At 69.3% G+C, this 102,221-nt stretch carries 101 protein-coding genes, 2 tRNA genes, 3 pseudogenes and 2 riboswitches; of the genes and pseudogenes, 61 read left to right on the top strand and 45 right to left on the bottom strand.

Annotation, left to right across the window (positions count from 1 at the left end; all coding sequences use genetic code 11):
• Positions 1–132 precede the first annotated feature (132 nt).
• The 7 genes from ACWEMY_RS11830 to ACWEMY_RS11800 all read right to left on the bottom strand — a co-directional run bounded on the left by ACWEMY_RS11830 (position 133) and on the right by ACWEMY_RS11800 (position 7,583).
• Positions 133–2,388 (bottom strand): MMPL family transporter, encoded by a 2,256-nt coding sequence (locus ACWEMY_RS11830; RefSeq protein WP_452389975.1) that lies wholly within the window; start codon positions 2,386–2,388, stop codon positions 133–135.
• Between the two features lie 126 nt (positions 2,389–2,514).
• Positions 2,515–2,697, bottom strand: coding sequence for a hypothetical protein (locus ACWEMY_RS11825; protein WP_452389974.1), 183 nt, complete (start codon positions 2,695–2,697; stop codon positions 2,515–2,517).
• Between the two features lie 26 nt (positions 2,698–2,723).
• Positions 2,724–3,878, bottom strand: a complete 1,155-nt coding sequence (fahA, locus tag ACWEMY_RS11820) for a fumarylacetoacetase (protein ID WP_452389977.1) — start codon at positions 3,876–3,878, stop codon at positions 2,724–2,726.
• Between the two features lie 56 nt (positions 3,879–3,934).
• Positions 3,935–5,137 (bottom strand): homogentisate 1,2-dioxygenase, encoded by a 1,203-nt coding sequence (locus tag ACWEMY_RS11815; RefSeq protein ID WP_452389973.1) that lies wholly within the window; start codon positions 5,135–5,137, stop codon positions 3,935–3,937.
• A gap of 66 nt (positions 5,138–5,203) precedes the next feature.
• Complete coding sequence (locus tag ACWEMY_RS11810) at positions 5,204–6,019, bottom strand: exodeoxyribonuclease III (protein WP_375930926.1); 816 nt, start codon at positions 6,017–6,019, stop codon at positions 5,204–5,206.
• 21 nt (positions 6,020–6,040) lie between these two features.
• Entirely contained in the window at positions 6,041–7,003 is a 963-nt protein-coding gene (locus tag ACWEMY_RS11805) for an N-acetylglutamate synthase, CG3035 family (RefSeq protein ID WP_452389972.1), read from the bottom strand.
• Complete coding sequence (locus ACWEMY_RS11800) at positions 6,993–7,583, bottom strand: peptide deformylase (RefSeq protein WP_375930920.1); 591 nt, start codon at positions 7,581–7,583, stop codon at positions 6,993–6,995. Before ACWEMY_RS11800 ends, ACWEMY_RS11805 begins: the two co-directional genes overlap by 11 nt.
• Before the next feature lie 180 nt (positions 7,584–7,763).
• Here ACWEMY_RS11800 and ACWEMY_RS11795 point away from each other — a divergent pair, with 180 nt between their 5' ends.
• From ACWEMY_RS11795 to ACWEMY_RS11775, 5 genes are all read left to right on the top strand, one after another.
• On the top strand, positions 7,764–8,066 hold the full coding sequence (locus ACWEMY_RS11795) for a DUF3263 domain-containing protein (protein ID WP_336087822.1): 303 nt from the start codon (positions 7,764–7,766) through the stop codon (positions 8,064–8,066).
• A 42-nt stretch (positions 8,067–8,108) separates the two neighbouring features.
• Complete coding sequence (locus tag ACWEMY_RS11790; protein WP_452389971.1) at positions 8,109–8,684, top strand: LytR C-terminal domain-containing protein; 576 nt, start codon at positions 8,109–8,111, stop codon at positions 8,682–8,684.
• 90 nt (positions 8,685–8,774) lie between these two features.
• Entirely contained in the window at positions 8,775–9,470 is a 696-nt protein-coding gene (gene sodC / locus ACWEMY_RS11785) for a superoxide dismutase[Cu-Zn] (RefSeq protein WP_375930913.1), read from the top strand.
• A 10-nt stretch (positions 9,471–9,480) separates the two neighbouring features.
• Positions 9,481–10,623, top strand: coding sequence for a glutamate--cysteine ligase (locus ACWEMY_RS11780; RefSeq protein ID WP_452389970.1), 1,143 nt, complete (start codon positions 9,481–9,483; stop codon positions 10,621–10,623).
• A 50-nt stretch (positions 10,624–10,673) separates the two neighbouring features.
• A complete protein-coding gene (locus ACWEMY_RS11775) occupies positions 10,674–12,041 on the top strand; it encodes a DUF5933 domain-containing protein (protein ID WP_452389969.1) in 1,368 nt (455 codons plus the stop codon).
• Positions 12,042–12,147: 106 nt separating this feature from the next.
• Here the strand turns inward: ACWEMY_RS11775 and mnhG are convergent, their stop codons facing one another.
• The 8 genes from mnhG to ACWEMY_RS11735 form a co-directional block, all read right to left on the bottom strand.
• Positions 12,148–12,471 (bottom strand): monovalent cation/H(+) antiporter subunit G, encoded by a 324-nt coding sequence (mnhG, locus tag ACWEMY_RS11770; protein WP_452389968.1) that lies wholly within the window; start codon positions 12,469–12,471, stop codon positions 12,148–12,150.
• Positions 12,468–12,728, bottom strand: coding sequence for a monovalent cation/H+ antiporter complex subunit F (locus ACWEMY_RS11765; protein WP_375930901.1), 261 nt, complete (start codon positions 12,726–12,728; stop codon positions 12,468–12,470). The genes mnhG and ACWEMY_RS11765 overlap by 4 nt, the downstream gene beginning before the upstream one ends.
• Positions 12,725–13,279 carry a Na+/H+ antiporter subunit E gene (locus ACWEMY_RS11760; protein ID WP_452389967.1) on the bottom strand — a complete coding sequence of 185 codons (555 nt, stop codon included), beginning with the start codon at positions 13,277–13,279 and terminating at the stop codon, positions 12,725–12,727. Before ACWEMY_RS11760 ends, ACWEMY_RS11765 begins: the two co-directional genes overlap by 4 nt.
• On the bottom strand, positions 13,276–14,871 hold the full coding sequence (locus tag ACWEMY_RS11755) for a Na+/H+ antiporter subunit D (protein WP_452389966.1): 1,596 nt from the start codon (positions 14,869–14,871) through the stop codon (positions 13,276–13,278). Before ACWEMY_RS11755 ends, ACWEMY_RS11760 begins: the two co-directional genes overlap by 4 nt.
• On the bottom strand, positions 14,868–15,251 hold the full coding sequence (locus ACWEMY_RS11750) for a Na(+)/H(+) antiporter subunit C (protein ID WP_452389965.1): 384 nt from the start codon (positions 15,249–15,251) through the stop codon (positions 14,868–14,870). Before ACWEMY_RS11750 ends, ACWEMY_RS11755 begins: the two co-directional genes overlap by 4 nt.
• Entirely contained in the window at positions 15,248–18,037 is a 2,790-nt protein-coding gene (locus tag ACWEMY_RS11745; protein ID WP_452389964.1) for a Na+/H+ antiporter subunit A, read from the bottom strand. The genes ACWEMY_RS11750 and ACWEMY_RS11745 overlap by 4 nt, the downstream gene beginning before the upstream one ends.
• Positions 18,038–18,163: 126 nt before the next feature.
• On the bottom strand, positions 18,164–19,438 hold the full coding sequence (locus ACWEMY_RS11740) for a hypothetical protein (protein WP_452389963.1): 1,275 nt from the start codon (positions 19,436–19,438) through the stop codon (positions 18,164–18,166).
• A gap of 41 nt (positions 19,439–19,479) precedes the next feature.
• Complete coding sequence (locus ACWEMY_RS11735; protein ID WP_452389962.1) at positions 19,480–21,720, bottom strand: AAA family ATPase; 2,241 nt, start codon at positions 21,718–21,720, stop codon at positions 19,480–19,482.
• Positions 21,721–21,817: 97 nt separating this feature from the next.
• On the opposite strand from ACWEMY_RS11735, the gene ACWEMY_RS11730 reads away from it, so the two are divergent.
• Positions 21,818–22,186 carry a hypothetical protein gene (locus ACWEMY_RS11730; RefSeq protein WP_452389961.1) on the top strand — a complete coding sequence of 123 codons (369 nt, stop codon included), beginning with the start codon at positions 21,818–21,820 and terminating at the stop codon, positions 22,184–22,186.
• Here the strand turns inward: ACWEMY_RS11730 and ACWEMY_RS11725 are convergent.
• The 5 genes from ACWEMY_RS11725 to ACWEMY_RS11705 all read right to left on the bottom strand — a co-directional run bounded on the left by ACWEMY_RS11725 (position 22,183) and on the right by ACWEMY_RS11705 (position 27,210).
• Entirely contained in the window at positions 22,183–22,530 is a 348-nt protein-coding gene (locus ACWEMY_RS11725; RefSeq protein ID WP_375930877.1) for a UBP-type zinc finger domain-containing protein, read from the bottom strand. The two genes, ACWEMY_RS11730 and ACWEMY_RS11725, sit on opposite strands and share 4 nt — an antisense overlap.
• A 131-nt stretch (positions 22,531–22,661) precedes the next feature.
• The gene (locus tag ACWEMY_RS11720; protein WP_452389960.1) at positions 22,662–24,101 is read right to left on the bottom strand and encodes an ATP-binding protein; all 1,440 of its coding nucleotides are present in this window, start codon (positions 24,099–24,101) and stop codon (positions 22,662–22,664) included.
• Positions 24,102–24,108: 7 nt separating this feature from the next.
• Positions 24,109–25,776, bottom strand: coding sequence for an FAD-dependent oxidoreductase (locus ACWEMY_RS11715; protein ID WP_452389959.1), 1,668 nt, complete (start codon positions 25,774–25,776; stop codon positions 24,109–24,111).
• Positions 25,777–25,802: 26 nt separating this feature from the next.
• Positions 25,803–25,994: a hypothetical protein gene (locus ACWEMY_RS11710; protein ID WP_452389958.1), complete on the bottom strand. Its 192-nt coding sequence runs from the start codon at positions 25,992–25,994 to the stop codon at positions 25,803–25,805.
• Between the two features lie 187 nt (positions 25,995–26,181).
• Positions 26,182–27,210: a beta-ketoacyl-ACP synthase III gene (locus ACWEMY_RS11705; RefSeq protein WP_452389957.1), complete on the bottom strand. Its 1,029-nt coding sequence runs from the start codon at positions 27,208–27,210 to the stop codon at positions 26,182–26,184.
• A gap of 239 nt (positions 27,211–27,449) precedes the next feature.
• Here ACWEMY_RS11705 and ACWEMY_RS11700 point away from each other — a divergent pair, with 239 nt between their 5' ends.
• From ACWEMY_RS11700 to groL, 6 genes are all read left to right on the top strand, one after another.
• Complete coding sequence (locus tag ACWEMY_RS11700; RefSeq protein ID WP_278261907.1) at positions 27,450–27,722, top strand: GlsB/YeaQ/YmgE family stress response membrane protein; 273 nt, start codon at positions 27,450–27,452, stop codon at positions 27,720–27,722.
• A gap of 69 nt (positions 27,723–27,791) precedes the next feature.
• Complete coding sequence (locus ACWEMY_RS11695) at positions 27,792–28,505, top strand: phosphatidylserine decarboxylase (RefSeq protein WP_278261715.1); 714 nt, start codon at positions 27,792–27,794, stop codon at positions 28,503–28,505.
• Positions 28,502–29,374: a CDP-alcohol phosphatidyltransferase family protein gene (locus tag ACWEMY_RS11690; RefSeq protein ID WP_452389956.1), complete on the top strand. Its 873-nt coding sequence runs from the start codon at positions 28,502–28,504 to the stop codon at positions 29,372–29,374. The genes ACWEMY_RS11695 and ACWEMY_RS11690 overlap by 4 nt, the downstream gene beginning before the upstream one ends.
• Positions 29,375–29,691: 317 nt before the next feature.
• On the top strand, positions 29,692–30,777 hold the full coding sequence (locus ACWEMY_RS11685; protein WP_452389955.1) for an NAD(P)/FAD-dependent oxidoreductase: 1,086 nt from the start codon (positions 29,692–29,694) through the stop codon (positions 30,775–30,777).
• A gap of 53 nt (positions 30,778–30,830) precedes the next feature.
• Entirely contained in the window at positions 30,831–31,559 is a 729-nt protein-coding gene (locus tag ACWEMY_RS11680) for a Clp protease N-terminal domain-containing protein (protein ID WP_452389954.1), read from the top strand.
• A 213-nt stretch (positions 31,560–31,772) separates the two neighbouring features.
• Positions 31,773–33,398, top strand: coding sequence for a chaperonin GroEL (gene groL, locus ACWEMY_RS11675; RefSeq protein ID WP_452389953.1), 1,626 nt, complete (start codon positions 31,773–31,775; stop codon positions 33,396–33,398).
• 166 nt (positions 33,399–33,564) lie between these two features.
• Here the strand turns inward: groL and ACWEMY_RS11670 are convergent, their stop codons facing one another.
• Positions 33,565–34,287: a DUF6585 family protein gene (locus tag ACWEMY_RS11670; RefSeq protein WP_452389952.1), complete on the bottom strand. Its 723-nt coding sequence runs from the start codon at positions 34,285–34,287 to the stop codon at positions 33,565–33,567.
• A gap of 240 nt (positions 34,288–34,527) precedes the next feature.
• On the opposite strand from ACWEMY_RS11670, the gene ACWEMY_RS11665 reads away from it, so the two are divergent.
• A complete protein-coding gene (locus ACWEMY_RS11665; RefSeq protein ID WP_452389951.1) occupies positions 34,528–35,304 on the top strand; it encodes an alpha/beta fold hydrolase in 777 nt (258 codons plus the stop codon).
• On the opposite strand, the gene ACWEMY_RS11660 is transcribed toward ACWEMY_RS11665, so the two are convergent.
• Entirely contained in the window at positions 35,301–36,242 is a 942-nt protein-coding gene (locus tag ACWEMY_RS11660) for an SMP-30/gluconolactonase/LRE family protein (protein ID WP_452389950.1), read from the bottom strand. The two genes, ACWEMY_RS11665 and ACWEMY_RS11660, sit on opposite strands and share 4 nt — an antisense overlap.
• Positions 36,243–36,356: 114 nt before the next feature.
• On the opposite strand from ACWEMY_RS11660, the gene ACWEMY_RS11655 reads away from it, so the two are divergent.
• Positions 36,357–36,806, top strand: a complete 450-nt coding sequence (locus ACWEMY_RS11655; RefSeq protein WP_375930831.1) for a MarR family winged helix-turn-helix transcriptional regulator — start codon at positions 36,357–36,359, stop codon at positions 36,804–36,806.
• 50 nt (positions 36,807–36,856) lie between these two features.
• On the opposite strand, the gene ACWEMY_RS11650 is transcribed toward ACWEMY_RS11655, so the two are convergent.
• Entirely contained in the window at positions 36,857–37,309 is a 453-nt protein-coding gene (locus ACWEMY_RS11650) for an SRPBCC family protein (RefSeq protein ID WP_452389949.1), read from the bottom strand.
• Positions 37,310–37,453: 144 nt separating this feature from the next.
• Positions 37,454–37,569, top strand: a riboswitch (SAM riboswitch).
• 13 nt (positions 37,570–37,582) lie between these two features.
• Between ACWEMY_RS11650 and ACWEMY_RS11645 the strand changes: the two genes are divergently transcribed.
• The 6 genes from ACWEMY_RS11645 (at position 37,583) to ACWEMY_RS11620 (ending at position 41,540) form a co-directional block, all read left to right on the top strand.
• Positions 37,583–38,350, top strand: coding sequence for an AfsA-related hotdog domain-containing protein (locus ACWEMY_RS11645; protein ID WP_452389948.1), 768 nt, complete (start codon positions 37,583–37,585; stop codon positions 38,348–38,350).
• Positions 38,347–39,066, top strand: coding sequence for an HAD family hydrolase (locus ACWEMY_RS11640; protein WP_452389947.1), 720 nt, complete (start codon positions 38,347–38,349; stop codon positions 39,064–39,066). Before ACWEMY_RS11645 ends, ACWEMY_RS11640 begins: the two co-directional genes overlap by 4 nt.
• Positions 39,060–39,902, top strand: coding sequence for a hypothetical protein (locus tag ACWEMY_RS11635; protein WP_452389946.1), 843 nt, complete (start codon positions 39,060–39,062; stop codon positions 39,900–39,902). The genes ACWEMY_RS11640 and ACWEMY_RS11635 overlap by 7 nt, the downstream gene beginning before the upstream one ends.
• Before the next feature lie 63 nt (positions 39,903–39,965).
• Entirely contained in the window at positions 39,966–41,372 is a 1,407-nt protein-coding gene (locus ACWEMY_RS11630; protein ID WP_452389945.1) for a hypothetical protein, read from the top strand.
• A gap of 14 nt (positions 41,373–41,386) precedes the next feature.
• Positions 41,387–41,459: transfer RNA gene (locus tag ACWEMY_RS11625), tRNA-Lys, on the top strand.
• Positions 41,460–41,469: 10 nt separating this feature from the next.
• Positions 41,470–41,540: transfer RNA gene (locus ACWEMY_RS11620), tRNA-OTHER, on the top strand.
• Between the two features lie 37 nt (positions 41,541–41,577).
• Here the strand turns inward: ACWEMY_RS11620 and ACWEMY_RS11615 are convergent.
• The 4 genes from ACWEMY_RS11615 to ACWEMY_RS11600 form a co-directional block, all read right to left on the bottom strand.
• Positions 41,578–41,727, bottom strand: coding sequence for a hypothetical protein (locus ACWEMY_RS11615; RefSeq protein WP_452389944.1), 150 nt, complete (start codon positions 41,725–41,727; stop codon positions 41,578–41,580).
• Positions 41,728–41,764: 37 nt separating this feature from the next.
• A complete protein-coding gene (locus tag ACWEMY_RS11610; protein ID WP_452389943.1) occupies positions 41,765–42,265 on the bottom strand; it encodes a DUF5063 domain-containing protein in 501 nt (166 codons plus the stop codon).
• Positions 42,266–42,349: 84 nt separating this feature from the next.
• Entirely contained in the window at positions 42,350–43,537 is a 1,188-nt protein-coding gene (locus ACWEMY_RS11605; protein WP_452389942.1) for an MFS transporter, read from the bottom strand.
• Positions 43,515–44,141 carry an FMN-dependent NADH-azoreductase gene (locus ACWEMY_RS11600; protein ID WP_452389941.1) on the bottom strand — a complete coding sequence of 209 codons (627 nt, stop codon included), beginning with the start codon at positions 44,139–44,141 and terminating at the stop codon, positions 43,515–43,517. The genes ACWEMY_RS11605 and ACWEMY_RS11600 overlap by 23 nt, the downstream gene beginning before the upstream one ends.
• A gap of 230 nt (positions 44,142–44,371) precedes the next feature.
• Positions 44,372–44,487, top strand: a riboswitch (SAM riboswitch).
• Positions 44,488–44,532: 45 nt separating this feature from the next.
• On the opposite strand from ACWEMY_RS11600, the gene ACWEMY_RS11595 reads away from it, so the two are divergent.
• The 10 genes from ACWEMY_RS11595 (at position 44,533) to ACWEMY_RS11550 (ending at position 53,058) form a co-directional block, all read left to right on the top strand.
• Positions 44,533–45,696 (top strand): ABC transporter substrate-binding protein, encoded by a 1,164-nt coding sequence (locus tag ACWEMY_RS11595; RefSeq protein WP_452389940.1) that lies wholly within the window; start codon positions 44,533–44,535, stop codon positions 45,694–45,696.
• Positions 45,696–47,531: an ABC transporter permease gene (locus tag ACWEMY_RS11590; protein ID WP_452389939.1), complete on the top strand. Its 1,836-nt coding sequence runs from the start codon at positions 45,696–45,698 to the stop codon at positions 47,529–47,531. The genes ACWEMY_RS11595 and ACWEMY_RS11590 overlap by 1 nt, the downstream gene beginning before the upstream one ends.
• Positions 47,512–48,417: an ABC transporter ATP-binding protein gene (locus tag ACWEMY_RS11585; RefSeq protein ID WP_452389938.1), complete on the top strand. Its 906-nt coding sequence runs from the start codon at positions 47,512–47,514 to the stop codon at positions 48,415–48,417. Before ACWEMY_RS11590 ends, ACWEMY_RS11585 begins: the two co-directional genes overlap by 20 nt.
• Complete coding sequence (locus tag ACWEMY_RS11580) at positions 48,407–49,153, top strand: ABC transporter ATP-binding protein (protein WP_452389937.1); 747 nt, start codon at positions 48,407–48,409, stop codon at positions 49,151–49,153. Before ACWEMY_RS11585 ends, ACWEMY_RS11580 begins: the two co-directional genes overlap by 11 nt.
• Positions 49,150–50,163: an LLM class flavin-dependent oxidoreductase gene (locus ACWEMY_RS11575; RefSeq protein ID WP_452389936.1), complete on the top strand. Its 1,014-nt coding sequence runs from the start codon at positions 49,150–49,152 to the stop codon at positions 50,161–50,163. The genes ACWEMY_RS11580 and ACWEMY_RS11575 overlap by 4 nt, the downstream gene beginning before the upstream one ends.
• Positions 50,160–50,612 (top strand): CMD domain-containing protein, encoded by a 453-nt coding sequence (locus tag ACWEMY_RS11570; protein ID WP_452389935.1) that lies wholly within the window; start codon positions 50,160–50,162, stop codon positions 50,610–50,612. Before ACWEMY_RS11575 ends, ACWEMY_RS11570 begins: the two co-directional genes overlap by 4 nt.
• Positions 50,609–51,214 carry an alkylhydroperoxidase domain protein gene (locus tag ACWEMY_RS11565; RefSeq protein WP_452389934.1) on the top strand — a complete coding sequence of 202 codons (606 nt, stop codon included), beginning with the start codon at positions 50,609–50,611 and terminating at the stop codon, positions 51,212–51,214. Before ACWEMY_RS11570 ends, ACWEMY_RS11565 begins: the two co-directional genes overlap by 4 nt.
• A 118-nt stretch (positions 51,215–51,332) precedes the next feature.
• Positions 51,333–51,455: a hypothetical protein gene (locus tag ACWEMY_RS11560; RefSeq protein WP_278261689.1), complete on the top strand. Its 123-nt coding sequence runs from the start codon at positions 51,333–51,335 to the stop codon at positions 51,453–51,455.
• 104 nt (positions 51,456–51,559) lie between these two features.
• Positions 51,560–52,192, top strand: coding sequence for a TetR/AcrR family transcriptional regulator (locus ACWEMY_RS11555; RefSeq protein ID WP_375930784.1), 633 nt, complete (start codon positions 51,560–51,562; stop codon positions 52,190–52,192).
• The gene (locus tag ACWEMY_RS11550) at positions 52,192–53,058 is read left to right on the top strand and encodes an alpha/beta hydrolase family protein (protein ID WP_452389933.1); all 867 of its coding nucleotides are present in this window, start codon (positions 52,192–52,194) and stop codon (positions 53,056–53,058) included. The genes ACWEMY_RS11555 and ACWEMY_RS11550 overlap by 1 nt, the downstream gene beginning before the upstream one ends.
• Positions 53,059–53,061: 3 nt before the next feature.
• Here ACWEMY_RS11550 and ACWEMY_RS11545 read toward each other — a convergent pair whose 3' ends face one another.
• On the bottom strand, positions 53,062–55,122 hold the full coding sequence (locus tag ACWEMY_RS11545) for a prolyl oligopeptidase family serine peptidase (protein ID WP_452389932.1): 2,061 nt from the start codon (positions 55,120–55,122) through the stop codon (positions 53,062–53,064).
• A gap of 194 nt (positions 55,123–55,316) precedes the next feature.
• On the opposite strand from ACWEMY_RS11545, the gene ACWEMY_RS11540 reads away from it, so the two are divergent.
• Genes ACWEMY_RS11540 through narI form a run of 5 tightly spaced genes read left to right on the top strand, consistent with a single transcriptional unit; the run spans position 55,317 to position 63,256 of the window.
• Positions 55,317–56,513, top strand: a complete 1,197-nt coding sequence (locus ACWEMY_RS11540) for a nitrate/nitrite transporter (protein WP_452389931.1) — start codon at positions 55,317–55,319, stop codon at positions 56,511–56,513.
• Positions 56,514–56,524: 11 nt separating this feature from the next.
• Positions 56,525–60,211 (top strand): nitrate reductase subunit alpha, encoded by a 3,687-nt coding sequence (locus ACWEMY_RS11535; RefSeq protein WP_452389930.1) that lies wholly within the window; start codon positions 56,525–56,527, stop codon positions 60,209–60,211.
• Positions 60,211–61,860, top strand: coding sequence for a nitrate reductase subunit beta (gene narH / locus ACWEMY_RS11530; protein ID WP_452389929.1), 1,650 nt, complete (start codon positions 60,211–60,213; stop codon positions 61,858–61,860). Before ACWEMY_RS11535 ends, narH begins: the two co-directional genes overlap by 1 nt.
• Entirely contained in the window at positions 61,857–62,534 is a 678-nt protein-coding gene (gene narJ / locus ACWEMY_RS11525) for a nitrate reductase molybdenum cofactor assembly chaperone (protein ID WP_452389928.1), read from the top strand. The genes narH and narJ overlap by 4 nt, the downstream gene beginning before the upstream one ends.
• Positions 62,525–63,256 carry a respiratory nitrate reductase subunit gamma gene (narI, locus tag ACWEMY_RS11520; RefSeq protein ID WP_375935514.1) on the top strand — a complete coding sequence of 244 codons (732 nt, stop codon included), beginning with the start codon at positions 62,525–62,527 and terminating at the stop codon, positions 63,254–63,256. The genes narJ and narI overlap by 10 nt, the downstream gene beginning before the upstream one ends.
• Position 63,257: 1 nt before the next feature.
• Here narI and ACWEMY_RS11515 read toward each other — a convergent pair whose 3' ends face one another.
• Complete coding sequence (locus tag ACWEMY_RS11515) at positions 63,258–63,788, bottom strand: AMIN-like domain-containing (lipo)protein (RefSeq protein ID WP_452389927.1); 531 nt, start codon at positions 63,786–63,788, stop codon at positions 63,258–63,260.
• 137 nt (positions 63,789–63,925) lie between these two features.
• On the opposite strand from ACWEMY_RS11515, the gene ACWEMY_RS11510 reads away from it, so the two are divergent.
• From ACWEMY_RS11510 to ACWEMY_RS11495, 4 genes are all read left to right on the top strand, one after another.
• Positions 63,926–64,894: a dipeptidase gene (locus ACWEMY_RS11510; protein ID WP_452389926.1), complete on the top strand. Its 969-nt coding sequence runs from the start codon at positions 63,926–63,928 to the stop codon at positions 64,892–64,894.
• A gap of 84 nt (positions 64,895–64,978) precedes the next feature.
• Positions 64,979–66,382 (top strand): dihydrolipoyl dehydrogenase, encoded by a 1,404-nt coding sequence (lpdA, locus tag ACWEMY_RS11505; RefSeq protein ID WP_452389925.1) that lies wholly within the window; start codon positions 64,979–64,981, stop codon positions 66,380–66,382.
• Between the two features lie 334 nt (positions 66,383–66,716).
• Positions 66,717–67,187 (top strand): L,D-transpeptidase, encoded by a 471-nt coding sequence (locus tag ACWEMY_RS11500; RefSeq protein WP_375930754.1) that lies wholly within the window; start codon positions 66,717–66,719, stop codon positions 67,185–67,187.
• 23 nt (positions 67,188–67,210) lie between these two features.
• Positions 67,211–67,909 (top strand): polysaccharide deacetylase family protein, encoded by a 699-nt coding sequence (locus tag ACWEMY_RS11495; RefSeq protein WP_452389924.1) that lies wholly within the window; start codon positions 67,211–67,213, stop codon positions 67,907–67,909.
• A 4-nt stretch (positions 67,910–67,913) separates the two neighbouring features.
• Here ACWEMY_RS11495 and ACWEMY_RS11490 read toward each other — a convergent pair whose 3' ends face one another.
• Positions 67,914–68,312, bottom strand: coding sequence for a winged helix-turn-helix transcriptional regulator (locus ACWEMY_RS11490; RefSeq protein WP_452389923.1), 399 nt, complete (start codon positions 68,310–68,312; stop codon positions 67,914–67,916).
• A 94-nt stretch (positions 68,313–68,406) separates the two neighbouring features.
• Between ACWEMY_RS11490 and ACWEMY_RS11485 the strand changes: the two genes are divergently transcribed.
• Positions 68,407–69,234 carry an NmrA family NAD(P)-binding protein gene (locus ACWEMY_RS11485; protein WP_452389922.1) on the top strand — a complete coding sequence of 276 codons (828 nt, stop codon included), beginning with the start codon at positions 68,407–68,409 and terminating at the stop codon, positions 69,232–69,234.
• 44 nt (positions 69,235–69,278) lie between these two features.
• The gene (locus ACWEMY_RS11480; protein WP_375935511.1) at positions 69,279–69,671 is read left to right on the top strand and encodes a DoxX family protein; all 393 of its coding nucleotides are present in this window, start codon (positions 69,279–69,281) and stop codon (positions 69,669–69,671) included.
• A 3-nt stretch (positions 69,672–69,674) separates the two neighbouring features.
• Here the strand turns inward: ACWEMY_RS11480 and ACWEMY_RS11475 are convergent, their stop codons facing one another.
• Both ACWEMY_RS11475 and ACWEMY_RS11470 read right to left on the bottom strand, forming a co-directional pair.
• A complete protein-coding gene (locus tag ACWEMY_RS11475) occupies positions 69,675–70,052 on the bottom strand; it encodes a VOC family protein (protein ID WP_452389921.1) in 378 nt (125 codons plus the stop codon).
• 90 nt (positions 70,053–70,142) lie between these two features.
• A complete protein-coding gene (locus ACWEMY_RS11470) occupies positions 70,143–70,688 on the bottom strand; it encodes a carboxymuconolactone decarboxylase family protein (protein WP_375930740.1) in 546 nt (181 codons plus the stop codon).
• A gap of 200 nt (positions 70,689–70,888) precedes the next feature.
• On the opposite strand from ACWEMY_RS11470, the gene ACWEMY_RS11465 reads away from it, so the two are divergent.
• Complete coding sequence (locus tag ACWEMY_RS11465) at positions 70,889–71,773, top strand: nuclease-related domain-containing protein (RefSeq protein ID WP_452389920.1); 885 nt, start codon at positions 70,889–70,891, stop codon at positions 71,771–71,773.
• A 17-nt stretch (positions 71,774–71,790) separates the two neighbouring features.
• Here ACWEMY_RS11465 and urtE read toward each other — a convergent pair whose 3' ends face one another.
• The 5 genes from urtE to urtA all read right to left on the bottom strand — a co-directional run bounded on the left by urtE (position 71,791) and on the right by urtA (position 76,686).
• The gene (gene urtE / locus ACWEMY_RS11460; protein ID WP_452389919.1) at positions 71,791–72,483 is read right to left on the bottom strand and encodes an urea ABC transporter ATP-binding subunit UrtE; all 693 of its coding nucleotides are present in this window, start codon (positions 72,481–72,483) and stop codon (positions 71,791–71,793) included.
• Positions 72,476–73,285 (bottom strand): urea ABC transporter ATP-binding protein UrtD, encoded by an 810-nt coding sequence (urtD, locus tag ACWEMY_RS11455; protein WP_452389918.1) that lies wholly within the window; start codon positions 73,283–73,285, stop codon positions 72,476–72,478. Before urtD ends, urtE begins: the two co-directional genes overlap by 8 nt.
• A complete protein-coding gene (urtC, locus tag ACWEMY_RS11450; protein WP_452389917.1) occupies positions 73,282–74,394 on the bottom strand; it encodes an urea ABC transporter permease subunit UrtC in 1,113 nt (370 codons plus the stop codon). Before urtC ends, urtD begins: the two co-directional genes overlap by 4 nt.
• Positions 74,391–75,275 (bottom strand): urea ABC transporter permease subunit UrtB, encoded by an 885-nt coding sequence (gene urtB, locus ACWEMY_RS11445; protein ID WP_375930725.1) that lies wholly within the window; start codon positions 75,273–75,275, stop codon positions 74,391–74,393. Before urtB ends, urtC begins: the two co-directional genes overlap by 4 nt.
• Before the next feature lie 160 nt (positions 75,276–75,435).
• Entirely contained in the window at positions 75,436–76,686 is a 1,251-nt protein-coding gene (gene urtA / locus ACWEMY_RS11440) for an urea ABC transporter substrate-binding protein (RefSeq protein ID WP_452389916.1), read from the bottom strand.
• A 358-nt stretch (positions 76,687–77,044) separates the two neighbouring features.
• Here urtA and ACWEMY_RS11435 point away from each other — a divergent pair, with 358 nt between their 5' ends.
• Positions 77,045–78,874, top strand: coding sequence for an acyl-CoA dehydrogenase (locus ACWEMY_RS11435; RefSeq protein WP_452389915.1), 1,830 nt, complete (start codon positions 77,045–77,047; stop codon positions 78,872–78,874).
• Positions 78,875–78,943: 69 nt separating this feature from the next.
• Positions 78,944–79,225: a CopG family ribbon-helix-helix protein gene (locus ACWEMY_RS11430; RefSeq protein ID WP_452389914.1), complete on the top strand. Its 282-nt coding sequence runs from the start codon at positions 78,944–78,946 to the stop codon at positions 79,223–79,225.
• 108 nt (positions 79,226–79,333) lie between these two features.
• Here the strand turns inward: ACWEMY_RS11430 and ACWEMY_RS11425 are convergent, their stop codons facing one another.
• Complete coding sequence (locus ACWEMY_RS11425) at positions 79,334–79,729, bottom strand: hypothetical protein (protein ID WP_452389913.1); 396 nt, start codon at positions 79,727–79,729, stop codon at positions 79,334–79,336.
• A 42-nt stretch (positions 79,730–79,771) separates the two neighbouring features.
• Entirely contained in the window at positions 79,772–81,178 is a 1,407-nt protein-coding gene (gene ramB, locus ACWEMY_RS11420) for an acetate metabolism transcriptional regulator RamB (protein WP_375930643.1), read from the bottom strand.
• Between the two features lie 94 nt (positions 81,179–81,272).
• Here ramB and ACWEMY_RS11415 point away from each other — a divergent pair, with 94 nt between their 5' ends.
• The 5 genes from ACWEMY_RS11415 to ACWEMY_RS11395 all read left to right on the top strand — a co-directional run bounded on the left by ACWEMY_RS11415 (position 81,273) and on the right by ACWEMY_RS11395 (position 85,452).
• Complete coding sequence (locus tag ACWEMY_RS11415) at positions 81,273–82,790, top strand: ATP-dependent DNA ligase (protein ID WP_452389912.1); 1,518 nt, start codon at positions 81,273–81,275, stop codon at positions 82,788–82,790.
• A gap of 54 nt (positions 82,791–82,844) precedes the next feature.
• Positions 82,845–84,029 (top strand): inorganic phosphate transporter, encoded by a 1,185-nt coding sequence (locus ACWEMY_RS11410; RefSeq protein ID WP_375930638.1) that lies wholly within the window; start codon positions 82,845–82,847, stop codon positions 84,027–84,029.
• 12 nt (positions 84,030–84,041) lie between these two features.
• The gene (locus ACWEMY_RS11405) at positions 84,042–84,323 is read left to right on the top strand and encodes a hypothetical protein (RefSeq protein ID WP_375930635.1); all 282 of its coding nucleotides are present in this window, start codon (positions 84,042–84,044) and stop codon (positions 84,321–84,323) included.
• A gap of 11 nt (positions 84,324–84,334) precedes the next feature.
• Positions 84,335–84,691, top strand: a complete 357-nt coding sequence (locus ACWEMY_RS11400; protein ID WP_452389911.1) for a DUF3349 domain-containing protein — start codon at positions 84,335–84,337, stop codon at positions 84,689–84,691.
• A 158-nt stretch (positions 84,692–84,849) separates the two neighbouring features.
• Entirely contained in the window at positions 84,850–85,452 is a 603-nt protein-coding gene (locus tag ACWEMY_RS11395; RefSeq protein ID WP_375930629.1) for a TetR/AcrR family transcriptional regulator, read from the top strand.
• A 61-nt stretch (positions 85,453–85,513) separates the two neighbouring features.
• On the opposite strand, the gene ACWEMY_RS11390 is transcribed toward ACWEMY_RS11395, so the two are convergent.
• The 3 genes from ACWEMY_RS11390 to ACWEMY_RS11380 all read right to left on the bottom strand — a co-directional run bounded on the left by ACWEMY_RS11390 (position 85,514) and on the right by ACWEMY_RS11380 (position 88,333).
• Positions 85,514–86,533: an alpha/beta hydrolase gene (locus ACWEMY_RS11390; RefSeq protein ID WP_452389910.1), complete on the bottom strand. Its 1,020-nt coding sequence runs from the start codon at positions 86,531–86,533 to the stop codon at positions 85,514–85,516.
• Positions 86,534–86,714: 181 nt separating this feature from the next.
• Positions 86,715–87,731 carry an XdhC family protein gene (locus tag ACWEMY_RS11385; RefSeq protein WP_452389909.1) on the bottom strand — a complete coding sequence of 339 codons (1,017 nt, stop codon included), beginning with the start codon at positions 87,729–87,731 and terminating at the stop codon, positions 86,715–86,717.
• A 14-nt stretch (positions 87,732–87,745) separates the two neighbouring features.
• Complete coding sequence (locus ACWEMY_RS11380) at positions 87,746–88,333, bottom strand: nucleotidyltransferase family protein (protein WP_452389908.1); 588 nt, start codon at positions 88,331–88,333, stop codon at positions 87,746–87,748.
• A gap of 126 nt (positions 88,334–88,459) precedes the next feature.
• Here ACWEMY_RS11380 and uraD point away from each other — a divergent pair, with 126 nt between their 5' ends.
• The 5 genes from uraD (at position 88,460) to ACWEMY_RS11355 (ending at position 92,510) form a co-directional block, all read left to right on the top strand.
• Entirely contained in the window at positions 88,460–88,951 is a 492-nt protein-coding gene (gene uraD, locus ACWEMY_RS11375; RefSeq protein ID WP_452389907.1) for a 2-oxo-4-hydroxy-4-carboxy-5-ureidoimidazoline decarboxylase, read from the top strand.
• Entirely contained in the window at positions 88,948–89,265 is a 318-nt protein-coding gene (uraH, locus tag ACWEMY_RS11370) for a hydroxyisourate hydrolase (RefSeq protein ID WP_452389906.1), read from the top strand. The genes uraD and uraH overlap by 4 nt, the downstream gene beginning before the upstream one ends.
• Before the next feature lie 3 nt (positions 89,266–89,268).
• Positions 89,269–90,162: a factor-independent urate hydroxylase gene (gene pucL / locus ACWEMY_RS11365; RefSeq protein ID WP_452389905.1), complete on the top strand. Its 894-nt coding sequence runs from the start codon at positions 89,269–89,271 to the stop codon at positions 90,160–90,162.
• Positions 90,150–91,517, top strand: a complete 1,368-nt coding sequence (locus ACWEMY_RS11360; RefSeq protein ID WP_452389904.1) for an 8-oxoguanine deaminase — start codon at positions 90,150–90,152, stop codon at positions 91,515–91,517. The genes pucL and ACWEMY_RS11360 overlap by 13 nt, the downstream gene beginning before the upstream one ends.
• 147 nt (positions 91,518–91,664) lie before the next feature.
• Positions 91,665–92,510, top strand: coding sequence for an FAD binding domain-containing protein (locus ACWEMY_RS11355; RefSeq protein ID WP_452389903.1), 846 nt, complete (start codon positions 91,665–91,667; stop codon positions 92,508–92,510).
• Between the two features lie 2 nt (positions 92,511–92,512).
• Here the strand turns inward: ACWEMY_RS11355 and ACWEMY_RS11350 are convergent.
• Positions 92,513–92,632: pseudogene (locus ACWEMY_RS11350) on the bottom strand (winged helix-turn-helix transcriptional regulator); the annotation flags it as partial.
• A 68-nt stretch (positions 92,633–92,700) separates the two neighbouring features.
• Between ACWEMY_RS11350 and ACWEMY_RS11345 the strand changes: the two are divergent.
• The 6 genes and pseudogenes from ACWEMY_RS11345 (at position 92,701) to puuE (ending at position 100,007) form a co-directional block, all read left to right on the top strand.
• Positions 92,701–93,648 (top strand): NADP-dependent oxidoreductase, encoded by a 948-nt coding sequence (locus ACWEMY_RS11345; RefSeq protein WP_452389902.1) that lies wholly within the window; start codon positions 92,701–92,703, stop codon positions 93,646–93,648.
• 16 nt (positions 93,649–93,664) lie between these two features.
• A pseudogene (locus tag ACWEMY_RS11340) lies at positions 93,665–94,144 on the top strand ((2Fe-2S)-binding protein); the annotation flags it as partial.
• Between the two features lie 210 nt (positions 94,145–94,354).
• Positions 94,355–96,847, top strand: a complete 2,493-nt coding sequence (locus ACWEMY_RS11335) for a xanthine dehydrogenase family protein molybdopterin-binding subunit (RefSeq protein WP_452389976.1) — start codon at positions 94,355–94,357, stop codon at positions 96,845–96,847.
• Positions 96,844–98,076 carry a DUF6986 family protein gene (locus ACWEMY_RS11330; RefSeq protein WP_452389901.1) on the top strand — a complete coding sequence of 411 codons (1,233 nt, stop codon included), beginning with the start codon at positions 96,844–96,846 and terminating at the stop codon, positions 98,074–98,076. Before ACWEMY_RS11335 ends, ACWEMY_RS11330 begins: the two co-directional genes overlap by 4 nt.
• A 48-nt stretch (positions 98,077–98,124) precedes the next feature.
• Complete coding sequence (alc, locus tag ACWEMY_RS11325; protein WP_452389900.1) at positions 98,125–99,102, top strand: allantoicase; 978 nt, start codon at positions 98,125–98,127, stop codon at positions 99,100–99,102.
• The gene (gene puuE, locus ACWEMY_RS11320) at positions 99,099–100,007 is read left to right on the top strand and encodes an allantoinase PuuE (protein WP_452389899.1); all 909 of its coding nucleotides are present in this window, start codon (positions 99,099–99,101) and stop codon (positions 100,005–100,007) included. Before alc ends, puuE begins: the two co-directional genes overlap by 4 nt.
• Here puuE and ACWEMY_RS11315 read toward each other — a convergent pair whose 3' ends face one another.
• Together ACWEMY_RS11315 and ACWEMY_RS11310 are read right to left on the bottom strand one after the other, a co-directional pair.
• Complete coding sequence (locus ACWEMY_RS11315) at positions 100,008–100,298, bottom strand: hypothetical protein (protein ID WP_375930585.1); 291 nt, start codon at positions 100,296–100,298, stop codon at positions 100,008–100,010. It lies immediately after the preceding gene.
• A 22-nt stretch (positions 100,299–100,320) separates the two neighbouring features.
• Entirely contained in the window at positions 100,321–101,460 is a 1,140-nt protein-coding gene (locus tag ACWEMY_RS11310; RefSeq protein WP_452389898.1) for an alpha/beta hydrolase, read from the bottom strand.
• Between the two features lie 472 nt (positions 101,461–101,932).
• Between ACWEMY_RS11310 and ACWEMY_RS11305 the strand changes: the two are divergent.
• Positions 101,933–102,221 (top strand): annotated as a pseudogene (locus ACWEMY_RS11305) (isocitrate lyase); the annotation flags it as partial.

The following is a 102,221-nucleotide window of genomic DNA, read 5'->3' as shown; positions in this document are numbered from 1 at the left end:
TCCCCCCTCCCCCCCCCACACCTCCCGCGCGGCGCGCCCCCCCCCCCCCCCCGCCGCTGGCGCGGCGAGCCCCTCCTCGAGGTCGGGGCGTGCGTGGCGCTTAGCAGTGTAGGCGTGCGGTCCCGCTCGGCGCTAACGAGCGCCCACCTTTTCCAGCTGTGGTGCCGGAGCCGCGGGTTCCTCCGATTCGTCGAGCCCGAACCTGTTGTGCAGCCTGACCAGTGGCTTGGGTGCCCACCAGTTCCAGCGGCCCATCATCCGCATGAGCGCCGGGGCCAGCAGCCCCCGGATGACGGTCGCGTCGCTGATCACCGCCAGCGCGCAGCCCAGGCCGAACAGCTTCATCATCGACACCCCGGAGCTGGCCACGCCGAGGAACACGATGCTCATCAGCAGGGCGGCGGCGGTGAAGATGCGGCCGGTGCGGGCCACGCCCATGGCGACGGCCTCGGTATTGCCCGCGGTGGTCTTGGGGCCGGCCAGCCACTCCTCGCGGATGCGGGAGAGCAGGAACACCTCGTAGTCCATGGAGGCGCCGAAGGCGAGGCTGAACATCAGGATGGGCATGGCCAGGTTGAGGGTGCCGGTGGCGGTGAAGCCGAGCAGCCCGGCCAGGTTGCCCTCCTGGAAGATCCACACCATCGCGCCGAAGGTGGCCGCCAGCGAGAGCATGTTCAGCGCCAGCGCCTTCACCGGGAGCACCACGCTGCCGGTGAACAGGAACAGCAGGATGAGCGTGGTGACGGCGATCAGCGCGCCCGCCAGCGGCAGTTTGCCGGTGATGGCGGTGACGGAGTCCTGGTTGAGCGCGGCCGGGCCGGTGAGCAGGGCCTGCGACGGGGCCTCGACGGCGCGCAGGGCGTCGAGCTGGGCGGTGCCCGCGTCGGAGTACGGGTCGAGCCGGGTGCCCACCGAGAGGTAGGCGCCCGCCCGCGGGTCCGACATCTCCGGCACACCCGCGGCCACGCGCAGGCCGTTGCGGTACACGGCGGCGCTGCTGAGCACGGCCGGCACATCGGGCACCTTCGACAGCTCGCGGGCGTAGGCGTCCAGCTGCTCCGGGGTGCCGTGGAACTCCGGCAGCACGACGGTCGCGCTCGCGGCCATATCGGCGTCGAACTCGGTGCGCAGGATGTCACCGACCTGGCGGCTGGCCACGTCGGCGGGCAGCGCGCGGTCGTCCGGATAGCCGAACTGCACACCCAGGAACGGCGAGCCGAGCAGCAGCAGGAACGCGGTGGTGGCCAGCGCGATCGGCAGCGGCCGCTTCATCACCGCCACCACCAGGCGGTACCAGAAGGTCTGCCGCGGCTCCTTCTCCACGCGCGGCGGCCGCCGCAGCAGCTTGCGCAGCGGGCCGCGCAGGTCACCGGCATTGATCCGGTCGCCGACCAGGATGAGCAGGGCGGGCAACACGATCACGGCCGCCGCCGTGGCCGCCGCGACCACCGCGATACCCGCGTAGGCGAAGGACTTGAAGAAGTACTGCGGGAACACCAGCAGCGCCGACAGCGACAGCGCCACCACCAGCGCCGAGTACACCACCGTGCGGCCTGCGGTCTGGATGGAGCGGATCACCGCCGCCGTCGGGGTGGCACCGGCGGTGAGTTCCTCGCGGTACCGGCTGACGATGAACAGGCTGTAGTCGATGGCCAGCGCCAGGCCGAGCGCGGTGGTCATGTTCAGCGCGAAGATCGACACATCGGTGAGCGAGGTGAGCACCCGCAGGATGCCCAGCGCCGCCGCGATGGCGAACAGGCCGATCGCCACCGGCAGCGCGGCCGCGACCACACTGCCGAAGACCAGCGCCAGCAGCAGGCCGGTCACCGGGATGGCGATGGCCTCGGCGATCACCAGGTCCTTGCTGATCTGGGTGTTGATATCGGCGAAGGTGGCGCCGAGGCCACCGGCGCGGATGGTCACCGGGCCGTCGATCTCGAGTTCCTCGCTGAGCTTGCCCGCGCGTTCGGGCAGCTCGGCGTCGTCGCCTTCGATGCTGGCCAGGATCAGCGCGCGCTTGCCGTCGGTGCTGCGCAGCGCCTGGCGCAGGTCGGGGCGGGCGTCCCAGTAGGACTGGACGCCGCTCACCTCGGTGGGATGGGCGCGCAGCTTCGCGACGGCGGCGTCGGCGGCCGCTTCGGCGGCAGGGGAGTCTGGGCCGTCCTCGGCGGTGACGGTGAGGACGAAGTTGGGCTCGCTGCCCGGGAAGTGCTCGCTCAGGTACTGGCTGGCGCGCACCGATTCGAGATCATCGGTGACGAATCCGCCCGATTTCATATGCGAGTGCACCGTGGCGCCGATCGCACCACACAACACCATCAGCAGCAACGCCACCGCGACCACCAACCGTGGTCGGCCAACGGCGGCGCGGGCGATTCTCGTCAACATCGTCGGGCTCTCTCTCGGTGAACGTCGACCGTCACCGTAGCCCGCACAGAAATACTTCCGATACCACCTCGGGGCGGAGGTGCGCGGAGTACTATCTCCGCCCCTGGGTGGATGCCGGAGCCGTCGTTACCGTCCGCCCGATCCGGTGAAGAGTCCCTCGAGGGCGTCCAGGAAGGTGCCCGCCGCGGCGGCGGAGCTGGGCTCGCACGGCACCGGATGCGGGCCGCATTCCGCCGAGGCGGGCGCGGCCAGGGGGAGCTGAACGAGGGCGACGGCGATACCGCCGAAGAGGGCCAAGCGAAGTTTCATGCGGTCAATATTGGAGGCGGCGCCGGTTACCCGGCAGACCTGAATTCCTGGGGGTCGGGTTCGTGGGCAGCGAGAACGGTGCCACCGACCGCGCCGAGGCCGATCGGCCTGCCCGCCGTGCCGGGGGCGGTGGCGGTGATGGTCACCTCGTCACCGTCGGCGAGGAAGGTGCGCGGTGCGCCGCCGACCGTTACGGGTTCGCTGCCGCCCCAGGACAATTCGATGAACGATCCGCGCTGGTCCCGTTCCGGGCCGGAGATGGTGCCCGAGGCGTAGAGGTCGCCGGGGCGGATCGAGGCGCCGTTGGCGGTGAGGTGGGCCAGCATCTGCGCGGGGGACCAGTACATGCGCGAATACGGTGGGCGCGAGACCGTCTCGCCGTTCCAGGTGACGGCCAGGTCGATGTCGAGGCCGTGGTCGTCGGTGCCGCGCAGGTAGGGGAGCGGCTCGGGTTCCTGCGGCGGCAAGGGCACACGCGCCTGTGCCAGTGCGGCCAGCGGAGTGATCCACGCCGACAGGGAAGTCGCGAAAGACTTTCCGAGAAAGGGCCCGAGCGGCTGGTATTCCCACGCCTGGATATCGCGGGCCGACCAGTCGTTCACCAGGGCGACACCGAAGACATGGTCGCCGAATTCGTCGACGGAGATTGGTTCACCCTGCCGCGAAGCCGTTCCGACGACGAAACCCAGTTCGGCTTCGATATCGAGCCGCCGTGACGGCCCGAATTCCGGTGCACCGGAATCGGTTCGGCGCTGCCCATGCGGCCGGACCACCGGCGTCCCGGAGACTACGACCGTGCCCGCCCTGCCGTGGTAACCCACCGGCAGATGACGCCAATTCGGCAGCAGCGGTTCGGCATCGGGCCGGAACAACCTACCGAGATTGGTGGCGTGGTCGATACTGGCGTAGAAGTCGACATAGTCGCCGATCCGCACCGGCAGGGCCGTGCGAATCGAGTCGAAGGTGTGGACGGCCTCCGCGGGCAGTGGTGAATCCGCCGATTCGCGCAATCTCTCGCGCACCACACGCCAAGAGGTCGGACCCTGGGCGAGAAAGGAATTCAGGTCGGCCTGGGCGAAGACCGGATCATCCAGAAGGACGGCCAGATCCAGGACGAATTCGCCCAGCCGGACGCCCACCCGGAATTCACCGCCGGGTGGCGCGAAGACGCCGTAGGGCATGTTCTCCGGACCGAACAGCGAGTCGCCGGGAACCTCGACGCGCACCGTCGCGCGGCTCACCGGCGGGCCTCGGGACCGCGCCCCGACCAGGTCCAGGCATAGTCGGGGTCCTCGCAGGCCAGCGCGCCTTCACCCAGCTGGAGCGGCCGGAAGGTGTCCACCATGACCGCCAGTTCGTCGAAGAACTCCGCGCCGATACTGCGCTCGTAGGCGCCCGGCTGCGGGCCGTGCGCGTATCCGCCAGGATGCACCGAGACGGAGCCCTGGGTGATGCCGGAACCCTTGCGGGCCGCGTAATCACCGCCGCAATAGAACATGATCTCGTCGGAATCCACATTCGAGTGGTAGTACGGCACCGGAATCGACAGCGGGTGATAGTCCACCTTGCGCGGCACGAAATTGCAGACGACGAAATTGTTGCCCTCGAACGCCTGATGCGCGGGCGGCGGCTGATGAATCCGGCCGGTGATCGGCTCGAAATCGGCGATGTCGAAACGGAAGGGATACAGGCAGCCGTCCCACCCGACCACATCGAACGGGTGCGTCGCGTAGACCAGCCGGGTACCCGCGATCTCGGTGCCCGGCCGGTGCTTCACCAGGACCTCGATCTCGGTGCCTTCGGCGAGCAACGGCTCGGTGGGCCCGTGCAGGTCGCGTTCGCAGTACGGCGAATTCTCCAGCAGCTGGCCGAATTTCGAGAGATAGCGTTTCGGCGGGGTGATGTGACTCGATGCCTCGATGACATAGGTGCGCAGTGGTTCCTCACCCACGGGCAGCCAGCGATGCGTCGTCGCCCTCGGCATGATCACCTGATCGCCCTGGGCGACCGACAGCGCGCCGAAAACGCTCTCCACCACGGCCGCACCGGATTCCACGTACACCAGCTCGTCACCGATGGCATTGCGGTACAGCGGGGAGGCGCCCTTGGCGACCACGTAGGAGATCCGCACATCGGCATTGCCGAGCAGCAGCCTGCGGCCGGTCACCGGGTCGCTGGTGGCGGGAGTGTCACCGGGGAAGAGTTCGGGCAGGCGCAGATGCCGGTGGTGCAGGGGGTGATTGGGGGTGAGGGTCTGGTCGGGGAGCTGCCAGACCGTCGCGTCGACGATGGCGGGCGGCAGACCACGGTGATAGAGCAGGGAGGAGTCGCCGGAGAAGCCCTCCTCGCCCATCAGCTCCTCGTAATAGAGGTCGCCGCGCGCGTCGCGATGCTGCGTGTGCCGTTTCGGTGGCACCGCTCCCACGCGCCGGTAGAACATGAGCACACCTCCCGCTTCGCCGCAGGCCGGATGGTCCTGCCACCACGGTACCGCCGCGCGGGTGGCTCAGTCGGTGAACTCGGCGATGACCGGGGCGTGGTCGCTGGCGCCCTTGCCTTTGCGTTCCTCGCGGTCGACGTGGGCGTCGGTGACGGTGTCGGCCAGGGCGGGGGAGGCCAGCACGAAGTCGATGCGCATGCCCTCCTTGCGGGGGAAACGCAGCTGGGTGTAGTCCCAGTAGGTGTAGACGCCGGGGCCGGGGGCGAAGGGACGCATCACATCGCGGTAGCCGGTGTCGAGCATGGCCTGGAAGGCGGCACGCTCGGGCGCGGAGGTGTGGGTCTTGCCCTCGAACAGGGCGGGCGACCAGACGTCGTCGTCGGTGGGGGCGATGTTCCAGTCGCCGACCAGGGCGATCTTGGCGGCCGGGTCGGTGGTCAGCCAGTCGTTGGCCTGCTCGCGCAGGGTGGAGAGCCAGTCCAGCTTGTAGGCGTAGTGCGGGTCGTCGAGGGCGCGGCCGTTGGGCACGTACAGGCTCCACACCCGCACCCCGCCGCAGGTCGCGCCGATGGCCCGCGACTCGACCACCGGCGACTCGATCAGCGAGTCACCGGCGTTCTTGTCGAAACCGGGCTGGTGCGGAAAAGCGGTCTCGACATCGGTGAGCCCGACCCGCGAGACGATGGCCACGCCGTTCCACTGGTTGATGCCCACATGCGCGACCTCGTAGCCCGCGGCGTCGAACTGCTCGAACGGGAACTGGTCGTCACGGCATTTGGTCTCCTGGATCGCCAGCACGTCGATGTCGTGACGGTCGAGGAAGGCCGTCACCCGGTCGACGCGGGAGCGGATCGAGTTGACGTTCCAGGTGGCCAATCGCACGGATGATTCCCCTTCGATGGGCTAGGCCGTGCCCGGTGGGGCGGCGTAGCGGTAGGTGTGGTGGTCGAGGAAGCCGAGCTCGCGGTAGAGCGCGAGACCGGCGGCATTGCCGACCTCCACCTGCACGTAGGCGTGGGTGGCGCCGTGCTCGGCGCCCCACCGGATGAGCTCGGCGCACAGCAGCGCGCCCAGGCCGTTGCGCCGGTGCGCGGCGGCCACCGCGACGCAGGTGAGGCCGACCCAGCGGCGGCCGTCGGGGGCGGTGGTCACCGCGCCACGGCCGATGGCCAGGGGTTCGGGCAGGCCGAGGGCGGCGAAGCCGAGCACACCGTCCTGCACGGCGGTGAGGACCGAGACGTCGGGCACGCGCACCGACGGGTCGACAGGGATCTCGCCGCGGTAGCGGTGGGTCGTGAGCCAGCCGTCGTCGGGCGCGGGCGCCACGCGGACCATCGAAGGACCTTGCGGCAGCACAAAATTCGCGATGTCGAGGCCGAGGACGACTGTCTCGCTCCAGGTGTTCCAGCCCGGCGGGACGGGCGCGAGCCGGTCGGGCAGTTGCAGCAGCAGCGGCAGGCCCTGCTCGGTGTACCAGTCGGCGATCCGGTGCATGGTGTCGATCGAGAGCGTCGCGGGGATGCCCGACTCGCCCAGCGGCACCGCGGAATTCGCGCGACCGGTGTACCCGTTGCCCGCGCGCACCAGCCAGCCGTCGATCCACCGGTGCACCGCCCCGGGCCACGCCAGGGCCGCCGCGGTCTCCAGGTGGCGGATCTCCTTGGTCCGAATCGGCCTCGGCCCCAGCGCCTTCAGTGCCACCACCCGATCCGGCGCCACCGACACCAGCTCGCCCTCGGCAGTCCGCACCGAGGGTGGCTCCAGCGAGACCAGCTCACCGATCACATCGGTGAGCGGCTGGGGATAGCCCTCGGGGAGCTGATACCGCATCACGACGCGGCGACCGAGAGGTATTTCAGTCGTCATGGCCGAAAGGGTCGGGGACGGTGCCGGGGATCCAGCTCAGACCCGGTGTGCCCCAGCCGTTGCGCTTGATCGCCTTCTTGGCCGCGCGGGCGTTGCGGCCGATCAGCACGTCGACGTAGAGGAAGCCGTCGAGGTGGCCCACCTCGTGCTGGAGCATGCGGGCGAAGAAGCCGGTGCCCTCCAGTTCGACCGGGTCGCCGTTCTCGTCGGTGCCGGTGACCTTGGCCCAGTCGGCGCGACCGGTCGGGAACTGCTCGCCGGGGACCGACAGGCAGCCTTCCTCGTCGTCGTCGGGGTCGGGCATGGTCTCGGGGATCGCCGAGGTCTCCAGGACGGGATTGACCACCACGCCCTTGCGGCGCACCTGGTTGCCCGCGGCGTCGACATCGGGGCAGTCGTAGACGAACAGCCGCTTGCCGACGCCGACCTGGTTGGCCGCGAGGCCGACACCCTTGGATTCGGCGAGCGTGTCGTACATGTCCGCGATCAGCGGGGCCAGCTCCGCGGGCGTCTCCGTCACCTTCGCCGTGGGGTTGTGGAGGACGGGGTCACCGACGATCACGATCGGGAGAATTGCCATGCCGGCCATTATCGCCGCATCCGCGCTCGTGCGAGCGGCGACCCCTGTGGCAGCCGACACCCTGCTGGCCGCTGGTCAACACGCCGGGGTATCGGTCGGACGATCCGGTGGCGGCGTGGTTGAATGATCCGCGACGTGCAAGCGTCATTTTCATCTCGTGATACTCGGCGAGGGAGCAAGATGGACGGCGCAGCGGCTCGCGACATCGAGGAATCGGCGGTCGACGATGAGACCGGCCTGAGTCGCCGTGAGCTCGACATCCTCGACTTCGAGCGCAAATGGTGGAAGTACGCGGGAGCCAAGGAAGACGCGATCCGCGAACTGTTCGCCATGTCGGCCACCCGGTACTACCAGGTGCTCAACGCGGTCGTCGACAAGGACGAAGCGCTGGCGGCCGACCCGATGCTGGTCAAGCGGCTGCGCAGGCTGCGGGCGAGCAGGCAGAAAGCGCGCGCCGCGCGCCGACTCGGCTTCCAGGTCTGACATGACAGCCACACACACCACGATGCGACTAGGGTTGCGCGGGTGAGCAACCCGAATCCCACCCCCGGCGGCCCACCGCTGCGCGCGCTGGCGATGGTGTTGATCGCGCTGGCCATCGTTTTCGCCGGCCTGGGTGCGATGTCGCTGTCGAACTCCGATGCCGACGCCACCGACGCGGCCGAGCAGACCGAAACCTCCACCACGACCAGCGCGGTCGCGCAGGCGCCCGCCACCACCGCGCCGGTGACGACCACCAGCGCGGCCGCCACCCCGACGACGACCACCGCCGCGCCGAGCACCACCACGACCACGCCGACGACCACCACGGCCGCCGACGCGAGCGGGGTGGATCAGAGCGTTCCGGTGCGGGTGCTGAACAACAGCCTGGTCGCCGGACTCGCCGCGCGCACCGCGAGCGACCTGACCTCCTCGGGCTGGAGCAATGTCAGTACGGGCAACTACAGCGGCGCGAATCTGACCACCACCACCGTGTTCTACGGCGGCGGCGCCAACGACAAGGCCGCCGCCACCGAGATCGCGCAGGAGATCGGTGGCACGGTGGCGCCCAAGGAAGGCGACACCTCCCCGGGCGTCGTGGTCGTGCTGACCGGTCGCTGAACGAGGCCCGGCACGCGGTGCCGGGTGCCGCCCCGGCGCTGTGGCATCATCTTGAGCGGTACAGCCCTGTCCACGAAGGAGAGTTCCCCGATGGCCACGTCGACCACTCGTCGCCCGTCCTGGCGCACTGTGACCCCGGTTCTCGCGGTCGCCGTGTTCGGGCTCGCCGCCTGCACCAACAGCCAGGAGTCGACGGACGTCAAGGGGACCACCCCGCCGGTGTGGACCAGCTCGCCCCCGCCCGCGGGCAGCGAAGGCGGACACGGTGGCGGCCACGCCGCGCCGACCACCGAGGGCGGCGATCACGGTGACAGCCACGGCGCTCCCGCCGCGGGCGGCCTGAAGGCCGAGCTCAAGGACGGTTCCGGCGCCGATGTGGGCACCGCGACCATCGTCTCCGAGGGCGGCCACCTGGTCGTCACCGTCGAGGCGCGCAACCTGCAGCCCGGCTTCCACGGCCTGCACTTCCACCAGACCGGCAAGTGCGAGGGCGACTTCGCTTCCGCCGGTGGTCATCTGCAGGTCGGCGCCGCCAACGCGCACCCGGCCAGCGGCGATCTCGCCTCGCTGCAGGTGCTCGGCGACGGCACCGCCAAGCTGGTCACCCAGACCGACGCGATCACCCTGGACCAGGTCAAGGGCAAGGCGCTGATCGTGCACTCGGGTGCCGACAACTTCGGCAACATCCCGCCGCGCTACACCCGCGAGGGTGGCACCGGCCCGGACGAGACCACGCTGTCCACCGGTGACGCGGGCACCCGCGTCGCCTGCGGCGTCGTCGGTTAGCGAGACGCGGATGGCCGGTGCGATCCCCTCGGTGGCGTTTCACGGTTCGCCCCGGCCCACGATCGGGATCGAATGGGAGATCGCGCTCGTCGACAAGGTGACGCGCGATCTGTCCAATACCGCCTCGACGGTGTTCGACGCCGTCGGTGACCTGCGGGCCCACGACGGGACCCAGCAGGTCACCAAGGAACTGCTGCGCAACACCGTCGAACTGGTGACCGGTGTGCACGACACGGTCGGTGGGGCGGTCGAGGATCTGCGCGGCACCATGGACGCGGTGCGCCGGGCCGCCGATCCGCTCGGCGTGGATCTGTTCTGCGCGGGCACCCATCCCTTCGCGCCGTGGTCGACCCAGCAGCTCACCCGCTCGCCGCACTACGACGAGCTGATCGAGCGCACCCAGTGGTGGGGCCGCCAGATGCTGATCTGGGGCGTGCACGTGCACGTGGGAGTCTCGCACCGCGACAAGGTCTTCCCGATCCTGAACTCGCTGCTGCTGTCGTACCCGCATCTGCTCGCGCTCTCGGCGTCCTCGCCGATGTGGTCCGGCGACGACACCGGGTACGCCAGCAACCGTGCGCTGATGTTCCAGCAGCTGCCCACCGCCGGTCTGCCGTTCCAGTTCGAGAACTGGCGCCAGTTCGAGGGTTTCGTGCACGACCAGCTCAAGACCGGGGTGTTCGAGCAGCTCGGCGGCATGCACTGGGACATCCGGCCCGCGCCCAAGTGGGGCACCATCGAGGTGCGGGTGTGCGACGGCCTGTCCAGCCGGGCCGAACTGGCCTCGGTGGCCGCGCTGATCCACTGTCTGGTCGTCGATCTGGAGCGCAGGCTCGACGACGGCGAGGACCTGCCGACGCTGCCGCCGTGGCACGTGCAGGAGAACAAGTGGCGCGCGGCGCGCTACGGACTCGACGCCATCGTGATCGTCGACGACGCCAGCAATGAGCGTTTGGTCACAGACGATCTGATGGACCTGCTGACCAGGCTCGAGCCCACGGCCAAGCGGCTCGGCTGCGCCGACGAATTGGCCGCGGTGGCCGAGATCCCCCGGCACGGGGCCTCCTACCAGCGGCAACGTCAGGTGGCGGCGCGTTCGCAGGGCGATCTCGTCGCCGTGGTCGACGCGCTGGTTCGGGAGCTGGATCACTAGCGTTCAGCTACGCATCCGGGCGGCGTTCACCGGCCGTTTACGATGTTCGGATGCTTGTCGATCATCCACGCATCGTGGCGGGGGGTGGGGCCTTCGGCACTCGCCTGCGCGAACCACGCACACTCGCGATCCTCGCGGTGGGCGCGGTGCTCGTGCTGCTGATCGGACTCCAGGTCGCCGCGTGGCTCAACGGCTTCGACGGTCCGCTGGCGAGTCTGGCCAGGGACTATGTCGGCACGCCGAAATCGATGTCGGTGCCGTGGGCCGGGCTGATCCTCGCGCTGGTCGGGGTGAACGCGCGACGGCGGGTCATCGCGGTGACGGCCGCGATCGGGATCGACGCGGTGTGGGTGGCGCTGCGCCTGCTCGACGGCAAGCCGTTCACCGTCGGCAACGGGCCGACCATCGTGCTCACCGCCCTCGCGGTGATCGCGGCGGTGCGCTGGCAGGGGCGTGAGCGCACCGACGCGCTGAAGGCCGCGGCGCTGGGCGCGCTGCTGGTGCTGGCCACCAAGGTGGGCGATGTGTGGTTGCACGTCACCTCGGCGGTGCATCCGACCGTGCTCGACGAATACCTGGTGCTGGCCGATCACGCGCTCGGTGACCCGTCCTGGGTGGTCGGGCGGGTGCTCGAGGTGCTCGGGCCCGAGGTGTACGCGGTGCTGCACTGGGTCTACATCGAGCTGCCGGTGGCGGCGATCGTGGTCGCGGTGTGGCAGCTGCGCCGGGTGGTGCCGACCGGGCAGTGGCCAAGTCACTATCTGGTACGCACGTTCCTGGTGCTCGGGCTGGTCGGCCCGCTGTTCTATGTGCTGTTCCCGGTGGTCGGGCCGATGTTCGCCTACGGGGCCGACGGCGCCGGATTCCAGGTGGGCAATTTCTGGCCGTCGATGGTGCCGCCGATCGACCGCGACCCGGCCGCGCTGCCCTTCGACGCGTTCACCCCGCGCAACTGCATGCCCTCGATGCACACCGCGTGGGCGCTGGCGCTGTTCCTGCACACCCGCCGCGATGTCGACGGGTCACGCGCACCCGCCTGGCTGCGCTGGGGCGGGGCGTTCTGGCTGGCCGCGACGCTCGCCGCGACCCTGGGCTTCGGCTATCACTACGGCGTCGACCTGGTGGCGGGCGCGGTGCTGTGCCTGACAGTGGACTCGGCGCTGCGGGCGCCCGAGCGCGGCTGGGGCATGTTCCGGGTGCGCCTGGTGGCCTTCGGCACGATCGTGTTCGCGGGGCTGCTGGTGGCCTACCGGTATCTGGCGGTGCCGATGGCGGAGTATCCCGTGGTGTCGGGCGCGATCGTCATCGGGTCGCTCACCGCCGTGGCACTGGCGTTCCATGCCACGTGGTTCGCCGCCGCACCCCAAAGCACGACGAAGCAACCCCGCGTGACGACTGGACCCGCGTCGGCGGCCTGACCACGCCACCCGTCCGACGGCACCACCACGGATTCTCGGCCGCCTCGCATCCGAGGGGTGAGACGTCCCGGCGAAGCCGAAGTATCGCCCCTCGGATGCGAGGCCCTCAGGGCCGAGAATCCCGCGGCCCCGGCCGCAAATCAACACTGCGTTGTTCGCGGTAGGCGGTGCGGCCGATCAGGTGCGCGATCACCGGGGCGGTGATGATGGTGAACAGGGCGGTCAGGACCAGCATCCAGACGTTGATGTCGTCGCGGATGTCGATGCCGGTGCCGATCAGCACCAGGATCAGGCCGACGACCTGCGGTTTGGTCGCCGCGTGCATGCGGGTGAGGGTGTCGGGGAAACGCACGATGCCCAGGGCCGCGGTGAAGGCGAACACGCAGCCGGTGAGGATCAGGATCGCCGAGATCCACTCCCAGAACGTCATCGGTCGTCCCGGACGCGGAAGCGGGAGACGGCGGCCGAGCCGAGGAATCCGACCAGGGCCAGCGCGACGATCGCCGGGATGACGGTGGTATCGCCGCTGTAGGCGGCCCAGACCGCCAGCCCGCAGGCGGCGATGGCCATCAGCGAGTCGATGCCGACCACCCGGTCCAGCGTGCTCGGCCCGGCCAGCACCCGGTAGCTGGTGATCACCGCGGCGGCGACCAGCAGGGCGCCGGCGATCACGGCGACGACGGTCACGATCGCACCTCCGATGCGGGGTCGATGCGGCGGCGTTCGCCGGGACGCTCGAAGGTGTCGATCATCAGGCCCTCCAGCCGCCGGGTGATGCGATAGAACTTCTCGACCGCCGCGTCGCTGCCCACATCGAGGACGTGCACGTAGACCACGCAGCGCGGCCGGTCCAGCTCCAGCACCATGGTGCCGGGGATGAGATTGAGCAGGTCGGTGCACATCACCAGCACCAGATCGGACTGGAAGGCCAGATGCACCCGCAGCACCCCGGACACCGGCGGGCCCGAGGGCCGGATGCTGAACCAGGCCACCTGCAGACTCGACTCGAGCGCGTAATAGGTACTGACGACGATCAGCTTCAGGAACGACAGCGGATGGAACCACCCGGCGACCGGGATCAGCGGCAGCGGCAGCGCGAAGACCACGACCACCGCGACCACCAGCCCGGCGACCATATTGGCGATGCTGAGATCGCCCCACAGCGCCACCCAGACCGTCGTCAGCCAGATCAGCACGCCGATGCGGATGGCATTGTCGCGGTTGATCAGTCGACTCATCGCGGCTCCGGTCCCAGGACGGAATCGATGTAGACCGACGGATCGTGCAGATCGTCGGCCGCGCGTTCGGCGATGCCGAGCACCGGCCCGGCCAGTACGGTCAGCGCGAGCCCGGCCACGATCAAGCTGATGGTGGCGACGGTCATCAGCACCGGCATGCGGCCGGGATCGGTGCGGTCCTCGTAGTGCACATCGGTCGAATCCTCGACCAGGGTGGGCAGATTCGCCGCCGTGAGATGGCCTTCCGGCGCCTCGGCGCGAGGACGCCAGAACGCCTTGCTCCACACCCGGGCCACCGCGTACAGCGTCAGCAGGCTGGTCACCACCGAGCCGCCGACCAGGACCCAGGCCAGCACTCCGCCGTTGGCGGCGCCTGCCTCCAGCAGGGCCACCTTGCCGATGAAGCCCGAGAACGGTGGGATACCACCGAGATTGAGCGCCGGGATCAGGAACAGCACCGCCAGCAGCGGACTCGCGGTGGCCAGCCCGCCGATCCGGCGCAGCGACACCGACCCGGCCTGCCGCTCGATCAGGCCGACGGCCAGGAACAGCGCGGTCTGCACCAGGATGTGGTGGGCCACGTAGAACACCGCGCCGGTGAGCCCGGCCGTGGTGGCCAGGCCGATGCCGAACATCATGTAGCCGATGTGGCTGACCAGGGTGAACGAGAGCAGGCGGCGGATGTCGTTCTGGGCGATGGCGCCGAGGATGCCGATCAGCATGGTCGCCAGGCCGCAGACCAGCAGGATGTTGTCGAAGGCGCCGTCGGGGAACCACAGGCTGTGCGTGCGGATGATCGCGTACACACCGACCTTGGTGAGCAGGCCCGCGAACACGGCGGTCACCGGGGCGGGGGCGGTGGGGTAGGAGTCGGGCAGCCAGCTCGACAGCGGGAACACCGCCGCCTTGATCCCGAAGGCCACCAGCAGCACCGCGTAACAGGCCGCGCGCACGCCGTCGGGGATGGCCTCCAGCCGCAGCGCCAGCTGCGCGAGATTCAGGGTGCCGGTGGCGCCGTAGGTGAGCGCGATGCCGATCAGGAAGATCAGCGACGACACCATCGACACCATCACATACGCGATGCCGGTGCGGATGCGCGCCTCGGTGGCACCCACCGTGAGCAGCACGAACGAGGCCACCAGCAGCACCTCGAAGCCGACGAACAGGTTGAACAGGTCACCGGCCAGGAAGGCCTGCGAGACACCGGCGGTCAGCACCAGGTAGGTGGGCCGGTAGATGGAGGTGGGCTGGTTGTCGTCGCCGTCGGAGATGTTCTGCCCGGCACCGTAGATCGACACCACCAGCAGCACGAACGCCGACACCAGCAGCATGGCGGCGCTGAGCCGGTCGACCACCAGCGTGATGCCGATCGGTGTCGGCCAGCCGCCCACCTGCACCGCGGTGGTGCCGTCGCGGTCGGCCAGGTACAGCAGCAGCGCGCTGATCACCAGCACGCTCGACAGGGCGGTCAGCGAGATCAGCGATTGCAGGCGCGGACGGCGGCCGAAGATCAGGGTGGCCGCGGCGCCGAGCAGCGGCACCAGCACCGGCAGGGCGGCGAGGGTGGGCAGCAGCTCGGGGGACAGGGTCACTGTTCGGGGTCCTCCAGTTCGCGGCGGCTGGCGACCTGGGTGTCCTCGGGGTCGTTGACGACGTCCTCGGTGGTGGTCAGCATGTAGGAGCGGTAGGCCAGCGCGAGTACGAAAGCGGCCAGGCCCATGGTGATGACGATGGCGGTGAGCACCATGGCCTGGGCCAGTGGGTCGGCCATGTCGCCGGGGGAGGTGTCCGAGCCGCTGAGGATCGGTGGTTTGCCGTCGGGGCCGCCCATCGTGAGGAGCAGCAGGTTCACCGCGTTGCCGAGCAGGATCATCCCGAGCAGCATCTTCGAGACCACCCGCTCGAGCAGCAGGTAGACCCCGCACGCGGTGAGCGCGCCGATGGTGATGAGCACAACGAGGTCGGCGGTCATGCCAGTTCCTTGTCCAGGCGGGCGCCGAGGCTGCGCAGTACGTCGAGGACCAGCCCGACGACGACCAGGTAGACGCCGAGGTCGAAGAATGTCGCGGTGACCAACTTGATGTGCCCCAGCAGCGGCAGCGTCACCTCGATGATCGCCGAGGACAGCGGCGGCGCGCCCAGCAGCAGCGAGGCGGTCGCGGTGCCCGCGGCCAGGGTGAGACCGGCGCCGAGCAGGTGTCCGGCGTCCACCGGCAGCGCCTCGCCGAGTTCGTAGCGGCCGCCCGCCAGATAGCGCAGGGTCAGCGCGAGCCCGGCGACCAGGCCGCCGGCGAAGCCGCCACCGGGGGCGTTGTGACCGGAGAAGAAGAAATACACCGACAGCACCATGATGGTGGGGAAGATCAGCCGGGTGGTGATCTGCAGGACCATCGAGCGGTCGCGCCGGTCGACCAGGCGCGCGGCGGGCAGCCAGGACACCGCGTCGGGGTCGTAGTTCGGGGAGTCGGCCGCGCGCGGCGCGCTGCCGAAGCGGCGGCTGCGGAACACCAGCGAGGCCACGCCGGTGGCGGCCACCACCAGCACCGAGATCTCGCCGAGGGTGTCCCAGGCGCGGATGTCGACCAGCAGCACATTGACCGCGTTCTTGCCGCCGCCGATCGTGTAGGCCGCCTCGGGGATGGCGTGCCAGATGGGTTCGGCGCGGCGCGCGGCGGTGGCGAAGGCGGCCAGCACCGACACGGTGACGCCGACGCCGATGGCCAGCAGCGCCCGGCGGATCTTGAACGCGGTGGCGTCGTCGTCGGCGATCTCGGCGGGGAAGGCGCGCAGCACCAGCACGAACACCACGAGAGTCAGTGTCTCGACCAGGAATTGGGTCAGGGCCAGGTCGGGCGCGCCGTGCAGCGCGAAGATCACACCGCAGCCGTAACCGGTCACCCCGACGACGAGCACGCTGGCCAGGCGGTTGCGCAGCACCGTCGCGGCCAGCGCCATCGCGATCATGATCGCGCCGACCCCGGCCTGCAACGGCGAATCCCACAGCCGCAGTTCCACACCCGTGCGGGTGCCCGCCGCGAGCAGCACCGTCGGCAGCACGATCAGGGTGCCGAGGATGGCGGCCTGGCTGGCGGGCAGCGAGCCGGACTGCACGGTGCCGGTGATGCGCATCGAGAGCCGGTCCATCGCGCGCAGCGCGCCGTCGTAGGCGCGGTCGGCATTGCCCAGGCGCGGGTGCGCCGGTTCGCCGATCCGCTTGCGGATGAGGAACAGCGCGACACCGGCGGCGATGATGCCCCCGGTGAGCATGAGCGGCCAGGTGAGGTCGTGCCAGAGCGCCAGGTGCAGGTCCAGTCCGCCGGGCAGGGTGGCCGCGTAGGGGCTCAGCCACCGGTCGACGGCCTGCGTGTCGAGCCCGCCCGCCAGCCCGCCCAGCGCGAGCAGCGCGGGCGGCCCGAGCAGCAGCGCGCCGGGCGCGTGCCAGGTGGTGACCACATCGGGCCCCTCGCTGACACCGAAAGCGCCCCAGACGAATCGGATGCTGTAGGCGACCGTGAACGCCGAACCCACCGCGATGCCCGCCAGCAACGCCAGGCGCGCGGGCAGACTCAGGTTGTCGGCCGACCACACCGCGGTCAGCGCCGTCTCCTTGCCGACGAACCCGAGCAGCGGCGGCAGCGCGGCCATGCTCAGCGCGGCCGCGATCGCGATCGCGCACAGCACCGGCGCGCGCTTGCCGAGCCCGGACAACCGGCGCAGATCCCGTGTCCCCGCACCGTGATCGATGATGCCGACCACCATGAACAGGCACGCCTTGAACAGCGCGTGCGCCACCAGCAGGGTGATTCCGGCCAGCGCGGCATCGGGGGTGCCGGTGGCCATCATCGTGATCAGCAGACCCAGCTGGCTGACCGTCCCGAACGCCAGCACCAGTTTCAGGTCGTGCACCTGGATCGCGCGCCAGCCCGCCAGCAGGATCGAGGCCACACCCAGCGGCAGGATCAGCACATGCCACGGCGGGGTCTGCGCGAGCGCGGGCGCCAGCCGGGCGATCAGGTAGATACCGGCCTTCACCATGGCGGCCGCGTGCAGGTAGGCGCTCACCGGAGTGGGCGCGGCCATCGCGCCGGGCAGCCAGAAGTGCAGCGGCACGATCGCGGATTTGCTCAGTGCGCCGATGACGACCAGCACCACGCCCACCGACACCGCGCTCCCGGTCGGTGGCGAGCTCGCGGCCAGCAGGTCCGAGAACAGGAAACTGCCGTAGCGCATCCCCAGGATGACGATCCCGACCAGCATCGCCAGCCCGCCCGCTCCGGTCACCAGCAGTGCCTGGATGGCCGCGCGCCTGCTCACCGCCCGTTCGGCGTAATGGCCGACGAGCAGGAACGACAGCACCGTCGTGATCTCCCAGAACACGTACATCAGCAGCATGTTGTCGCTGGTGACCAGCCCGAACATGGCTCCGGCGAAGCCCATCAGCTCGGCGGCGAAGACACCGAGCCGGGCTTCGTCGCGGCCGAAATACCTGCCGCAGTAGGCCATGATCAGCGCGCCGATGCCGAGCACCAGCGTGCACATCACCGCGGCGAGGGAGTCGAAGCGCAGGTCGATGTCCATCGAGATCTGCGGCGCCCACTCGATCCGGGTGCTGACAGTGGTGCCCCAGTGCGCGACGACCCAGCCGAGACTGCCCAGCGGAACCAGCGCGAGCAGGTAGAAGGCGTTGCGGCCCAGGGCTCGTACGCACAGCGGGGCCAGCAGCGCGGCCAGCGCGTGGACGAGCAGTACGGCGAGCAATCCCCCTCCGGCGGGTCGGTTTGCGGTCGAGTAGCGCGTGCTCGATCCTACGGGCGATCACGGCCGGTCGCGGGGTAGGCCGGTTGTCGCGTCGGCCATGTCGCGGGGCGCCGGGCTATGACCCGGCTATGTTTCGGCGGTACTCGGCGCCGGCGCGGGACGGATTCGCAGCAGCAGCCACAGCGCCGCCGCCGAGCCCGCGGTGATGGCCAGCGCGGCGCGGCTGGGGATCGTCTCGTCGACCGGGGTGCCGCCGATCGGCCAGTTGCGGGCCTTGGTGGGGATCACCCACATGACCGTCGGCAGGTACAGCGCGCCGAGACCGAGGACCGCGCAGGGCAGGTAGCCGACCCGGATCGCGCCGAAGGCGTACCCGGAGACGAAGGCCAGCGCCGAGACCCCGAGGCCCCAGGCGAGCGACCACGGCAGATGCTGTTCCACTGCGGCGTAACCGCACAGCACGGCCGCGCCGGCGAGCACCACCCACGCCGAGGACCACCGCAGCCCCAGCAGCACACCGGTCGTGGCCAGTACCAGCACGGCCACGAGGTACCAGCCCATGTGCTGGGAATCGGCCATCGTGTCGGCCGCCGCGGACAGGCTCACCGCCACCAGCACCCAGGTGCCGTCGCGGGCGGGCAGCAGCAGCGCTGCCACGAACGCGGCGAGCACCGTGGCCGTCACGGCGATGCCGATCTGCCAGGAATTGCCCACCCGCCCGTCGAATTCGTGGGCCAGCCATTCCGAGGCCAGCAGCACCGACAGCGCCAGCACGGTCGCGGCGATGATCGGGGTGATCGGCAGGTCGGCCGCGATCCTCGGCAGCGCGGGCAGCATCACGCCGTGCCGGTGCCGCACGGTGTTCACCGCCAGCAGCACCACGGCACCAAGCACCAGCCAGGCCGGTGTGGAGATCGATTTCTCGGCATTGAGCGTATTGGTGCTGAACGCCGAGACCAGCTCGCCGTAGACGAACACCACCACGGTGCCGACCCCGAACCCGACCGCGGGCCAGCGCCGCCGCAGCGAGCACACACCCAGCGCGCCGAACAGCGCGCCACCGCTGAGCGCGTCGATGTAGTTCTGGGTGGTGAGTACGTCGGCGTCGGAGATGGTGAGGCCGACGAAATAGTTGGCGGCCAGGATCGCGGAAGCGCAGGCGGCCGTCAGCCAGACCAGGCCGGGCCGGTTGAGCGGGCGCACCAGCACCGCTACCACCACGGCCACGATCAGCCCGAGCGCGGCCGCCCTCGGCACGCTGTTGACCAGGCTGGTGACCCGGTACGGCGAGCCGATCGCGGTGGCGGTGGCGAAGGTGAAGGGCAGGAACAGCGCCATACCCGCGGCCGCGGCACCAGCGAACGCCGTGACCGCGTCCAGTCCATCCCCAACTCTGGGCACCTCTCCGACGATACCGGCGAATCCCCGGTTATCCGCCGAAGCTAGGCCCTGCTCTCCGCGTAGCGCCGCAGCGACTCCACCTGGGCCGGGTCCAGCGACGGGCGGACGGTGGCGCGGGCGGCGGCCACGTCCTCGGCGGTGACGTCGGCGGCGGTCATGTCGCGGCGCAGCGCCGAGAGGGCGGCCTCGCGCAGCAGGGCCGAACAGTCGGCGGCGGAGTAGCCGTCGAGGTCGGCGGCCAGCGCGGGCAGGTCGACATCGGCGGCCAGCGGCACCGAGCGGCCCGCCGTGCGCAGGATCTCGAGGCGCGCCTCGGCGTCCGGCGGCGGCACGAAGACCAGCCGTTCGAGCCTGCCCGGCCGCAGCAGCGCGGGATCGATCAGCTCGGGGCGGTTGGTCGCCCCGAGCACGACCACATCGCGCAGCGGTTCCACCCCGTCGAGTTCGGTGAGCAGCGCGGCCACCACCCGGTCCGACACCCCGGAGTCACTGCTCTGCCCGCGGCGCGGGGCCAGCGCGTCCACCTCGTCGAGGAAGATCAGCGACGGCGCCGAATCGCGCGCCCGCTGGAACAGTTCGCGCACCGCCCGCTCCGAGGACCCGACCCATTTGTCCATCAGCTCAGCGCCTTTCACCGCGTGCACGCTGAGCTGTCCGGTGCCGGCGAGCGCGCGCACCAGGAAGGTCTTGCCGCACCCGGGTGGCCCGTAGAGCAGCACGCCGCGCGGCGGGTCGATGCCGAGGCGGGCGAAGGAATCGGGGTGCCGCAGCGGCCACAGCACCGCCTCGGTGAGCGCCTGTTTGGTCTCGACCATGTCGCCGACATCGTCGAGATCCAGCGAGCCGATCGCCAATTCCTCTGTCCCCGAACGCGACAGCGGACGGATCACCTCGAGCGCGCCGACCAGATCGTCCTGGGTGAGTTCGGGATCGGTCTGGTCGCGGCTGGCCCGGCCCGCCGCGCGCACCGCGGCTTCGCGGCACAGCGCGGCCAGATCGGCGACCACGAAACCCGGTGTGCGCGCGGCGATCGCGTCGAGATCGAGGGTGCCCGCGGGAACCTTGCGCAGCAGCTGTTCGAGCAGGGCGCGGCGCACGGCGGCCGTCGGCAGCGGCAGGGCCAGTTCGCGATCGCACAGGTCGGGTGCGCGCAGCCGCGGGTCCACCTGGGCGGGATGGGCGGTGGTGACCAGCAGCGCCACACAGGGTGCGCGCATGGCGGCCCGCAACTGGTCGAGGATGAGCGTGGCGACGGGCTCGGACTCCGCGGGCAGCAGCGCGTCGACATCGGTGATCAGCAGAATCCCGCCCTGTCCGGCGCCCACGTCGGCCACGGCCTCGGCGACCGCGCGCAGCCGGGCGCCGCTCTCGATCGCGCCGACCGCGGGCCCGTCGAGTTCGACCAGCCGCCGCGGCGCGGCCACCGCCCTGGCCAGCGTCGCCTTGCCTACTCCGGCAGGCCCGGTGACCAGCACACCCAGATGCGCGGGCGCGCCCAGCGTCTTGAGCAGTTCGGGTTCGTCCAGGGCCAGGCTCAGCCATTCGGCCAGCTTGCTCGCCTGCCCCTGCACCCCGGCCAGTTCCTCCACCGCGATCGGCGCGCTGCCCGAACTCACCGATACCGCCGCGAGCGTGGGCTGGTCCGGTTCGCCGTCGCGTTCTCTGGCGTGCAGCGCCGCGGCCGGACCGCTACCCCAGCCCACCGCCGAATTGGGTTGCACACTCACCGGCCCCGGCATCGGCTCGATCCCGGTGACGGTGAGCAGCTCGGTGGTCCAGGCGATGCCGAAGGTCCGCGACAGCGCCTGGGTGGCGGCGGCCGAACTGATGTCGGGCCCGAGATCGCGCGGCAGCAGCGAGACCGTGTCGCCCACGGTGACCACCTTGCCCAGCAGCGCCTGACGCAGCGTGGCCGCGGGCACGCTGGCCATCGCGTGCGCCGAACCGCTCAGGGTGAGCTGCTTGGCGCCGTACACCGTCACCGGGGCGACGGTCACCGCCGCGTTCTCCCGCAAACCCACATTCGACAGCGTCACATCGTCGAGCAGGGCCACCCCCGGCGGACTGCCCGCGGGCGCCTTGGCCACCACCGCCGCGGTCCGCCGGGCGCCGATCAGCGCGATACCGTCCCATTCGCGCAGGCCGAGCGCGGTGAGCGTCTCGGGGTGCAGGCGCACCACCCCGCGCCGCGCGTCGGCCGCCGAGGGATTGAGCCGGGCGGTCAGCGAAAGTTCAGCCACCGTGCCATTCTGCCGTCGCCGCGCCCGATGCGCCCGGATCATCAGGAATCGATTGGCTCATGACAAGGCCGAAGTCGGTACAGTGCACCGGACGCGCCGGAGGTGCCGGCGCCGTGATCCACCCGGGGAAGTCATGCAGATGAACCGAATCTCCCTCGCCGTCCTCGCCGCCGGGGCGCTCACCCTGACCTTGGCCGGCTGCGGTTCCGGTGACGACTCCGCCGACGACGCCAGCGGCCTGCGCAAGGGCACCCCGTCGGCGAGCGTATCGGCGACCACCACCGCGGCCCCCACCACCCAAGCCGCCGCGGGCGGCATCACCTGCGCCGAGTTCAAGACCCTCGACACCGAGGGCGAGAAGGCGGCCATCGAGAAGCTCCTGGCCGACAACCCCGGCGGCCCCTTCGAGGGCAGCCCGAATGTCGCGCTCGGCACCGCCAAGCTCGTCTGCCTCGCGCCGGGCAATGCCGACAAGACCGTCGCCGAGGCTGCCGGGATCAAGCCCTAGTGGATCTGTGACTGCCAGTCGGCGGGCACCCGATCGGCCGGTCCCGGCACGGACTGACCGATCGGGTGACTCGTCGGCGCGGCCAGCTCGGGCCCACCGCTGTACATCTCGCTGGTGGTGAAGTTCCAGAACCAGTCCTCGCCGGGCTCGTAGCTCTGCACGAAGGGATGCCCGGTCGAGGCGAAGTGCTTGGTCGCGTGCTGACTGGGCGAACTGTCACAACACCCCACGTGCCCGCATTCGGCGCATCGGCGCAGATGCACCCACCAGCCGCCCGCCGCCGTGCATTCCGCGCACCCCGGCCCACTCGGCGCCGCGCCCACATCGATCCCGTCTTCCGACATCCCGACCTCCGTATCATTGGCGGCTGGCGCCGCGGGTTCTCGGCCTGTTCCCTTGATCTTCCCTCCCGCCGGGTACTCCCTCGTCGCACCCTCTGGTCAGTCCAGATCAAGGCGGCCGAGAACCGGTGGGTCTACTGTTCTGCGGATTCTGCCTGCGGGTTCAGCGGTAGCCGGACGATGAAACGCGTGTCGCCCGGTTCGGATTCGACCCGGATGTCGCCGTGGTGTTTGTTGACCACGATCCGGAAGGAGATGTCGAGTCCGAGGCCGGTGCCGTCACCGACCGGCTTGGTGGTGAAGAACGGCTCGAAGATGCGGCCCTTCGCCTCGGGCGCGATGCCCGGTCCGGTGTCGCCGATCTCGACGGCGGCGCAGTCGTTCTCCTGATAGGTGCGCACGGTGAGGGTGCCCTCGCCGTTCATCGCGTAGACCGCGTTGTCGATCAGATTGGTCCACACCTGGTTGAGCTCGGCGGCGAAGCAGGGCAGCGGGGGCAGCGTGCGGTCGTAGTCCTTGACCAGGCGCACCCCGTCACCGAGTTTGCGGTTGAGCATCACCAGCGTCGAGTCGAGCAGTTCGTGCAGGTCAACCACCTGATAGGGCGCGCGATCCATCTGCGAGTACTGCTTGGCCGCGCCGACCAGGGTGGAGATGCGGGTGGTGGAGTCGGCCACCTCGTTCATCAGCAGCTCGGTCTCGATGGTGTAGTTCAGCCAGCGGATCGCGCCCTCGAACACCTGCGCCCGGCACGATTCGAGGGTGGCCTGCACGCCTTCGAGCCAGTCGATGTCGAGCCCGGCCTGCACGAAGGTGGGCGCGAGGTTCCAGCCGTCGGCGATGCCCTGGTCGGTGAACCAGTCGGCCAGCGCGTCCTCCCGGTCGGCGGCCTCGAGCGGGCTGAGATCGGGTGCCTTGGCGACCCGCTCGGCGGCCTGCTCCTGCAACTCGACCAGCTGCACCAGGGCGTCGGCCGGGAACTTGCCCTCGGCCATCATCTTGAGCTTGTGCCGCATCCCCGCCACCCGCTCACGCAGCCCGGCGGTGGCCCGCACCGCCGCGGCCGCCGGATTGTTGAGCTCGTGGGTGAGCCCGGCCGACAGCGACCCGAGCGCCAGCAGCCGCTCCCGCTCGGCGATGCGCTGACTGGACTTCTGCCCGCCGAAGAAGGCGCCCTCGAGCAGGTGCACCGCCATCGGGAACCACTCGGTGACCATCCGCCCGAAATCCGCCGCCGCCAGCACCAGGAACCGCGACCGCCGCTCGACATACATCGACCCCGCGTAGTCCTGGCTCACCTTGTCGCCGAGGTAGGCCATCCACGCGCCCGCGTACACCCCACGGTGATCGGTGCGGTTGACCTCGATCTCGATACCGCCGGAGAGCTTGGTCAGCCGAACCTCGCCCTCGATGAGCACATAGAAGCAGGTGGCCGGGTCGCCCTCGCGATAGACCTGCCCCGGCTCGATGTACACGATCTCGCCGACCGCGCACAGCTGGGCCAGCTGCTCGTCGTCGAGCTTCTCGAACAGGAACAGCGTGCGCAGTTCCTCCGGATCACAGATCAACCCCATGTCACTCCTAGGCCAGATACCGGTGGACGAGCATGACCGCCATCGCGCCCTCGCCGACGGCGGAGGCGACCCGCTTGGCGGATTCGGCGTGCACGTCACCGGCCACGAACACGCCCGGCACGCTGGTCTCCAGATGATGCGGCGGCCGTGGCAGTTCCCAGCCCGGCGGGCGGGCGCCGTCGACCATCAGGTCGGGCCCGGCCAGCACATAGCCCGCCTCGTCGCGCACCACCACACCGTCGAGCCAGCCGGTCTGCGGCGCGGCGCCGATGAACAGGAACAGCCGCGATGCCTCCACCTTCTCCTCGGTACCGGCGTCGTTGTCGCGCAGGATGATCCGCTCCAGGTGGTCGTCCCCATCGACGCCCACCACCTCGGTCCCGGTGCGTACCACGATGTTCGGGATCTGCGCGATCTGCTGGATCAGGTAGTGCGACATGGATTTCTCCAGCGAGTCACCGCGCACCACGATGTGCACGCGACGGGCGTTGCGCGACAGGAACACCGCCGCCTGCCCCGCCGAATTGGCCCCGCCGACGATGTAGACGTCCTGGTCGGCGCAGTCGGCGGCCTCGGTCATCGCCGAGCCGTAGAACACACCGCGCCCGGTGAATTCGTCGACCCCCGGCGCCGGATGACGCCGGTAGTCCACGCCGGTCGCGATCAGCACCGTGTGCGCGCACAACCGCCCGCCGTCGGCGAAACGCACCGTGCGCGCCGATCCGTTGATCTCGAGCCCCACCACATCGCGGGTGGTGATGATCTCCGCGCCGAACTTGTTGGCCTGCCTGCGCGCCCGGTCGGCCAGCTGCGCGCCGGAGAGCCCGTCGGGGAACCCGAGATAGTTCTCGATCCGCGAACTCTGCCCGGCCTGTCCGCCGGTCGCCGTGCGCTCCACCAGCACCGTGCGCAGGCCCTCCGACGCGCCGTACACCGCGGCGCCGAGCCCGGCCGGTCCACCGCCGACGACGATCAGATCGTAGAAGTCCCCGCTGGGTTGCACTGCGAGCCCGACGTTTTCGGCCAGCTCGCTGTCGGTGGGCTGGATCAGCGCGTCGCCCGCCGGGGTGATCACCACCGGACAGGTCAGCGGATCGGCGCCCGCGGCCTCGAGCAGACGGGTGCCCTCCGGTTCGTCGGCGGGGTACCAGCGATACGGCAACTGGTTGCGCGCCAGGAACTCCCGCACCTGCGAGGAACGCGGCGACCAGCGGTCACCCACCACCTTGGTCTCGTGCACCGGCCGCTGCTCGGCGCTGCGCCAGGCGTCGAGCAGCCCGTCGAGGACCGGATAGAGCTTCTCCTCCGGCGGGTCCCACGGCTTGAGCAGGTAGTGGTCGAGATCGATGACATTGATCGCGTCGATCGCGGCATTGGTGTCGGCGTAGGCGGTCAGCAGGACCCGGCGGGCGTAGGGATGCAGGTCCATGGCCTGCTCCAGGAACTCGATGCCGTCCATCCCGGGCATCCGGTAGTCGGCGATCAGCACCGCCACGGGCTGTCCGCGCAGCTTCATCTCGCGCAGCGCCTCGAGCGCCTGCGGTCCGGACTCCGCGCGCAGGATCCGGTAGTCGGCGCCGTAGCGGCGGCGCAGATCGCGCACCACCGCCCGGGAGACCCCGGGATCGTCGTCAACGCTCAGAATGGCCGGTTTGGTTACCGCGGGTGTGCTCACTCCTCGAGTATCCCCTCTGCGTGGGGTCAGAGCTGATTGTGCAGCACCAGGTCGAGCTCGGTGGGGGTGAGCAGGCGTTCGAGGCGTTCCTCGCGTTTGCGGCGGGTGCCCTGCGGCACGAACGCGTCGGGCAGCGCGAAGCCGTCCTCGGGGTCGATGGTGGGCAGCACGGGGACATGGTCGATGTGCCTGCGGGGCAGGAGTGAGCGCAATTTCACGGCCGATCACCTCGGGTTGACGACGGGAACGCCGGGCTGAACGGCTTCGGTCAGCGCGTCGATAGCGAAAAGTTTGCCAGCAGGCCCGATGTGGTGCAACCGGGACAAGGTGGACACGGCGAGCCGACGCGCCGGTGGCCCGCGTCGTCGCAGGCCACCGGGTTTTCGGCGAGGAGTGATCCGTGGATCACTGCCAGTCGGGCAGCGTGACAACCTGTGCGGCGTAGGACAGTCCGGCGCCGAAGGCGATCAGCAGCGCGGCGTCGCCCGGCTTGGATTCGCCCTTGCGCAGCAGCGCCTCCATGGCCAGCGGGATCGATGCTGCGGAAGTGTTGCCGGATTCCTCGATGTCGTTGGCCAGCGCGCAGTTCTCCGGCAGCTTCAGCACCCTGGCCATGATCTCGATGATCCGGCCGTTGGCCTGGTGCGGGATCATCGCGTCCAGGTCGTCGGTGGTCAGGCCGGCGCGGTCGATCGCGTCGCGGCACACCTTCTCCAGCGAATGCGCCGCCCAGCGGAACACCGCGGTGCCCTCCATCGTGAGGTAGGGCCGCACCGCGTCGGTGCCCAGCTCGTCGATCTCGGTGAAGAACTCCATCCAGTCCTTGGTCTGGCGGATGGCGTGGTGCTGGGTGCCGTCCGAGCCCCACACGGTCGGGCCGATGCCCTGCTCCCGGGCGGGCCCGACCAGCACCGCGCCCGCGCCGTCGGCGAACAGGAAGGCGGTGGAACGGTCGGTGAAATCGAGCGCGTCGGTGAGCCGTTCGACGCCGATCACCAGCACGTGCTGGGAGGTGCCCGCGCGCACCAGATCCGAGGCCATCCCCAGCGCGTGACAGAACCCGGCGCAACCGGCCGAGATGTCGAACGCGGCCGCGCCGGTCATCCCGAGCTCGGTCGCGATGCGCGGGCCCACCGCGGGTGTGAGCAGCAGATGGGTCGAGGTGGCGACGATGACGCAGTCGACCTGATCGGCGGCCACCCCCGAGGCGGCGATGGCGTCGCGTGCCGCGGCCACGCTCATGCTCTGGATGGTCTCCTCCGCCGAGGCGAAGCGGCGGGTCTTGATTCCCGACCGGGTGCGGATCCACTCGTCGCTCGAGTCGATCGGCCCCGCGATCTCGTCGTTGGTGACCACCCGGGCGGGGCGGTAGACGCCCAATCCGAGAATTGCGGTGTGCTCCGCCCCCGTCGTCTGGGCGATTCGAGCAGCCATTGTGCGTCTCCTATGTACCTGTCAACCTGCGGTTGCACCGCCGGGTGTACCCGAGCCATCGAAATCCGTGCCGCATCGCCCGTTGCCCGCGCGTGGACAACATGTGAACGCGAAGACATGAGGCGCCCTCATATTAGCCTGCCGATGTTGGAAAGTCGTGTCTTATGTCACAACTGCTCGGGGGTATACCTTGGAGACGAGGCGATTGCTCGCCTGCCCATCGAGGGATCGAGGACACCATGCTCGGACTCGGCATCATCAGCTGGATCATCATCGGCGGTCTCGCCGGATGGATTGCGAGCAAGTTCATGAAGACCGACGCGCAGCAGGGCATCCTGCTCAATATCGTCGTCGGTGTCGTCGGCGGCCTGCTCGGCGGCTTCATCCTGAGCCTCTTCGGCGTCGACGTCGAAGGAGCCGGCTGGATATTCAGCTTCTTCACCTGTCTGGCGGGCGCCTGCGTCCTGCTGTACCTGGTGAAACTGTTCACCGGACGTAAAGCGGCGCACTGACCACGGGTGCAACCTGCGCGGTTCCCGTAAGGTGTGAGCGCTGTTGTCGTCACACGAAAGAGGGAACCCGTGGCCCGCCGCCCCACCCCGCCCGGCACGCCCGAGACCACCGGAGTCGGCCATGTCGTCGACCTGGTGCGGGCCGCCGTACCCCCGCTGCACCCCGCCGGCCTGCCGTTCGTCGCGGTGCCGCTGGCGGTCGCGGTCGTCGGCGGGAAGAACAAGTGGGTGCGCCGGGCCGGGCTGGCCGCGGCGGGCGCCTGCGCGGCGTTCTTCCGGCACCCGCACCGGGTGCCGCCGAACCGTCCCGGCGTCGTGGTCGCGCCCGCCGACGGTGAGGTCGCCCTGGTCGACACCGCGGTGCCGCCCGCCGAGCTCGGCCTGGGCGATCAGCCGCTGCCGCGCGTGAGCATCTTCCTGTCGGTGCTCGACGTGCACGTCCAGCGCGTGCCCGTGTCCGGGACCGTGCGCGAGGTGCTGCACCAGCCGGGGCAGTTCCTCTCCGCCGACCTGCCCGAGGCCTCCGACGCCAACGAGCGCAACAGCATGCTCATCGACACCGCCGACGGCAAGCAGGTCGTCGTGGTGCAGATCGCCGGACTGATCGCGCGCCGCATCGTCTGCGACGCCCGCGTCGGCGATGTGCTCACCATCGGTGACACCTACGGCCTGATCCGCTTCGGCTCCCGCGTCGACACCTATTTCCCGGTCGGCACCGAACTCCTGGTGAACCCCGGCCAGCGCACGATCGGGGCCGAAACCGTCCTGGCTGTGCTGGGATGATCGAACAGGCGCACTCCTCGCGACGTAAGCGCCCCCGTTCGGTGCGTCTGCTGCCCAGCGTCGTCACCATTCTCGCGCTGTGCGCCGGCCTGTCCGCGGTGAAGTTCGGCCTCGACGGCGAGCTGGGCATCGCGCTGGCGATGGTCGGCGCCGCCGCCGTGCTCGACACCCTCGACGGCAGGCTCGCGCGCATGCTCGACGCCACCACCAAGATGGGTGCGGAGCTGGACTCGCTCTCGGACGCGATCTCCTTCGGCGTTGCCCCCGCGCTGGTGCTCTACGTGACGCTGCTCGACGGCTACAGCGCGGGCTGGATCGTGGCCCTGCTGTACGCGGTGAGCCTGGTACTGCGCCTGGCCCGCTTCAACACCCTGCTCGACGACGACTCCCGCCCCAACTGGGCGCGGGAGTACTTCGTCGGCGTCCCCGCCCCGGCGGGTGCGCTGATCGCCCTGGTCCCGATCGCGCTGAAAGTGCAGTTCGGTGACGGCTGGTGGGACGGCTTCACCTTCGTGGCCGCCTGGACCATCTTCGCGGCCCTGCTGTGCGTGAGCACCATCCCCACGCTGGCGATGAAGTCGGTCTCGGTGGCTCCGCAGGCCGCCGCGGGCCTGCTCGTGCTGACCGCACTGGCCGCGGCCCTGCTGGTGACCTACCCGATCGTGCTGCTGCTGATCCTGGTCGCCCTGTACCTGGCGCACATCCCGTTCGCCTGGCGCTCGGCGCGCTGGGTGGCCGCACGCCCGGAGACCTGGCAGCACAAGCCCGCCGAACGACGTGCCCAGCGCCGCGCCCAGCGCAAGATGCCGGGCATCCGCCGCCCGGCTATCCGCGGATCGGCGCGCCTGAGGCTGCGCAGACCGCGGTAGTTCCCGGATCGGTGCTGGTCAGCGGTTCGACTCGTCGGTCACCAGGCGGTAGGCCATGTAGCCCATGAACCAGACAGTGAGGGCAATCGCCGAGTAGAAGAGCACTTCGATCGCGGTAACAAGCATGAGAGGTTGTTCCTTTCCGGGTACCGGGGTTGTCCATACTCTAACGGCCGCCGAAAACCGCTCGATCACCCCCGACGAGCTGCGTTTCCCGGCCGCCGCCGAGTCGTGACCCGGATCACGGCGCCGGACTGTCACGAAACCGGGGGCTGTGCGGTCTGGTTGGTGTCGGCGTTGTCGAGAGGAGCCACATCATGACCGGTCAGCAGCGAATCGTGGTACTGGGCGCGGGGTACGCGGGCCTCGCCGCCGCGCGCGGACTCGCCCGCTCGGTGCGCGGCGCGCGCGTCACGGTGGTGGACGCGCGTGCGGAGTTCGTCGAACGGGTGCGCCTGCACCAGGCCGTCGCTGGACAGCAGGTCGGGCGCTGGGACCTGCGGGAGATGCTGGGGAACAAGGGGATCGAGTTCGTCCAGGCGGAGGTCGTCGAGCTGGACCCGGAGGCGGAGCTGATCCGCCTCGGCACCGGCGCCGAACTCGGCTACGACACCCTGGTCTACGCGCTGGGCAGTGCCGCCGACCGCGTGAGCGTGCCGGGCGTGGCCGAGTACGCGCGAGCGCTGGCGACCCCCGAGGACGCGCGGACCCTGCCCGCCGGACCGGTGGTCGTGGTCGGTGCTGGGGCGACGGGCATCGAGCTGGCCGCGGAACTGGCCGAGACACACCCGGATTCCGCGGTGACGCTGCTCGGCGCGAGCTCGCCCGGCGCGTGGCTGTCGGCCCGCGCCGCGGACCTGATCGCGGGCACGCTGTCGGATCTCGGTGTCACGATCCGCTCCGACGCCGAGGTCGCCGAGGTGCTGCCCGACGGGGTGCGCCTCGTCGAGGGCACCGTCGTCCCCGCCGCCACCGTCGTCTGGACCGCGGGTTTCACCGTCCCCGATCTGGCGCGTCGCGCGGGCCTCGACGTCGACGACTACGGCCGCGTCCGCACCGACGACACCCTGCGCTCGATCTCCCACCCCACCGTCTACGCCGCGGGTGACGCGGCCCTGATGGCCGGTCCCGGCGACCGCCCGCTCCGGATGGCCTGCGCCACCGCCATTCCCACCGGCGGTTACGTCGCCCGTGCCATCGCCCGGCGCGCCCGCGGCGCCGAACCGGAGCCGATGCGCTTCCGCTACTACCTGCAGTGCTTGAGCCTGGGCCGCCGCGCCGCCGTCATCCAGGTGCTCACCGCCGACGACCGCCCGGCGAGAACCGTCCTGCGCGGACGCCTCGGGGCGCGGGTGAAGGAACTCATCGTGCGTGGCGCGGCCTTCTCGGTGGGCGCCCGCTGACCAATCGTCAACCAACGGTTGACGCACAGGAATCGTCAACCTAGAGTTGACGCATGAGCACTCCCAACTTCCGCCTCGACGATCTGATCGACGGCATCAAGAAGGCCCGCCCCGACAATGTCCTCGACCAGCTCAGCGATGCCGTGGTCGCCGCCAACCATCTCGGCGAGGTGGCCGATCATCTGATCGGCCACTTCGTCGACCAGGCCCGCCGCTCCGGCGCCTCCTGGACCGATATCGGCGTGAGCATGGGCGTCAGCAAGCAGGCCGCGCAGAAGCGATTCGTCCCCAAGCAGCCCGGTGACGCCGCCGCCATGGACCCCCAGGCCGGCTTCGCCAAGTTCACCGACCGGGCCCGCCAGGTGGTGGTCGGCTCGCAGGAGTCGGCGCGGGCGGTGTCCAATGCCCGCATCACCCTCGGGCATCTCATCCTCGGGCTGATCGACCAGTCCGAGGGTCTGGCCGCGCGCGAGATCGTGGCGCGCGGGGTCTCGCTCGACGCGGTGCGCGACGCGGCCACCGCGACCCTGCCCGCCCCCGACGCCGAGGTGCCCGCCCTCATCCCGTTCGACGGCGAGACCAAGAAGGTCCTGGAGCTGACCTTTCGCGAGGCATTGCGCCTCGGGCACAACTACATCGGCACCGAGCACATCCTGCTGGCCCTGCTCGAGCAGGAGAACGGCACCGGCGTGCTCAGCGGGCTCGGCCTGGAGAAGGCGCAGGTCGAATCGGATCTGGTGGAGTTGCTGGCCGCTTTTCTGAAACCCGCCGAAGGGGAGTGACATCGGGACCGACCTTGCACTCTCGGTCCCCGAGTGCTAAAAATGCCTTGGCACTCTCGACTGTTGAGTGCCAGGTCGGGACGGTGAGACCGGGTTCCATCGACACCCTCGGTCGTCCGTCGCGGGCACCGCACCTGGCCAGCGTAACTTGGGACGATCCAACCTGTGGTCGTCTCGTGTGTCAGCCATAGACATGTGGAGGATCTCAACGCAATGGCCAAGACAATTGCGTACGACGAAGAGGCCCGTCGGGGTCTCGAGCGGGGTCTGAACGCCCTCGCCGACGCTGTCAAGGTGACGCTGGGCCCGAAGGGTCGCAACGTCGTGCTCGAGAAGAAGTGGGGCGCCCCCACGATCACCAACGATGGTGTGTCCATCGCCAAGGAGATCGACCTCGAGGACCCGTACGAGAAGATCGGCGCCGAGCTGGTCAAGGAAGTCGCCAAGAAGACCGACGACGTCGCGGGCGACGGCACCACCACCGCCACCGTGCTCGCCCAGGCGCTCGTGCGTGAGGGTCTGCGCAACGTCGCGGCCGGTGCGAACCCGCTGGGTCTGAAGCGCGGCATCGAGAAGGCCGTCGAGGCCGTCACCGCCAAGCTGCTCGACACCGCCAAGGAGATCGACACCAAGGAGCAGATCGCTGCTACCGCTGGTATCTCCGCCGGTGACGCCGCCATCGGCCAGCTCATCGCCGAGGCGATGGACAAGGTCGGCAAGGAAGGTGTCATCACCGTCGAGGAGAGCAACACCTTCGGGCTCCAGCTGGAGCTGACCGAGGGTATGCGCTTCGACAAGGGCTACATCTCCGGTTACTTCGTCACCGACCCCGAGCGTCAGGAAGCGGTCCTCGAGGACCCGTACATCCTGCTGGTGTCGTCGAAGATCTCGACCGTCAAGGACCTGCTGCCGCTGCTGGAGAAGGTCATCCAGGCCGGCAAGCCGCTGCTGATCATCGCCGAGGACATCGAGGGCGAAGCCCTCTCGACCCTGGTCGTGAACAAGATCCGTGGCACCTTCAAGTCCGTCGCCGTCAAGGCCCCGGGCTTCGGTGACCGCCGCAAGGCCCAGCTCGCCGACATCGCCATCCTCACCGGTGGCGAGGTCATCAGCGAAGAGGTCGGCCTCTCGCTGGAGACCGCGGGCATCGAGCTGCTCGGCCAGGCGCGCAAGGTCGTCGTCACCAAGGACGAGACCACCATCGTCGAGGGCGCGGGCGACGCGGAGGCCATCAAGGGCCGCGTGGCGCAGATCCGTGCCGAGATCGAGAACTCGGACTCCGACTACGACCGTGAGAAGCTGCAGGAGCGCCTGGCCAAGCTGGCCGGCGGCGTCGCGGTGATCAAGGCCGGTGCCGCCACCGAGGTCGAGCTCAAGGAGCGCAAGCACCGCATCGAAGATGCCGTGCGCAACGCCAAGGCCGCGGTCGAAGAGGGCATCGTCGCCGGTGGTGGCGTGGCCCTGCTGCAGGCCGCCCCGGCGCTGGAGGGCTTCGAGGGCCTGACCGCCGACGAGGCGACCGGTGTCAACATCGTGCGCGTCGCGCTGTCGGCTCCGCTGAAGCAGATCGCCTTCAACGCGGGTCTCGAGCCCGGCGTCGTCGCCGAGCGCGTGTCCAACCTGCCCGAGGGCGAGGGCCTCAACGCCGATTCCGGCGTGTACGAGAACCTGCTGGCCGCCGGCGTCGCCGACCCGGTCAAGGTCACCCGTTCGGCCCTGCAGAACGCGGCCTCCATCGCGGCCCTGTTCCTCACCACCGAGGCCGTCGTCGCCGACAAGCCGGAGAAGGCCGCCCCCGCGGGCGACCCCACCGGCGGCATGGGCGGCATGGACTTCTGATCTCCTGATCAGCTAGTTCTCGCGAGCCACGAAGGCCGATCCACTCCCGAGTGGGTCGGCCTTCGTCGTGGCCGAAGAGATCGACGATACGAATCGAACGCTGTGGATCACACAGGCCGGTACCGCGCATCTGAAGCAGACCGATCGCCGTCGGTAGGTCCGGGGATCAGCCGACCGGGGTGAGGCGGAGGCGTTCGGCCAGTTCGTTGAAGATGTAGAAGTTGGGGATGGTGCTGACGGGGGCCAGGGAGCGCCAGGTGCCCGCGAGTTTGATGCGGATGTGGCCGCTGCGGGCGTCGATGAGCTGGATGTTCTCCCAGCCGAAGGCTTCGCCGTGGAAGGTGAGCGCGTCCAGGGACAGGCCGAGGTCGCCGAAGGTGACGGTCTCGCCGTCGTCGATGGCGGCGACCGCGGCGGGGAGCTGGGTGGCGGTGACCGAGGACTGGATGGCGCGGGCCCATTCGCGGGCGCGCGCGAAGCCTTCCTCGTCGATGGTGGCCTCGGCGCCGGGGCCGGTGAGTGTCAGCAGGTAGGTGACGGCAGTGGTGTCGTGGAAGGGGATCGTCTCCTGGCGGACTTCGATGCTGTCCCAACGGAACCCGGCCACCCGCTGCCCGGACCGGTACACCGTCACTCCGTAGTCGAACAGGTCGATGCGCGCGGCCCGGTTGCGCCGGTTGATCATTCCGCGCCGCATGGCCAGCAGCACCGGCACCGCGGCCATCACCAACAGCGCGATCCCGCCCTGCCAGGCGCCGACCCCCACACAGATGACTCCGATGGTGGCGATGGTGCCCGCGATGATTCCGCAGCCGCGCACGAAGGTGTCGTCGGCGGGGGCGGCGAGGAAGGTGTCACGGTGCGCGCCGAGGTGCTGATACTCGGCCATCAGGTGTATGAGCTGGGTCAACGGCACCCGGTGCCCGGCTTCGGTTATGTCCTCCGGCCTGTTCGGAGTGATCACTGGTCCCTCCAAGAGGCGTTTCATCCGCGGCGAAGCGTATTCCACCCGGCCGATAACCGCCACCGTTGCACGTCCCGGCATCGCGGTCCCGCACGGAATGCACTGCTACGCGGGGCGAACGCCGCTGTAGAGGGGGTATGACAGCGGTCCGGATAGGCTGGTCGGGTGCTGTTTCTGGACGAGGGACCGACAACCGCCGCGCCGATCGTGTGCCTGCACGGCATCCCCGGCTCGGTCGACTGGTTCGCGGCCGTGGCCGAACGGCTGACCCCCGAATACCGGGTGATCCGCGTCGACCTCCACGAACAGGGCGCGCTCTCCGGCGATTTCGCCGCCGAGTCCAGGGTGGCGCCGGTCTTGGAACTGCTCGACGATCTCGCCCTGACCGAGGTGACGATCGTGGGCCACTCCTTCGGCGCCGAACTGGCGCTGGCCGCGGCCGCCCGTTCGCCGCGCGTGGCCAAGGTGGTGGTGGTCGGTCAGGCCCCGGATTACGTGGCCGCGAGCATCCCCGCCGCCGCGCGCTGGGTGGTCCGGCCGTGGTCGGTCCGCCTGGCCCAGCGCTGGACACCGAGCGTGGTGATCCGGCTGGCCAACCGCACCGCCTTCGCTCCGCGTTTCCGCTGGGGTTCGGCGCCCGGCCTGGCCGACGCGGCGGTGCGCGACTTCCGCATCGCGGTCCCCGCTGCCCTGGCCTACGCGGTCGGCGCCCGCGCCGAGGATTTCGCCGCCGATCCGCTCGACGCCCGCGCCGCCGCCCTGACCCAGCCGGTCCTGGCCGTGCACGGCCGCCACGACCAGCTCTACGACAGCACCCAGACCCTGGCCCGCTACGCCGCGGCGGGCGCGCGCACCCACCTGGTGGAGCACGCCGGTCATTCCCCGCAGGTCGAACAACCCGACGAATTCGTCTCTGTCCTGCGCGAATTCGTCTCCGGCTAGAGCCCGTCGACCGCCGACACCACGAACGGCCCCGGCGTTCCCTCCGCACCCAGCGGGCCACCCTTGTCGAACTGCGAGGAGACGATCAGCGCCCGATCGCCCACATGCACCATGGTGGTGGGGATGTTCAGGGCGGGGTCGCGGAATTCGCTCTCGCGGGTGGCCGTGGCGCCGTTGTCGGAAAGGGTCCACCGGCTGATCGTGTGATCGGTGTTGTGGACCACCCACAGGGTGTCGTCCCGCAACTCCAGTCCGTCACCGTGGCGCGCGTCGCCACCGACCAGGCTCACCCGCTGAACCGGGCCACCGGTGAGGTCGACGCGATACAGCTCGCCCGCCGACATCGCCACCACCAGCAGATAGTTCCCCGCCCGGTCGACGACGATGCCGTTGAGTTCGCGCGCCCCCGCGGGCCCGAGATCGGCGGCGACCGCGAATTCGCCACCGCCCGAACGCTGTTGCTCCGGTGACACCCGATAGACCACATTGCGCACACTGTCGGTGAGATAGGCCGACCCGTCACCGCCGAAGTCCAGATCGTTGACGAACCGCGGCTCGTCACCGGGCACGGTGAACCGGGCCAGCAGCGCTCGCGACCCGGTGTCGTACACCGCGACCCCCACCCCGGAATCGATCACCCACAGCCGCCCCTCGGCGTCGACCTTCACCCCGTTCGCGGTCGCGCGCCCGTCCGCGCCCGCGGGCAGGAACACCTCGGCGCGCGTCGCCCCGGCCGCGGCGCGATAGACCGACCCGTCGGCGAACGACCCCACATAGGTATCGCCGGTGCGTGCGTCGAGCCCGATCCCCTCGGGATACACGGCGGTCCCGGGCAGCTCGTAGGCAGTGCTGAGCGTGACGGCGGCAGCGGGTTCGCCGCACCCCGTGACGGCCAGGCAGCAGGCGGCCAAGGCGACAACGGCGGTGGTCCTGATCATGATGAAGCCTCTCAGTGAGGTAAATCCAGACATTCAATGATGAGCAGAAACATAGATTAGAACCTTTATGATCGTCAAGATAGTTATCGAATGACGACCGGATACCATGCACCCATGACGTCCATGCCCGCCGCCGACCGGCTCGGTTCGTACCTCAAGCGCGCCGAACAGGCCCTGATGGCGACCAAGACCGCCGCGCTCAAACCGGCAGGCCTGACCGTCCCGCAGTACAGCGCCCTGCTGAGCCTCGCCGAGCACCCCGGCATCTCCGCCGCCGCGCTGGCCCGGCTGGTCGGCGTCACCCCGCCCACGATGAACACCGTCCTGACCAACCTTCAGGACCGCGGCCTGGTCGAGCGCACGCCGCACGAATGGCACAAGAACATCCTGGAAACCCGGCTCACCGAGGCAGGCCGGGAACTCACAGCCGACGCCGACGTCCGCGCCATCGCGGTCGAGCGCACCCTCGCGCAACGCTTCACCGCCGAGGAGCTGACCGCGCTCACCGCCATGCTCGTCCGCACGGCGGAAGCACTCGACGAGATCCGCGCCGACCTGCCCTGAAACGACGAGAGCCCGCCGGAAGCATCCGGCGGGCTCTCGCGACGAGTGGCCTAGCGTTCGGCGGCGGCCTTCACCCGTGCCAGGGTCTCCTGCATGCCCGAGACCAGGTCGGCCTCGAACTTGTCCTCACCACCGGCGGCGGCGTTGACCAGCGTGCGCACGGGGGCGGGGATGCCCTTGGGGTCGACGGTGCGGGTCTCCACCACGCGGGTGCCGCCCGCGGTCGGCTCGAGCTCGTAGCGCCACACGGTGCGGTTCTCCAGCATCCGGAAGGCCAGGGTCTTGTTCGGCTCGAACGCGACGATGCGCGAGGTGGTCGGCCACACCTTCCAGCCGTCCTTGTTGACGTTCACCGTCAGCGCGCCGACCCGCACTCCGCCCAGCGCGATCATCTTCAAAGTCGTCGGGCTCAGCTCGGGCATCCGCTTGAGATCGGCGAGCACCGCCCACACCTTCTCCGGCGATGCGGCGATGTCGATGCTGGCTTCGAGATTGTTCGGCAACGTTGCCTCCGGGATCGTGTGACGTTCGGTAACGCTCAGCATAGGCGCCCGCGACCGGCCGATCCTCGTACCGTGGGTGGATTATTTGCACCCTGCTCCGAACGCTGTTCAAAAATATTGCGGCCGAATACCTTTCGATGCGACGGTCACGAGTTCCAGCATCGAGCCCCGGCTAGCTGGGCGGCAACCCTCCATCGGCGGCGGGGTGCTCCGGGTGACGACCGGATGGTGAGGCGTCTTGCTCGCCATAAGCGTCCTTCTGGAGGTCTATCCATGTCTGTAGTCCAGCTCGACTCCACCGTGACCACCGCGTACGTGGTGGTCGGTGACCGATTCCTCGGCATCTCCGCCGACGACCGGGTGCACACCGTGTCCGGACTGGTCGCGTTGCTGCGCGGAGGGCGATTGCCCGCGAGTCAGGAACTGGCCGTTCACCTGGGGCAGGGCGTCACCCGGCACGATCTCGACTATCTCGAGCACGTGGCCGCGGTGCACGCGCCGCACCTGCGGGTGCGGGTCGTCGGCGAGATCGCCGAGCCCGCGCGCAGGCACCACGTGCACAAGTACCAGCACTCCAATGTGCTGCTGGCGGGCCTCACCAGGACCGAGGAGAACGTCTTCCAGGCCGATCTGCGCCTGGACGGCGACAACGAACTGCTCCTGGACCACCAGACCGGTGAGCACGTGCAGGGCATCGTGGTGATCGAGGCGGTGCGCCAGCTGTTCCTGGCCGCCTTCGAACTCGAATACGGCGTGCGCCGCCCGCAGGAGCACTTCTACATCGTCTGGAACAACGTGGACCTGCGGTTCACCTCGTTCCTGTTCCCGCTGCCCGCGACCCTGCACGCCCGGCTCACGCCGGTCTCCGTCGACGACCCCGGCAAGCTGCAGTTCCGGATCGAGACCGAGGTGCACCAGTTCGGCAAGCCGGTCGCCAGCTCGCGCATCGAGTTCACCGCCCTGCCCAACGAGCGGATCGCCCAGATCGAGCGCGCCAAGGCCGCCAAGGCAGTCGACGCCTACCTCGAGGTCTCGGCGTGAGTAGCGGAGCCGCCTTTTTCGACGTGGACGAGACCGTGATCACGGTCAAGTCCATGTTCACCTTCCTGCGTTTCTGGCTCGCCGAACTGGGTGACGACGGCACCGAGTACGCCCGCGTCACCGACGACCTCAAACAGCGGGCCGCCGCGGGGGCACCACGCGAGGACATCAACCGCGAGTACTACCGCACCTACCGCGGCGTCGAGTACGCCGCGCTGGTCGCGGCCGGTCAGCGCTGGTTCGACGAATTCGCCGCCGGGGGAGCCGCCTTCTACGCCGAGCCGGTCCGTGCCCTGCGTGACCACGCGGCGGCGGGCGTGCGCACGGTGCTGCTGTCGGGTTCGTTCGCCCCGGCGATCGCGCCGGTCGCCGCGGCGGTCGGGGCTGATCACATCATCGCCACCGAACCCCTGCTCGACGAGCACGGCGTGCTCACCGGCGAGGTGCGCAAGCCGATGATCGGCGCGGCCAAGGGCGAGGCGGTGGTCGAGTACCTGCGTGAACACGCGATCAGCGTGAACGACACCTGGGGCTACGGCGACCACGCCACCGACCTGCCCTTCCTCTGGCTGGTGGCCCGCCCGGCCTACCGCGGCGCCGACCCCGAGCTGGTCGCGGCCGCGCGCTCCGGCACCTGGCGACTGCTGAGCGACCGGCTCGGCGACGCCGAGGGAAACGAATTCTCCGACGATCGAAAAGTGGCCTCCGTATGGTGAAACGTCGCTACGAGCTGACCCCGACCACCCAGGGCCCGCTCTACCCACCCAGCGAAATAGTGGACGCCGCAGGCGATTTCCTCGTCGTCGGCTTCCTCAACGAGGAAGGTCCCGACGGCACGGTGACGCGCCGCTGGGGCAGGGCCGTGGTCGCGGCCGACACCCCGCTACCGCCGTTCGGCGAGAACCTGCCCTACACGGTGGTTCGCGATCTACCCGACGAGCTCTCCGACGACGACCGCGCACTGGTCCTGCACACGCTCCCACTTCCCCTGCCCGCCAACAACTATCCGATGGTCTTCGCGCCCGACCAGCTCCCGGAAGCAGCCTCGGTCACCCGCCCGAGCTACCCCTTCCACGAGGTCCCCATCCCCGACCTCCGTCCCGAGGACGGCCGCAAACTCACCGAGCCGGTCACCCTCGGGCAATGGCTGGAAGCCCGTGGCACCCTGGATGTCTCGATCAGCGACGACGAACACTCGGCCCACTTCGCCTTCGAGTTCACCGGCCTGATCCCCGACTCCCTCTACACGGTCATGTCCCTGCGCTCCGGCGACCTGAACCCCGAATCGCCCACCCGCCCAGGACCTCTCGGCGTGCCCAATGTCTTCATCACCGCCCCCGACGGCACCGCCACGTACCGGGCCACCCTCCCCAACCCCTTCCCCGACCCTTCGACCCCCGGCGCCAACCGCGTCATCAGCGTCGTAGTCCTCTGGCAGAGCTACCAGCAGAACTACGGCGGCGCCATCGGCCACTTCGGCCTCGGCGGCGACATCCACGCCCAACTCAAACTCCCCACCCCCACCTTCGAGGAGTTCACCACCCACCCCTGACCCGATCCCGGGTGGCGGCGAAAACGTTTGCCGCCACCCGGGCCTTCTTGTGATGATCGGGGCATGGATACGGGGGTGCTGGAGCCCGGCGAGGCGTTGGTTCAGTTGCACGCGACATTGGACGCCCGGCCTCGGCCGGAGAATGTGGCCGTGCTCGTCTGGTACGTGCTGAAGCACGAGCTGGGGGAGGACGAGCGCCGCCGCTTGGGCAAGGTGGCGCGAGCCGCCGGCCGATGGAACGGGTTGACCTCTCTGTCCGATGATTTCGCGTCGCCGGTGGGTGGCGCACGCCAGGTGGCGGCCACCAGCCGCCTGTTCGATGTCACCGCCGAGGTGGATGCCGACGAGCCCGCGTCGCTGCTGTCGTTCGCGCAGGCGGTCGGCGCCGCGATCGGTTTCGATCCGCGACGGCCGGACTTCCAGGCCGACCGGCTCAACCGCCACGACCGGGCCGCCGCCGGGATGGACATCTCCAAGCGCCAGTACAACCGCCGTTTCCGCGCGCTGCGCCGGGTGACGGGCAAGGCGCACACCCTGGACATGGAGCAACGCAAACGGCACCTGACGCTGCTGGCCAAGACGGGTTTCGCCACCGAACTCACCCTCGACCGCTTCCGCGCCGATCCCGGCGCCGCGTGCTTCATCGCCTACTTCACCGCCAAGCGCAAGCTGCGCCGCCAGTTCACGCTGGCGGGCCGCGACAACCCTTTCGACGAGATCGCCGAGCTGCTGTTCGCGCGCTGTCGCCGGTCCGCCGACACCGACTGGTGGATGATCGCCCAGGCCTATCCCACCCCGGAGGTGCTCGCCCGCCTCACCGAGGAGCAGCGCGGCGAGCTGCTCGGCCGCTGGTTCCGCACGATGCGGTCGACCGCTTCCGCGCTGGAGAGCCTCTGGGCGGCAAGCGAATTCGATCGCGAGCGGATGATCGTCCGGCGCGGCAACGATTCCTCGACGTGGAATCTGCTCTGCGGCGCCTACAACGCGGCGCGGGCGGCGTGGTTGTCGTGCCTGGCCGCCACCGACGCGACCGGTCTGCTCGACGTGACCTGCCCCGGCAAGGCCATGATGCTGATGGCAGGCGACCTGGCCGCCTGGCACCTGGCCACCGGTTCCGGGCCGCACCCCGACACCCAGGTGTGGGCGGCACTGCCGCTGCCCTGGGAGGTGCTCGACGGCCGGGCGACCTGCACGGCGGCCCAGGTCGTCGAGTTCTGCGAGATCGCGGGCATCGACCCGCACCGCACGGGCTGGACCGGCCCCAAACCCCCCGGCCCGGTCGGCACCTTCCGCCCCACCCCGGAGCTCGTCCACGGCGTCGCCGTAGCCGACCCCGTCTGGGCGGGCATGCTGCGCGGCGCCGGCGCCTTCAGTGGAAAATCCATCAAAGCCACACACGCCCAAGAGCTTTCCGCCGGCATCCCCACCTCCGTCCTCCCGGAATCGGCTGGACACCCCCACCCCGACTGAGGCACGATCACCTTGCCCGCTGTAGCTCAGTGGTAGAGCATCCGGCTCTTCACCGGATGGACGCCGGTTCGAGCCCGGTCGGCGGCACGGCGGATGCCTCGTCGTAGCTCAGTGGTAGAGCACCCGGCCAGCACCGGGCAGCCGCCGGTTCGAGCCCGGCCGACGAGCCATCCGCCCCCACCCAGTATGAGGTAGAGGGCCGGGGTCACCGACGGTAGGTGGACTTGTCGCCGAGGAACTCGTCGAAGTCACCCGCGTCGGCCATTTCCCCCAACCTCGACAGAGCGCGCAGACGCTCCAGACGGGCGCCCACCTCGCGCAGGGCGGCGTTCACGGTGTCCTTCTTGGTCGTCACCGACCCACCGAGAACCTGACCGCCCGGTCGCCGCCGATCACGACCTGAACAGGTCGGTGTGCAGGGCTGTGTGGAGGGGCCGGAGGGCGGCGACCGCGTGGTTGCCCCAGTGGCCGAGGTAGGACAGGCGCCAGTCGAAGACGACGTCCTGCCAGCGGGATCCGGAGTCGAGGGCGTCGAGGCCGGTGCGGAGATCGCGCCAGATGTCGGCGAGGTCGTCGGCTACCGAACCCGCGGTGAGCTGGGCGCCCGGGTCTGCGAGATCGCGGTTGGTCCAGTAGATGTCGAGGGGGCCGAGGGCGGTTGTGCAGCGGGTGTAGCACTCGTACCAGGCGTCGTGATCGATGGTCGTCGGGAGGGTGGCCGCGGTCGGCTCCACGCGGGGGAGGTGGGCGGCCGCGGCGAGCACGGTGGCGAGCAGGGGGACCAGGGTTCGGGGGAGTTCGATGCCTGCCGGAGTGCCGTCGATCGCCTCGATGGCCGCGCAGAATTCGCGGGCAGAGGTCACGAAGGTGACGACTTCGGGCGGCTTGCTCATCCGGTAAGGATGGTGGGCGCGCAGGTGATGGGCAACCCGAATCCCGGTCCGTCACGTGGGGTGGCGGGCCGGGATCGGGGTGGGTCAGGTCTTCGTCGACGCGAAAGCCAGTGTGGCTCCGGCGAAGCCGAGGGCTGAGATCGCCAGGGCCACGGCGGGGAAGCCGTTGTCCGCTACCAGGTTGGCCAGTTGGGGGCCTGCGCTGGCGCCGAGGAAGAGGGCGAAGGTGTAGAGGGCGGTGGCGGCGCCTCTGGCTTCGCCCGCCTGGGCGGCGATGGCCTGGACGGCGGCGGGGGCCGCGACCGCCACCGCTGCCACGAAGACGAAAAGCCAAGTGGCTAACCAGATTCCGCCGAGCGGGACGGCGGTGATCGCGGCGGCGGCGCCCGCGGCCGACAAAGCCGTGATCAGGCGCAGTTCCGGGTTGATCGCGGCCAGGCGGGTGGCCAGCAGGGGGACGGCGATCATGGCGGGAATGGCGCTGGCCCGCAGAACCAGCAGCGCGGTGCTACCGGTGCCGACGCCCTCGGGTGGCGCGAGTTGCACGCCGGTGTAGATCCCGACGAAGGAGCCGAGTACGGCAAGGCAGCTGAGGTAGAGCAGGGCCAAGCGTGGGGCGCGCAGCAGCCCGGCGAACGCGGTGAAGACCGAGCCCACCGAGGCCGCCGAGTCGCCACGGCGACCCGGTTCGAGCGCCCCGCGCAGCAGCAGCGCCGAGATCGCGAAGCCCACCGCGCTCGCCACGAACACCGCCCGCCAGCCGAAGGTGTCGTCGACGAGCTGGGCGAGCACCTGCGCGATCACGCCCGCCGCGAGGAACGAGCTGGTCAGGCAGGTGAGCGCGAAGATCCGCCGGTGCGGCGCGATGCGTTCGGCGAGATAGGCGAACGCCGCGGGCGCGAAGAACGACGCCGTCAGCCCCTGCGCCACCCGCGCCGCCAAGCCGGTGCCCAGGCTCGGCGCCGCGATCACCACAAGGGTGGACAAGGCCGTCGCCGCCAGACCCCCGACGATCACCGGGCGCCGCCCCCACCGATCCGAGAGCGGGCCGGTGACCAGGAACCCGGCGCCGTAGGCGAGCCCGAAGGCAGTGGTTGTCCATGTCGCCGCGGCGCGCGAGGTGCCCCACACCTGGGCCAGGTCGCCGAGCACCGGCAGTACCACGTAGAGCTGGCCGACGACGAGAATCCCTACGGCACAGATCGTCGCGACTGTTCTCCCTGTCGGTGCCCACCCCCGCACCGTCGTCTCAGTAGCCGGCGGCGAGCTCACGCGCCCGCTCCTGGGCGGCGGCGAAGCCGGCCTGCGGATCCTCGGTGAGCACGGTCGGCGCGAACCGGATCTCGGCCACGTCCTTCACGCCGACGAAGCGCAGCCAGTCCTGCACGAACGGGGTGGCGAAGTCGTTGCCGAACTGGATCGGCACCCCCGGCTGGTGCACGCCGCTGGTGTAGACGGTGACCGCGCGCTTGCCCTCGAGCAGCCCGCTGTAGCCGACCTCGGGATCGAAACCGAACGACCAGCCCGGCTGGGTGACGATGTCGACGTACTGCTTGAGGATGTAGGGCACGCCGTGGTTCCAGATCGGGATGTTGAGCACGTAGAGGTCGGCGGCGGCGAAGCGGTCGAACACGGTGCGCGCCTGTTCCCAGGCGGCCACCAGTTCGGGGGTCTGCTCCGAGCCGGTGAACACCGCCAGTTTGGCGGCCGCGGCGTCGGTGCCGAACTCGGGCAGTCCGGCGGTGAACAGATCGAGGGTGTCGACCTGCACGGTGGGGTCCTGCGCACGCAGGGTGTCGATGAAAGTCTGTGCGATAGCTCGTGATTGGCTGAATTCGCCACGGGCGGAAGCGTTGATGTGCAGCACGGTGGTCATAGCAATAGGGGTACCGAGCCGCGAGATCGACGACAATGATTTGTCGCACGGTGCGCTGATTCCACGCTCGCCCAGCCGCCCGCACGGCCGCGCATTTGTCTCGAGCTGATCGCAAGCCGGGGCCGCGCGCATCGCCGCAGTTCGCCCCGTATCCGGCTGTCCCGGAACCGAATCGAGTACCCATGCGAGGCCCCGGCCACGCCCTCGAGTGCTGCTACATTTCGCTCCACGGTCACGAGTATCAGCACTGTCGAGCCCCGGCTCGCTGATCGGCAACCCTCGCTTGGCGGTGGGGTGCCCCGGGTGACGACCAGGCGATATCGAGCAGATATCGCAAGCGCTGAATCTTCGCACTCGTCGTGTGCCGATTCATGTCTCGAAGGAACGATCAATGAGCAAGTTCTCGGTCGGTTCGCGCCGCCGTGTCAAGATCATCGCCAGTGCGCTCGCCGCCGTCACGGTGGCCGCCGCGGTGGTCGGTTGCAGCGACTCCGGCAGCGACGCGGCGGACGGCGGAACGGTCTATTTCGGTGTCTCCGGGCCCCGCACCGGCCCCTCGGCCGAGTACGGCAGGCTGTGGCAGCAGGGCTTCGACCTGGCACTGGAGGAGATCAACGCCGCGGGTGGCATCGACGGGCGCAAGGTGGAGCTGAAGTGGGAGGACTCCCAGTCCGACCCCAAGCAGACCGTGCCGATCGCCACCAAGTTCGTCGACGACAAGTCCGTCATCGCCGAGCTGGGCGATTTCTCCTCGCCCGCCTCGATCGCCGCCTCGCCGATCTACAACCGCGGCAAACTCGTCCAGTACGGCTTCACCAATTCCGCGGTCGATTTCACCAAGGGCGGCGACTATTCGTGGAGCCCGTCGATCACCCTGGACGTGTTCCAGGAACGCAATGCCGAGTGGGTGTCGAAGAAGGCCAAGAAGGTCTCGGTGGTCTATCTCGAAACCGACTGGGGTAAGCAGGCTTTCCAGTTCTTCGAGCGTTTCGCCGAGCAGAAGGGCGTGGAGATCGTCTATTCCTCGCCGATCCTGCCCGATTCCACCGATGTGAAGCCGATCCTGATCAAGGGCCGTGAGGCGAACCCCGAGGCGTTCGTGCACCTCGGCTACGGCCCCGACGGCGCGCTGGTGGTCAAGCAGCTGCGTGACGTGGGCTTCACCGGCCAGTTCTTCGGCGGCCAGAACACCCCGCAGTTCATCCAGCTCGCCGGTGCGGCGGCCGAGGGCGACATCGTCAACGGCATCTTCAGCCCCGTCGATCCCGACCCGAAGACCCAGGAATTCGTCACCAAGTTCCGGGCGAAGTTCAACACCGACCCGGGCGATTTCAACGTCTACGCCTATGACGCGCTGCACGTGCTCGTGCAGGCGGCCAAGAAGGGCGGCGCCACCCGCGAGGGCATTCTCGAGGGCCTGAAGACCGAAACCCAGTTCACCGGAATCGGTCTCGGGACGTTCGCCTTCGACCAGGAGTCGCGGCGCCCGAAGGGTGTGGCCCCGCGCGAGCTGGTGCTGAAGGAAGGCAAGTTCGTGCCGACCGGCAACCGCTGATGTTCGACACCCTGATCGCCGGTGTGGTCCACGGCAACGCGTACGCGCTGCTCGCCGTGGGCATCACCCTCATCTTCGGCGTCACCAACGTCATCAATTTCGCGCACGGCGCGGTGTTCGCGCTCGGCTCCATCCTGGGCTGGTGGTTCATCGCCGAGCTCGGCCTGCCGCTGTGGCCCGCGATCGTGCTGGTGGTGGCGATCACCGCGCTGGTCGGTGTGGCCATCGACGTGCTCGCGGTGCATCCGCTGCGCAAGGCACCGGCCATCGCGGCACTGCTGGCGACGGTGGCGGCCGGGTTGATCATCGAGAACCTCACCCAGATCGTCTTCGGGCCCGAGACCCGCCCGTTCCCACAGATCCTGCCCACCAACAACTTCCAGCTCGGCGGCGTCCGCTTCGGCACCTCCGATCTGGTCATGTTCGCCATCACCGTGGTGGTGATGGGCGCGCTGGCCGGGTTCCTGCGGTTCAGCCGCTACGGCCTGGCCATCCGCGCCACCGCCCAGGACCCGGACGCCGCCGCGCAGATGGGCATCGGCGTCTCCCGGATCAAGGTGCTGGCCTTCGCCATCGCCTCCGGGCTCGGCGGGCTCGCGGGAATCTTCGTCGGCCTGTACAACTCGAACATCTCGCCCACCAGCGGCACGCTGGCCGGGCTCACCGGTTTCGTCGCCGCCACCATCGGCGGGCTCGGGTCCATTCCGGGCGCGGTGATCGGCGGGTTCGCCCTCGGCATCGTGGAGGCCTTCGGCATCTACACCTTCGGCGACGGCTACCGCGACCTGATCACCTTCGGCGTGCTGGTGGCCTTCCTGGTGCTGCGGCCCGGCGGGCTGCTGGCCAAGGTGCCCGCGATCAGCGCCGAACCGCTGACCGGCACCTTCCTCGGGATCGGCAGGCCGATCCGGGTGCGGTGGTGGCACGCGGTGCTGGTCTTCGCGGCCGCGGCGATCGTCGTTCCGCTGGTGGCCGACAACTACGCCATCGTGGTCGGCACACAGATCCTGGCCTACGCGATCGTGGCGGTCTCGATGACGCTGATCGCGGGCTCGGCCGGACAGCTGGTCATCGGCCAGGCCGGGCCCATCGCCATCGGCGCCTACACCTCGGCCGTTCTCACGGTGAACCACGACTGGCCGTTCCTGGCGGCCGCGCTCGCCGGTGGCGTGCTGGCGGCGGTGCTGTCCTCCATCCTGGCCGCGCCGCTGTGGAACCTCAACGGGCACTACGTGGCCATCGCCACGCTGGGCATCGGCATCGTGATCGTGGCGGTGATCCGCAACTGGGAATCGCTGACCCGCGGCTCCTACGGCATCTTCGGCATTCCGGTGCCGAGCATCCTGGGTCACGAGTTCACCGAGAACACCGAGGTGTACCTGCTCGACCTGGTGTTCCTGGCGATCACCCTGGCGGTGGTGGTCGGAATCCAGCGCTCGCGGCTCGGTGTCGCGTTGCGCGCGGTCGGTGCCGACGAGGTCGCCGCGCGGTCCTCTGGCATCCCGGTGCGCGACTACAAGGCGCTGGCCTTCGCGATCAGCGCCCTGTTCTCCGGGATCGCCGGCGCGCTGCTGGCGCACCAGTACAGCTACATCGACCCGACGGTGTTCAACCTGCCCATGTCCCTGCTGATCATCACCATTCTCGTGCTCGGCGGCACCGGCTCGCCCTACGGCGCGGTGCTGGGCGCGGTGGTGCTGATCGGCGTTCCCGAGGCCCTGCGGCTGGCCCCGGAGGCGCGCATCCTGCTCTACGGCGTGGTGCTGCTGCTGATCATCCGGTTCCGTCCGCAAGGTGTGCTGGTGAGGAGTGACCGTGTCCGAATCGCCGCGTGAGCCCGCGCTCGCGGTCCGTGAACTGCGCAAGTCCTTCGGCGGGGTGAAGGCCGTCGACGGCGTCGAATTGATCGTGGCGCCAGGGGAATTCGTCTCGATCATCGGTCCGAACGGTTCCGGCAAGACCACCACCGTCAACCTCGTCTCCGGGGTCCTGCGTCCCGACGCGGGCCGGGTCGAGGTCGACGGGGAGCGGCTGCGGCCCGGCTCGCAGGAGGCCGCGGCCGCCGCCGGGATCGCCCGCACCTTCCAGAACGGCCGGGTGTTCGGCAGCCTGACGGTGCGCGAGAACGTCGAGATCGGCCTGCACACCACCGTCACCGCGGCCCGACCGCTGCGCTTCCTGGCGCGGTTCCCGGTACTGCGCTGGTTTCCGCTGCTGGCCGAGACCGTGCTGGCCCTGGTGCCGACACCCGCGGTGCGCGCCGAACGGCGTGCCACCGAGGCGCTGGTCGACGCCCAGCTGGCCCGGTTCCCGGAACGGCTGGTGCCGCGCGCGGACAACCACGCCTACACGCTGTCCTACGCCAATCGCCGCCGCACCGAGATCGCCAGGGCCCTGGCCCTGCGACCCCGCGTGCTGCTGCTCGACGAACCGGCGGCGGGCATGAACCAGACCGAGACCGCCGAGGTCGGCAGGCAACTCGCCGAGCTGAAAGCGGCCGGGCAGACCATCGTGCTGGTGGAGCACAAACTGGATCTGGTGAACGCGCTCTCGGACCGGGTGATCGTGCTCGACGAGGGCCGCGTCATCGCCGAGGGCACGCCCGAGCAGATCCAGAACGACGAGCGGGTCATCGAGGCGTACCTGGGGCGGCGCCGCCTGCGGGCCGCCGGTGAGCCGCGGCGGACAACGGCAGAGAAGGTGATCGTCGGTGCCGAGTGACGAGAACACAACGCCCATCCTGGAATTCGACGAGGTCACCGTGCACTACGGTCCCTCGCGCGCACTGGACAAGGTGTCGCTGACGGTGCGCCCCGGCGAGATCGTCTCGCTGCTGGGCGGAAACGCGTCCGGCAAATCCACGACGATGAAGACCGCCCTCGGGCTGCTGCGCCCGTCCTCGGGCACGGTACGCGTCGACGGTGTCGACGTGAGCACCAGCTCGCCCGCCGCCCGGATCGAGGCCGGTCTGGCCTCGGTGCCGGAGGCGCGCCGGGTCTTCCCGGCAATGACCGTGGAGGAGAACCTCTACGTCGGCGGCTATATCCGCAAGGAACGGCGCCGGGCGCTCGCCGCCAGGGCCGCGGAACTCTACGAGCACTTCCCGCGCCTGCGCGAACGCCGCACTCAGCACGCGGGCACGCTCTCCGGCGGCGAACAGCAGATGCTGGCCTTCGCCAGGGCGTTGATGAGCAAGCCGCGGCTGATCTGCATGGACGAGCCGACCATGGGCCTGTCGCCGCTGTTCGTCGACCGGGTGCTCGACGAGATCGCCCGGCTCAACACCGAACTGGGCCTGGCGATCCTGATCGTCGAGCAGCAGGCCGAGCTGGCGCTGTCGATCGCGCACACCGGAAACGTGTTGCGCGGCGGGGAGATCGTGCTGCACGGCACCGCCGCCGAGCTGCTCGACGATCCGGCCGTGCGCGACGCCTACCTGGGCAAGGCGGCGGCATGACGAAGCGGCTCGGCCTGTTCACCCGGTTGGTCCGTCACGCCGAGGACCAGGGCGCGGCCCAGGTCTACGCCGACGCGCTGGCCCAGATCGCACTGGCCGAGCGCCTCGGCTACGACAGCGCCTGGGTCGCCCAGCACCACGTCGACCCGGACGAGGGCGGCGTGCCCTCACCGCTGGTGTTCCTCGCGCACGCGGCCGCCCGGTTCGGCGAGATCCGGCTCGGCACCGCGATCGTCACCCTCGGGCTGGAGGACCCGGTCCGGGTCGCCGAGGACGCGGCGGTGCTGGACACCCTGTCCGGCGGCAGGCTCGAATTGGGTTTCGGCAGCGGCGGTTCCGCGAGGTCCTTTGAATTGTTCGGGGTCGCTCCCGAAGAGAAGCAGAAGGTCTACGCCGAGAAGCTGGCCGCGATCACGGCCGCCCTCGACGGCGCGGAACTGGTGCCCGGCCGCGTCCTGCACCCGCCCGCGGCGTCGCTGCGTGAGCGGGTCTGGCACGCCAGTTTCTCCGCGACGGGGGCGCGGCGCGCCGGGGAGGCGGGCGCGGGCCTGCTGCTCTCCCGAGCCCAGGCGCGCGACCCGGCGGCGCCGAACGCCTCGCTCGACGACATCCAGGCACCGCTGATCGAGGCGTACCGCGCCGCGCTGCCCGCCGGCGTGACGCCCCGAATCGCCGCCTCCCGCAGTGTTTTCGTCGCCGACGCCCACGCCGACGCCCACCGCCGGGCCCGCCGCGGCGCCCAGCGATTCCTGGATCACCTACGCGCGGCGGGCAATACGCAACTCGCGTCCACCGTCGATGAGGTCCTGCGCGATTCCTATGTCGGCACACCCGACGAGGTAGCCGAGCGGCTCGCCGCCGACCGCGCCGTCACCGCGGCCACCGATCTCATCGTCCAGATCCATCCCATCGATCCGGACCAGCCCGCGGTCCTGCGCTCGATCGAACTACTCGCCACCGAAGTCGTGCCGCGACTGAACCGGCACTGGAACGAAAGGGGCACGGCGTGAGCGCCGATGTCATCGACACGGTGCTCGGCACCGAGACCGCGACCCGCGTCGCCGCCCTGCGCGCGAGCAGGCCCGCCGTGGTCGAACACACCCAGGGCGTGCACGACGCGCTCTTCGACGGACCGGCGGGCCTCGCCTTCGGTCCCGAACGGCTGGCCACGATCGCCGCGCACGTCGCGGCACTGGCCGAGTCGAAGGAACTCGCCACTCACTACCGCGAGCGCGTGGAAAGCGCTGTCACCGAGCCGGATTCGCGGCTGGAGGCCGCGCTGGCACACGCCGAGCGACTCACCACCGCCCCCGCGACCAGCACCCACGCGCACATCACCGAACTGCTGGCGGCCGGTCTCACCGAGACCGACATCGTCACCGTCTCCCAGCTCGTCGGATTCGTGAACTACCAGGTCCGCCTGCTGGCCGGCCTCGCCCTGATCGGAGCACAGCGATGACCGAGGTCCGCGACGTCGAGAGTGCCGCGCGCCCAACCGGTTTCACCCAGGACCAGCTGGACTGGGTGCCCTGGGTCGAACCCATCGCCCTGGCCGACGCCGACGAGACCCAGCGCCCCCTGCTCGCCGGACAGCGCGGCGAGAGCCCGTATTTCCGGCTGCTGGCCCGAAATGCCGAGGTCCTGACCCACCGCAGCGCCAACGACAAGGACATCTTCTACAGCCGCGAAGGGCTCGGCCGCGCCGAACGTGAACTCGCCGCCACGGTGACTTCGCGATTCAACGGCTGCGAGTACTGCGCGTCGGTACACTCACGTTTCACATCCCAGTTGTCCCGCCGCGGCGAAGACGTGCAGCGACTGCTGGACGAAGGTGTGACCGTGCGGATCGACGAGCGCTGGGACGCGATCATCGATTTCGCCGTCGCGCTGGCCGCGCAACCACCCCGGCCCGCGCACGCGGAACTGCACCGGTTGCGTGCACTCGGTGTCGACGACACCGAGATTCACGATCTGGTGCTCTCCATCGCCTCGTTCTCGTGGGCGAATCGGCTCATGCTGAGTCTCGGCGAGCCGGAAGTTCCCGGGGCTTGTGGCGCCTGACAAAAAAATTCTAGAAAATTCCTTTAAAACACTCCCTGTTCAGATTCACGTGGGTATCGTCCGAGACGGCAAATGGCCAGTGACGACGTAGTCACAAAGCATCAACTTGGAGTGGCACATGCTTTACAACATCACCGACAACAGCAGCGGCAGCAGCGGCGACGGCAGCATCCTGAGCCTGCTGCTGGGCCTGCTCACCAGCTCGATCAGCACCGGTTCGGTGCAGGGATCCGGCAACTGAGAAGACAGCAGCCAACTTCCGGCTAACGCGCGGTAAGCCGGGAGGGCTACCGAAGGGCCCGATCCATGACGAGGGGATCGGGCCCTTCGGTATTGTCAGCGACAATGTCACAGGATGCGAATACGGGACGAATGTATGCCGGGCAACCCGTAGAGGACCGGCAACGCCAGCGGCGTGCGCGTTTTCTGGAGTCAGGCCTGACGGTCTTCGCGCGCGACGGGTACGCCAACAGCTCGGTCGGGGCCATCTGCAAGGACGCGGGACTGTCGTCCCGGCAGTTCTACGAGGAGTTCACCGGCCGCGAATCGCTGCTGCTGGAGCTGTACGAGCAGATCGACAGGCAATCGCGCGACGCGGTCGCCGCCGCGCTAGAGGCCAAGACCGACGGCACCGTGCTCGAGCAGATCGACGCCGCCGTGCGCGCCTATGTGGAGGCCATCGGCGAGGACCCGCGCAAGGCGCGCGTGGCACTGGTCGAGGTGGTCGGCGCCGGGCCCAAGGTCGAGAAGTTCCGGCTCGAGCTGCGCCGGGTGTGGGGCTCGCTGCTGGCCAGCGCCGCCGAGGACGCGGCCATGCAGGGCGAGATCCCGGCCGGCGACTACGAACTGCGCGTGCTGGCCATCATCGGCGCGGTGAACTACGTGGTCGACGGGTGGAGCGGCTCGGACCCGCGGCCCCCGCTCGACGAGGTGATCAAGGTACTGAGCCGGGTGATCCTCGGCGCGGTAGGGGCGTGATGGCCCGGGTCGAGATCGTCCCGATCCAGGTACCCGACGGCAGCACCCTGCCGGTCCGCCTGCTGCCCGCGCGCGGGCCGCACCGGCATCCGATCACCCCCGACACACCGCGCCCGGTGGTCGTCATCGTGCCGGGCCTGGCCGTGCCCGGCGAGTTCTACGAGTACTTCGGCGGGCAGCTGGCCGCCCGCGGCTTCGATGTCGCCATCGGCGAACTGCGCGGCAACGGCGACTCGCCCCGGCCCGGCACCGACAGCACCTACGGCTACCACGAACTGGTCTCGGTCGACTTCCCCGCCATGCTCCAGGCCGTACGCGACCGCTTCCCCGGCAGCACCCCGTACCTGCTCGGCCACAGCATGGGCGGTCAGCTGGCCGCGCTGTACGCGGCCAGGGTGCGCGGCAGGCTCGGCGGCCTGATCCTGCTCGCCTCGGGCACGCCGTACTTCCGCGGCTATCGCGGCGTGCTCGCCCCGGGCGTCCTGGTCGGCACCGCGGCGGTGGCCGTCGCCGCCAATCTGACCGGATTCTGGCCCGGCGACCTGCTGGGCAGACGGGCCTACGGCAGGCAGTCGAAGGTGCTCATGTCGGACTGGGCGCGGCTGGCGCGCACCGGCCGGTTCGTGCCGGTCGGCGCCGACATCGACTACGAGGAACGGATGACGCGGCTGAAGTTCCCGGTCCTGTCGATCACCGTGACCGGCGACGAACTGGCACCGCAGAGCTCCGCCGACCACCTGCTGAGCAAACTTCCCGCGGCCCAGGTCACCCGGTGGCTCCAGCCGGAGGCCCTGGGGCACAACGGCTGGATCACCGATCCGGTCTCCACCGTCGACGCGGTGGAGAAGTGGCTGCGCGACCGCTGACGGCTACGCCGAGCGCCGCCCCTCCATCAGCATCTGCGTGAAGAACTCGTAGACCAGCGCGGACAGATAGGCCGTCTGCTTGTTGTCGGCCGCGCCGCCGTGCCCGCCCTCGATGTTCTCGTAGTACCAGACGGTGCGGTCCTGGGATTCCAGCAGCGCGGCCATCTTTCGCGCGTGGCCGGGGTGCACCCGGTCGTCGCGGGTGGAGGTGGCCAGCAGGATCGGCGGGTACTGCCGGTCGGGATCGGTGTTCTGATACGGCGAGTACTCGCTGATGTAGGCCCATTCCTCGGGCTTGTCCGGGTCGCCGTACTCGGCCACCCAGGACGCGCCCGCCAGCAGCAGGTGGTAGCGGCGCATGTCCAGCAGCGGCACCTGGCAGACGATGGCGCCGAACAGTTCCGGATACCGGGTGAGCATCACGCCCATCAGCAGCCCGCCATTGCTGCCGCCCTTGGCGCCCAGCCGGTCCGGAGTGGTGATCCCACGCTCGACCAGATCCCGCGCGACCGCCGCGAAATCCTCGAAGGCGCGGTGCCGGTGCTCTTTCAGTGCGGCCGTGTGCCATTCGGGGCCGTACTCCCCGCCGCCGCGGATATTGGCCAGCACGAAAGTGCCGCCCTTCTCCAGCCACGCCATACCCGGTGCGCCCAGATACACCGGGGTGCGGGAGATCTCGAACCCGCCGTAGCCGTCCATCACCGTCGGTCCGGGGGTGCCCCTGCGGTCACGGTGACGAATCACGAAGTAGGGCACGGCCGTTCCGTCGTCGGAGGTGGCGAAGAACTGTTCGGTCTCGATGCCGGTGGCGTCGAAGTAGGCGGGCGCCTGCTTGAGTACGGTGGCCGCCTCGCCCACCGCGCTGCTGAGCAGCGTGGTCGGCGTGGTGAAACCGGTGGTGGTGAGCATGAATTCGTCACCACCCTCGAGCGGGTCGAGGTTGGTCACCGAGGTGCTCGACATGGTGGGGGAGTCGGCGAGCTCGGAGCGCGTCCAGCCGTCCGGGCCGGGGGTGAGCACCTGGAAGCCGGTCTGCACATCGCGCAGGGTGGTGAGGATCAGGTGGTTCTCGGTCCAGCCCCAGGATTCCAGCGCGGTGTGCGCGTCGGGGGTGAACAGGGCCTCGAATTCCCTTCCACCGGCGAGGAATTCGTTGATGTCGGTGACCAGCAGGCTGCCCGGGGCGAAGGTGGTGTCGCCGGGGGTCCACTCCGTCTTCAGGCGGACCAGCAGCCAGTCGCGGTACCAGTCGACATCGGCGTCGGTGGGAGTCTCGAGCAGGCGCCACTCGCCGTCGGCGAGCAGTGACACCTCGGTGTTGAAGAAGTCCGTCGACCGGTGCAGGTAGTGCCGTTCGTAGCCGGGGTGGCGGTCGTACCCGGCGCCGATCGAGACATCACCCGGCTTGCCCTCGAACACGGTCTCGGCCGCGGACAACTCGGTGCCGCGCCGCCAGCGCTTGGCGATCCGCGGGTAGCCGGAATCGGTGAGCGAGCCCGGCCCGAAGTCGGTGCCGACATAGAGGGTGTCGGCGTCGATCCAGCCCAGGCGCGACTTGGCCTCCGGCAGGAAGAACCCACCGTCCTCGGGCGCGATGAATTCCCGGGTGGTCAGGTCGAATTCGCGCTCGACGGTCGCGTCAGCCCCGCCCCGGGACAGGTGGACGATGGCGCGTTCCTGCGAGGGCCGCAGCACGGCAGCCCCGCCCCACACCCAGTTCTCGCCGTCGGCCTCGGCCAGCGCGTCCACATCGATGAGCACATCCCATTCGGGCTCGTCGGTGGCGTAGGACTCGAAAGTGGTGCGCCGCCACAGCCCGCGCGGGTGTTCGGCGTCGCGCCAGAAGTTGTAGAGCCACGACCCACGCCGGCCGGGATGGGCGATCTTGGTGTCGTCGTCGAGCATGGCCAGGATGCGCGCCTCGGATTCGGCGAAACGTTCGGTCGCGGCGAAACGCTGCCCGACCACCTCGTTGCGGGCGCGCGCCCAGTCCAGCGCGGCCTCGTCGGTCACTTCTTCGAGCCAGAGAAAGGGATCGGTCATATTCCGCTCAACGCCGCTCATGGGCACATTGTTGCAGTGTCATGGGCGGCTGGCGCCGTGGGTTCTCGGCCGGTTCCCTCGATCGACGGGTTGCGGAACAGTTGAAGAGTGAGATATTCCCCACCGAAAGGGGAGTTCACAAGGTTTTCGGTGTAGTTGCCGGAACGTTGCGTGTTCACCGGCATCGGCCGCGGCCGGTGTGTTCTCCTGGTCGGGTGACCTCGCTACAGACAGCGGTACGCGCCGGGTCCCCGACCCTCAACCTCGTCCTGGCCACATGGGTGTCGGCCATCAACTTCTGGGCGTGGAATCTCATCGGCCCGCTCTCGCCGAACTACGCCGAGGACATGCACCTGAGCAGCATGGCGGCTTCGATCATGGTCGCCATGCCGATCCTGGTCGGCTCGCTGGGCCGCATCGTCTCCGGCGCGCTCACCGACCGGCTCGGCGGGCGGACGATGTTCATCGGCGTCTCGCTGGCCTCGATCGTGCCGGTGGTGGCGGTCGGTATCGCGGGCAGTATCGAGTCCTATCCGCTGATGCTGGTGTTCGCGTTCCTGCTCGGTATCCCCGGCACGGTCTTCGCGGTCGGTATCCCGTTCGCGAACTCCTGGTACGTGCCCGCGCGGCGCGGCTTCGCGACCGGTGTGTTCGGCGCGGGCATGGTCGGTACGGCGGTGTCGGCGTTCTTCACCCCGCGTTTCGTGCGCTGGTTCGGACTGCTGCCCACGCATCTGATCGTGGCCGCCGCGCTCGCCGTCACCGCGGTGCTGTGCGTGCTGTTCATGCGCAACTCCCCGGAGTTCACGCCGAACACCGATCCGGTGCTGCCCAAGCTGCGCGCGGCCATGAAACTGGGCGTCACCTGGGAGATGTCGTTCCTGTACGCGGTGGTCTTCGGTGGTTTCGTGGCCTTCAGCTCCTACCTGCCGACCTACATCAAGAACGTCTACGACTTCTCGGCGGTCGACGCGGGCACCCGCACCGCCGCCTTCGCGCTGGCCGCGGTGATCGCCCGGCCGATCGGTGGCACCCTCTCGGACCGGATTCCGCCGAAGTACATCGTGGTCACCTCACTGGCGGGCACCGCGGTGATGGCCGTGATCGCCACCTTCAAACCGCCGCCGGATGTCGCCTCGGCGTGCACGTTCATCGCGATGGCGCTGTTCCTCGGTATCGGTACCGGCGGCGTGTTCGCGTGGGTGGCGCGGCGGGCGCCCGCGTCGAACGTCGGCAGTGTCACCGGCATCGTCTCGGCCGCCGGTGGTCTGGGCGGCTACTTCCCGCCGCTGATCATGGGCACCACCTACAACGAGGCGACCCACAGCTACACGATCGGCCTGCTGCTGCTCGCCGCCACCGCGCTGGCCGCGCTGCTCTACACCGCCTTCAAACTGCACGCCGTCGAATAGAAGGAGACGCAGTGGCACCCGAAGCGCATATCGGCGGACCGGTGGAGAACCTGCTGGTCCGCAGCGGCCGGTTCTTCACTCCCGGCGTGGAATCGCCCGACGGGCGCACCGTCACCCGCGCCGGTGGCCGCGAGGGCGACATCTTCTATCGCAACCGGTGGAGCCACGACAAGGCGGTGCGCTCGACGCACGGGGTGAACTGCACCGGCTCGTGCTCGTGGAAGGTCTACGTCAAGGACGACATCATCACCTGGGAGACCCAGGACGTCGACTATCCCTCCGCCGGTGCCGACCGCCCCGGCTACGAACCACGCGGCTGCCCGCGCGGCGCCGCCTTCTCCTGGTACACCTACTCGCCCACCCGGGTGCGCTACCCGTACGCGCGCGGCCTGCTGGTGGAGATGTATCGCGAGGCCAGGTCCCGGCTGCGCGACCCGGTACTGGCCTGGGCCGACATCCAGTCCGATCCCGAGCGCCGCGGCAGGTACCAGAAGGCCAGGGGGATGGGTGGATTGGTGCGGGTGAGCTGGGACGAGGCGGTGGAGATGATCGCCGCCGCGCACGTGCACACCATCAAGGAGTACGGCCCCGACCGCATCGCCGGCTTCTCACCCATCCCGGCCATGTCCATGGTGTCCTTCGCCGCGGGCTCGCGCTTCGTGGAACTGCTCGGCGGCGTGATGACCTCCTTCTACGACTGGTACGCCGACCTGCCGGTGGCCTCCCCGCAGGTCTTCGGCGACCAGACCGACGTCCCCGAATCCGGCGACTGGTGGGACGCGTCCTACCTGCTCATGTGGGGTTCCAACGTCCCGGTGACGCGCACGCCCGACGCGCACTGGATGGCCGAGGTGCGCTATCGCGGCACCAAGGTCGTCACCGTGAGCCCCGACTACGCCGACAACACCAAGTTCGCCGACGAGTGGATGCCGTGCGCGGCCGGCACCGACGGCGCGTTGGCCATGGCGATGGGGCACGTCATCGCGACGGAGTACTTCGTGCGCAGGCGCGAACCGTTCTTCGTCGACTACGTCCGTCAGTTCACCGACCTGCCTTTCCTGATCAGCCTGGAAGACCGCGACGGCCGCCTGGTCCCCGGCAAGAACCTCACCGCCGCCGACCTCGGCGACACCTCCGAGAACGCCGCCTTCAAACCCGCCCTGCTCGACAGCGTCACCGGCGCGGCCGCGATTCCGCACGGCTCGCTCGGCTTCCGCTTCGGTGAGCAGGGCGTGGGCAAGTGGAATCTCGACCTCGGTGACCTGCAACCCGCGCTGACCGTGGCCGATGTCGCCGGCGGCGACAGCGCGGTGGTGACGCTGCCGCGCTTCGACACCGTCGACGGGCACGGCGAGACGATCGAGCGCGGTGTCCCGGTGCGGGTGATCGCCGGGCGCCGGGTGTGCACGGTCTTCGATCTGCTGCTGGCCCAGTACGGCGTCGCCCGGCCGGGGCTGCCCGGACACTGGCCCAGCGGCTACACCGATCCCGACTCGCCCGGCACCCCCGCCTGGCAGGAACCCATCACCGGCGTCTCCGGCGAGCAGGTCATCCGGATCGCGCGCGAATTCGCCGACAACGCCGTCGATTCCGGTGGCCGCAGCATGATCATCATGGGCGCGGGCATCTGCCAGTGGTTCCACGGCGACGCCACCTACCGCGCGATCCTGGCACTGCTGCTGCTCACCGGCTCGATGGGCCGCAACGGCGGCGGCTGGGCCCATTACGTCGGCCAGGAGAAGTGCAGGCCGGTGACCGGCTGGACCACCGTGGCCATGGGCACCGACTGGTCGCGCCCGCCGCGCCTGATGGCGGGCACCTCCTACTGGTACGCCCACACCGACCAGTGGCGCTACGACGGCTACCGCGCCGATGTCCTGGCCGCTCCCACAGGCCGCGGCCTGTTCCGCGACAAGCACACCATGGACGTGCTGAGCTCGGCCGTCGCCATGGGCTGGACCCCGTTCTTCCCCCAGTTCGACCGCTCCTCACTGGAATTGGCCGAGCAGGCGAAAGCGGCGGGCGCCGATCCGGTGGCCTACACCGTCGATCAATTGCACAGCGGGAAACTGCGATTCGCGGTGCAGGACCCCGACGCTCCGCAGAACTGGCCACGGGTGCTGAATGTGTGGCGGTCCAATCTGCTGGGTTCGTCGTCGAAGGGCAACGAGTATTTCCTGAAACACCTGCTCGGCGCCCGGTCGAATGTCCGCAACGACCTCGCCGCACCCGCGCAGCGCCCGGCCGACGTGATCTCGCCCGATCCGGTTCCCGAGGGCAAGCTCGACCTGCTCATGTCCATCGACTTCCGGATGACCTCCACCACCCTGTTCTCCGATATCGTGCTGCCCGCCGCGACCTGGTACGAGAAGGCCGACCTGTCCAGCACCGATATGCACCCGTTCATGAACGCCTTCACCGCCGCCATCGACCCACCGTGGGAAACCCGTTCCGATTTCGACGCTTTCGGCACGATCATCCGCGCCTTCTCGGCCATGGCCGCCAAGCACCTGGGCACCCGCACCGATGTCGTCCTCGGCACCCTCCAGCACGACACCCCCGGCGCGATGGCCTATCCCCATGGCACCCAGTCGAATTGGCAGACCACCGGCGAGGTGCCGGTGCCCGGCAAAACGATGGGTCCGCTGAAGGTGGTCGAACGCGACTACGCGGCGGTCGCCGAGAAATGGGCCGCGCTCGGCCCGCTGGTGGAACAGGCCGGACTCACCACCAAAGGCGTCACGGTGTTCCCCGATCAGGAAGTACTCGAACTCAGCCATCTGCACGGGGTCATGAATTCCGGAGTGGCGGAAGGGCGTCCGGCGCTGGACTCGGCGGAGAAGATGGCCGAGACCATTCTCATGCTCTCCGGCGCCACCAACGGCAGGCTCTCGGTGGCCGGATTCGAGGAACTCGACCGGCGCACCGGCCGCTACATGGTGAAACTCGCCGAGGGCAGCGAGGAACGGCGGATCTCGTTCGCGGAAACGCAATCCCGGCCGGTTCCGGTGATCACCAGCCCGGAATGGTCCGGCAGCGAGACCGGCGGCCGCCGCTACGCCCCGTTCACCCAGAACATCGAATACCTCAAGCCCTTCCACACCCTCACCGGCCGCATGCATTTCTACGTCGACCACGACTGGCTCGAGGAGCTCGGTGAGGCGCTGCCCGTCTATCGCCCGCCGCTGGACATGGCCAAGCTCTACGGCGAACCCGGGATCGGCGAGCGCCGCGACGGTGTCGGCCTGACCCTGCGCTACCTCACCCCGCATTCGAAATGGTCCATCCATTCCGAATACCAGGACAATCTGCTGATGCTGTCGCTCTCGCGCGGCGGCCCGACCATGTGGATGAGCCCCGGCGATGCCGAGGAGATCGGCGTGCGCGACAACGACTGGGTCGAAGCGGTGAACCGCAACGGCGTGCTGGTCTGCCGCGCCATCGTCTCCCAGCGCATGCCGCGCGGGGTGGTGTACGTGTATCACGCCCAGGAACGCACCATCGACGTCCCGCTCTCGGAAACCACGGGAACCCGTGGCGGCATCCATAATTCGCTCACCCAGCTGCTCATCAAACCCACCCACCTGGCGGGCGGTTACGCCCAGACCTCCTTCGCGTTCAACTATCTCGGCCCGACCGGAAATCAGCGCGACGAAGTGACCGTGGTCCGTCGCCGCAGCCAGGAGGTGACGTACTGATGAAAGTCATGGCGCAGTTGGCGATGGTGATGAACCTGGACAAATGCATCGGCTGCCACACCTGTTCGGTGACCTGCAAACAGGCCTGGACCAATCGCACCGGCACCGAGTACGTCTGGTTCAACAATGTGGAAACCCGTCCGGGACAGGGCTATCCGCGCACCTACGAGGACCAGGAGAAATGGCGCGGCGGCTGGACGCTGAAGAAGGGCAGGCTACGGCTGCGCGGCGGTGACCGCTTCGCCAAGCTGGCCAATATCTTCGCCAATCCGAAGATGCCCGCCATGTCCGACTACTACGAGCCGTGGACCTACGACTACGAGAACCTGATCAATGCCCCGCTCAGCGACCAGATCCCGGTCGCCGCCCCGCGCAGCCTGCTCACCGGCGATCGGATGAAGATCGGCTGGTCGGCCAACTGGGACGACGACCTGGCGGGCTCCCCGGAGATCGTGCCCGGCGACCCGGTGCTCGCGCAGGTCAGCGAGAAGGTCAAGGCCGAGCTCGAGCAGACCTTCATGTTCTATCTGCCGCGCATCTGCGAGCACTGCCTGAATCCGGCGTGCGTCGCCTCGTGCCCGTCGGGCGCGATGTACAAGCGCACCGAGGACGGCATCGTGCTCGTCGACCAGGACAAGTGCCGGGGCTGGCGCATGTGCATCTCCGGATGTCCTTACAAGAAGGTCTATTTCAACCACAAGACCGGCAAAGCCGAGAAGTGCACGTTCTGCTATCCGCGCGTGGAGGTCGGGTTGCCGACGGTGTGTGCGGAGACCTGCGTGGGCCGGTTGCGCTATATCGGCCTGATCTTCTACGACGTGGACAAGGTGCTCGACGCCGCCTCCGTCCCCGACGATCGCGACCTCTACCGCGCCCAGACCGATATCCTGCTCGACCCGGCCGACCCGGAGGTGGTCGCGGGCGCACGGGCCGCCGGAATTCCGGACAGCTGGATCGAGGCGGCGCAGAGATCACCGATTCACGCGCTGATCAAGGACTTCCGCGTCGCGCTGCCCCTGCATCCGGAATACCGCACCATGCCGATGGTCTGGTACATCCCGCCGCTGTCACCGGTGGTGGACGCGGTCGCCCGTGACGGTCACGACGGCGAGGATGTCGGCAATCTGTTCGGCGCCCTGGAGTCCTTGCGAATTCCCTTGGAATATCTCGCGGGATTGTTCACCGCCGGCGATACCGAAGCGGTCGCCGTGGTGCTGCGCAAGCTGGCCGCCATGCGGTCCTACATGCGTGATATCAACCTCGGACGCGAACCGCAGGAACATATTCCGGCGGCTGTCGGAATGACCGAGGAGCAGATGTACCGCATGTACCGGCTGCTCGCGCTGGCGAAAATCGAAGAGCGGTACGTAATTCCGTCGGCCTATGCCGATCAGGGGCATCAGCTGGAGGAATCCGTCGCCGACTGCGCGCTCGATTTCGACGGCGGGCCCGGCATGTACGACCAGGCGTCCGGACCGTTCGGCGAGACCAGCGGCAAGCCGATCCCGGTGGCGGTGGAGACCTTCCACGCGCTCAAACAGCGGCAGACCAGCGAGTCGGCCGGTGCCGGTCAGCCGCCGCGGGTCAACCTGCTGAACTGGGACGGCAAGGGCGCCCCCGAGGGCATGTTCCCTGGCGGGCGCCGATGATGCGCGGACGCGCGGCCCGCCGGACCGCCGAACACCGGCTGACCTGGCAGGCGGCGTCGCTGCTGCTGGCCTATCCGGACGACGGGCAGGCCGGGCGGCTCGACCTCGTGACGCAGCTGTGCGCCCACCTGCCCGCCGACCGGGCCCGGCCGCTGCTGGCCGTGACCGCCGAACTGCGCGGGACGTCCGAGGTGGCGGCGGCGCGGGAGTACGTCGACACCTTCGACCTGCGCAGGCGAGCGACCCTGTTGCTCACCTACTGGACCGACGGCGACACCCGCAATCGCGGCATGGCCATGCTGGCCTTCACCGAGGCTTATCGCGGCGCGGGCGTCACGCCACCGGACAACGAAGTGCCCGACCATCTTCCGGTCGTCCTCGAATTCGCGGCGACCGTCGACCCCGTCGCCGGTGCCGCGCTGCTCGCCGCCTACCGCCGGGCCGTCCACGCCATCGGGCTGGCTCTGGCCGACGAGGGTTCCCGCTACGCGCCGGTGCTCGCCGCCGTGGTCGCCACCCTGCCGCCCGCCACCGACGAGGATCTCGGCTGGGCGCGCAGGCTGGTCGACGCCGGACCGCCCGCCGAGGCCGTCGGCCTGGCCCCCTTCACCCTCACGGTGCCGCCGCGCCGCACGGACGACCGGGAACCCGCTGTAGCGAAAGGATTTCGGTGAGCGAGATCTTCTGGGACATCATCCCGTACGTGAGCCTGGCGATCCTGATCGTCGGCACCTGGTGGCGCTACCGCTACGACAAATTCGGCTGGACCACCCGCTCTTCGCAGCTCTACGAGAGCAAGGTGCTGCGCATCGCCAGCCCGCTGTTCCACTACGGGATGCTGGTGGTGATCCTCGGCCACGTCATCGGCCTGGTCATCCCGGCGTCGTGGACCGATGCCATCGGCATCAGCCAGCACGTCTACCACATCCAGGCCCTCGTCCTGGGCGGCATCGCGGGCGTCGCCACGCTCACCGGCATCGCCCTGCTGATCTACCGGCGCCGCCGCAACGGCCCGGTGTTCACCGCCACCACGCTCAACGACAAGATCATGTACCTGGTGCTGGTCTGCGCCCTGGTGACCGGCCTGGCGACCACCCTGATCGGCTCGGGCGCGATCGGTCCGGAACACAACTACCGCGAGACGGTGTCACCGTGGTTCCGTTCGATCTGGATCCTGCAACCGCGCGGTGACCTGATGGCGCAGGCGCCGCTGTCGTTCCACATCCACGTGATGATCGCGCTCACGCTGTTCGCGCTGTGGCCGTTCACCCGGCTGGTGCACGCCTTCAGCGCGCCGCTGAGCTACTTCTACCGGCCCTACGTCGTCTACCGGTCGCGCCAGACCGCCAAGCCGGACGAACTGGTCGGCTCGCGGCCGCAGCGGCAGGGCTGGTGAGTCACCAGGCGTGCGCCACATCCACCACCAGGCGGGCCGGGTTCTCCAGCACCAGCACCCGGAACGGCAGCCGGGCACGCACGCCGAGCCCGAAACCGGTCCTGCCCTCGAACGATCCGGCCCAGGCGACCTGCCGGAAGGTCGGGTAGCCCGCCACATCCACCACTTCGCCCGGCCGCGCGGGGCGGAAGGTGGCCTTGCCCGCGTCGTCGTAGGCGGGCGCCTGGACCGTCACGTGCAGGAAGGCGCCGCCGCGCAGCGGGACCACCTGCCCGGAGCCGTCCTGGGTGACCGTGCCGACATAGCCGACGTGGTAGCCGCCGACCGGACCGCTCAGGTCGACGACCAGCCGGTCGAAGCAGTCGTGCCTGCCCGCGCGGACATCGGTGACGGTGGCACGGGCATAGGTGGGCGCCGACTTGTCGAGCGAACCCCAGGTGAGTCCGCAGGAGACGGGCGCGGCCGCGGCGGGCACGGTCCACAGGCCCGCGCCGAGCGCGAGCGAGGCGAGCAGGATCAGCAAGCGACGCATGTCGCACCGCCTTCGAGCAGGAGATGGAGTCATTTACTGGATCGAGCGGACACGACATCGCGTTAGCGTCGATCCGGTACCGGGTCCGTTGCGAAACGTAGGATCGCGGGTCACGGACGAGGAAACGGAGGTGCGGGGTGTTCCTCTGGGAGCAGCACTGCTGTCTGCCGCTGCGGCACACGGCCAGGATCACGGAACTGGCCAGGTACCCGCTCGGGTCCTATCTGTCGGTGAATGTGGGCTACTCACCGCAGCGCAAGGCCGATTCGCTGGCGCTGCTGCACCAGTTCCGGGCCGAGGCCGCCGACGACCCCCGGTTCCGGCTGGTCGAGACGGCCGATCGGATCAGCGATCCCGACGTCCTCACGCTGGCCTTCGACCTCGAGGATTCCGCACCGCTCGACGGCGACCTCGACAATGTCGAACTGTTCTACTCCCTGGGCGTGCGCTCCCTGGCACCCACCTACAACCACGCCAACCCGGCGGGCTGCGGGTGTCTCGACACCGACGACACCGGCCTCACCGGCTACGGAAAAGACCTGGTGCGCAAGCTCAACGAGGTCGGCATGTTCGCCGACGGCTCGCACTGCTCGCGCCGCACCGGCCTCGACCTGTCCACCCACACCGCCGTCCCCATGATCTACAGCCATTCCAATTTCGCCGCGCTGTGGGAACATCCGCGCAATATCACCGACGACCAGGCGCGCGCCTGCGCCGCGACCGGCGGTGTCATCGGCATCAACGGCGTCGGAATCTTCTTGGGGCACAATGCCCCCGAGGATCGCGCCGCCCGGGTCGCCGCCATGGCCGACCACATCCGCTACGGCGTCGACCTGGTCGGCATCGACCACATCGGCATCGGCTCGGACTACTCGTTCGACGGCAGGCAGTTCAACGACGAGATCCGCGATACGCCCGAGGCGTTCTCGGAGGTGTACACGAAGTGGGGTCCCTTGCAGTGGACCCCACCCGAGGACCTGCTCGGCGAATCCGACGTCCCCGGGCTCGACGCCCAGCTCGCCGACCGAGGCTTCACACCCGACGAGCGCGCCGCCCTCTTCGGCGGCAACTTCGCCCGCGCCGCCGCCCAGGTCTGGCGGGCCTGACGGTTGTCACGGAAGCCGGACGGCATCTCACCGAAGTGGGGGACGGGTGGGTGAACTCTCCGAAACAGAGTTAGGCTCGGTGACGTGACTTCCCACTACGATGTCGTCGTTCTCGGCGCTGGTCCCGGCGGATATGTCGCCGCGATCCGTGCCGCTCAACTCGGCCTGCGAACAGCGATTGTCGAGCAGAAATACTGGGGTGGCGTGTGCCTGAACGTGGGCTGCATCCCGTCCAAGGCACTGCTGCGCAACGCCGAACTGGCCCACATTTTCCACAAGGAAGCCAAGACCTTCGGCATCTCCGGTGAGGTCGTCTTCGACTTCGGCGCCGCCTTCGACCGCAGCCGCAAGGTGGCCGACGGGCGCGTCAAGGGCGTGCACTTCCTGATGAAGAAGAACAAGATCGACGAGTTCGACGGTCTGGGCACCTTCACCGGCCCGAACTCGCTCGATGTGGCCCTGACCAAGGGCGGCGTGGAGACGGTCACCTTCGACAACGTCATCATCGCCACCGGCACCACCACCAAGCTGCTGCCGGACACCCAGCTCTCCGAGAACGTGGTGACCTACGAGGAGCAGATCCTCACCCGCGACCTGCCCGGGTCGATCCTCATCGTGGGCGCGGGCGCGATCGGCATGGAGTTCGCCTACGTTCTCAAGAACTACGGCGTCGACGTGCGGATCGTCGAGTTCCTCGACCGGGCGCTGCCCAACGAGGACGAGGACGTCTCCAAGGAGATCACCAAGCAGTACAAGAAGCTCGGCATCACCATCACCACCGGTGCGGCCGTGCAGACCATCGACGACGACGGCTCCAAGGTCACCGTCCAGATCAAGGACAACGCCTCCGGTTCGGTCGAGACCGTCACCGTCGACAAGGTGCTGCAGGCCGTCGGCTTCGCGCCGCGCGTCGAGGGCTACGGCCTGGAGACCACCGGTGTCGCGCTCACCAACCGTGGCGCCATCGAGATCGACGAGTACATGCGCACCAACGTGCCGCACATCTACGCGATCGGTGACGTCACCGCCAAGCTGCAGCTGGCCCACGTGGCCGAGGCGCAGGGCGTGGTGGCCGCGGAGACCATCGGCGGCGCCGAGACGCTGACCCTGGGCGACTACCGGATGATGCCGCGCGCCACCTTCTGTCAGCCGCAGGTCGCCAGCTTCGGTCTCACCGAGGAGCAGGCCCGCGACGAGGGCTACGACGTGAAGGTCGCGACCTTCCCGTTCACCGCCAACGGCAAGGCCCACGGCCTGGCCGACCCCACCGGTTTCGTCAAGCTCATCGCCGACAAGACCCACGGCGAGCTCATCGGCGGCCACCTGATCGGCCCGGATGTCTCCGAACTGCTGCCCGAGCTGACCCTGGCCCAGAAGTGGGACCTCACCGTCAACGAGCTCGCGCGCAACGTCCACACCCACCCGACCCTGAGCGAAGCGCTCCAGGAAGCGATCCACGGCCTCGCCGGCCACATGATCAACTTCTGAGTTCTTGGAGCGCTGGCGCGCTCGAGTTCGCGCCCTTTGGGCGGTCCCGTCGATCAGGCACCGTGGCTTGCTCCTTCGTCGCCTACGCCACGGCACCTGATCGACGGGACGGGCGCGAACCGCCGCTGCGCGGCGATCCCTCCTCGAGGTCGGGATGTGCGGGGCCGGTAGTGCGGAATTATTTTGTCTCTATTCGGGAAAATTGCGGGCGTTGATTTGGTGAATCGCGTTCCATAGCCCATGATTCTGGACAGCTCTTTCGTTCGCTTGATAGTCGCTAGACCTGATCTCGTGAGTCCAGAGAGGCAATGAACCGATGCGCATTCTCGGTGTGATGGCACGTGTGGCGGCGCTGGTCGCGGTGGCCGGATTCGGCACCATGGCGCCCGCGATGGCCGAACCCCTTTTCCCCGGTGGGCCCGACATTCCGGGCGTTCCCTCGGTCGTTCCGACGGCGTCGCCGTGCCCGGTGGTGGAGGCCAGGGCGTGCATGCGGCTGTCGACGAACGAGGCCTGGCTGGTGGACAACGGCCGCGTGATCTTCGGCCCCACGCCGATCTCGCACGGAATGGCCGGATTCGAGACCCCGCCCGCGGTGACCCGGATTTCGTTCAAGCGCGAATTCCACTGGAGCACCATGCACAATGCCCCGATGCGCTGGGCCACCTTCTTCAACGGTGACATGGCCTTCCACGTGGGCCCGGTCGACTCGAAATCGCACGGTTGCGTCCGAATGACCGAGGACGGCGCCCACCGCTTCTTCGACTACCTGAACCCGGGCGACATCACCCAGGTGATCCCCTAGCCCGATCTGCGGTATACAGCAGTGTGCGTAAGTGGTTGATCGGTGCGGTCGTCGGTGTCGTCGTGGTGGTGGCGGTGTGCGCCGGGCTGTATGTGCTGATGAATTCGCGGACGTATCAGGTCGCGGGGCGGCTGGTGGATCGGGTCGAGACGAACGAGAAACTGGTCGCCCTCACCTTCGACGACGGGCCAACCGCGCGCACCCCCGAAATCCTGCGCACCCTCGCCGATCTGCAGGTCCCGGCCACCTTCTACCTGGTCGGTGGTGACCTGGCCGCCCATCCCGAATACGGTGCGGCCATCGCGGCGGCCGGCCACGAGATCGGCAACCACTCCTATTCGCATCGCCGGATGATCTTCGTCTCCGAGGACACCGTGCGCGCCGAGATCGAGAACACCGACGCCGAGATCCGCCGCACCGGATTCCAGGGCCCGATCACCTTCCGCCCGCCCTACGGCAAGAAACTGTGGACGTTGCCGCACTATCTGGCCGACCACGACCGCACCTCGGTGACCTGGGATGTCGAGCCCGACTCGGCCGGTGCCGCGAGCCGTGAGGCCGTCGTCGCCGACACCCTGGCGAACACCCGGCCCGGCTCGATCATCCTGCTGCACGTCATGCACGGCACCACCGGCGTCGACGCCCTCGCCGACATCGTGACCGGCCTGCGCGCCCAGGGCTACCGCTTCACCACCGTCTCCGGCCTGCTCGCCGCGGGATGAGCGCCTACTCGGCGGCGTGGCGCGGCTGATAGGCCGCCTGTGCCGCCGTGATGGCGTCGATATTGGACTCCAGCACCACGATCAGGGCCTCCAGCCGCTCGGCGACCTCGGCGCCGAGCTCGGTGAGGGTGTATTCCACGCGCGGCGGAATGGCCTCGAGGACTTCGCGATGCACCATGCCGTCGCGTTCGAGTGCCTGCAGGGTCTGCGAGAGCATGCGTTCGCTCACACCCTCGACCCGGCGGCGCAGCGCGCTGAACCGGTAGGGACCTTCGCGCAGGGCGACCAGGGCGAGCACACCCCACCGCCCGGTGACGTTGTGCAGGACCGGTCGCGACGCGCAATCGCGGGCGAAGACATCGGCCTCCAGCCCGGGATCGGACTCCTCGACGCGCTCGCTCATGCCCACATCGTACTCACTTGACCGAAGTACCCACTGAAGGCATAGTGCTAACTATTAGTTAGTGCATGAGAAAAGTAGAGCAGTGGAGGTAGCAATGACCGTCGCAGTGACCGGAGCCGGTGGACAGCTCGGCAGGCTCGTCGTGGAGGCGCTGATCGAGGCGGGGGAGCGGCCGGTGGCGATCGTGCGCGACCCGTCCAAGGTCGCCGACCTGGCCGCCCGCGGTGCCGAGATCCGGCAGGCGTCCTACGACGACCCGGCCGCCCTCGATGCGGCGCTGGCCGGTGTCGACCGGGTGCTGCTGATCTCGGGCAACGAATTCGGCGCGCGCATTGCCCAGCACACCAATGTCCTTCGCGCCGCCGAGCACGCGGGTGTCGAACTGCTGGCCTACACCAGCATCCCCCGGGCCGAGGAGAACCCGATGATCCTGGCGGCCGAGCACCGCGGCACCGAGGAGGTGCTGGCCACCGCGTCAGTGCCCACCGTGCTGCTGCGCAACAGCTGGTACTGGGAGAACCTCGCGGGCGCCGCCGCGGCGGCAGCGGCCACGGGCGTGCTGCGCGGCGCGCTGGGCGAGGGTCGCATCTCCGGTGCCGCCCGCGCCGACTACGCCGAAGCCGCCGCCCGCGTCCTGACCGGCGACGGGCACGCGGGCCGCGTCTACGAACTGGGCGGTGACCAGGCGCTGTCCGGCCCCGAGATCGCCGCCGCGATCGGCGCGGGCGTCCGCTACGAGAATCTCGCCGAGGACGATTACGCCGCCGTCCTGCGCGACGCGGGCCTCGACGCGAACCACGCCGCGGTACTGGCCGACGCCGACACGGGCACCGCCGAGGGCTTCCTCGAGGTCACCACCGGCGACCTGGCCGCCCTGCTGGGCCGCCCGGCCACCCCGGCCGCCGCCGTCCTCGGGGCCTGAGGCCCGCTCGCGGGCCGGGGATGGACGCGGTGCCAACGGCTAGGCTGGGCCGGGTGAGCAATGAATCGCCCCGGAGTCGTGTCCATTCCTGGCTGAGCGGCCTGCTGTTCTTCGTCGGCGCCCTGCACTTCATCGCACCGAAACTGTTCGACGGCATCGTCCCGCCGAAGCTGCCCGGTGAGGCCCGCACCTACACCTACGCCTCCGGTGTCGCCGAGGTCGGCGTGGCGACGGCCCTGGCGGTGCCGCGCACCCGCCGCCTCGGTGGCTGGCTGGCCGCGGGCCTGTTCGTCGGCGTCTTCCCGGCCAATATCCAGATGGCGGTCGACGTCGTCGGCAACCCGAAGGCCTCGCCGGTGTTCAAGGCCGGTGTGCTGGCCCGGCTGCCGCTGCAGATCCCGCTGGTCGTCGCGGCGCTGCGCGTCGCGCGGCGCTGAGCGCTACACCCACTGGACGAGCTGGATGACGACCCCGTTGGGGTCGGTCATCTGGAAGTAGCGCTCGCCCCACTCCTCGGTCTCGATGGGCGTCTCGATCGGCACGCCCTCCCCGCGCAGCCGCTCGTACTCGGCGTCGATATCGGCGACGGTGAACACCACCAGCAGGCCCTCGCCCGCGCCGCCCGCGATCCGCGCGGGCTTGAAGCTGGCCAGGCCGGTGCGCAGGAAGATGACATTCATCCCGGCATCGGCCCTGGCCAGCGAGACGAAACCGTCGGCGGCCATCTGCTCGGTGAAGCCGAGATGCTCGCTCAGGAACCGTGCCGAGGCCAGCGGATCGGCGACATTGAGCGAGATGGCGGAAGCGGTGATCTGCATGGGCTCTCCTCGGTGGCGATGAACTACGTACGTTGTACGCCTTAAACTCTGGGAGCTTCTCCGGTCGGCCGCTCTATGACCTGTGTCACATCAAAAGGTGTCGCGCGCGATCCGCAGCGTCGTGATGGTGGCGGCCAGTCCCTCGTACTGATTGATCAGCAGCACGATCTCGATCAGCAGCCGCTCGTCGAACTGCGCGGCCAGCCCGGCCCACCCGGCGTCGTCGATATCGCGGCTGGTCACCAGCTGATCCACCGCGACGAGCAGTGCCCGCTGCCGGTCGGTCCAGCCCGGTGCCTCCGGACCCGCGGCGACCCGCTCGATCTCCTCGGCGGTGAGTCCCGCCTTGCGGCCGAGACGGCGATGGTGGTCGGTCTCGTAGTCGCAGGCGCGCAGATGGGCCACCCGCAGGATGACCAGCTCGGCCTCGGCGCGGCGCAACCGGCCGCCGGGCATGAGCTTGCCGGAGAAATGCAGCCAGCCGCGGAACAGGCCGCCCGTGCGGCCGAGGGTGCTGAACAGATGCGCGTCGTCGGTGCCCGAGGCCCGCGAAAGAACCTGCCAGACAACCCAGTTGATCGGGCCCAGTTCGCCGAACCGGCCCGGGGAAATGCGTGGTAGGGACGCTGAAGCCATCTCGTGTCCACCTGTCTGCTCGTCGTCGCCCGGCACTGCCGCAGCGTACTCGCCGGTAGTGCGTCGCGGAGGCGAGTGCGGACGCGGACCTGGTTTTCTTTGGGTTCCAGTGGTTTTCGGAACAGTTGCGCGTCATGATCGGTGTACCGCAGCGCGCAGCGGCGGTGTCAGGTCGCGGCACTGGTAGGGGAAACATCGGGATGCTGGTTCGGATCAGGCCGGAGGCGGAGCTCTCCGGCGCCGAGCGGGAGTTCGTCGAATGCCTGCGCGCCTTTCCGAGCACGGGGCTCGCCCTGGTCGACTGCCGGGTGGGTGATCGCAGGCTGGGCGCGGTGGTCGTGACCCCGCGCGGGATCACCGTGATCGAGGTCAAGGGCTTCCGGCGACGGCAGAGCGGACTGCTCGCGGTCGGCGGTGACGGCGCGTGGACGATCAGTGACAGCCCGCTGGACCTGGACGCCGAGCCGTCCAGCGGGCTCACCGACCGGCTCGAACACGGCGTGCACGCGGTGCGGGTGGCGCTGGAACAGGCGCTGCAGGACAGCAGGCACGTGTGCGGGGCGGTGGTGCTGGTGCCGTATCGGGGCGTGGTGGTGCGCCCGGCGCGCACCGCGCTGCGGCCCGGCCTCGACGTGCTGGTCGCCAATACCGTCGACGCCCACGAACTGCGCATCTACCTGGAGGGCTTCTCCGCGGGCCCGCGCGAATGGACCATCGACCGGGTGCGCAACACCTGTTCGGCGCTGGGTCTGGCGGCCCTCGCGCCGAGCGCGGCCGAGCTGGCCGAGGCGGGCTTCGAGGAGAATCGCCCGCAGGAGCACCCGATCCCGGCGCCCAGCCGGTTCGCCGCGCCGGTGATGGCGCCGCCGCCGGTCGAGCACGGCGCGCGCGGGAAACTGGCCGGGCTGGCCGTGTTCGCGGCCGCGGTGCTCGGGGTGCTGGTGGTGCTGGTGATGGTGGTGCTCGCGGTGCTGCGCGATCCGCCGCATCCGCGGCCGGTGTCGGAGACCTCGCAGAGCACCACCACCCGGGCACCGACCGCTCAGCGTCCGGCGGAGTGCTTCCCGTTCCAGAACGGCTGCTGAGCGGGCGGTGGCCTGACTCAGATGGCCATTGCCTCGCGCACCGCGGACTCCGCGCCCGCCCCGCCGGTCCCGGTGGAGCCGACGTGCCCGGAGTGCAGCACGTAGTAGTGCTGGGCGGCCTGCAACGCGAAGCCGATGTGCTGTTCGACCAGCAGCACACTGAGCCCGCCGCGCTGGGTCAGCTCGATGATCGTGCGCTCGATCTCGGCCACCACCGAGGGCTGGATGCCCTCGGTGGGCTCGTCGAGGATGAGCAGTTTGGGCTCGGTGATCAGCGCCCGCGCGATGGCCAGCTGTTGACGCTGCCCGCCCGAGAGCAGCCCGGCCTTGCGCCCGAGCAGCTCACGCAGCGCCGGGAACAGCGTCAGCGATTCCTCGATCAGCGCCTTGCCGCGCTTGCGGCCGTCGGCCACCACCTGCAGGTTCTCGGCGGTGGTGAGCTGGCCGAAGCTCTGCTGACCCTGTGGCACATAGGCGATGCCGCGCTTGACCCGTTGCGAGGGTGAGAGTTTGGTGATCTTCTCGCCGTCGAAGGTGATGGTGCCCGACTTGGTGGGCAGCAGGCCGACGGCGGTGCGCAGCAGGGTGGTCTTGCCCGCGCCGTTGTGGCCCATGATGGCGACCACGCTGTCGTCGGGGACCGCCAGGCTGACACCGTGCACGACCTCGGTGCGCCCGTAGCCGGAATGGACGTCGACGAGTTCAAGCATCGGAGGACTCCTTGTCTGCGGCGAGAGTGGCGGTACCGAGGTAGACCTCCTGCACCTTCGGGTCGGCCTGCACCTGTTCGACACTGCCCTCGCTGAGGACCTTGCCGCCCGCCAGCACGGTGACCGAGGTGGCGAAGGACCGCATGAAGTCCATGTCGTGCTCGACGACGATCACCACGCGGTCACCGCCGATGCGGCGCAACAGGTTTCCGGTCTCCTCGCGTTCCTCGGCGCTCATGCCCGCGACGGGTTCGTCCAGCAGCAGCACCGAGGCGTTCTGCACCAGCAACATGCCGATCTCGAGCCACTGCTTCTGCCCGTGCGCGAGCACACCGGCGGGCTTGTCGCGCAGCGCGGTGAGACCCGTTGTCTCCAGGGCCTCTTCGATGCTGGGCAGCACCGATTTGCGGGTGCGCAGCAGCGACAGCGCCGAACGGCCCGCGCCCGCCGCGATGTCGAGGTTCTGCAACACGCTGAGCTGCTCGAAGACACTCGCGGTCTGGAAGGTGCGGCCCACCCCGAGGCGGGCGATCTGATGCACCTTCTTGCCGAGCAGCTCGGTGCCGGTCTTCTGCGCCGAGCCGGTGGCCGGGACCAGGCCGGTGATGGCGTCGATGAGGGTGGTCTTGCCCGCGCCGTTGGGGCCGATAAGGAACCGCAGATCACCCTGGAGCACCGTCAGGTCGACATCGGTGACGGCCTTGAAACCGTCGAAACTCACCGACAGGCCACGGATTTCGAGGTACTCGCTGTCCATGCCGGCATTGCCACCGGCCTTGGGTTCGTGCGTGGGTGCGGTCATCGCGCGGCCACCTTCTCCTCGGTATCGACGACGGGTTCGGCGGGCGCGGTGGGCGGTGGCGCGGTGCTCTCACGCCGGGCGCGGACCCGGTCGCGCAGCAGCGGCCACAGTCCGGCGAGCCCGGCCGGGATGAAGCCGACCACCACGATGAACAGGATGCCCTGCATGTAGGTCCAGCCCGAGGGGAACGACTCCGACAGCGAGGTCTGCGCCCAGGCCACGCCGATCGCGCCGAGAACCGGGCCGAGCAGCGTGGTGCGGCCACCGATCGCGACGCCGATCAGGAAGGCGATCGACGGGATGACACCGATATCGGCCGGGGAGATGATCCCGACGATCGGGGTGAACAGCGCACCGGCGATACCGGCCAGGAACGCCGCCACCACATAGGCCACGATCTTGATATTGGCCGGGTCGTAGCCCAGGAAGCGCACCCGCTCCTCCGCGTCGCGCACCGCCACCAGCAGTTCGCCGTAGCGGCTGCGGTTGAGCTGACGGATCAGCGCCACCACCACCAGCAGCGTGCCCGCCGCGATGAAGAACAGCATCTGCCGGTTCACCGGGTCGGAGAGCTTGAAGCCGAAGAACGCGCGGAAGTCCGACAGGCCGGTGAAGCCACCGATGGCCTGCTGACCGGTGAGCAGGATGGCCAGCGCCGCGGCCAGCGCCTGGCTCAGGATGGCGAAGTAGGCACCGCGCACCCGGCGCTTGAACACGCCGTAGCCGAGCACCGCGGCCACCAGGCCGGGCAGCACCAGGATGGCGATGATCGCCACGGGTCCCGAGGCGAAGGGCTGCCAGAAGCCCGGCAGCTCGCTGATCCCGGAGATCTCCATGAACTCCGGCACGTCGTTGCCCAGGCGTGCGGCGTCGGCCAGCTGCATGTGCATGGCCATGATGTAGGCGCCGATGCCGAAGAACACGCCCTGGCCCAGGGTGAGCATTCCGCCTCGGCCCCAGGCCAGTCCGATACCGGCGGCCACGATGGCGAAGCACAGGAACTTGGCCAGCAGGTTGAGCCGGAAGTCGCTGAGCACCGCCGGGGCGACGGCGAACAACAGGATCGCGGCGACGCCGAACCCGGCGAGCGGGGTGAGCTTGTCTCTCATGCCAGGCTCCTGGTTCGCACGGTGAACAGGCCCTGCGGGCGCACCTGCAGGAAGATGACGATCAGCACGAACACAATCACCTTGGCGATCGAGGCCGTGGTCGAGTATTCGATGAAGGAATTGAGCAGGCCCAGCGCGAAGGCCGCGATCACCGTGCCCTTGATCTGGCCGAGACCGCCGATCACGACCACCAGGAACGCGTCGATCAGGTAGCTCTGCCCGATGGTGGGACTCGTCGAGCCGATCAGCGTCAGCGCCACACCGGCCACACCGGCCAGGCCGGAACCGATGAAGAACGTGCTGATATCGGTGAAACGTGAGGAGATGCCGGAGGTTTCGGCCAGCCCGCGGTTCTGCACGACCGCGCGGATGCGGCGGCCCATCGGAGTGGTCTTGAGGACGGCGGCCAGCGCGGTCACCGCCACGATCGCCAGCACCAGGATGAAGATGCGGGTCTTGGGCACCACCGCGCCCGCGATGGTGATTCCGCCACTGAGCCATTCGGGCACCAGCACGTTCTTGGCCGGTGCGCCGAAGATGTCCCGCGCGGCCTGTTGCAGCACCAGGCCGACACCGAAGGTGACCAGCAGGGTGTCCAGCGGCCGGTCGTACATGTACCGGATCAGGCCCATCTCCAGGGCGGCGCCGAGCAGGCCACCGACCAGGAAGCCCAGCAGCAGGGACACGATCAGCGAGACCCCCGCCGACGAGAAGACCTGTTGCACAACGTAGGTCGTATAGCAGCCCGCCATGATGAATTCGCCGTGCGCCATATTGATGACGCCCATCTGACCGAAGGTCAGCGCCAGGCCCAGCGCGGCGAGTAGAAGAATCGAACCGAGGCTCAACCCGGTGAAGAGTTGGCCGATGAGTACATCCATGTGAGTTCCCTGCGATCGGTGACCACGAGCGGCAGACCTCGAGGAGGCCCGTTCGCGGCCGGCTCGCCGCCGACCGGCCGGGACGATGCGCCTCGGCGCGGGTGTCGGTCGGTCGGCGGTGAGCCTGTGGGGCCGCGAACACGTCGCGGCCACGCGACAGCTACTTCAAGCCCTTGGCCCAGTCGTAGGACTTCAGGTACGGGTCCGGGGTGATCGCCTTGCCGGAGTCCCATACCGTGTAGATCAGGCCGTCCGGGCGGATCTCGCCGATGCGGGCGGTCTTGGTGATGTGGTGGTTGGAGCCGTCGATGGTGACGGTGCCCTCGGGGGCGTCGAAGCTCACGCCGTCCGCGGCGGCCTGCACGTCGGCCACAGCGAAGGACTTGGCCTTCTCCACGGTGTTCTTCCACAGGTAGACCGAGGTGTAGGCGGCTTCCATCGGGTCCGAGGTGGGCTTGTCGGCGCCGAAGGCGGCCTTGTAGTCGGCGACGAACTTCTTGTTCGCCGGGGAGTCGACGGTCTGGTAGTAGTTCCAGGCGGTCAGCTGGCCCGCGATGTTCTGCGCGCCGATACCGGCGACCTCCTCCTCGGCGATCGACACCGAGACCACCGGCATGTCGGCCGCCTTGAGGCCGGCGTTGGTGTACTCGCGGAAGAACGCCACGTTCGAGTCACCGTTGAGGGTGTTGAACACCGCGCCCGCCTTGGCATTGCGGACCTTGTTGACGATGGTGGAGAAATCGGTGGAGCCCAGCGGGGTGTAGTCCTCGCCCTTGATCTCGATGCCGTTGGCCGCGGCGTAGGCCTTGATCTCGCGGTTGGCGGTCTGCGGGAAGACGTAGTCCGAGCCGACCAGGTAGAGCGAGGTGACGCCCTTCTGCTTCAGGTAGTCCAGCGCGGGCACGATCTGCTGGTTGGTGGTGGCGCCGGTGTAGAAGATGTTCTTGCTGTCTTCCAGGCCCTCGTACTGGACGGGGTAGTAGAGCAGCGAGTTCAGGCTCTCGAACTTGGGCTTCATGGCCTTGCGGCTCGACGAGGTCCAGCCACCGAAGACCGCGGCGACGCAGTCGGAGCTGATCAGCTTCTCGGCCTTCTCGGCGAAGGTCTTCGGGTCGGAGGCGCCGTCTTCCAGCACGATCTCGATCTTCTTGCCGAGCACGCCGCCCGCCGCGTTGATCTGGTCGATCGCCAGCTTGGTCGAATTGGCCACGGTCACTTCGGAAATGGCCATGGTGCCCGACAGTGAGTGCAGCGAACCGACCTTGATGGTGTCCTTGCTGGTGTCGACGCACGAGGCCGCGGCCGAATCGGTGGACGCGTCGTCACGCGCACCGCAACCGGTGAGCAACAGGCCTGCTATGGCCACCGCGGCAGGCACGGTGAGCGCCTTGACCACACGGGATTGAGACATGGGCGGTTCTCCTCATCAGGTGTAACGGCGACGCCGGACGCGCCACAACGAACACCGCCGCTCTGCCCGGCCGGAGTTGTACACCGGGCTGTATACAGCAGCTGTCGTCGTGATTCGGAACAGTAGAGGGGTCTTGTTGCACCGGAATGTCTGTTGATCACGAGCCGGTTTCCGCTGTTTCCGCCGTGTGAAATGTTCCTCTCCGCCCGATCTGGGCACGGTGTGCGCCTACGGTTGCGTAGGCGGTCCGCGGTGGGGCACGCTGGCGGTTCGTACGACCGCGGGCAATTCGTACGACGTCGAACAGCCGGTAACCGCGCGGCGACGGGCCGCGCGAGGTCTTTCGAGGAGGACCCCAGTGGGGCACTACAAGGCAAACGTGCGCGACATCGAGTTCAATCTCTTCGAGGTGCTGAGCCTCGACAAGCTCCTCGACACCGGCGCCTACGGCGACCTGGACTCCGACACGGTGCGCCAGATCCTCGACGAGGTGCGCAGGCTGGCCGAGGGGCCGATCGCGGAGTCCTTCGCCGCCGCCGACCGCGAACCGGTGGTCTTCCGGCCCGAAACCTTCGACATCTCCGTGCCGGAGCCGCTACGCAAGACCGTGGCTGCGGTGCACGACGCGGGCTGGTACCGGCTCGGGATGCCCGAGGGGATGGACGGCACCCCGGCCCCGAATGTGGTCATGTGGGCGCTCAACGAACTGGTCATCTGCGCCAACCCGGCCGCCAGCTTCTTCAACATGGGCCCGCTCATGGGTTCGGTGCTCTACGGGATCGGCACCGAGGAGCAGCAGCGCTGGGCGCGCGGGGGCTTCGAGCGCGGCTGGCAGGGCACCATGGTGCTCACCGAACCAGATGCCGGGTCCGATGTGGGCGCCGGCCGCACCAAGGCGGTGCCGCAGCCGGACGGCTCATGGCACATCGAGGGTGTGAAGCGGTTCATCTCCGGCGGTGACGTGGGTGAGGTGGCCGAGAACGTCTTCCACCTGGTGCTGGCCCGGCCCGAAGGCGCGGGTCCCGGCACCAAGGGCCTCTCGCTGTTCTACGTGCCGAAATTCCTGTTCGACCCGGAGACGTTCGAGCTCGGCGACCGCAACGGCGTCTATGTGACCGGGCTCGAGCACAAGATGGGGATCAAGTCCTCGCCGACTTGCGAGCTCACCTTCGGCGGCACCGAGGTGCCCGCCAAGGGCTGGCTGGTGGGTGATGTGCACAACGGCATCGCGCAGATGTTCAAGGTCATCGAGAACGCGCGCATGACGGTGGGCGTGAAGTCCTCGGGCACGCTGTCCACGGGGTATCTCAACGCGCTCGAATACGCCAAGACCCGCGTGCAGGGCGCCGATCTCACGCAGATGGCCGACAAGGCGGCGCCGCGCGTCACCATCACCCACCATCCCGATGTGCGCCGCTCGCTGATGACGCAGAAGGCGTACGCGGAGGGGCTGCGCGCGGTGTACCTCTACACCGCCGCGCATCAGAACGCCGATGTGGCGGAACTGGTCTCGGGTGCCGACGCCGAGCTCGCGCACCGGATCGACGATCTGCTGCTGCCGATCGTCAAGGGTGTGGGTTCCGAGCGCGCCTACCAGCTGCTCACCGAATCCCTGCAGACCTTCGGCGGTTCGGGCTACCTGCAGGACTATCCGATCGAGCAGTACATCCGCGACGCGAAGATCGACTCGCTCTACGAGGGCACCACGGCGATCCAGGCCCAGGATTTCTTCTTCCGCAAGATCATTCGCGACCGGGGCGCGGCCCTCGGTCACATCAACGCGCAGATCACCGCGTTCCTGGACAACGACACCGGCCGCTTCGGCGCCGAACGCGACCTGCTGCGCACCGCCCAGGCCGATATCGGCGCCATGGCCACCACCCTCACCGGCTACGCGATGGCGGGTCAGAACGAACCGGCCGAACTGTACAAGGTGGGTCTCGGCTCGGTCCGCTTCCTGATGGCGGTCGGTGACCTGCTCATCGCCTGGCGGCTGCTCGTGCAGGCCGAGGTCGCCGCCGCGGCCCTGGCAGGCGAGGCCACCGCCAAGGAACGCCCGTTCTACCAGGGCAAGGTGGCGGTAGCGAGCTTCTTCGCCAAGAACGTCCTCCCCGAACTCACCGCCACCAGGTCCATCCTCGCCACCCTCGACACCGACATCATGGCGATGCCGGAGGACTCCTTCTGAGAGCTCACGGAATAGTGACACCACCCGGCAGCGGCCGCCGCGTGGCACATCCAGTGGAACGGAGAGTGGATGATGGCGAAGCGAAGTGCTGAAGAGTACGAAGCGATGGCGGCCGAATTCGAGAACGGTGACTATGCGGTTGTCGGTCCGATCGAGGTGGGGCCTGAGTTGCTGATGGGCCGACCGGCCGGGGGTTCGCGCGGCGGGAAGAGCCCGGTGCGTACTGTGCGGCTCCCAGCGGAACTGGACGCGCGTCTGACTGCCTATGCCGACGAGGCCGAGACGACGCCGAGCGATGTTCTGCGCCGGGCGGTGGTCGAATACTTGGCGCGTCATCCGCTCGGCGCCTGAGCATTCTCGCTGCGGTCAGGCGAGAGGCCTCACTTGATCGCGGAACCGGAGGTATCCTTCTGAACCTCGGTGGGGCCGGCTCGCTATTCGCGGAGCCGGCCCGCCTGGTCAGTAGCAGTAGGTGTGGCGGTAGCCCTCGATGCAGGTGGGGACGTATTCGCGCTGGTCGGGGACGTCGGAATTGGGGATGGACGCGCCCAGTGCGCCGCCGGCCACCGCGCCGCCGACGACGCCGATGATCATTCCGAGCGGCAGGGTGATCGGCAGCAGCAGGCCCATGGTGGCCACGCCCAGCGCGAGGCCGACGATCAGCCCGACGATGCCGCCGAGCGCGGCGCCGATGCTCGCTCCCGCCTCGGTGCTGCGGTCCTTCGGCGAGGTGGTGCGCCAGTGGCCGATGGGCTGCGCGGTGAGCTGGGTTCCGTCGGCGCTGATCTGCGGCTGCAGGGCCATCTCGCCTCCGTCGAACTCGACGGTCAGCGGCAGGTCGCCGGTAAGTCCCATGGTCCTTCCAGCGCATCACACCACCGGCGGGCAGAGGGCTGACTACTTGATCAGGTAGGGGGACACGGAGCTGCGGTGTTCGCTGATGTCGAGGGTTTTGCCCAGTGGGGGGAAGGCTCGTTGGGGGCAGTTGGAGCGGACGCAGACCCGGCAGCCCGCGCCGATGGGGGTGGCGGTGGCCTCGCCGAGGTCGATGCCGTCCGCGTAGACGACGCGGCCCGCGTGGCGGAGTTCGCAGCCGAGGCCGATGGCGAAGGTCTTGGAGGGCTGGCCGTAGCGGGTGGCGCGGCGCTCGACGGTGCGGGCTACCCAGAGATATTTGCGGCCGTCGGGCATCTGGGCGATCTGGGTCATGATCTTGCCGGGGTAGGCGAAGGTCTCGTAGACGTTCCACAGCGGGCAGGTGCCGCCACTGGAGGAGAAATGGAAACCGGTGGCGGACTGGCGTTTCGACATGTTTCCGGCGCGGTCCACGCGGACGAACGAGAACGGGACGCCACGTAGCGACGGGCGTTGCAAGGTGGACAGCCGGTGGCAGATCGTCTCGTAACTCTGGGAGAAGAAGGCGGAGAGGCGTTCGATGTCGTAGCGGAAATCCTCGGCGACTTCGTGGAAGTGGTTGTAGGGCAGGACAGTCGCGGCCGCGAAATAGTTCGCCAATCCCAGCATGGCGAGTTTGCGGGAGGCGTCGGAACCGAAATTGCCCTCCTCCACCAATTTGTCCAGCAGCGAACCACATTCGAGATAGGCGAGTTCGGCGGCGAGCTTGAAGGTGCGCTGGCCGCCGGACAGATGCGGGGAGATCTCGAGCTGTTTGGTGTCGGGGTCGTAGCGGTGCAGCACGCCCTCGCCGAGGTCGATGCGCTCGATGATCCGCACGCCGTGCGCGCGCAGCAGCCGCACGATCTCGGTGCTCACCTCGCCACCGTGGAAGCGGATGCGGGTAGTGAGATCCTCGGCGGCGGTATCCAATTCGTGGATGTAGTTCTGCCGCTGATAGAAGTAGTCGCGCACTTCCTCGTGCGGTTTGGAGATGGCGGCGCTGCCCGAACCGTCGGAGAAACGGTCCTCCGTGGCGGCGGCCAGCTGCGCGCTGGTGTTGCGGTAGCGGTTGTGCATGGCGACCAGGGCGCGGGCCATCGACGGATGCGCCGAGACCATGTCGGCGATCTCCTTGGTGTCGGCCTCGATACCGAGCTCGGCGTCCATCACGACTTCCTGGAGTTCGGCGATGAGCCGGGTGTCGTCGTGGGTGGAGAAGAAGGCGGGATCGACCCCGAAGACCTCGTTGATCCGGGTGAGCACCGGCACCGTCAGCGGGCGCACATCGTGCTCGATCTGATTGAGATAGCTCGCCGAGATCTCCAGTTTCTGGGCGAGGGAGACCTGGCTCAGACCGCGTTCGGTACGGAGCTGGCGCAGCCGCGCACCGACATAGGTCTTGGCCATATGTCCAGTTTAGGGGCGCTTTCGCAGGCTTGCCAACCGATTCTTAACAGCGTGGCCTGAGCGATGTGTCACACCCCCGGGTTACCGTCGACGGGTGCTGTTCAGCGAGGTGGTCGCCGCGTCGGCGGCCGTACGGGAAACCCGGTCGCGCAAGGCGAAGATCGCCGCGCTGGCCGCGCTGTTCGGTGCCGCGAGCACCGAGGAGCTCGGCACCGTGGTGGCGTGGCTGTCCGGCGAGCTCGTGCAGGGCCGGATCGGCGCGGGCTGGCGCACGGTGACCGGCCTGGACACCCCACCCGCCGCCGAGGCGGGGCTCACCGTCGCCGCCGTCGACGAGATCTTCGATCAGCTCACCGGGCTCAGCGGTACCGGGTCCACCCTGCGCAGGCGCGAGCTGCTCACCGAGCTGTTCACCGCCGCCACCGCCGAGGAACAGTCCTTCCTGCTGCGGCTGCTCACCGGGGAACTGCGCCAGGGTGCGCTCACCGCCATCGTGGTCGAGGCGCTGGCCGTGGCGACCGGCATCCCGGTCGAGGTGGTGCGCCGGGCGCACATGCTGTCGGGGCGGCTGCCCGAGACGGCCGTCGCCGCCGTCACCGGGGGCGCCGAGGCGCTGGCCGCGTTCCGGCTCGAGGTGGGCAGGCCGATCTCGCCGATGCTGGCCTCACCCGGCGGCTCGCTCGACGAGGCGCTGGCCGAGCTGGGACCGCAGGTCAGCGTGGAACACAAACTCGACGGGGCGCGCATCCAGGTGCACCGCGACGGCGATCGGGTGTGGGTGTTCACCCGCACCCTGCGCGACATCACCGCGAGCGTGCCCGAGCTGGCGGGGCTGGTCGCGGGGCTGGACTGCACCAGCGTGGTGCTCGACGGCGAGACCCTCGCGCTCACCGACGCGGGCCGCCCGCGCCCGTTCCAGGAGACGATGAGCCGCTTCGCCACCGTCAGCGACCCGGGCGAGCTGCTGCTGCACCCCTATTTCTTCGACTGCCTGCACCTGGACGGCCGCGACCTGCTCGACGAACCGCTGCGGGTGCGCCGCGCGGCACTGGAAGGGGTCGCGGGACCGCACGTCATCCCGGCGCTCACCGCGCCCGGTGCCGAGGCGGCCGCCGAGTACTACGACAACGCGTTGGCCGTCGGCAACGAGGGCATGATGGTCAAATCCCTCGACGCCCCCTACGCCGCGGGCCGCCGCGGCAAGGCGTGGCAGAAGATCAAACCGGCGCACACCCTCGACCTGCTGGTGATCGGCGCGGAATGGGGATACGGCAGGCGCACCGGATTCCTGTCGAATCTGCACCTGGCCGCGCTGGACCCGGAGACCGGCGAACCGGTGATGGTCGGCAAGACCTTCAAAGGGCTCACCGACGAATTGCTGCGCTGGCAGACCACCGAGTTCCCGACCCACGAAACCCACCGCGACGCCCAGGCGGTCTATCTGCGTCCGTCGCTGGTGGTGGAGATCGCGCTCGACGGCGTACAGACCAGCACGCGCTATCCCGGCGGGGTCGCGCTGCGTTTCGCCAGGGTGTTGCGGTACCGGCCCGACAAGGAACCGCACCAGGCCGACACGATCGCGACCGTGCGGGCCTTACGCCCCAGCTCATGAGACTTTCCCGCAACGGTTTGGCAATCCGGCGGCAGCATACGACACACTGTTCGGGTGAGCGCCGAACTATTGGTCCTGTTGATCGTCATCGTCACAGCTCTCGCATTCGACTTCACCAATGGATTCCATGACACGGCCAACGCCATGGCGACCTCCATCGCCACCGGCGCGCTCAAGCCCCGCGTCGCGGTCGCGCTGTCGGGCCTGCTGAATCTGATCGGCGCGTTCCTGTCGGTCTCGGTGGCGGCGACTGTGGCCAAGGGCATCGTCCAATTGAACGAAGTGAGCGGGCAGGACCTGCTGGTCATCGTGTTCGCCGGGCTGGTCGGCGGCATCCTGTGGAATCTGCTGACCTGGCTGCTGGGCCTACCGTCGAGTTCCTCGCACGCGCTGTTCGGCGGCCTGATCGGTTCGACCATCGCCGCGCTCGGCTGGAACGGCGTCATCTGGGCCTCGGGCTCCGAAGGCGTGCTGATCAAGATCGTGCTGCCCGCCGTGCTCGCACCGGTGATCGCGGCCCTGGTCGGCGCGATCGGCACCTTCCTGGTCTACCGGATCACCCGCGGGGTCGACCAGGACAAGGCGGCCGAGGGGTTCCGCTGGGGCCAGGTCGGCTCGGCGTCGCTGGTCTCGCTGGCGCACGGCACCAACGACGCGCAGAAGACGATGGGTGTCATCTTCCTGGCGCTGGTCGCCTACGGCTCGCTCGACAAGGACGACCACCTGCCGCTGTGGGTGATGGCCTCCTGCGCCATCGCCATCGCGCTGGGCACCTACCTGGGCGGCTGGCGGATCATCCGGACCCTGGGCAAGGGCCTGGTGGAGATCGACTCGCCGCAGGGCCTGGCCGCCGAGTCGACCTCGGCGGCGATCATCCTCACCTCCGCGCATTTCGGTCTGCCGCTGTCGACCACCCAGACCGCCACCGGCGCGATCCTGGGCACCGGCATCGGCAAGGGCGCCGAGGTGCGCTGGCGGGTGATGGGCCGGATGGCGGTGGCCTGGCTGCTGACGCTGCCGATGGCGGGCATCGTCGGCGCGATCTGCTGGGCACTGGCGACGGTCATCGGCGGGCTGCCGGGCGTGCTGGTGGTGTTCGGTGTGCTGATCGCCGGTTCGCTGGGGATCTATCTGCGGTCGCGCCGCGACCCGGTCGGCACCCACAATGTGAACGAGTGGCCGGAGGGTTCGCCCACTCCGTCGCCGCAGTCGCCGATCGAACAGAACCACGCCGGGTAGAAGGAAACGATTGTGCAGACTGTGATCACCAATCTGGGTTCCCTCTGGGAAGTAGTGCTGGCCGCGGTGGTGTTCGGGGCCGGTGTCCCGACGGTCTTCGCCTTCGCCGTGCGCTGGTGGGCCCAGGCCGAGACCGTCGATGCCGAGGGCCGGGTGCGGCGCAACTATCCCGCGCTGGCCGGGGCCCTGCTCTGCCTGGTCGTCATCGTGGTGGTGGTGATCGCCGGGATCCTGTTCACGGCGAAGGCCTTCATCGCCCACCAGTTCGGCATCCACCTGTTCGGTGAAGCGTGAGTGAGGGAGATATGACCGAGACGCCAGAGACCCCCGCTGTTCGCGGCAATCTGCTCTCCCGGGTACTGGGCTGGCTGCGCGCCGGATATCCGCAGGGCATTCCGCAGTCCGACTATGTCGCGCTGTTCGCGGTGCTGCACCGGCATCTCACCGATTACGAGGTGGTGGTGATCGGCGAGAAACTGGTCGAGGCCAATCCGAATCGGGAATCGATCAGCGAAGCCGAGATCGAGGCGGCCATCACCGATTTCGCCAAGCAGCAGCCCGCGCCCGACGATGTCTCGCGCGTGGCCTCACACCTGGCCGCGGGCGGCTGGCCACTGGCCGAACCACTCGACGACAGCGAACCCGCCGCCGACCCGGAGTGACAATTCCACGCGGCCACGGGAATTCACGGGCGACCGCTCTTCGCGAATCGCCCGGCCACCCGACGGGCGCGCGCTAGCATTCATGCGTGGTTCGGCGTGTGAATGAAACCGATAGTGGTCGTAGTTACGGTGGATTGTCGCGCCGGCAACGAGTCGCGTTGCGCCGCAGCAGATTGACCGACGCGGCACTGGAACTGTTCGGCACCCAGGGATATTCGGCCACCTCGATCGAGCGCCTGTGCGCGACCGCGAATGTGTCGACGCGCAGTTTCTACGAAGACATCGGCAGCCGCGAAGCCCTGCTGATCGCGCTGGTCGACCGGCTCAACACCGCCGCGCTGCGCCGCCTCGACGAGGCGCTCGAGCGCACCAGCGAGGAACCGCTGGTGGTACGCGTGGTGGAGAGTTTCCGCGCGTTCCTGGCCGTGACCTGCCGCGATCGTCGCGCCGCCCGCGTCTTCTACGTCGAAGTCGTCGGCGTGAGTCCCGCGGTGGAGGAATGGCGCCGCGGCCAGCGTCGCGCCATTTCCGGCCTGCTCACCCGCGAAGCCGAACGCGCCGCCGAACGCGGCGAGGCCGAATCCCGCAGCCTGCACCTGTTCGGGCTCGCCGTGATCGGCGCGGTGAATTCCCTCGCTCAGGAGATGGTGCACGCCAGCGTCCCCGGCGACGCCATTTCCGTCGACGAGATCTGCGACGAGATCGCCTACTTCATCCGCTCCGGATTGACCGTCCGCACGGCGGCCCTGCCCGCGAGCTGAACGGCCACGAAAAAGGGAGGCATCCGAATCGGATGCCTCCCTTTTCGCTGTCAGGCGGGAATCAGATACCCATGCCCTGGGCCAGCAGCGGCCAGGACTCGTGCAGAGCCTGCTCCCAGTAGGGCCAGTAGTGGGTGCCCATGGGGGTGAACTGGTAGGTCGCGGGGATATCGAGCGAGTCCAGCTTGTTCTTCAGGTTGTGGGTGCAGGCGTTGGTGGCCGCCTCGATACCCACACCGAGGCCCAGGTTGATCACGCCCATCGGGCCCGGAGCGCCCTGGAGGTAGTACTCCACGTCGGCGTTGGTGGGCATGCCGCTGCCGCTGGAGACGTAGAGCAGCGTGCCGCGCAGCTTCTCGGCGTTGATGACCGGGTCGTTCTCCACCCAGGCCGGGTCGTCATCGGCGCCGTACATGTTGGCGACCTTGCCGCCCGCCCAGGTCTCGACCGAGAACTTCACGGCCTGCTTGCCCATCGGGTCGGCGATCTGCGCGCAGCCGGAGTAGGCGGCCACGGACTTGAACAGCCCGGGCTTGGCCTCGGCCAGCTGCAGCACCGAGGTGCCGGAGGTGGACAGGCCGGCCAGCGCGTTGAGACCGGTCGAGTTCAGGGTGGAGTCCAGCAGCGGGGGAAGCTCCTCGGTGAAGAAGGTCTTCCACTTGTTCAGGCCCAGGCGCGGGTCTTCCTGCTTCCAGTCGGTGTAGTAGCTGCCGCGACCACCGATCGGGAGCACCACGTTGACGTGCTTGTCGGCCAGGAAGCCGAGCGCGTCGGTCTGGGCCTGCCAGCTGGCCGAGCCCTCACCGGCGTCCAGGCCGCTGAACATGTAGAAGTTCGGCGCCGGGGTCGACTCGTCGACCGGACGCTGCACGTCGACAGTGATGTCCTTCTTCATCGCCGCCGAGTACACCTTCAGATGCCAGGTGCGGCCCTCCTTGACCACCGAGGTCACGGCGGAGGGCTTCTCGGGCGCGGCGGAGGCGGCGCCACCACCGGCGATCACGGCCACCGACAGCGCGGCGGTCAGGGCCACGGCGGTGGTGCGCAGGGCGGCCACGTTTCGTAGTGCGGAGAGCTTCATCGAACAGTCGGTTCCAGTCCACGGGCCACGCGGGCGCCGTCGTCGCAGTGGTTCCCCCCTGGGCACGGCGATGCGCTCGCCGCCACGGGGCTGTCAGTCCTTCTCGACACTCTATGTCCTATGGCGGGACCGAATCGTTACCGGTTCACATTCGACGGTGATCCCGGCCACCGTCGACGGCTCAGATCGCGAGGCCGACGGCGGAGGAGCCGTAGTCACGCTGGGCGGCCAGACGCAGCCCGGCGCGCGAGGCGAGGAAGTCGGCGGTGACGAAGACCGCCGTCTCGGCGGGTGTGCGGGCACCCGATTCCAGGCCGGCGGGCACGTGCAGCCGGGCCAGGGTCGACTCGTCGAAGCCGCCCGCGCGCAGGTCGTCGAGGCGGCGGGCCTGGTCCGCGGGGGAGCCCAGCGCGGCCAGGTAGCCCAGCTCGGGCAGCCGCAGGGCCACCGTGAGCAGCGGGATCTCGAAGCGCGGCTCGTTGGCCAGCACCACGATGCCGGTGTTCGCGTCGATCTCCCCGGCGGCGGCGAGGGTGTTGAGGTAGCGGTGCGGCCAGTCCACGACCACCTCGGCGCCGGGGAACGACGCGGGGTCGGCGAACTCGGGTCGCGAATCGCAGATGCTGACCCGGTAGCCGATCATCCGCGCCTGCGCGGCGAGGGTGGCCGCGTAGGCGTTGGCGCCGAAGATCAGCAGCCGCGGCGGCGGGCAGTAGGAGGCGACGAACAGATCCGACTCGGGCAGCGCGACCAGTTCGGTGGCGTGCTTGCGGTCGGTGACCAGATGCTGACCGATGACATCGGGGTCCTGATTCCACACCACGGTGAACACGGTGACCCGGCGATGGGCCTGGATGTCGGCGGCGATGGTGGGGAACTCCGGGAAATCGCGGCAGGAGAACGGCTCGATGAAGATGTCGACCAGGGTGCCGTCGTCGGAGGTCGACTCCATCCCGGTGATCATGCTGTAGCGGCGTAGTTGCCGGATGCCGGTGCGGGCCGCTTCCAGCGCCGCCTCGTACACCGTCTCCTCGAGCCGCCCGGTCGCGATGGATCCGAAGACGCCGCCGTTGGGGGTGACGAGCATCGCCGAACCGATCGGCAGCGCGTTGGTGCCGATGGTTCGGACCACTGTGGCCATGCCACCGGTACGGCCCGAATGCCACACTCGCAGAAGGTCATCGACGATATCGCGCATATCTCAAACTCCGATCACTGTGCGCCGACTTCCGGGAAATCGCGATCGGTCCCTGTCGCCAAGTCGTCGCACGTGACGCACACCATATCCTGTCGGGTGCCCAAATAGGAACCGCCCCCGCGATCGCCAACGGCCACAGCGGAAATGGCCTCCCAGTGCTTGTTCTTTATCACAGTGGGATGGCCAGGTGTGTTGTGGAACACAGCACGGGCCAGTCCGCTCTCGCTCGCGCGGGCCGCGGCGAGCACCCGGGCGACGACTTCGGCATCGATATCGGGGATGTCGACGGGCAGGAAAGCCGCGAACTCCGTACTCGCGTCGGCGGCCGCGCGCAGACCCGCGCGGACCGTCGCGCCGAGCCCGCTCGCCCAGTCCTCGACCCACCGCCATTCGGCGCCGGGAGGGAGGTCGACGGCAGCCGGATCGGGGCCCGTGGCACCGAGCAGCACGACCACCGGATCGCAGCCACCCTCGCGCAACGCGCCGACCGCGTTGCGCAACCAGGCGCCGTTCTCGGCGAGCACCTTGGGTTTGCCGTAGCGGCGCCCGGCACCGGCCGCGAGGACGATGCCCGTGCAGGTCAGCGGCGCGATCGGGGGCATGGCGGCCAAGGTAGCGGCGCAATGTTGCCCGGTGATTACGGTGACGCGGCGGGGTGGCGACGACACGCCGACGTGCGGGCTCCCGCTGCGGTGGCGGGCGGCGCGCGATGGGGCGATGCTGGACCGATGACGAGCGAAGCGATCGGCCTCGCCGGTTTCAACGACCTGTCCACGGTGGACGTCGAGCAGGCATTGCTTGCCTGTTGCGCCGCCCCGACCTGGGCGCGGGTGCTGCGCGAGACCCGCCCCTATCCCACCGTGGCCGCGCTGCTGGCCACCGCCGACGCCGCGCTGGCCGGGCTCGACGAGGCTGCCGTCGACGCGGCGCTGGCCGCGCACCCGCGCATCGGCGAGCCGACGGACTCGCCCACCTCGGCCCGCGAGCAGGCAGGCGTCGAGGACGCGGTGCGCACGGCGCTGGCCGAGGGCAATCGCGCCTACGAGGCGAAGTTCGGTCACCGCTACCTGGTGTGCGCCGTGGGGCGCACCGGCACCGAACTGCTGGCGATTCTCACCGCGCGCCTCGACCACGATCCAGCGACCGAAAGGCAGGTCATGCGTATCGAATTGGCGAAGATCAACCGTTCGCGCCTGGCACGGCTGGTGGGGCGCTCATGACCGGGCTGAGCACGCATGTCCTCGACGCCGTGCGCGGTGTTCCGGCGGCGGGGGTCGCGGTGTGGTTGCAGCGCGGGGACCAACGGATCACCGAGGCGCTCACCGACGACGATGGGCGCGTGCGGGAACTGGCCGCGGGCCTGAATCCGGGCGACTATCGCCTGTTCTTCGACACCGGCGCCTATTTCGCGGTGCACGGCACCGAAACCTTCTATCCGGAGGTGTGTATCGCGTTCACGGTGGGTGGGCAACCGCATCTGCATGTGCCACTGCTGTTGTCGCCGTACGCCTATTCCACCTATCGAGGGAGTTGAGCGATGGCACTGACCGGTCCGATCGTGTTGACCGACAACCGATACGGCAAATCCGAGAACCGGATCGTGCGTTTCCACAAGGAGAACGCGCGCCACGAGATCCGCGATGTGAATGTCTCCACCACGCTGCGTGGGGATTTCGCGGCGGCCTATACCGACGGTGATCAGCGGCATGTGCTGCCCACTGATTCGCAGAAGAACACCGCGTTCGTCTTCGCGAAGAAACCGGGCCTGGACGCGATCGAGGACTACGCGCTCGCGCTGGGGCGGCATTTCGTCGAGACGATCGGTCCGGTGACGAGCGCGCGCATCGATGTGGAGTCCTATGGGTGGCAGCGGGTTTCGGTCGACGGCGCCGAGCACGACCACACCTGGGTGCGGCAGGGGCCGGAGGCGCGGACGGCGGCGGTGACCGTCACCGGGGAGCACGCGTGGGTGCTCGGCGGGGTGCGGGATCTGGTGCTGCTCAAGTCGACCGGGTCGGAGTTCGCCGATTTCCTGGTCGACGAGTACACCACCCTGGCGCCCACCCGCGACCGCGTGCTCGCCACCTCGCTGACGGTGGCGTGGCGCTTCGCCGAGACCGGCGGCGTCGACTGGGACGCCACCTACGACGGCATTCGCGCGACGCTGCTGGAACTGTTCGCCACCACCTACTCCAAGGCCGTGCAGCAGACCCTCTACTCCATGGGACACGCTGTGCTGGAACGGTTTCCGGTGCTGGCCGAGATCCGGCTCACCGCGCCGAACAATCACCACTTCGGCTACGACCTGGCCCGGTTCGGCCTTCTCAACGCCGACGAGGTGTTCTGGGCCGCCGACCGGCCCTACGGGTCCATATACGCCACGCTGGCGCGGGCGGACGCTCCCGACGCGGGAAACGCGTGGCAGCCGTGAGCGGGCCGGATCTGGTGCTCGACGGGTGCGCGGTGGTGACCGTCGACGCGGCGGGTACGGAGTACCGCGACGGCTGGGTCTCGGTGCGCGGCAATGTCATCGAGGCGGTGGGTGCGGGCCGGGCGCCCGCCTTCGGGCCGGGGACACGGCGGATCGACGGGCGGGGCTGTCTGCTGACGCCGGGGCTGGTCAACACCCACCATCACCTGTACCAGTGGATCACCCGGGGCGTGGCCGCCGACAACACCCTGTTCGAATGGCTGACCACGCTGTATCCGGTGTGGGCGCGCATCGACGAGAAGTCGGTGCGGATCGCGGCCACCGGGGCGCTGGTGTCGCTGGCGCGCTCCGGCTGCACCACCACCTCCGACCACCACTACGTGTTCCCGCGCGGGGGCGGCGATCTGCTCGGGGCCGAGATCGGCGCGGCCGCGGCGGTGGGGTTGCGGTTCCATCCGGCGCGCGGCTCGATGGATCTGGGGCGCAGCCAGGGCGGGTTGCCGCCGGACGAGGTGGTCGAGTCGATCGACGACATCCTCGCCGCCTCCGCGGCCGCCGTCGAGCGGTGGCACGACCCGTCGCCGGACGCGATGGTGCGCATCGCGCTGGCGCCCTGCTCGCCGTTCTCGGTGACCGCCGACCTGCTGCGCGAATCGGCGGCGCTGGCCAGGGCGTGCGGCGCGCGGCTGCACACCCACCTCGCCGAAACCCTCGACGAGCAGGACTTCTGCCGCGAGAACTTCGGCTGCACCCCGGCGGAGTACATGGCCCGGCTGGGCTGGCTCGGCGACGATGTCTGGTTCGCGCACGGCGTGCACCTCGACGATCCGGCCATCGCGGCCATGGCCCGCACCGGCACCGGCGTCGCGCACTGCCCGACCTCCAACGGCCGCCTCGGCGCGGGCATCGCGCGCACCGCCGCGCTGGTGGCGGCGGGGGTCCCGGTGGGGCTCGGCGTCGACGGGGCGGCCAGCAACGAGTCCAGTTCGATGATCGAGGAACCGCGCAACGCGCTGCTCTACGCGCGGGCCGTCGGCGGGCCGCGCGCCATGACGGTGCGGACGGCGCTGGAACTGGCCACCCTCGGCGGGGCGCGGGTGCTGGGCCGGGCCGCGGAGATCGGCTCGATCGAGCCGGGCAAGCTGGCCGACCTGGCGCTGTGGCGGCTCGACACACCCGCCCACGCGGGGATCGAGGACCCCGTGGTCGCGTTGATCCTCGGCTCGGCGCCCCCGCTCGCGGCCCTGCTGGTGAACGGGCGTGAGGTGGTGCGTGACGGGGTGGTCGTCACGGTGGACGAGGGGTCCGTGGGTGCCGAGGTGGCGGTGGCGCAGCGCGCGCTGTTGTCGAGTTGATCTTGCCCGGGCGCGCTGAACTGCCGTTTCGGCGAACGGGGAGCACACTGGAGACGAGGTTCATCGGTTAACCGTGGCGCGGTCGTCGCGCAACATCGTGGCAACTCCCGGCCCCTAACGTGGCCGGCGAGGTAAGCGAGGTGGAACGTGGATCTGGATACCGTCCGGGAGGTGGTTCTCGCCCGCGACCGCGCCGACCTGGCCCAGGTCGGCGCGCACACCGCCGTGCTGGCCGGTGGCACCTACCTGTTCTCCGAACCGCACGACCACCTGCACCGGCTCGTCGACATCACCACCCTGGACTGGCCGCCGCTGCTGGCCCGCTCCGACGGGCTCGAGATCGCCGCCACCTGCACGCTGGCGCAGTTCGCCGGTGCCGGGCCCGGCCGGGAACTCGGCATGCCGACGCTGCGACCGGAATGGCCGGGGACCGCGCTGTTCGCGCAGTCGTGCCGGGCGCTGCTGGCCTCGCACAAGATCTGGCGCACCGCCACGGTCGGCGGGAACGTGTGCCTTTCGCTGCCCGCCGGCGCGGTGCTCGGCGCGCTGGTGGCGCTGGACGCGAGCGCGGTGATCTGGCCGCGCGGGGGCGGCGAGCGGCGGATCATGCTGCGCGACTTCGTCACCGGGCCGGGTGAGAACATCCTCGCGGCCGACGCGGTGGTGCGTGCGTTCGTGGTGCCGATGGCGAGCCTGCTGGCGCGCACCAGCTTTCGCAAGATCGCGCTGGCCCCGCTCGGGCGCTCGGGCTCGGTGGTGATGGGCAGGCGGGAGCCCGGCGGGCGGTGCGCGATCACCGTCACGGCGGCGACCGTGCGGCCGGTGGTCATCGAATTCGGCTCTGTGCCCACGGAATTCGATGTCGAGGCGGCGCTGATGGAGATCGAGCCAGAACTCTGGTTCGACGATCCGCACGGGGCGCCGGACTGGCGCAGACATGTCACCGGGCTGCTGGCCGGTGAGGTGGCCGCCGAGCTCAGGAGGCCGTCGTGACGTCAGGACCGCGCATCGTAAGCGGCGCGGGCGTGCAGGACCTGGTCCATGTGGTCTTCGGCCCAGCGTTTGATGGTGCGCATCACCGGGAGCAGTTCCTCGCCGAGCGGGGTCAGCCGGTAGTCGACGCGGACCGCAGAGAGTAGCTCTCCCTAGGTTCGTGAGCACCTACGGAAGAGGAGAAGGCAGCATGCGCGCAGTGGTCGTCCAGCGGTTCGGTGGACCGGAGGCACTCGAACTGGTCGAGGTCACGCGGCCCGCGCCGGGGCCGGGTCAGGTGCGGATACGGGTGTCGGCGGCGACGGTGAATCCGGTCGACGCGGCGACCAGGTCCGGCGCGCTGGTGGCGGCCGGGTTGATGGCGCCCCGGGCGGTGATCGGGATCGGCTGGGATGTGGCCGGGGAGATCGACGCGCTCGGACCCGGGGTGGCGGGGTTCGTGGTCGGTCAGGCCGTGATCGGGTTGCGTGATCTGCTGGATCGGTCGCTGGGGAGTTACGCCGAGTATCTGGTGCTGGACGCGTCGGCAGTGGCACCCGCGCCCGTCGGCCGTTCCGCTGTCGAGGCCGCGACGCTGCCGCTGAACGGGCTCACGGCATGGCAGTCGCTGGAGCTGCTCGAGCTCTCGGCCGGGGACACTCTGCTGGTTACCGGGGCGGCGGGGGCGGTCGGTGGGTTCGCGGTGGAGATCGCCGCGCGGTGGCGTGGGGTGCGGGTGATCGCGCAGGTCGGGCCTGGGGACACGGAGCTGGTGCGGGGGCTCGGTGCCGAATGGGTGGTCGGGCGGGAGACGCCGGATCTGGGTGAGGCGGTGCGGGCGCTGGTCCCGGGTGGGGTCGACGCGGTGCTGGACACGGTGGGGTCGGGTGCCGCCGCGCTGGCGGCTATGCGCAATCGCGGCGCGTTCGTCACCGTGGTCGGCGGGGCCGATCCGGTTCCCTTGCGCGGCATCTGTGTTCATCACACCTGGATCACCGCCGACGGTGCCGCCCTCGCCACGCTGGCCGGGTACGGGCTCGCCCTGCGGGTCGCCGACACCCTGCCGCTGGATCGGGCGGCCGATGCCCACACGCGTCTGGCCAAGGGTGGGCTGCGTGGGCGGATCGTGCTGACCACCGGTTCCGGAGGTGGTGTATGAGCCCGGGAGGTGGCGGATGAGAGTGACGATCGACGGCCAGGCGGCCGAGGTGATCGCGCGGCCGGGGCAATGCCTGCGCACATTGTTGCGGGAGCACGGGCACCTCGCGGTCAAGAAGGGCTGTGACGCGGGGGACTGTGGGGCGTGTTCGGTGTTGCTGGACGGTGAGCCGGTCCACTCCTGTCTCATTCCCGCTCATCGGGTGGCTGATCGTGTTGTCACGACGGCGGCCGGGTTGAGCGCGGAGGATGATCCGAACCCGGTGCAGCGCAGCATGGTTGCTCGGGCGGGGTTCCAATGTGGTTTCTGTACAGCCGGTATGGTCGTCACCGCCTCCGGCCTCGCCGCCGCTCGGCAGACCGACCTTCCCGGGTACACCGAAGATCCCGGACACGCGGTCACCGACGGCGAGCACGCGGAATTGATGAAGGGGAACCTGTGTCGCTGCACGGGTTATCGGGCGATCGCGGACGCGCTGTCCCCAGCCTGTGCATCACTGTGCACAACTGGGGAGGCGGCGCCTGCCGCTGACGCCGGGGATTCGGGGTATGCGGGCGCGGGACGAATTCGCGGCGGAGGCCGAACCGCCGTCGTCGGTCAGCCTCGAGGGGATGGTGGTCGGACCACCGGGGCCACAGCGGGAGAAGCTGCTGATGCGGCTGCGGTGGAGCCCGATGCCGCAGCTGAGCCGGAGTCCGGGGCGGTGATGGGACCGATGGCTGACTCGGGTGCGGGATCGGAGCCTCGGCCGGCAGGGCGGCGCGTGGCTGGCGACTCGGTGGCGGATGGGCCCGGGGTGGAGTCGTATTCGGGGAGGCCGGAAGGGGAATGGACGGGGGTGTCGGTCGGGGCCGGGCCGGAGGTGGGGGTGGCCGAGGTGTTGGGGGCGGCGGCTGCGGTACGGGCGGAACGGTTCGTCGCGGGGCAGGTAGGGGACGGGGTGCGGGCGCCCGGGGGTGGGCGGATTGTGCGGGGTGGGGAGGAGTTCACGCTGGATGTGGGGGTGGGGGATGACGAGCGGGGGCCCGGTCTGGGGGTGTGGCATCTGGCGGTGTTGGGGAGTCCGTACGCGCACGCGCGGGTTGTCGGGATCGAAGTGACGGACGCGCTCGCGGTGCCGGGGGTGCGGGCGGTGTTGACGGGTGGGGATGGGCCGGAAGTGGCGTTTTCCACGGCTCGGCACGAGTTCCGGGAGGACGATCCGGACGACACCCTGGTGATCGATCGGGTGATGCGGTTCGTGGGGCAGCGGGTGGCGGCGGTGGTGGGGGAGACCCTGGACGCGGCGCGAGCGGGGGTGCGGGCGCTGCGGGTGGAGTACGAGGAGCTGCCCGCGGTGTTCACTCCCGAGGATGCGCTGGCGGCGGACGCGCCGAAAGTGCATGGGGACAAACCGGAGTCGGCGCGTATAGCCGATCCGCAGCGGAATCTGGTGGCCGAGATCCACGGCGGGGTCGGTGATTTCGAGGCCGGTGTGGCGGGAGCCGCGAAAGTAGTGCGCGGGGTCTGGCATTCACCACGGGTGCAGCATGTACACCTGGAGACGCACTGCGGCATCGGGTGGCTCGACGACGCGGGACGGCTGGTGGTGCGGTCGAGCACCCAGGTGCCGTTTCTGGTGCGCGACGAACTGTGTCATGTGTTCCGGCTCGGCAAGGATCGGGTGCGGGTGTTCGCCGCGCGGGTGGGCGGCGGATTCGGCGCCAAGCAGGAGATGCTGGTCGAGGACCTGATCGCGCTCGCGGTGCTGCGGACCGGACATGCGGTGCAGTACGAGTTCCCCCGGAGTGAGGAGTTCACCGCGGCGATCTGCCGGCACCCGATGCGGGTGGCGGTCACCGCCGCCGCCGACGCGAACGGCGTGCTCACCGCGCTCGCGGTCGACGTGCTCGCCGACGCGGGCGCCTACGGCAATCACAGCGCGGGCGTGCTGTTCCATTCCGTCGGGGAATCCGTCGCCGTGTATCGCTGCCCGAACAAGCGGGTCGACGCACAGGCGGTGTACACCAACAACATTCCCTCCGGCGCCTTTCGTGGCTATGGGCTCGGCCAGGTGATCTTCGGGGTCGAATCGGCGATCGACGAGCTCGCCCGCGAACTGGGCATGGACCCGTTCGAGTTCCGGCGGCGCAATGTGGTGGTGCCCGGCGACCAGTTCACCGGCGCCGAAATCGACGAAGGCGACCTGGCTTTCGGCAGCTACGGCCTCGACCAGTGTCTCGACACCGCCCAGCGTGCCCTGCGTCGCGGCAACGGTGTGCCGGTGCCCGGTCCACAGTGGCGCGTGGGTGAGGGGATGGCGGTGGCGATGATCGCGACCGTGCCGCCGCGCGGCCATCACGCCGACGCGACCGCCCGCGTGCTGGACGGCGGACACTACGAAATCAGCGTCGGCACCGCCGAATTCGGCAACGGAACCACCACCGTGCACGCCCAGCTCGCGGCGACCGCGCTGGCCACCGACGCCGCACGCGTCGTGATCCGCCGCGCCGACACCGACCTCGTCGGCCACGACACCGGCGCCTTCGGCTCCACCGGCACCGTGGTGGCGGGCAAGGCGGTCTACGCGGCGGCACTGGAACTGCACGCGATGCTGCTGGCCAGGGCCGCGAAGATCACCGGTCATCCCGAACGGGACTGCGTCCTGGCCGCCGACGGCGTGCGCTGCGGCACGGAGTTCGTCACGCTCGCCGAGCTGCTCGCCGACGGCGATCTGGTCGCGCACGGCACCCACGCCGGAACACCGCGCTCGGTGAGTTTCAATGTGCACGCCTTCCGCGTCGCGGTGCAGCCCGGCACGGGACTGGTGCGGATACTCCAGTCGATCCAGGTGGCCGACGCGGGCACGGTCGTGAATCCCGTGCAGTTGCGCGGGCAGGTGGAGGGCGGGATCGCGCAGGCGCTCGGTACCGCGCTGTACGAGGAGCTGCGCACCGAGCGGGGTGTCGTCACCACCAGGACCCTGCGCCACTACCACATCCCGCAGTTCGCGGATCTGCCCCGCTCAGAGGTGTATTTCGCCGAAACCAGTGACGAGTTCGGCCCGCTGGGCGCCAAATCGATGAGTGAGTCCCCCTACAACCCGGTCGCGCCCGCCCTGGCCAATGCGATCCGTGACGCCGTCGGCGTGCGACCGGACCGACTGCCGATGACCGCAGATCGCGTGTGGCGCGGCATCCAGGAAGGAGCCGCCGGGTGAGCGCCCATCTTCCCGAACACATCCGCGCCCGCGTCGAGGCCGTGCTCGACAGTGTCGACGCCGAGCTGCGGGCCCGGTATCCGGGCGCTGGTGAGCGGGTGCAGCCGATCCACACCGCCTACGTCGGCGCCGACAAGTCCGCCACCGGCACCCCGCAGGAATGGGGTGCCGCCGCGCTGGACCTGCTCGACCGGCACACCGATGTCCTCGCCGACCTCGACACCACCGGTGCACTGCCCGCCGTCCGGCGGAGACTGACCGAGCGGCCGATCCAGGACCTGCGCATCGACTTCGAAGACGGCTACGGGTTCCGCGACGACGACGAGGAGGACACGGCCGCGGCCGCGGCAGGTGCGGCGCTGGCCGACTGGGCCGGAAAGGACAGTGCGCCTTCGTCGTTCGGTGTACGGGTCAAGGGACTGGCGGCCGGAGAGCGGAGCCGGGCCCTGCGCACCCTGGAACTGGTGCTCGACGGCGCGGGCGGGGTGCTACCGGGATTCGTCTTCACCGTGCCGAAGATCCGGGCGGCCGAACAGGTGTCGGCCCTGGTCGACTTATGCTCCGGGCTCGAACGCGGCTACGGGCTGCCCGACCACGTGCTGCGCTTCGAGCTCCAGATCGAGAGTCCGCAGGCGATCATCGCCCCGGACGGGACCGCCCCGATCGCGCGCATGATCCAGCTCAGCGACAAGCGGTGCAGCGCCCTGCATTTCGGCACCTACGACTACACGGCCGCCTGCGGTATCGCGGCCACCGACCAGGCCCTCGACCATCCGGCCGCCGACCACGCCAAGACCGTCATGCAGGTCGCGGCCGCGCAGACCGGCGTGTGGATCTGCGACGGCTCGACCCAGATCGTCCCCGACGACGACCCCGAAGCCGCCCTGCGCAACCACCACCGCCTGGTGACACGCGCCCTGCGTCGCGGCTACTACCAGGGCTGGGACATGCACCCCGGCCACCTCGTCACCCGCTGGCTGGCCACCTACGACTTCTTCCGCACCGCCACCGACGTGGCCGTGCCCCGATTGCGGGCGTATCTGGAGCGTCGCTCCGGAGGCGTGGTCGACGAACCGGCCACCGCCGAGGCGCTGGCGGTGACGGTGCTGCGGGGTCTGCGCTGCGATGCGCGCACCGAGGACGAAATACTCGCGCGGGCACCGGAACTCACGGTCTCGACACTCGAGGCGCTGGCCGCGCGACGTCCGCCGCCAGGGGCCGAGTCATGACCGCCGATGCGGGCTCTGAAGCAGTCGTATCCGAACAGAGGAGGCACGGTGAGTGAACACCACGGCGGCGCGGACTTCACGCTGCTTCCCGATCTGGCTGTCCGCGCGCTGGGCGGCTCGGTGATCTGGGCGAACGACGAGTTCTTCGCGGAGAAGGAGAACCTGATCAACCCCGGCCCGGCCGAGTACCGGCCGTCGACCTTCGGGCACCGGGGACAGGTCTACGACGGGTGGGAGACCCAGCGGCACCGGGGCAGGCCCGGTGACGACTCGGCCGTCGTCCGGCTCGGGATTCCCGGGGTGATCCGGGGAGTCGTGGTGGACACCGCGTGGTTCACGGGCAACTATCCGCCCGAGGTCTCGGTCGCGGGGCTCGTGGTCGAGGGGTACCCGCCCGCCGCCGAGATCGCTGCCCGGACGGACTGGGCCCCGCTGCTGGACCGGGTGAGAGTCGGCGGGGACAGCCGCAATACCTTCCCCGTCCGGGACGAGAACCGCTGGACCCACGTGAAACTCACCCTGCACCCCGACGGTGGCGTCGCGCGCCTGCGGGTACACGGGGAGGGCAGGCCGGACCCCGAACTGCTCGGGCTCGGCCCGTTCGACCTGGCCGCGCTCGAGAACGGTGCCTTGGTGCTGGACTGCTCGAACCGCTTCTACAGCTCACCCAACCAGCTGCTCTATCCCGGCCTCGCCCGGGTGATGGGTGAGGGCTGGGAGACCGCGCGCCGCCGGGACGACGGAAACGACTGGGTGCGCATCCGATTGGCGGGCCCAGGTGCGGTCCGGCTGGCCGAGATCGACACCTCGTGCTTCCTCGGCAACAGCCCCGCCGCGGCCTCGCTCACCGGATTCACCACTGACGGAACCGAAGTCGAGCTGCTGGCCCGCACCGAGCTGCTGCCCGACACCCGGCACCGTTTCCCCCTGGCGCCCGCGGCGGCCTCGGTCGAGGAGGTGCGCCTGGACATCTACCCCGACGGCGGCCTGGCCCGGCTGCGGCTGTTCGGGGAGCTCGGCGGATGAGCGTGGTGCGGGACTTCGTCGGCTACGGCCCGACACCGCCCGACCCGCACTGGCCCGGTGACGCGCGCATCGCGGTGCAGTTCGTGCTGAATTACGAAGAGGGCGGGGAGAACAATGTGCTCGACGGGTCACCGTTCTCGGAGACGTTCCTGTCCGAGATCACGCCCGCCGAGGCGTTCCCGAATCGGCACATGAGCATGGAATCGCTCTACGAATACGGGTCGCGGGCCGGATTGTGGCGGGTACTACGGGTATTCGAGCGGCGCGGGCTGCCGCTCACGGTCTTCGCCGTGGCACAGGCCGTGCAGCGCAATCCCGAAGCGGTGGCGGCCTTTCGGGAACTCGGGCACGAGATCGCCTGTCACGGACTGCGCTGGAAGTCCTATCAGCTCGTCGACCGCGAGACCGAGCGCGCCGAGATGGCGGCGGCGGTACGCGTGCTCACCGAACTCACCGGTGCCGCGCCGCGCGGCTGGTACACCGGCCGCGATTCACCGAACACCCGCGCATTGGTCGTCGAACACGGTGGTTTCGTCTACGACGCCGACTCCTACGCCGACGACCTCCCGTACTGGACCGAGGTCGCCGGGCAGGCGCACCTGATCGTCCCGTACACCCTCGACACCAATGACATGCGCTACGCGTCCCCGGCCGGATTCCCCAGCGGCGAACAGTTCTTCACGCACCTGCGCGACGCCTTCGATGTGCTGTATCGCGAAGGCGCGGAAGGACATCCGAAGATGCTCTCCGTCGGCCTGCACTGCCGGCTGGCGGGCCGCCCGGCGCGTACCGCCGCGCTGGAACGCTTCCTCGACCACGTGCAGGCCCACGACCAGGTGTGGATCACCCGCCGGATCGACATCGCCGAACACTGGCTCGCGACACACCCGGCCGGGGCGCGGTGACTAGGCCAGGCCGCAGCGTTCGATATTGCTCAGGGTGATCTGGCGGTCGTTCTCCTTCGCCTGCGGGACACGGCTGTAGGCGCCCATCGAGTCCATGTAGTTCACGAACGCGTCGGCGATCTCCTCCGGCGTCGCCTCGGGATTGGTGGCGCGCACATTGTCGACGAGGCTGCGGGTGGCCGCGCACTCCTCCTCCTGGGAGAAGATCGGCGGCGGCGGATCGGCCTGGGCGAAGACGGGCGTCAGCAGCAGCGCGAACGAGGCAAGGGCAACGGAGCGAACGATTCTCACCGTTTCGACTGTACGCACGCGCTCAGCTGAACAGGTCGCGGACGAACGGGAGGGAGTCCGGCAGTGAGGCGTTGACGGTCCCGTTGTGGTCGGTGGGGTAGGTGCGCACGGTGACCGGCTGGCCGCCCGCCTGCAGCACCGCGGCGTAGCGCAGGGTCTGCGGGGTGACCACATCGGTGTCGCGCAGGCCCTGGCCGAGGAACAGGGGGCGGTCGAAACCGGATTCGGGCAGGCCCATGTAGCGGGCGAGCACGCCGTGGATGTCGGGGATGCTCGACAGCGGGCGGGCGAACAGGTCGCCGATCGCGGGCTTTGCGGCGGCGAGTTCGTCACCGAGGGGGCCGATGCAGGCCGTCTGCGCGCGGTCGACCCAGGTGCGGCCCTGCTCGGTGAGCAGGGCATCGATGCCGAGGTCGGGGTAGGTGGTGCGCAGGCCGTTGAGGATGTAGAGCACATAGGCGCTCAGGTGCGAGCTCAGCGAGATCGGGGGGACGCCGGGGCCGACCAGCTGGATGATGTCCTCGATATAGGCGGGCACGCCGGTGCCGACGGCGCCGCGGTAGTCGAGGCCGGGGCCGCCGAACTCGGTGGCGTAGCGGGCGGTGAACACCGCGGCGCCGCCGCCCTGGGACTGGCCGACCACGGCCCACCGGTTCGAGAGGCTGGGGTAGTGCGAGGTGGCCGAGCGCACGGCGTCGACCACATTGTGGGCCTCGACCACGCCGTGGAGATACGGGTGCTCGCCCGGGCCGCCCAGGCCCGCGTAGTCGGCCGCCACGATCGCGTAGCCCTGGGCCAGCCAGGTGCCCAGGTAGGCCCAGTCGCGCTCGACCGCGCCGGGGCCCGCCACGCTGTAGGCGCAGTCGTCACCGAGACCGACCGTGCCGTGCGCCCACGCGATGACCGGCCAGCCGCCTTCGGGCGCGGGACCGGGCGGGAAGTAGACGGCCGCGCTCGTGGTGGTCGGGGCGTCGCCCGCCGTGGTGGAGCGGTAGAGCAGGCGCTCGGCGCCGACCGAACCGGGCAGGGTGGCCGCCGCGGTGAGTGCCTCGGTACCGACGACATCGCCCGCCGCGCCGCCGGGCTGCGCGCCCGCCGTCGCCGGTGGCAGCACGCTCAACGCCGCCAGCGTCGCCAACGCCACGATTCCCGACTTGCGCATGAATCCTCATTTCCTCGTACCGGCAGCACGATCTTGCCCGAAGCCACTTTCGCGTGACGACACGCACAGCGCTGAGCCCCGGCGTGGTGTGTGAATCAACTCACAGAGTGCAAGGCTTGGGTGTGTCGGGGCCCGCCCGGCGGAAGATCGCTAACAGTACGAGCGTTATGCTAAAACTCCAGGTCAGCACTACCCGTCGGTAGCCCCGATGCTTGCAATCCGCCTGCAAATTTCGCAAAGTTAGCAAACGCGACGGCAAACCTAGCTGAGATTCACATAAGCAACAGGTAGACGGCTATTTCTCGGTGTGCCATCGTGTGGAAGTACACCCCTCAGGCCCTAGGTAGCCCTAGCAAGCCTGCAAATTGCTCCAGCAGTACGAACCGTGCAACCGAAAGCGTTCAGCCGCCGGTTGATTCACGCGGGGAGGCCGCGCCGGAGCACCGACCACACCGAGGAAGTGGAGTCAGAGATGTCGACTGTCGGCACCCCGAAGACCGCTGCGGAGATCCAGAACGACTGGGACACCAACCCCCGTTGGAAGGGCATCACCCGCAACTACACCGCCGAGCAGGTCGTCGCCCTGCAGGGCAACGTCGTCGAGGAGCACACCCTCGCCCGTCGTGGTGCCGAGATCCTCTGGGACCTCGTCAACAACGAGGACTACATCAACTCCCTCGGTGCCCTCACCGGCAACCAGGCCGTGCAGCAGGTCCGCGCCGGCCTGAAGGCCATCTACCTGCCAGCCCGACAGGTAGATG

Source organism: Nocardia sp. NPDC004415, assembly GCF_053602435.1.
Note: the sequence above shows the minus strand (reverse complement) of the source record. Positions and strands in the feature narration are given on the sequence as shown.

Coding starts and splice junctions, on each gene's coding strand:
- ACWEMY_RS11750 (WP_452389965.1), bottom strand. CDS start 15,251: ATGACCGCCGACCTCGTTGTGCTCATCACCATCGGCGCGCTCACCGCG.
- ACWEMY_RS11795 (WP_336087822.1), top strand. CDS start 7,764: ATGGACGGCGCAGCGGCTCGCGACATCGAGGAATCGGCGGTCGACGAT.
- ACWEMY_RS11385 (WP_452389909.1), bottom strand. CDS start 87,731: ATGCGCGATATCGTCGATGACCTTCTGCGAGTGTGGCATTCGGGCCGT.
- ACWEMY_RS11725 (WP_375930877.1), bottom strand. CDS start 22,530: ATGTCGGAAGACGGGATCGATGTGGGCGCGGCGCCGAGTGGGCCGGGG.
- ACWEMY_RS11590 (WP_452389939.1), top strand. CDS start 45,696: ATGTTCGACACCCTGATCGCCGGTGTGGTCCACGGCAACGCGTACGCG.
- ACWEMY_RS11400 (WP_452389911.1), top strand. CDS start 84,335: ATGACCGAGACGCCAGAGACCCCCGCTGTTCGCGGCAATCTGCTCTCC.
- urtB (WP_375930725.1), bottom strand. CDS start 75,275: ATGGATGTACTCATCGGCCAACTCTTCACCGGGTTGAGCCTCGGTTCG.
- ACWEMY_RS11780 (WP_452389970.1), top strand. CDS start 9,481: ATGGCCGGTGCGATCCCCTCGGTGGCGTTTCACGGTTCGCCCCGGCCC.
- ACWEMY_RS11735 (WP_452389962.1), bottom strand. CDS start 21,720: ATGATCCGGGCGCATCGGGCGCGGCGACGGCAGAATGGCACGGTGGCT.
- ACWEMY_RS11635 (WP_452389946.1), top strand. CDS start 39,060: ATGGTGAAACGTCGCTACGAGCTGACCCCGACCACCCAGGGCCCGCTC.
- puuE (WP_452389899.1), top strand. CDS start 99,099: ATGAGCGTGGTGCGGGACTTCGTCGGCTACGGCCCGACACCGCCCGAC.
- ACWEMY_RS11545 (WP_452389932.1), bottom strand. CDS start 55,122: ATGAGCGGCGTTGAGCGGAATATGACCGATCCCTTTCTCTGGCTCGAA.
- ACWEMY_RS11490 (WP_452389923.1), bottom strand. CDS start 68,312: ATGAGCGAGCGCGTCGAGGAGTCCGATCCCGGGCTGGAGGCCGATGTC.
- ACWEMY_RS11425 (WP_452389913.1), bottom strand. CDS start 79,729: ATGGGACTTACCGGCGACCTGCCGCTGACCGTCGAGTTCGACGGAGGC.
- ACWEMY_RS11680 (WP_452389954.1), top strand. CDS start 30,831: ATGAGCACTCCCAACTTCCGCCTCGACGATCTGATCGACGGCATCAAG.
- sodC (WP_375930913.1), top strand. CDS start 8,775: ATGGCCACGTCGACCACTCGTCGCCCGTCCTGGCGCACTGTGACCCCG.
- ACWEMY_RS11700 (WP_278261907.1), top strand. CDS start 27,450: ATGCTCGGACTCGGCATCATCAGCTGGATCATCATCGGCGGTCTCGCC.
- ACWEMY_RS11485 (WP_452389922.1), top strand. CDS start 68,407: ATGACCGTCGCAGTGACCGGAGCCGGTGGACAGCTCGGCAGGCTCGTC.
- ACWEMY_RS11720 (WP_452389960.1), bottom strand. CDS start 24,101: ATGGGGTTGATCTGTGATCCGGAGGAACTGCGCACGCTGTTCCTGTTC.
- ACWEMY_RS11515 (WP_452389927.1), bottom strand. CDS start 63,788: ATGCGTCGCTTGCTGATCCTGCTCGCCTCGCTCGCGCTCGGCGCGGGC.
- urtC (WP_452389917.1), bottom strand. CDS start 74,394: ATGAGAGACAAGCTCACCCCGCTCGCCGGGTTCGGCGTCGCCGCGATC.
- urtE (WP_452389919.1), bottom strand. CDS start 72,483: ATGCTTGAACTCGTCGACGTCCATTCCGGCTACGGGCGCACCGAGGTC.
- uraD (WP_452389907.1), top strand. CDS start 88,460: ATGACGAGCGAAGCGATCGGCCTCGCCGGTTTCAACGACCTGTCCACG.
- ramB (WP_375930643.1), bottom strand. CDS start 81,178: ATGGCCAAGACCTATGTCGGTGCGCGGCTGCGCCAGCTCCGTACCGAA.
- ACWEMY_RS11310 (WP_452389898.1), bottom strand. CDS start 101,460: ATGCGCAAGTCGGGAATCGTGGCGTTGGCGACGCTGGCGGCGTTGAGC.
- ACWEMY_RS11805 (WP_452389972.1), bottom strand. CDS start 7,003: ATGACGACTGAAATACCTCTCGGTCGCCGCGTCGTGATGCGGTATCAG.
- ACWEMY_RS11335 (WP_452389976.1), top strand. CDS start 94,355: ATGGGACCGATGGCTGACTCGGGTGCGGGATCGGAGCCTCGGCCGGCA.
- urtA (WP_452389916.1), bottom strand. CDS start 76,686: ATGTCTCAATCCCGTGTGGTCAAGGCGCTCACCGTGCCTGCCGCGGTG.
- ACWEMY_RS11575 (WP_452389936.1), top strand. CDS start 49,150: ATGACGAAGCGGCTCGGCCTGTTCACCCGGTTGGTCCGTCACGCCGAG.
- ACWEMY_RS11565 (WP_452389934.1), top strand. CDS start 50,609: ATGACCGAGGTCCGCGACGTCGAGAGTGCCGCGCGCCCAACCGGTTTC.
- ACWEMY_RS11815 (WP_452389973.1), bottom strand. CDS start 5,137: ATGTTCTACCGGCGCGTGGGAGCGGTGCCACCGAAACGGCACACGCAG.
- ACWEMY_RS11470 (WP_375930740.1), bottom strand. CDS start 70,688: ATGGCTTCAGCGTCCCTACCACGCATTTCCCCGGGCCGGTTCGGCGAA.
- ACWEMY_RS11475 (WP_452389921.1), bottom strand. CDS start 70,052: ATGCAGATCACCGCTTCCGCCATCTCGCTCAATGTCGCCGATCCGCTG.
- ACWEMY_RS11670 (WP_452389952.1), bottom strand. CDS start 34,287: ATGGCCGAGTATCAGCACCTCGGCGCGCACCGTGACACCTTCCTCGCC.
- fahA (WP_452389977.1), bottom strand. CDS start 3,878: ATGCCCTACGGCGTCTTCGCGCCACCCGGCGGTGAATTCCGGGTGGGC.
- ACWEMY_RS11500 (WP_375930754.1), top strand. CDS start 66,717: ATGGCACGTGTGGCGGCGCTGGTCGCGGTGGCCGGATTCGGCACCATG.
- mnhG (WP_452389968.1), bottom strand. CDS start 12,471: ATGACGTTCTGGGAGTGGATCTCGGCGATCCTGATCCTCACCGGCTGC.
- ACWEMY_RS11775 (WP_452389969.1), top strand. CDS start 10,674: ATGCTTGTCGATCATCCACGCATCGTGGCGGGGGGTGGGGCCTTCGGC.
- ACWEMY_RS11645 (WP_452389948.1), top strand. CDS start 37,583: ATGTCTGTAGTCCAGCTCGACTCCACCGTGACCACCGCGTACGTGGTG.
- ACWEMY_RS11800 (WP_375930920.1), bottom strand. CDS start 7,583: ATGGCAATTCTCCCGATCGTGATCGTCGGTGACCCCGTCCTCCACAAC.
- ACWEMY_RS11655 (WP_375930831.1), top strand. CDS start 36,357: ATGACGTCCATGCCCGCCGCCGACCGGCTCGGTTCGTACCTCAAGCGC.
- ACWEMY_RS11660 (WP_452389950.1), bottom strand. CDS start 36,242: ATGATCAGGACCACCGCCGTTGTCGCCTTGGCCGCCTGCTGCCTGGCC.
- ACWEMY_RS11550 (WP_452389933.1), top strand. CDS start 52,192: ATGGCCCGGGTCGAGATCGTCCCGATCCAGGTACCCGACGGCAGCACC.
- ACWEMY_RS11730 (WP_452389961.1), top strand. CDS start 21,818: ATGAACCGAATCTCCCTCGCCGTCCTCGCCGCCGGGGCGCTCACCCTG.
- ACWEMY_RS11465 (WP_452389920.1), top strand. CDS start 70,889: ATGCTGGTTCGGATCAGGCCGGAGGCGGAGCTCTCCGGCGCCGAGCGG.
- ACWEMY_RS11555 (WP_375930784.1), top strand. CDS start 51,560: ATGTCACAGGATGCGAATACGGGACGAATGTATGCCGGGCAACCCGTA.
- ACWEMY_RS11430 (WP_452389914.1), top strand. CDS start 78,944: ATGATGGCGAAGCGAAGTGCTGAAGAGTACGAAGCGATGGCGGCCGAA.
- ACWEMY_RS11595 (WP_452389940.1), top strand. CDS start 44,533: ATGAGCAAGTTCTCGGTCGGTTCGCGCCGCCGTGTCAAGATCATCGCC.
- groL (WP_452389953.1), top strand. CDS start 31,773: ATGGCCAAGACAATTGCGTACGACGAAGAGGCCCGTCGGGGTCTCGAG.
- narH (WP_452389929.1), top strand. CDS start 60,211: ATGAAAGTCATGGCGCAGTTGGCGATGGTGATGAACCTGGACAAATGC.
- ACWEMY_RS11705 (WP_452389957.1), bottom strand. CDS start 27,210: ATGGCTGCTCGAATCGCCCAGACGACGGGGGCGGAGCACACCGCAATT.
- ACWEMY_RS11390 (WP_452389910.1), bottom strand. CDS start 86,533: ATGAAGCTCTCCGCACTACGAAACGTGGCCGCCCTGCGCACCACCGCC.
- ACWEMY_RS11690 (WP_452389956.1), top strand. CDS start 28,502: ATGATCGAACAGGCGCACTCCTCGCGACGTAAGCGCCCCCGTTCGGTG.
- ACWEMY_RS11600 (WP_452389941.1), bottom strand. CDS start 44,141: ATGACCACCGTGCTGCACATCAACGCTTCCGCCCGTGGCGAATTCAGC.
- ACWEMY_RS11380 (WP_452389908.1), bottom strand. CDS start 88,333: ATGCCCCCGATCGCGCCGCTGACCTGCACGGGCATCGTCCTCGCGGCC.
- narJ (WP_452389928.1), top strand. CDS start 61,857: ATGATGCGCGGACGCGCGGCCCGCCGGACCGCCGAACACCGGCTGACC.
- uraH (WP_452389906.1), top strand. CDS start 88,948: ATGACCGGGCTGAGCACGCATGTCCTCGACGCCGTGCGCGGTGTTCCG.
- ACWEMY_RS11830 (WP_452389975.1), bottom strand. CDS start 2,388: ATGTTGACGAGAATCGCCCGCGCCGCCGTTGGCCGACCACGGTTGGTG.
- ACWEMY_RS11825 (WP_452389974.1), bottom strand. CDS start 2,697: ATGAAACTTCGCTTGGCCCTCTTCGGCGGTATCGCCGTCGCCCTCGTT.
- ACWEMY_RS11560 (WP_278261689.1), top strand. CDS start 51,333: ATGCTTTACAACATCACCGACAACAGCAGCGGCAGCAGCGGCGACGGC.
- urtD (WP_452389918.1), bottom strand. CDS start 73,285: ATGACCGCACCCACGCACGAACCCAAGGCCGGTGGCAATGCCGGCATG.
- ACWEMY_RS11630 (WP_452389945.1), top strand. CDS start 39,966: ATGGATACGGGGGTGCTGGAGCCCGGCGAGGCGTTGGTTCAGTTGCAC.
- ACWEMY_RS11610 (WP_452389943.1), bottom strand. CDS start 42,265: ATGAGCAAGCCGCCCGAAGTCGTCACCTTCGTGACCTCTGCCCGCGAA.
- pucL (WP_452389905.1), top strand. CDS start 89,269: ATGGCACTGACCGGTCCGATCGTGTTGACCGACAACCGATACGGCAAA.
- ACWEMY_RS11345 (WP_452389902.1), top strand. CDS start 92,701: ATGCGCGCAGTGGTCGTCCAGCGGTTCGGTGGACCGGAGGCACTCGAA.
- ACWEMY_RS11685 (WP_452389955.1), top strand. CDS start 29,692: ATGACCGGTCAGCAGCGAATCGTGGTACTGGGCGCGGGGTACGCGGGC.
- ACWEMY_RS11760 (WP_452389967.1), bottom strand. CDS start 13,279: ATGAGTCGACTGATCAACCGCGACAATGCCATCCGCATCGGCGTGCTG.